The sequence below is a fragment of the uncultured Dokdonia sp. genome (assembly GCF_947492815.1).
GTDB lineage: Bacteria > Bacteroidota > Bacteroidia > Flavobacteriales > Flavobacteriaceae > Dokdonia.
The window spans coordinates 1-115,343 of sequence record NZ_CANLOB010000007.1; the positions used below are offsets into that span (position 1 = coordinate 1).

At 34.5% G+C, this 115,343-nt stretch carries 107 protein-coding genes, 2 tRNA genes and 1 riboswitch (1 of these 110 running past the window's edge); of the genes, 46 read left to right on the forward strand and 63 right to left on the reverse strand.

What is annotated here, in order from left to right:
* From Q1A01_RS08745 to mutS, 9 genes are all read right to left on the reverse strand, one after another.
* Positions 1-9,887 (reverse strand): VCBS domain-containing protein (locus Q1A01_RS08745; RefSeq protein ID WP_299679053.1); only part of this gene is annotated, 9,887 nt, incomplete at its 3' end.
* Between the two features lie 1,515 nt (positions 9,888-11,402).
* Complete coding sequence (locus Q1A01_RS08750; protein ID WP_299679056.1) at positions 11,403-12,077, reverse strand: response regulator; 675 nt, start codon at positions 12,075-12,077, stop codon at positions 11,403-11,405.
* A gap of 110 nt (positions 12,078-12,187) precedes the next feature.
* Positions 12,188-14,194, reverse strand: coding sequence for a tetratricopeptide repeat-containing sensor histidine kinase (locus Q1A01_RS08755; RefSeq protein WP_299679059.1), 2,007 nt, complete (start codon positions 14,192-14,194; stop codon positions 12,188-12,190).
* Between the two features lie 182 nt (positions 14,195-14,376).
* On the reverse strand, positions 14,377-14,823 hold the full coding sequence (locus tag Q1A01_RS08760; protein WP_299679062.1) for a hypothetical protein: 447 nt from the start codon (positions 14,821-14,823) through the stop codon (positions 14,377-14,379).
* 453 nt (positions 14,824-15,276) lie between these two features.
* Positions 15,277-16,023, reverse strand: a complete 747-nt coding sequence (locus Q1A01_RS08765; RefSeq protein ID WP_299679065.1) for a LytTR family transcriptional regulator DNA-binding domain-containing protein — start codon at positions 16,021-16,023, stop codon at positions 15,277-15,279.
* A 693-nt stretch (positions 16,024-16,716) separates the two neighbouring features.
* A complete protein-coding gene (locus Q1A01_RS08770; RefSeq protein WP_299679068.1) occupies positions 16,717-16,962 on the reverse strand; it encodes a GIY-YIG nuclease family protein in 246 nt (81 codons plus the stop codon).
* 51 nt (positions 16,963-17,013) lie between these two features.
* Positions 17,014-17,097 (reverse strand) — tRNA-Leu (locus Q1A01_RS08775).
* Between the two features lie 61 nt (positions 17,098-17,158).
* Positions 17,159-17,230 (reverse strand) — tRNA-Gly (locus Q1A01_RS08780).
* A gap of 149 nt (positions 17,231-17,379) precedes the next feature.
* Positions 17,380-20,004 (reverse strand): DNA mismatch repair protein MutS, encoded by a 2,625-nt coding sequence (mutS, locus tag Q1A01_RS08785; RefSeq protein ID WP_299679071.1) that lies wholly within the window; start codon positions 20,002-20,004, stop codon positions 17,380-17,382.
* A 525-nt stretch (positions 20,005-20,529) separates the two neighbouring features.
* On the opposite strand from mutS, the gene Q1A01_RS08790 reads away from it, so the two are divergent.
* From Q1A01_RS08790 to Q1A01_RS08805, 4 genes are read left to right on the forward strand one after another with little or no spacing between them, the layout of a single operon-like run.
* Positions 20,530-20,736 carry a class I lanthipeptide gene (locus Q1A01_RS08790; RefSeq protein WP_299679074.1) on the forward strand — a complete coding sequence of 69 codons (207 nt, stop codon included), beginning with the start codon at positions 20,530-20,532 and terminating at the stop codon, positions 20,734-20,736.
* A 13-nt stretch (positions 20,737-20,749) separates the two neighbouring features.
* Positions 20,750-20,929 carry a hypothetical protein gene (locus tag Q1A01_RS08795; protein ID WP_299679077.1) on the forward strand — a complete coding sequence of 60 codons (180 nt, stop codon included), beginning with the start codon at positions 20,750-20,752 and terminating at the stop codon, positions 20,927-20,929.
* Positions 20,930-20,974: 45 nt separating this feature from the next.
* On the forward strand, positions 20,975-21,205 hold the full coding sequence (locus tag Q1A01_RS08800; RefSeq protein WP_299679080.1) for a class I lanthipeptide: 231 nt from the start codon (positions 20,975-20,977) through the stop codon (positions 21,203-21,205).
* 27 nt (positions 21,206-21,232) lie between these two features.
* Complete coding sequence (locus Q1A01_RS08805; RefSeq protein WP_299679083.1) at positions 21,233-21,430, forward strand: hypothetical protein; 198 nt, start codon at positions 21,233-21,235, stop codon at positions 21,428-21,430.
* 272 nt (positions 21,431-21,702) lie between these two features.
* Here the strand turns inward: Q1A01_RS08805 and Q1A01_RS08810 are convergent, their stop codons facing one another.
* The 3 genes from Q1A01_RS08810 to era form a co-directional block, all read right to left on the reverse strand.
* Positions 21,703-22,353 (reverse strand): hypothetical protein, encoded by a 651-nt coding sequence (locus Q1A01_RS08810; protein WP_299679086.1) that lies wholly within the window; start codon positions 22,351-22,353, stop codon positions 21,703-21,705.
* Positions 22,354-22,836: 483 nt separating this feature from the next.
* Complete coding sequence (locus Q1A01_RS08815) at positions 22,837-23,370, reverse strand: RNA methyltransferase (protein WP_299679089.1); 534 nt, start codon at positions 23,368-23,370, stop codon at positions 22,837-22,839.
* Positions 23,371-23,825: 455 nt separating this feature from the next.
* Positions 23,826-24,710 (reverse strand): GTPase Era, encoded by an 885-nt coding sequence (gene era, locus Q1A01_RS08820; protein WP_299679092.1) that lies wholly within the window; start codon positions 24,708-24,710, stop codon positions 23,826-23,828.
* A gap of 231 nt (positions 24,711-24,941) precedes the next feature.
* Between era and Q1A01_RS08825 the strand changes: the two genes are divergently transcribed.
* Positions 24,942-25,325: a hypothetical protein gene (locus tag Q1A01_RS08825; protein WP_299679095.1), complete on the forward strand. Its 384-nt coding sequence runs from the start codon at positions 24,942-24,944 to the stop codon at positions 25,323-25,325.
* On the opposite strand, the gene Q1A01_RS08830 is transcribed toward Q1A01_RS08825, so the two are convergent.
* Together Q1A01_RS08830 and Q1A01_RS08835 are read right to left on the reverse strand one after the other, a co-directional pair.
* The gene (locus tag Q1A01_RS08830) at positions 25,322-25,783 is read right to left on the reverse strand and encodes an RNA methyltransferase (protein WP_299679098.1); all 462 of its coding nucleotides are present in this window, start codon (positions 25,781-25,783) and stop codon (positions 25,322-25,324) included. The two genes, Q1A01_RS08825 and Q1A01_RS08830, sit on opposite strands and share 4 nt — an antisense overlap.
* A 220-nt stretch (positions 25,784-26,003) precedes the next feature.
* Positions 26,004-27,254, reverse strand: a complete 1,251-nt coding sequence (locus Q1A01_RS08835) for a sodium:proton antiporter (RefSeq protein ID WP_299679101.1) — start codon at positions 27,252-27,254, stop codon at positions 26,004-26,006.
* A gap of 64 nt (positions 27,255-27,318) precedes the next feature.
* Here Q1A01_RS08835 and mqo point away from each other — a divergent pair, with 64 nt between their 5' ends.
* Positions 27,319-28,806, forward strand: coding sequence for a malate dehydrogenase (quinone) (gene mqo / locus Q1A01_RS08840; protein WP_299679104.1), 1,488 nt, complete (start codon positions 27,319-27,321; stop codon positions 28,804-28,806).
* A gap of 674 nt (positions 28,807-29,480) precedes the next feature.
* On the opposite strand, the gene Q1A01_RS08845 is transcribed toward mqo, so the two are convergent.
* Both Q1A01_RS08845 and Q1A01_RS08850 read right to left on the reverse strand, forming a co-directional pair.
* A complete protein-coding gene (locus tag Q1A01_RS08845) occupies positions 29,481-30,086 on the reverse strand; it encodes a peroxidase-related enzyme (RefSeq protein ID WP_299679107.1) in 606 nt (201 codons plus the stop codon).
* Positions 30,087-30,191: 105 nt separating this feature from the next.
* On the reverse strand, positions 30,192-30,539 hold the full coding sequence (locus Q1A01_RS08850) for a hypothetical protein (RefSeq protein WP_299679110.1): 348 nt from the start codon (positions 30,537-30,539) through the stop codon (positions 30,192-30,194).
* Positions 30,540-30,832: 293 nt separating this feature from the next.
* On the opposite strand from Q1A01_RS08850, the gene Q1A01_RS08855 reads away from it, so the two are divergent.
* Both Q1A01_RS08855 and Q1A01_RS08860 read left to right on the forward strand, forming a co-directional pair.
* On the forward strand, positions 30,833-31,318 hold the full coding sequence (locus Q1A01_RS08855; RefSeq protein WP_299679113.1) for a sigma-70 family RNA polymerase sigma factor: 486 nt from the start codon (positions 30,833-30,835) through the stop codon (positions 31,316-31,318).
* 5 nt (positions 31,319-31,323) lie between these two features.
* Positions 31,324-31,923, forward strand: coding sequence for a hypothetical protein (locus tag Q1A01_RS08860; protein ID WP_299679116.1), 600 nt, complete (start codon positions 31,324-31,326; stop codon positions 31,921-31,923).
* 486 nt (positions 31,924-32,409) lie between these two features.
* Here the strand turns inward: Q1A01_RS08860 and Q1A01_RS08865 are convergent, their stop codons facing one another.
* The 18 genes from Q1A01_RS08865 to Q1A01_RS08950 form a co-directional block, all read right to left on the reverse strand.
* Complete coding sequence (locus Q1A01_RS08865) at positions 32,410-33,000, reverse strand: N-acetylmuramoyl-L-alanine amidase (RefSeq protein WP_299679119.1); 591 nt, start codon at positions 32,998-33,000, stop codon at positions 32,410-32,412.
* Between the two features lie 234 nt (positions 33,001-33,234).
* Positions 33,235-33,582: a hypothetical protein gene (locus tag Q1A01_RS08870; RefSeq protein ID WP_299679122.1), complete on the reverse strand. Its 348-nt coding sequence runs from the start codon at positions 33,580-33,582 to the stop codon at positions 33,235-33,237.
* A gap of 281 nt (positions 33,583-33,863) precedes the next feature.
* Positions 33,864-34,265, reverse strand: a complete 402-nt coding sequence (locus Q1A01_RS08875; RefSeq protein WP_299679125.1) for a hypothetical protein — start codon at positions 34,263-34,265, stop codon at positions 33,864-33,866.
* 84 nt (positions 34,266-34,349) lie between these two features.
* Positions 34,350-34,865: a hypothetical protein gene (locus tag Q1A01_RS08880; RefSeq protein WP_299679128.1), complete on the reverse strand. Its 516-nt coding sequence runs from the start codon at positions 34,863-34,865 to the stop codon at positions 34,350-34,352.
* 47 nt (positions 34,866-34,912) lie between these two features.
* Positions 34,913-35,326: a hypothetical protein gene (locus tag Q1A01_RS08885; protein ID WP_299679131.1), complete on the reverse strand. Its 414-nt coding sequence runs from the start codon at positions 35,324-35,326 to the stop codon at positions 34,913-34,915.
* A 1-nt stretch (position 35,327) separates the two neighbouring features.
* Positions 35,328-35,699: a hypothetical protein gene (locus Q1A01_RS08890; RefSeq protein WP_299679134.1), complete on the reverse strand. Its 372-nt coding sequence runs from the start codon at positions 35,697-35,699 to the stop codon at positions 35,328-35,330.
* Positions 35,700-36,013: 314 nt separating this feature from the next.
* Positions 36,014-36,613, reverse strand: a complete 600-nt coding sequence (locus Q1A01_RS08895; RefSeq protein WP_299679137.1) for a hypothetical protein — start codon at positions 36,611-36,613, stop codon at positions 36,014-36,016.
* A 67-nt stretch (positions 36,614-36,680) separates the two neighbouring features.
* Positions 36,681-36,956 carry a hypothetical protein gene (locus Q1A01_RS08900; protein ID WP_299679140.1) on the reverse strand — a complete coding sequence of 92 codons (276 nt, stop codon included), beginning with the start codon at positions 36,954-36,956 and terminating at the stop codon, positions 36,681-36,683.
* A gap of 65 nt (positions 36,957-37,021) precedes the next feature.
* Positions 37,022-37,495: an SMI1/KNR4 family protein gene (locus tag Q1A01_RS08905; RefSeq protein WP_299679143.1), complete on the reverse strand. Its 474-nt coding sequence runs from the start codon at positions 37,493-37,495 to the stop codon at positions 37,022-37,024.
* 3 nt (positions 37,496-37,498) lie between these two features.
* The gene (locus tag Q1A01_RS08910; protein WP_299679146.1) at positions 37,499-39,919 is read right to left on the reverse strand and encodes a hypothetical protein; all 2,421 of its coding nucleotides are present in this window, start codon (positions 39,917-39,919) and stop codon (positions 37,499-37,501) included.
* A gap of 10 nt (positions 39,920-39,929) precedes the next feature.
* On the reverse strand, positions 39,930-40,295 hold the full coding sequence (locus tag Q1A01_RS08915; protein ID WP_299679149.1) for a hypothetical protein: 366 nt from the start codon (positions 40,293-40,295) through the stop codon (positions 39,930-39,932).
* A 5-nt stretch (positions 40,296-40,300) separates the two neighbouring features.
* On the reverse strand, positions 40,301-44,362 hold the full coding sequence (locus Q1A01_RS08920) for a hypothetical protein (protein ID WP_299679151.1): 4,062 nt from the start codon (positions 44,360-44,362) through the stop codon (positions 40,301-40,303).
* 1,716 nt (positions 44,363-46,078) lie between these two features.
* Entirely contained in the window at positions 46,079-46,876 is a 798-nt protein-coding gene (locus Q1A01_RS08925) for a M90 family metallopeptidase (protein ID WP_299679153.1), read from the reverse strand.
* Positions 46,877-47,175: 299 nt separating this feature from the next.
* Entirely contained in the window at positions 47,176-47,889 is a 714-nt protein-coding gene (locus Q1A01_RS08930) for a MauE/DoxX family redox-associated membrane protein (RefSeq protein WP_299679155.1), read from the reverse strand.
* Positions 47,890-47,893: 4 nt separating this feature from the next.
* On the reverse strand, positions 47,894-48,766 hold the full coding sequence (locus tag Q1A01_RS08935; RefSeq protein WP_299679157.1) for an NHL repeat-containing protein: 873 nt from the start codon (positions 48,764-48,766) through the stop codon (positions 47,894-47,896).
* A gap of 291 nt (positions 48,767-49,057) precedes the next feature.
* Positions 49,058-49,684 (reverse strand): cation transporter, encoded by a 627-nt coding sequence (locus Q1A01_RS08940; protein WP_299679159.1) that lies wholly within the window; start codon positions 49,682-49,684, stop codon positions 49,058-49,060.
* A gap of 11 nt (positions 49,685-49,695) precedes the next feature.
* Entirely contained in the window at positions 49,696-50,460 is a 765-nt protein-coding gene (locus Q1A01_RS08945) for a hypothetical protein (RefSeq protein ID WP_299679162.1), read from the reverse strand.
* A 52-nt stretch (positions 50,461-50,512) separates the two neighbouring features.
* Positions 50,513-50,926, reverse strand: a complete 414-nt coding sequence (locus Q1A01_RS08950; protein ID WP_299679165.1) for a hypothetical protein — start codon at positions 50,924-50,926, stop codon at positions 50,513-50,515.
* A gap of 118 nt (positions 50,927-51,044) precedes the next feature.
* Between Q1A01_RS08950 and msrA the strand changes: the two genes are divergently transcribed.
* The gene (msrA, locus tag Q1A01_RS08955; RefSeq protein ID WP_299679168.1) at positions 51,045-51,701 is read left to right on the forward strand and encodes a peptide-methionine (S)-S-oxide reductase MsrA; all 657 of its coding nucleotides are present in this window, start codon (positions 51,045-51,047) and stop codon (positions 51,699-51,701) included.
* Here the strand turns inward: msrA and Q1A01_RS08960 are convergent.
* Positions 51,698-52,501 carry a class I SAM-dependent methyltransferase gene (locus tag Q1A01_RS08960; RefSeq protein ID WP_299679171.1) on the reverse strand — a complete coding sequence of 268 codons (804 nt, stop codon included), beginning with the start codon at positions 52,499-52,501 and terminating at the stop codon, positions 51,698-51,700. The genes msrA and Q1A01_RS08960 overlap by 4 nt on opposite strands.
* Before the next feature lie 23 nt (positions 52,502-52,524).
* Here Q1A01_RS08960 and Q1A01_RS08965 point away from each other — a divergent pair, with 23 nt between their 5' ends.
* Together Q1A01_RS08965 and kdsA are read left to right on the forward strand one after the other, a co-directional pair.
* A complete protein-coding gene (locus Q1A01_RS08965) occupies positions 52,525-53,175 on the forward strand; it encodes a flavin reductase (RefSeq protein ID WP_299679174.1) in 651 nt (216 codons plus the stop codon).
* 112 nt (positions 53,176-53,287) lie between these two features.
* Positions 53,288-54,106 carry a 3-deoxy-8-phosphooctulonate synthase gene (kdsA, locus tag Q1A01_RS08970; RefSeq protein WP_299679177.1) on the forward strand — a complete coding sequence of 273 codons (819 nt, stop codon included), beginning with the start codon at positions 53,288-53,290 and terminating at the stop codon, positions 54,104-54,106.
* A gap of 396 nt (positions 54,107-54,502) precedes the next feature.
* Here kdsA and Q1A01_RS08975 read toward each other — a convergent pair whose 3' ends face one another.
* Both Q1A01_RS08975 and Q1A01_RS08980 read right to left on the reverse strand, forming a co-directional pair.
* Positions 54,503-54,856, reverse strand: a complete 354-nt coding sequence (locus tag Q1A01_RS08975) for a DUF1801 domain-containing protein (protein WP_299679180.1) — start codon at positions 54,854-54,856, stop codon at positions 54,503-54,505.
* Positions 54,853-55,164 (reverse strand): hypothetical protein, encoded by a 312-nt coding sequence (locus Q1A01_RS08980; protein WP_299679183.1) that lies wholly within the window; start codon positions 55,162-55,164, stop codon positions 54,853-54,855. Before Q1A01_RS08980 ends, Q1A01_RS08975 begins: the two co-directional genes overlap by 4 nt.
* A 194-nt stretch (positions 55,165-55,358) precedes the next feature.
* On the opposite strand from Q1A01_RS08980, the gene Q1A01_RS08985 reads away from it, so the two are divergent.
* Genes Q1A01_RS08985 through Q1A01_RS09005 form a run of 5 tightly spaced genes read left to right on the forward strand, consistent with a single transcriptional unit; the run spans position 55,359 to position 61,019 of the window.
* The gene (locus Q1A01_RS08985) at positions 55,359-56,714 is read left to right on the forward strand and encodes a Gfo/Idh/MocA family oxidoreductase (protein WP_299679186.1); all 1,356 of its coding nucleotides are present in this window, start codon (positions 55,359-55,361) and stop codon (positions 56,712-56,714) included.
* Positions 56,715-56,722: 8 nt separating this feature from the next.
* A complete protein-coding gene (locus Q1A01_RS08990; RefSeq protein WP_299679189.1) occupies positions 56,723-57,811 on the forward strand; it encodes a galactokinase family protein in 1,089 nt (362 codons plus the stop codon).
* Positions 57,808-58,674, forward strand: coding sequence for a sugar phosphate nucleotidyltransferase (locus tag Q1A01_RS08995; RefSeq protein ID WP_299679192.1), 867 nt, complete (start codon positions 57,808-57,810; stop codon positions 58,672-58,674). The genes Q1A01_RS08990 and Q1A01_RS08995 overlap by 4 nt, the downstream gene beginning before the upstream one ends.
* A 14-nt stretch (positions 58,675-58,688) precedes the next feature.
* Positions 58,689-60,494 carry a sodium:solute symporter family protein gene (locus Q1A01_RS09000; protein WP_299679195.1) on the forward strand — a complete coding sequence of 602 codons (1,806 nt, stop codon included), beginning with the start codon at positions 58,689-58,691 and terminating at the stop codon, positions 60,492-60,494.
* A gap of 30 nt (positions 60,495-60,524) precedes the next feature.
* Positions 60,525-61,019, forward strand: a complete 495-nt coding sequence (locus Q1A01_RS09005; protein ID WP_299679198.1) for a hypothetical protein — start codon at positions 60,525-60,527, stop codon at positions 61,017-61,019.
* A gap of 101 nt (positions 61,020-61,120) precedes the next feature.
* Here Q1A01_RS09005 and Q1A01_RS09010 read toward each other — a convergent pair whose 3' ends face one another.
* Positions 61,121-61,249, reverse strand: a complete 129-nt coding sequence (locus Q1A01_RS09010; RefSeq protein WP_299679201.1) for a hypothetical protein — start codon at positions 61,247-61,249, stop codon at positions 61,121-61,123.
* A 164-nt stretch (positions 61,250-61,413) separates the two neighbouring features.
* On the opposite strand from Q1A01_RS09010, the gene Q1A01_RS09015 reads away from it, so the two are divergent.
* The 10 genes from Q1A01_RS09015 to Q1A01_RS09060 all read left to right on the forward strand — a co-directional run bounded on the left by Q1A01_RS09015 (position 61,414) and on the right by Q1A01_RS09060 (position 69,479).
* A complete protein-coding gene (locus Q1A01_RS09015; protein ID WP_299679204.1) occupies positions 61,414-62,067 on the forward strand; it encodes a hypothetical protein in 654 nt (217 codons plus the stop codon).
* Between the two features lie 176 nt (positions 62,068-62,243).
* Positions 62,244-62,777 (forward strand): exosortase K, encoded by a 534-nt coding sequence (gene xrtK, locus Q1A01_RS09020; protein WP_299679207.1) that lies wholly within the window; start codon positions 62,244-62,246, stop codon positions 62,775-62,777.
* A complete protein-coding gene (locus tag Q1A01_RS09025; protein WP_299679530.1) occupies positions 62,761-65,589 on the forward strand; it encodes an MSEP-CTERM sorting domain-containing protein in 2,829 nt (942 codons plus the stop codon). Before xrtK ends, Q1A01_RS09025 begins: the two co-directional genes overlap by 17 nt.
* A gap of 24 nt (positions 65,590-65,613) precedes the next feature.
* Complete coding sequence (locus tag Q1A01_RS09030; protein ID WP_089371999.1) at positions 65,614-65,904, forward strand: transcriptional regulator; 291 nt, start codon at positions 65,614-65,616, stop codon at positions 65,902-65,904.
* 51 nt (positions 65,905-65,955) lie between these two features.
* Positions 65,956-66,426: a Coq4 family protein gene (locus tag Q1A01_RS09035; protein ID WP_299679215.1), complete on the forward strand. Its 471-nt coding sequence runs from the start codon at positions 65,956-65,958 to the stop codon at positions 66,424-66,426.
* Positions 66,423-67,835: a DUF4153 domain-containing protein gene (locus Q1A01_RS09040; protein ID WP_299679218.1), complete on the forward strand. Its 1,413-nt coding sequence runs from the start codon at positions 66,423-66,425 to the stop codon at positions 67,833-67,835. The genes Q1A01_RS09035 and Q1A01_RS09040 overlap by 4 nt, the downstream gene beginning before the upstream one ends.
* Before the next feature lie 4 nt (positions 67,836-67,839).
* Positions 67,840-68,121: a hypothetical protein gene (locus Q1A01_RS09045; RefSeq protein WP_299679221.1), complete on the forward strand. Its 282-nt coding sequence runs from the start codon at positions 67,840-67,842 to the stop codon at positions 68,119-68,121.
* An 11-nt stretch (positions 68,122-68,132) separates the two neighbouring features.
* The gene (locus Q1A01_RS09050) at positions 68,133-68,789 is read left to right on the forward strand and encodes a DUF1361 domain-containing protein (protein ID WP_299679224.1); all 657 of its coding nucleotides are present in this window, start codon (positions 68,133-68,135) and stop codon (positions 68,787-68,789) included.
* Between the two features lie 4 nt (positions 68,790-68,793).
* On the forward strand, positions 68,794-69,099 hold the full coding sequence (locus Q1A01_RS09055) for a S1 RNA-binding domain-containing protein (RefSeq protein ID WP_299679227.1): 306 nt from the start codon (positions 68,794-68,796) through the stop codon (positions 69,097-69,099).
* Positions 69,096-69,479, forward strand: coding sequence for a DUF2809 domain-containing protein (locus Q1A01_RS09060; RefSeq protein ID WP_299679230.1), 384 nt, complete (start codon positions 69,096-69,098; stop codon positions 69,477-69,479). Before Q1A01_RS09055 ends, Q1A01_RS09060 begins: the two co-directional genes overlap by 4 nt.
* Before the next feature lie 270 nt (positions 69,480-69,749).
* On the opposite strand, the gene Q1A01_RS09065 is transcribed toward Q1A01_RS09060, so the two are convergent.
* Complete coding sequence (locus Q1A01_RS09065; protein ID WP_299679233.1) at positions 69,750-70,016, reverse strand: hypothetical protein; 267 nt, start codon at positions 70,014-70,016, stop codon at positions 69,750-69,752.
* Positions 70,017-70,471: 455 nt separating this feature from the next.
* Here Q1A01_RS09065 and Q1A01_RS23900 point away from each other — a divergent pair, with 455 nt between their 5' ends.
* Together Q1A01_RS23900 and Q1A01_RS09070 are read left to right on the forward strand one after the other, a co-directional pair.
* Positions 70,472-70,657 carry a DUF2809 domain-containing protein gene (locus Q1A01_RS23900; RefSeq protein WP_366520092.1) on the forward strand — a complete coding sequence of 62 codons (186 nt, stop codon included), beginning with the start codon at positions 70,472-70,474 and terminating at the stop codon, positions 70,655-70,657.
* Positions 70,658-70,660: 3 nt separating this feature from the next.
* A complete protein-coding gene (locus Q1A01_RS09070) occupies positions 70,661-71,575 on the forward strand; it encodes a glutaminase (RefSeq protein ID WP_299679236.1) in 915 nt (304 codons plus the stop codon).
* A 90-nt stretch (positions 71,576-71,665) separates the two neighbouring features.
* Here the strand turns inward: Q1A01_RS09070 and Q1A01_RS09075 are convergent, their stop codons facing one another.
* The 4 genes from Q1A01_RS09075 to Q1A01_RS09090 all read right to left on the reverse strand — a co-directional run bounded on the left by Q1A01_RS09075 (position 71,666) and on the right by Q1A01_RS09090 (position 74,097).
* Entirely contained in the window at positions 71,666-72,115 is a 450-nt protein-coding gene (locus tag Q1A01_RS09075) for a hypothetical protein (RefSeq protein ID WP_299679239.1), read from the reverse strand.
* Positions 72,116-72,318: 203 nt separating this feature from the next.
* Positions 72,319-73,002, reverse strand: coding sequence for a tRNA (5-methylaminomethyl-2-thiouridine)(34)-methyltransferase MnmD (gene mnmD / locus Q1A01_RS09080; protein WP_299679242.1), 684 nt, complete (start codon positions 73,000-73,002; stop codon positions 72,319-72,321).
* A 30-nt stretch (positions 73,003-73,032) separates the two neighbouring features.
* Positions 73,033-73,575, reverse strand: a complete 543-nt coding sequence (locus tag Q1A01_RS09085; protein ID WP_299679245.1) for a hypothetical protein — start codon at positions 73,573-73,575, stop codon at positions 73,033-73,035.
* Positions 73,576-74,097 (reverse strand): DUF4920 domain-containing protein, encoded by a 522-nt coding sequence (locus tag Q1A01_RS09090; RefSeq protein ID WP_299679248.1) that lies wholly within the window; start codon positions 74,095-74,097, stop codon positions 73,576-73,578.
* 94 nt (positions 74,098-74,191) lie between these two features.
* Here Q1A01_RS09090 and Q1A01_RS09095 point away from each other — a divergent pair, with 94 nt between their 5' ends.
* The 10 genes from Q1A01_RS09095 (at position 74,192) to Q1A01_RS09140 (ending at position 85,543) form a co-directional block, all read left to right on the forward strand.
* Positions 74,192-75,256 (forward strand): branched-chain amino acid aminotransferase, encoded by a 1,065-nt coding sequence (locus tag Q1A01_RS09095; protein ID WP_299679251.1) that lies wholly within the window; start codon positions 74,192-74,194, stop codon positions 75,254-75,256.
* A gap of 373 nt (positions 75,257-75,629) precedes the next feature.
* Positions 75,630-76,403, forward strand: a complete 774-nt coding sequence (locus tag Q1A01_RS09100; protein WP_299679254.1) for a M48 family metalloprotease — start codon at positions 75,630-75,632, stop codon at positions 76,401-76,403.
* Between the two features lie 80 nt (positions 76,404-76,483).
* Positions 76,484-77,998, forward strand: a complete 1,515-nt coding sequence (gene gpmI / locus Q1A01_RS09105) for a 2,3-bisphosphoglycerate-independent phosphoglycerate mutase (protein WP_299679257.1) — start codon at positions 76,484-76,486, stop codon at positions 77,996-77,998.
* Between the two features lie 21 nt (positions 77,999-78,019).
* A complete protein-coding gene (locus Q1A01_RS09110) occupies positions 78,020-78,613 on the forward strand; it encodes a thioredoxin family protein (protein ID WP_299679260.1) in 594 nt (197 codons plus the stop codon).
* A 303-nt stretch (positions 78,614-78,916) separates the two neighbouring features.
* Entirely contained in the window at positions 78,917-79,303 is a 387-nt protein-coding gene (locus Q1A01_RS09115) for a DUF805 domain-containing protein (RefSeq protein WP_299679263.1), read from the forward strand.
* A gap of 117 nt (positions 79,304-79,420) precedes the next feature.
* Positions 79,421-79,870 (forward strand): BT0820 family HAD-type phosphatase, encoded by a 450-nt coding sequence (locus tag Q1A01_RS09120; RefSeq protein WP_299679266.1) that lies wholly within the window; start codon positions 79,421-79,423, stop codon positions 79,868-79,870.
* Positions 79,867-80,685, forward strand: a complete 819-nt coding sequence (gene map, locus Q1A01_RS09125) for a type I methionyl aminopeptidase (protein ID WP_299679269.1) — start codon at positions 79,867-79,869, stop codon at positions 80,683-80,685. Before Q1A01_RS09120 ends, map begins: the two co-directional genes overlap by 4 nt.
* Positions 80,686-80,688: 3 nt before the next feature.
* Positions 80,689-81,453 carry a class I SAM-dependent methyltransferase gene (locus Q1A01_RS09130; protein WP_299679272.1) on the forward strand — a complete coding sequence of 255 codons (765 nt, stop codon included), beginning with the start codon at positions 80,689-80,691 and terminating at the stop codon, positions 81,451-81,453.
* A 301-nt stretch (positions 81,454-81,754) separates the two neighbouring features.
* The gene (locus tag Q1A01_RS09135) at positions 81,755-85,009 is read left to right on the forward strand and encodes a S41 family peptidase (protein WP_299679275.1); all 3,255 of its coding nucleotides are present in this window, start codon (positions 81,755-81,757) and stop codon (positions 85,007-85,009) included.
* 27 nt (positions 85,010-85,036) lie between these two features.
* Complete coding sequence (locus Q1A01_RS09140; protein ID WP_299679278.1) at positions 85,037-85,543, forward strand: hypothetical protein; 507 nt, start codon at positions 85,037-85,039, stop codon at positions 85,541-85,543.
* A 2-nt stretch (positions 85,544-85,545) separates the two neighbouring features.
* Here the strand turns inward: Q1A01_RS09140 and Q1A01_RS09145 are convergent, their stop codons facing one another.
* Together Q1A01_RS09145 and Q1A01_RS09150 are read right to left on the reverse strand one after the other, a co-directional pair.
* Entirely contained in the window at positions 85,546-86,559 is a 1,014-nt protein-coding gene (locus Q1A01_RS09145) for an FAD:protein FMN transferase (protein ID WP_299679281.1), read from the reverse strand.
* Positions 86,559-86,921 (reverse strand): Na(+)-translocating NADH-quinone reductase subunit F, encoded by a 363-nt coding sequence (locus tag Q1A01_RS09150; RefSeq protein WP_299679284.1) that lies wholly within the window; start codon positions 86,919-86,921, stop codon positions 86,559-86,561. Before Q1A01_RS09150 ends, Q1A01_RS09145 begins: the two co-directional genes overlap by 1 nt.
* 94 nt (positions 86,922-87,015) lie before the next feature.
* On the opposite strand from Q1A01_RS09150, the gene Q1A01_RS09155 reads away from it, so the two are divergent.
* The gene (locus tag Q1A01_RS09155; protein ID WP_299679287.1) at positions 87,016-87,288 is read left to right on the forward strand and encodes a hypothetical protein; all 273 of its coding nucleotides are present in this window, start codon (positions 87,016-87,018) and stop codon (positions 87,286-87,288) included.
* On the opposite strand, the gene Q1A01_RS09160 is transcribed toward Q1A01_RS09155, so the two are convergent.
* The 7 genes from Q1A01_RS09160 to Q1A01_RS09190 form a co-directional block, all read right to left on the reverse strand.
* Entirely contained in the window at positions 87,259-88,131 is an 873-nt protein-coding gene (locus tag Q1A01_RS09160; protein ID WP_299679290.1) for a DUF4846 domain-containing protein, read from the reverse strand. The genes Q1A01_RS09155 and Q1A01_RS09160 overlap by 30 nt on opposite strands.
* Before the next feature lie 149 nt (positions 88,132-88,280).
* Positions 88,281-89,588, reverse strand: a complete 1,308-nt coding sequence (gene nqrF, locus Q1A01_RS09165; protein ID WP_299679293.1) for an NADH:ubiquinone reductase (Na(+)-transporting) subunit F — start codon at positions 89,586-89,588, stop codon at positions 88,281-88,283.
* A 4-nt stretch (positions 89,589-89,592) separates the two neighbouring features.
* Positions 89,593-90,315 carry an NADH:ubiquinone reductase (Na(+)-transporting) subunit E gene (nqrE, locus tag Q1A01_RS09170; protein ID WP_299679296.1) on the reverse strand — a complete coding sequence of 241 codons (723 nt, stop codon included), beginning with the start codon at positions 90,313-90,315 and terminating at the stop codon, positions 89,593-89,595.
* 49 nt (positions 90,316-90,364) lie between these two features.
* On the reverse strand, positions 90,365-91,012 hold the full coding sequence (locus tag Q1A01_RS09175; protein WP_299679299.1) for an NADH:ubiquinone reductase (Na(+)-transporting) subunit D: 648 nt from the start codon (positions 91,010-91,012) through the stop codon (positions 90,365-90,367).
* Between the two features lie 4 nt (positions 91,013-91,016).
* Entirely contained in the window at positions 91,017-91,754 is a 738-nt protein-coding gene (locus Q1A01_RS09180) for a Na(+)-translocating NADH-quinone reductase subunit C (RefSeq protein ID WP_299679302.1), read from the reverse strand.
* 2 nt (positions 91,755-91,756) lie between these two features.
* Positions 91,757-92,962, reverse strand: a complete 1,206-nt coding sequence (locus tag Q1A01_RS09185; protein ID WP_299679305.1) for an NADH:ubiquinone reductase (Na(+)-transporting) subunit B — start codon at positions 92,960-92,962, stop codon at positions 91,757-91,759.
* Positions 92,963-92,965: 3 nt separating this feature from the next.
* Complete coding sequence (locus Q1A01_RS09190) at positions 92,966-94,312, reverse strand: Na(+)-translocating NADH-quinone reductase subunit A (RefSeq protein WP_299679308.1); 1,347 nt, start codon at positions 94,310-94,312, stop codon at positions 92,966-92,968.
* A gap of 302 nt (positions 94,313-94,614) precedes the next feature.
* Between Q1A01_RS09190 and Q1A01_RS09195 the strand changes: the two genes are divergently transcribed.
* From Q1A01_RS09195 to apaG, 3 genes are read left to right on the forward strand one after another with little or no spacing between them, the layout of a single operon-like run.
* Entirely contained in the window at positions 94,615-95,874 is a 1,260-nt protein-coding gene (locus Q1A01_RS09195; RefSeq protein ID WP_299679311.1) for a DUF5103 domain-containing protein, read from the forward strand.
* Between the two features lie 23 nt (positions 95,875-95,897).
* Positions 95,898-97,067, forward strand: a complete 1,170-nt coding sequence (locus Q1A01_RS09200) for a DUF3667 domain-containing protein (RefSeq protein ID WP_299679314.1) — start codon at positions 95,898-95,900, stop codon at positions 97,065-97,067.
* A gap of 6 nt (positions 97,068-97,073) precedes the next feature.
* Positions 97,074-97,460 carry a Co2+/Mg2+ efflux protein ApaG gene (gene apaG / locus Q1A01_RS09205; protein ID WP_299679317.1) on the forward strand — a complete coding sequence of 129 codons (387 nt, stop codon included), beginning with the start codon at positions 97,074-97,076 and terminating at the stop codon, positions 97,458-97,460.
* Here the strand turns inward: apaG and Q1A01_RS09210 are convergent.
* Both Q1A01_RS09210 and Q1A01_RS09215 read right to left on the reverse strand, forming a co-directional pair.
* Positions 97,429-98,439: a DUF6695 family protein gene (locus tag Q1A01_RS09210; protein WP_299679321.1), complete on the reverse strand. Its 1,011-nt coding sequence runs from the start codon at positions 98,437-98,439 to the stop codon at positions 97,429-97,431. The genes apaG and Q1A01_RS09210 overlap by 32 nt on opposite strands.
* Positions 98,436-99,152: an NRDE family protein gene (locus Q1A01_RS09215; RefSeq protein WP_299679324.1), complete on the reverse strand. Its 717-nt coding sequence runs from the start codon at positions 99,150-99,152 to the stop codon at positions 98,436-98,438. Before Q1A01_RS09215 ends, Q1A01_RS09210 begins: the two co-directional genes overlap by 4 nt.
* Before the next feature lie 266 nt (positions 99,153-99,418).
* On the opposite strand from Q1A01_RS09215, the gene pruA reads away from it, so the two are divergent.
* On the forward strand, positions 99,419-101,044 hold the full coding sequence (gene pruA / locus Q1A01_RS09220; protein WP_299679327.1) for an L-glutamate gamma-semialdehyde dehydrogenase: 1,626 nt from the start codon (positions 99,419-99,421) through the stop codon (positions 101,042-101,044).
* Between the two features lie 145 nt (positions 101,045-101,189).
* Here the strand turns inward: pruA and Q1A01_RS09225 are convergent, their stop codons facing one another.
* Both Q1A01_RS09225 and Q1A01_RS09230 read right to left on the reverse strand, forming a co-directional pair.
* On the reverse strand, positions 101,190-101,831 hold the full coding sequence (locus Q1A01_RS09225) for a hypothetical protein (protein ID WP_299679330.1): 642 nt from the start codon (positions 101,829-101,831) through the stop codon (positions 101,190-101,192).
* Positions 101,832-101,902: 71 nt separating this feature from the next.
* Positions 101,903-103,519, reverse strand: coding sequence for a class I SAM-dependent methyltransferase (locus Q1A01_RS09230; protein WP_299679333.1), 1,617 nt, complete (start codon positions 103,517-103,519; stop codon positions 101,903-101,905).
* Between the two features lie 149 nt (positions 103,520-103,668).
* On the opposite strand from Q1A01_RS09230, the gene Q1A01_RS09235 reads away from it, so the two are divergent.
* The 3 genes from Q1A01_RS09235 to Q1A01_RS09245 all read left to right on the forward strand — a co-directional run bounded on the left by Q1A01_RS09235 (position 103,669) and on the right by Q1A01_RS09245 (position 107,558).
* Positions 103,669-104,337: a carboxypeptidase-like regulatory domain-containing protein gene (locus Q1A01_RS09235; protein ID WP_299679336.1), complete on the forward strand. Its 669-nt coding sequence runs from the start codon at positions 103,669-103,671 to the stop codon at positions 104,335-104,337.
* A 125-nt stretch (positions 104,338-104,462) separates the two neighbouring features.
* Entirely contained in the window at positions 104,463-106,505 is a 2,043-nt protein-coding gene (locus Q1A01_RS09240) for a carboxy terminal-processing peptidase (RefSeq protein ID WP_299679339.1), read from the forward strand.
* Between the two features lie 12 nt (positions 106,506-106,517).
* Positions 106,518-107,558: a hypothetical protein gene (locus tag Q1A01_RS09245; RefSeq protein ID WP_299679342.1), complete on the forward strand. Its 1,041-nt coding sequence runs from the start codon at positions 106,518-106,520 to the stop codon at positions 107,556-107,558.
* Between the two features lie 63 nt (positions 107,559-107,621).
* Here Q1A01_RS09245 and Q1A01_RS09250 read toward each other — a convergent pair whose 3' ends face one another.
* The 7 genes from Q1A01_RS09250 to epsC form a co-directional block, all read right to left on the reverse strand.
* Positions 107,622-107,756 carry a hypothetical protein gene (locus Q1A01_RS09250; RefSeq protein WP_299679345.1) on the reverse strand — a complete coding sequence of 45 codons (135 nt, stop codon included), beginning with the start codon at positions 107,754-107,756 and terminating at the stop codon, positions 107,622-107,624.
* Positions 107,757-107,790: 34 nt separating this feature from the next.
* Positions 107,791-108,756 carry a methylenetetrahydrofolate reductase [NAD(P)H] gene (gene metF, locus Q1A01_RS09255; protein ID WP_299679348.1) on the reverse strand — a complete coding sequence of 322 codons (966 nt, stop codon included), beginning with the start codon at positions 108,754-108,756 and terminating at the stop codon, positions 107,791-107,793.
* A gap of 191 nt (positions 108,757-108,947) precedes the next feature.
* On the reverse strand, positions 108,948-111,704 hold the full coding sequence (metH, locus tag Q1A01_RS09260) for a methionine synthase (protein ID WP_299679351.1): 2,757 nt from the start codon (positions 111,702-111,704) through the stop codon (positions 108,948-108,950).
* On the reverse strand, positions 111,701-112,696 hold the full coding sequence (locus tag Q1A01_RS09265; RefSeq protein WP_299679354.1) for a homocysteine S-methyltransferase family protein: 996 nt from the start codon (positions 112,694-112,696) through the stop codon (positions 111,701-111,703). The genes metH and Q1A01_RS09265 overlap by 4 nt, the downstream gene beginning before the upstream one ends.
* Before the next feature lie 121 nt (positions 112,697-112,817).
* Positions 112,818-112,921, reverse strand: a riboswitch (SAM riboswitch).
* Between the two features lie 486 nt (positions 112,922-113,407).
* Entirely contained in the window at positions 113,408-114,175 is a 768-nt protein-coding gene (locus Q1A01_RS09270; RefSeq protein ID WP_299679357.1) for a GDSL-type esterase/lipase family protein, read from the reverse strand.
* 256 nt (positions 114,176-114,431) lie between these two features.
* Positions 114,432-115,322 (reverse strand): cysteine synthase CysM, encoded by an 891-nt coding sequence (gene cysM, locus Q1A01_RS09275; RefSeq protein ID WP_299679359.1) that lies wholly within the window; start codon positions 115,320-115,322, stop codon positions 114,432-114,434.
* Positions 115,312-115,343, reverse strand: the 3' end of a protein-coding gene (gene epsC / locus Q1A01_RS09280) for a serine O-acetyltransferase EpsC (RefSeq protein ID WP_299679362.1). It continues 721 nt past the right edge of the window; 32 of the gene's 753 nt are visible here — the last part of the coding sequence; its start codon lies beyond the right edge, outside the window — the gene reads right to left on this strand; it ends in the stop codon at positions 115,312-115,314. The genes cysM and epsC overlap by 11 nt, the downstream gene beginning before the upstream one ends.

Sequence of the window (115,343 nt, forward strand, 5' to 3'; positions counted from 1 at the left end):
ACATTATCTGGAATACCATCATCATCTGCATCAATATCTAAGAAGTCTGGACCATCATTTGGATTACCATCTGTATTTTCTGGTACCGTTCCTTCTGTGTTATCACTCTGACCATCCATATTTGTGTCAGCAAATACATCATCATCAGCATCTACATCTCCATCATTATCTGTGTCTAAATCACCATTACCCGTCTCTACAACATCAGTAACACCATCATTATCACTATCTAAATCAAAATGATTTGGAACTCCATCATTATCAGCATCAAAACCGTCTTCAATCTCTCCATCATCATTCCCTACCATTGGATCCATAGGATCATCATCTAGGTAGTTGGGAACACCATCCATATCATCATCTGCGCTTGGATCTACTCCATTTGGATTCTCATCTACATCCGCTATCCCATCATTATCATCATCTACATCATCTACATCATTCACGCCATCTCCATCACTATCCATGTCACCTACAGTAATCACAAGTGTAGCTTGCATACATACTGGGTTGTCTGGTGCTGGAGTCACTCCATCATCACTACATACCTCATATACAATCGTCACCATCATACCTGACTCTCCTAAAGTAGGCGTATAGGTAATCTCACCTGTATCTGGATCTACTACAACAATTCCCATTGCTGTTCCTGTACCTGTATCTACTAAAGTCGTAGTACCTAATGGACCATCATTATTCCCTAAGTAATCATCATTAGCCAATACATCTGTCGTCACTCCTACTCCAGCAGCCGTCATATTAGCATCATCCATTACCGTAGGTCTCGTTGGATTTGGATCTGTCACATCTGGATTCCCATCACCATCATCGTCTTCATCACAAATATCAGATTGACCATCCCCATCTAAATCTGGACCTACGGTCGTTACATCTGCTACGACTCCTGTATCATATGGAGCAGCAGTTACACTACCATCGGCATTAACCATACCTCCACTTACAGTCAGTGGATCTCCCATTCCAAACTGTCCGCCATCACCACCATCAGCAGTGTTGTCTTGATACGCTTCATTCGCATCATTACACCCATCACCATCACTATCGGTATCCAAAAAGTCTGGACCATCTGCATTGGTTGGATCACTATCTATCGGTGCATTACCATTACCTCCATCTGCAGAGTTTGGAACACCATTATTATTTGTTGAATCACCATCAGTATCATCCGCTTGACCATCATTGTCTGTATCTACGCCGCCACTCTCTTCTACATCATAAATACCATCATTATCTGCATCTAAATCTAAGTGGTTTGGTACTCCATCGCCATCAAAATCATAGCCATCTACAATACCATCCATATTACCATCAACGCCAATATCTGTGTCTTGGTAATTTGGTATACCATCCATATCATCATCTGCACTTGGATCTGGTAAACCTGGTGATTCATCCGTATCTAATATACCATCATTATCATCATCTAAATCTAATACATCATTCACGCCATCTCCATCACTATCCATGTCACCTACAGTAATCACAAGTGTAGCTTGCATACATACTGGGTTGTCTGGTGCTGGAGTTATCCCATCATCACTACATACCTCATATACAATCGTCACCATCATACCTGACTCTCCTAAAGTAGGCGTATAGGTAATCTCACCTGTATCTGGATCTACTACAACAATTCCCATTGCTGTTCCTGTACCTGTATCTACTAAAGTCGTAGTACCTAATGGACCATCATTATTCCCTAAGTAATCATCATTAGCCAATACATCTGTCGTCACTCCTACTCCAGCAGCCGTCATATTAGCATCATCCATTACCGTAGGTGTCGCTGGATTTGGATCTGTGACATCTGGATTCCCATCACCATCATCGTCTTCATCACAAATATCAGATTGACCATCCCCATCTAAATCTGGACCTACGGTCGTTACATCTGCTACAACTCCTGTATCATATGGAGCAGCAGTTACACTACCATCGGCATTAACCATACCTCCACTTACAGTCAGTGGATCTCCCATTCCAAACTGTCCGCCATCACCACCATCAGCAGTGTTGTCTTGATACGCTTCATTCGCATCATTACACCCATCACCATCACTATCGGTATCCAAAAAGTCTGGACCATCTGCATTGGCTGGATCACTATCTATCGGTGCATTACCATTACCTCCATCTGCAGAGTTTGGAACACCATTGTTATTCGTTGAATCACCATCAGTATCATTCGCTTGACCATCATTATTTAGATCCGTTCCTCCAGATTCTATCACATCGTAAATACCATCATTATCTGCATCTAAATCTTTAGAGTTTGTAATACCATCGCCATCAAAATCTGTAAAGCATGTTCCAACTCTAATAGCCGAACCTAAATTATTAGGATCTGTATCTACATCTTCTTGAATTACTGAAGCAACAATTACTAAACTCGTAATTGGTTCATTAGGTGTTAGTATAAGTCTACTATCTGGATCATTACTTGTATTACCGCCAGTAATTGCTGTAAAGACATTCCCCTCTTGTAAAAGATTTGCCCCTATCTCTTGTACTGTATAACCAACTGCTGTAGCACCATTAAAGAAGGTGATTTCATATTGTTCACTAAATTCTGTTATAGATGTTGTACCATCTACCGATTGATCAAAATCTGTGAACTGTAAGAATCCTTCTTCTAAAGCATCATCAAAGGTGATCTCAAGTTCATTAGTTTGAGTTGCATCATCAAAATTATTTACAAAGTCTATACTGCCACTTGTTCTAATACCCCTTGTAGTAATAGTTCCAGCATTATTCTCTGTATAATTAAGCATAACATCTACTCCTTGAAAGGTAGGATAGGTGACCCCTGTTGGATCTTCATTACTTGTAGTAACTGTTGTATAATCTAAATCACTACACACATCTTCATCGGCATCTAAAATACCATCATTATCATCATCTAAATCTAGGACATCTGGAACACCATCCATATCATTATCTGGACGATCATCTATATCATCACAAGCATCTGCTATTCCGTCATTATCTATATCCGGACCAAAAGTTGTTACATCTGTTGTTGTTGCTTGTTGTTGTGATGTACCTCCAGAACCATCTGTAGGTATCCCATTTGCATCTACATCATCTCCAAGACTATCATCTGCATCTAAGTCCGCTTCCGCGAAAGCGCCTCCTGCTTCAACAGCATCTGGACATCCATCACTATCACTATCAGTTTCTAAATGATCTGGTATACTATCACCATCTGAATCCAGTGGTAAACAATAGATCATTTCGTACAGTTGTGTTGTAACGGTTCCTGTATTTCCATTTTGTTTTCCAGTAGTCACTATAAATTGATCTACTGGTCCCGCAATCTGCAATTGAATACTATTATTAGGTGCATTGGCTCCCCCAGCCGAACTTACGACACTTTGTGATCCTAAGAATGTTAAATCTGCACCTAAATTTATATCCGTTATGGTTACTGGAACGTTGCTTCCTTGATATGAAGCTATAATATCTAATCTATCTGCATTATCTAATCCTCCCCATTTAAATTCTAGATCGTATACAGGTCCGTTTACAAAATCTATGGTGTATACCGCAACATCTCCAATCGTAAAATTTGTATTATTTGGCTGAAAATTAGCATATTGTCCGTCTGGACCAATCGCACCATTATTTTGGTTAGTTACTCCTGAAGCCCATGCAGGATTGACTCCTGGATTAGATCCTACTAATTCAAAATTTATCGTTACATCTGCACCTCCAAAGGCAAATGTATTTGGAATATTTCCTGATACCGCAGTACTAGAAAATGTTTGTCCTAATGCGATGAAATCAGGTGCGCAATTTTGCTCATCTCTATCTAAAATACCATCATTATCATCATCTAAATCAACATCATTCGTCACTAAATCTCCATCAAAATCATCTGTAGATGCTACTGCCACAGCTGGCCCTGTAGGATCTATGATCTCTGCAGGAGTCGCACTTTCATCTCCAGGCATATCATCAGTAAGCCTATAGGTGGTGGTTGGTACCATTACACCGTTTATAAGTGTCAATGTCTGTGCTGCTGAAAATCCTCTATATGCAGCGTCCATTCCACCTGGTGTTGTTGAACCATATTTTCTAAAGAAATCTACAGCACTTATTCCATGCCAGTAATACTTTATATCTGCAATATCACCTGCCATTCCACAAGACAATGTAAAATCTATCAGGCCTACTGGATAATCAAAGTCAGGGTCTTCTATACCAAAATCTTCTTCAGAAAGTGCATTCATAGCACTTACCTGCGCACAGGTAGTCGATGTAATTTCTAAGGTTACATAGGTTCCTGTTCCTGAACCATCTGGAATAGATGTCACATTAGATTGTTCACTATCCATCATTCCATCATCATTACCATCACCTCCATTAGGTCCTGCATCTTCTATTGCCGAGTCTACATTATCTCCATCATCTGTTATACAGGCAGATATATCACTACCATTCTGACTTGCCCCGATCCCTTGGTTTACTGCAGACACTGTCATTCCATTTACTTGGGTTACTTGTCCATTTGCATCTACAATACCATCTCCCACAGGATCTGTAACACCAGATAAGTCTCCTGTTAAGTTATCTTGAACTGCATCCATTGAAGTACCCGTATATCCCATACCTGTATTTCCTCCATCTATAGTAGAAGTTGCTAGGTCTGCTTCCGCGAAAGCGCCATCTCCTTCTAACGCATCGGGACATCCGTCTCCATCGCTGTCTAGGTCTAAATAATCTGGGATATCATCTCCATCGGTGTCACAACCTGTAGGACCTACTGGATTAATCAATACAGCCCTAATATTATCTATCGCAAAATCATTCCCTACAGATTGGATTGATATATTGGTAAGTCGTAAGATAACAGTATCAAAAGCTCCTGTGTTTACAACTTGAGTTGCCGTCACCCAAGAAGTAGCCTGATTTATTGGACCTGCTTGTGCACTTCCTAAAAGAGTGGTTCCATCATCGCCGTATAATTCTACAGCAATTATAGGAGGACCCGATAGTGTAAAAGGAGCCCCTGCCCAGTTTCTTGCATCTATGCTTATCTCGACATCTGCATTGGAAACTGGTAACTGAATTGTTTGTTCATAAAATATGGTTTGAGATGTTGATCCATTTACTAGTAAATAGGCATCTTCGTTAGAACCATCAGTATTTCCTGTAAAATTAACACCAAAGCCATTCCAGTTTGTATTCCCAAAAGCATTACTTGTTACGATATAGTCTCCAGCTCCTATATTTGGTCCCGTTGCTGTGTAATTATAACCCACAGCAGGGGTTTCTAAATCTCTCCTCCCTGGCGGATTGGCAATCGTTCCAAAAGTCCCTTGATTTTCACCTATGATTATATTTCCTGCTGGAACAAAACATTCATTGACATCTAAAATACCGTCATTGTCATCATCTAAGTCTGCATCATCAAATACACCATCACCATCGGTATCTACTGGCACATCACAGGCCGTGGTATCCATTCCATCCTGACTAGCCCCTATTCCTTGATTTACTGCAGGCACTGTCATTCCATTTACCTGAGTAACTTCTCCATCACTGTTAACAATACCATCTGTTACAGGATCTGTAACACCCGACAAATCTCCTGTTAAATTATCTTGAACAGCATCCATTGAAGTTCCTGTATACGAACCTCCCGTGTTTCCTCCATCTATGGTAGAGGTAGCTAGGTCTGCTTCCGCGAAAGCGCCATCACCTTCCAACGCATCTGGACAACCATCACCGTCGCTGTCTAGGTCTAAGCTGTTTGCTATACCATCACCATCTGTATCTACATAGCATCCAAAATTTAAGCCAAAAGCATCAAAACGCCCAGCTCCGGTACTATCAAATAGAAATACTCTAATTACATAATTTGCAGATTGAACTAAAGTAAAATCATTAAAATCCGCCTCTTCCCAGCTCGCTGTTAATGAAGGCATTACTCCTGAGTATAGAATTGTTGAGGTAGTAAAATTATTATCAGATATCTCTACCTGAACACCTTCTATAACATCTGTAAAACTTATGTTAGCAAATGTTAACCAACTGTCTAACGTAAGCGTTGTACCAGCATTTGTAGCAAAACTGAATTCTAAATAATCGTCACTAGAAATAGTTGAAGCATCTGTACCATCAATACCAGAAATACCCCAAGTTGTATTATCATTTATTACTGATATCCCAGTACCAAAATCAACAGCACCAGCAGTAATTTCTGAGGTTACAAAATTAATTTCAGCAACGCCTGGAAGCGGATTAAAGTTAATATCCCAACCTAAAGTAGGAGCTGCAGCATTAGTTGTGTTTGTCGGAGGTGTACATATCTCCTCATCAGTATCTAAAATCCCATCATTGTCATCATCTAAATCTGCACTATCTGGTACTCCATCGCCATCGGTGTCTACAATCACTGGAGGATTGATAATTCCTGGAATCATTTCAAAACAGATATCTGTTACTCCAGATCTTTGAGGTCCTCCAGCAACTATATTTCCGCCTACGGCAAAAATAGTATACACATCTGTTACTAATGTTGTTCCAAAATCACCTGAAAACTGTCCTACTACATCATCCGTAGCCAAATCTCCTGACGTACGATTTCCTTCTATAACAGGAATTGTTGCAGGTAATGTAATCCCTGGAAGCCCCATTACATCAGAAACTGTTCGGGTAGAAGTAACAACATTTGTTCCTATATTGGTGTAGGTAGGTGCCACATACACTCCATTATTTCCTGCTACTATTGCCGCTACTTCCCAATTGTTAGTAAGTCCGTCAATATCTGTCATTCCAAAAGCATCTGCGACATTGATAGGCTGACTAAAATTGATACGTTGATAAATATAATCCGTTAAACCATTGGTACTATTATTGGTATCTATCGTCTCAGAATTGGTGGTACGAATGTCTGTAAAATCTGGAAATCCAGGAATTACATTTCCATTATCAGTATTTATTACTCCCGTACCAACACCTCCTTCTGAATAGGTGATATCTATACCATTAATAGTGATTTGATCTCCTGTTGCCGCTTCTACATCATAAATATGAGAGCAGGTAGCCATAGACGCCTCTACATAACATACTTCTTCTAGCACCACCCCAAAAGGATTATCAGGTTCTGCTCCTGCATTAGGAATATAATCATGTGTTAATGTAATTGTCGTAAAAGGCGTGGTACTTTCTATACTCAGTGTGCCTCCTGAATCTGCTCCAAAGGCACTATTGCCATCTTCGGCAAAAATTCTATTTCCTGTTACATCATAATCGGTTGGAAAAATCCCGCCATTATCTGTATACCCTATAGTGACTGCACCTAACGAATTGGTAGTGATGTTTGAAATCTCTTCCTGTCCATCGCCAAGACCATTGGTATCATTATAATCATTGTTAATAAATCCTAGTTCTAGATTTACTTGAGTCACGGGATCTTGAAATGTAAGTGTATAGGTTCTATCGGTTGTCGCCGTAGCAGTTCCCAAACGATATCCTGCGCCATTATTATCAGAACCTACATTATCAGTAATATTATCGACAGTAAGTTGATTTGTTCCAGATGTAATCACTAAAGGATCACCAGTTGCTGATAAATCTGAAGCTACAATAGTTGTTCCCACACATGCTGCCGCAGGTGGCGCAACCGCTGCTGGCCCATTAATAGTGATGACTACATTGGCCATGGCGGTATTTCCGGAATTATCTACAGTATCGATTAACGTATACGGAATGGTGTCTGTTAAAGTCATTCCTGTAGTCAATGCCATTACTGTTGGATTGGTTGTATCTAATGTGTACGTGTACGTACCATCTCCGTTAATGGTTATAAACCCATAAGTAGTAGCATATACCATCCCTACTTCACCTGCCATTCCATCTACTTCACTCACCCTAGGTGCGCCTGTTGCTTGCCATATTAAATCAGAGATAGCAGCAATTTGACCTCCATTATCCGCGGCAGTTGCGTCCGGTCCATAATTATAGGCAACAGATACTTGATCTACTGGTGTAGGGTAATTAATAACTACATTACCATGTGCATCTTGAGGAGGCACTGATCCTGTTCCATAAAAAGTATCTGCTCCTACCGTTACAACAGTTCCTGCTATTTGAGGAGAAAAAGGAACTGGAGTTCCTCCTATATTTGCTGTTACCGTCATTTGATCTTGCCAGGAATCATTTTGCGACCAATCTATATCTGAAAGTGTAAAACTTAAATTTACTACGGGATCATCAAAATTCATTGTTAGTACCGTAGACGCAGAAGGATTTACATTAGCATCTATAGCATATCCTAAATATCCTGTATGACCTCCATTGGTTGCGGTTTGATACACTACCTGATTTTGATTAGGGATGCCTATATTATCAGGATCAGTAGATACAAAAGAAACTTGTACTCCTGTAACGGGTTCTGTCCTACTTTGACCATTTACAGGTCCTGAAAGATTTGCAAACACTCCTCCTGGTGCACTAAATTGATTTTCCCAAATAAATAATGCCAAAGGCCTGTCTCCTGAATCTACTCCAAAACCATCATCGTCAAAAATCACATCACCACTAACCACGGTAGTTCCCCCAACAGTTACAGCATTTGTATTATCTGTTGCCACTGGAAGGTCATCTACCCCATTAATAGTCACTGTTACAAAACCAAAATCTTGATTTCCGTTAAGATCTTGCACTGTATATGAAATAATGTCCTGCAAACTAACGCCATTACGTAAACCACTTACTGCTATATTTGAAGTGTCTACGTTATAATCATAGGTGCCATCAGATTGTACAGTGATAAATCCATATGTACTAGAAAACGAATTACCAACTGCACCTGCCACCCCGTTTACTTCGGCAATACTTAACACTTCTCCGGTGGTTAAATCAGTATCATTATTATCGAGATCTCCCGATACTGGCATGGTTGCATTGGCTTGAATCGAGTTGACATCATCTGTAGCACTTGGAAAATATTGTACATTAATGACTGAGGTTGCTGAAAGCGTGTTATCGGCATCAGTTACCTCTACAATCATATATCGATTTCCTTCTGTGCCTCCACCTGCTACACCATTATGAGCATATTGTAAATTAAATAAGAATGCCTCTAGATTCCCTGCTAAAATAGGAGCTCCAAAAGCATCTGTTATACTGTATACGCCAGAAGTAACACTTTGTATTCTCATGGTATTAGAACCGTATACAATATCTACAGGGCCTAAAATTTGATTAATCCCTATAGAACCTAATTGTGTTCCTGCTGCATCAAAAATCACAATTAGATCATCTGCATCGGGTACTCCAGCAGGTGCTCCAGTAGGACTACTAGAAAAAGTAACTTGTGCACTTAACAAACTGCCAGTACTTGTTGTAATCTCATTATCTATAGTAACTGTTGGAAAAATAAAACCAACCTGAGCGGTCACCGCATGATCAACACCAAGTAATGGGCCATTTAAATCTACTGTAGTAACTGTACGTACTTCATTATTAGAAGGTCGATCATCTGTATTTGTAATTACCTGAGGTATAGTATAAGAAGTATCATTTTCTGACAAAACACACCCTTGATCATATAAATAGGTAGCATCTGTGGGTTGTAAGGATGTTACTTGTAAGTTATTTTGTGAAAAAATTGATCCTGTACACAATAGTAGAATAACACAGCTTACCCATTGTTTACCAAAAAATATAGGCTGCTTATAATCAATTACTTGTGAATGTTGTCTATAATTTGTATATGAACAGCGGTTTAAAACTTCAACAAAGTCTTTTAAAAATCTATATTTTTTTATACTTTGCCAAGTAGATTGTTTTTCAGCAAGTTCTATCCTATTATAAGGTATACGATTTGCAATTGTTTTTTCAAGAAGCTCATGCATTCTCGAAAAAATAATCTGAAGACATCTCAACATAATGGTCAGTTTATTAATTGATTATTATTCACGACCCTGCTTTTGTTTGCTCGCCAAAGTTTTACAATTGCGGGGTTATTTTATTTTAATAAACCTATACTTCCGTATTAATATTGACACCTACATCTAGTCACACTATTGAAAATAGCATGTAACATAAGTAATTAACAATATGATTTTGGGAAGATAGTTTTACTTCATTTATTATACTTTATTTTGGTTTTATATAACTTGAATGACCAACTAATTTATAGTTATACCATACGTATTAATTTCAATTATAATTCAGGTATACACTCAGCAAAAGCAAAATCGTTGTAGGGATAAATTTCACTTTTAAAATTACCTGTGTTGATATGTCAAATTTCATTATAATATCAACAAATGTAGTTTTTGATTTACTAAATTTAAATTTTATTTGTTTCTAAAAAAAAAATAATTTGTAATAATTAAATTTTAACACAAATAATCGATAAAATACAATAATCATCGATCAAATGTATGTAATCAATTAATTAAATGCAAATTAATTACAAAAAACATCAAAATTCCTTCTTTTTTCATACTGTAAAGCCGTAAATATTATACTTATAATTTTTACTTTTTACAAAAAAACAACTTTTTAACAGCGCGACTTATGTTATTCTAATTCACATTATTACACATTGAAAATTATCCTTAAAAAAAGGAATAATTGACAATATTATATATATATAAGAGGGTTTAAAAAAAGCTTTAAACAGCCCTCAAGTCGAGGGCTATTATAAAGCTGGGGGAAGATTGGTTTTTATTAATAATTGTATAGACGACAAGCCCCTAAACTCTCTTAATCTATATCAATATTAAATAAGCTACTTGAACACTCAAAACCAATAATTGTAACTTTCAATATATACGTTATGTATTATTTACTAGTAGACTGAAATGTATATTTTAAATACTTAATGAAGTAAAATATACCTCTCTTTATCTGTTATCTAATTTAAGAAGCACTTCTGAGTATTTCTTCGGGTATGCTTGCAAAAATTTTACGGTTTTCCCGTAATTTCGGCTAATTATAGCACTTTTAGATAATTACACCTTCTAGTTTTGCCATTTAGCTTGATTTTTTTGCTCATTTGTAAGAATTCTATTTCAACTTTATACGCTTTCGCGAAAGCGTATAATGAATGATTAGAATATCTCTGAACTATACAATTTTAAAAAGCGTACATAAAAAAGATATTAATCCCCTGGGCAAGCCATAGAACTGAGAAAAAAGAAGCGATCCAAGAATAGAGGTATTAAACCAAGATCCCTCTAGATACTAAAACAAGTTTGATAAACAGCGGGATTAGCCTGCCTACCAGCAAAGGCAGGTTCAACTATCTATCTTGTATGGATCTACAGACTTTACACAATAGTATTTCATTAACAAAAAACTGCAATACATATAGATTAACTATACATATTGCAGCAATGTTTATTTTTAGTGCCTCTATTTTAAATGAGACCTCTTATACGAGCCTCTTCTATTAAACGCTCATCACTTTCTGATTTTACGTGTAATTTTTCTTTTAATTGGTTTTTTCGTTTCTCGATAGCACTTAATGAAAGATTGATATGATTTGTCAAATTTTTGGTTCGCACACCTCTGGAGAGATGATATAGGATCTGTAAATTAATTTGATCTACAGATACATCATTGGTAACCATTTTACGTAAGTGATCATTTACGGTACTACTATAATATATTTTTTGACTTAACACTTGCTCAAATGCGTGATTAAGTTCTGAAAAAGAAATATCTGTTTTTATTAATAAACCTTGAGGATTTACTTTTTCTAAAATATTATGTATTCTCGTACTTTCATTGTGCATCGTAAGAATAATCACTTTGGCTCTTGTAAATTTCTTCTTGAGATATTGTGCTATTCCTTCTCCGGATGTTATGCCTACATCATTTGTTGCAATTGGTAATTGTACGTCTATCATGGCTAGATCGTATGACTTTGATTTGGGGGTTTTGTCAATAAGTGCAATGGCTTCATCACAATTTGAAGCTGTTTCTATTTCTAACTTATAGTTTTCTTCACAAAAATCTGACAACGTATTTTTGTACCCCTCTAAGATCATTGGATGATCATCTACCATTAAGACTTTAAGCTTTTTTTTCATTTTTTACGATTATTTTATGGAATACTAAATATCGTAAGTTGCTAATCTTAAACTTTATAGGGAAAGTAATTGTGCTAACATTTATTTAGTGACTACAAGATACTAAATTTTTAATTAAAAGATATTTGGATTTGGGTTCCAAGATTCATTTTACTAATAATTTTATATGATCCAGCGATTTGAGCGACACGTGATTTGATATTTTTCATACCAATACCAGATTTTGCTTTTGTTGTATCCATCCCAATACCATCATCTTCTATAGTAAGTTGTACAGTATCATCTTGACTTTTAAATGTAACTGTTATATGCTTTGCATTTGCATGTTTGTTTATATTCATAAGACACTCTTGAATGATACGATATATATGTACTTTTTTAGAGTTTGTTATTAAGTCCCAATTAATCGTATGATCGTATAAGAAGTCATAGGTTACCTTTTGTGCTTCAAACTGGTCTTTTAATAGCTTTTTAAGTACGTCTGGGTATAATGTATCCTGTGTAAAAGTTTCATTATTTAAGTCATGTGATATTTTTCTAATCTCTTGTCCTAGATCTTTTAGTTGGTCTATATAACTAGATCGTAATACTTCGACATCTTTGCCATGTTTATTATTTAAGCTATCCAAACTTAATCGTAATCCAAAAAGCCTACTTAAAATACCATCGTGTAATTCTTCTGAGATACGCTGCTTTGCCAGGTGTTTTCCTTCTTCTAGTTTACCTTGTTGTGCCAGCATGAGGTTAAATATTTCTTCATTTGCTTTTTGCTGTCCTTCTTGGTATTCTAATTCTTTTCTATTGTTTCTACGCTGTAGTAGGATATACCCAATTAGAAAAGCAATAACACTTATAGAAAATATAATGATTAACCGCCTTGACGTTTCTGTAGCTTTATTTTTGGCAACTTCTAATTGATCTGTTTCAAAACGAATACGAGCTGATTGGTCTTGAAATATTTTTTCTTGATAATATAATTTAGAATTTAACGATATATATTCTTGCCCATAACTTATACCTTTTTGTGGAGATTCTAAAACCATTAAAAGCTCTAATGATTCTAGTATACCATCATTATAGGTAATTTCTTTAGCTTTGTTATATGCAGCCTTTGCATAAGTCAAAGCTGTTACACTATCACCTTTCTCTGCATACACCTCAGCAATATGTTTATTACTAGTTACATACCCTAAACGATCATTAATACTATCTCTAATACTCAAAGCCTTCAAAAAAAGATCTGGAAAAACTTCACCTCTTCCTGACTTATAACTTGCATAAGCTAAATTATCTAGCAAACGCGCGTATGTTCTAGGGCTTCTTATTGGTAAACTATCATAACCTAACCCTTGCTTGTAATAATCAATAGCCTTATTATATTCTCCTTTATCTTTGTAAGTGATTCCAATATTATTAAGAGATCCAGCTAATAATATTTTATTATCATCTAATTTTTTTCTATAATCTTGGGCAGTAATATAATAGTCAATAGCTTCATCATACTTTCCTAAAAGCCTAGAAACTAATCCTAAATTATTATATGCAGACGCTATACTTTGTTCTTGATCATCTACCTTTTCGAATAGGCGTATTGCCTTTACTGAACTAGCTTCGGAACCAACATAATCTTTTTTATTTTTTTGAGTAATAGCCATTACTAAAGCAGACTTTCCTGCTTCCTTAATTTTGTTTAAGTTATCATATAGTTCTTCTGAAGTATATAAATATGAATAAGCACTATCAAGTTTATCACCTCTTAAATGATATAATCCAAGATTATAATTTGATTTAGCTAAGCCTATAGAATCATTAGTTTTTGCACTTAATTTTAAAGTTTTATGATTTATTGAAAATATAGAATCTCTTATCTTTAAATCCGAATATTCCTTTGCTATCGCATGTAAATAATACCTTTTAAAGGTATCATATCTAGAAACTTTTAAACTATTAACATAAAAAGATGCGCTATCCAACGCATAATATCTTCTTATTTTTTCTTGATTCTTATCGGCTGCCTCATTCAAGAAATAATCAATTTTAATCAATTCGACAGACCGCTTATCCATTGAAGACATTCCGTTTTCACAAGAAAAAATCACACATACACAAAGTAACATGATAGTTAAAATCCATAGTAGAAATTTGGAAGAAGTCGAGTAATAAACATTTCTTAAAAACGAAGTCATTATTAATCAAGATTTATAATAATTATATAAAAATAGCTCTAAAACATTACAATCAAATGCTTTAGAGCTATTTTTATTATTTAATAATAAAATTCATTGGTATCATTAGTGATTTAACCTATAATTTTATCATAATCAGGAATGTCGTCTTCTCCTTCTGTTCGCTTACCATATTCTGGAATATCGTCTTCTCCTTCTGTTCGCTTACCATACTCTGGAATATCATCTTCTCCCTCTGTTCGTTTACCATACTCTGGAATATCATCTTCTCCCTCTGTTCGCTTACCATATTCTGGAATATCATCTTCTCCTTCTGTAGCACTATCTCCATATTCTGGTATGTCGTCTTCTCCTTCTGTAGTACTAGTTACACCATCATAATCAGGTATATCATCCTCTCCTTCAGTTCTTTGGTTAAATTCTTCTTGATCTTCAATTTCAATACTCTCTATATTTAGGGAATTCGCTACTTCAAAATCTTCTAAAATTGGGTCTGTTTCACAAGAAAAAAATAAAGTGGCAGCAAATAATATAGTAAGTGTTTGTATGTAAGTTTTCATCAGTGTGGTGTGTTTAGTGGTGTTAAATCTCAAGTACATTTTTAATTTAAACTCTTGAATTTTAAATAGTTATTATTTTAGGGATTGGGGATTCTTAAAAATTATTTATTTAATATTATACGTTTCACATATTCCCATTTCACGTGATTTTAATAATACAATTAAGAAGCTTCGGTGTGCTATTTTGGTTTGTTATAACGGTTCAAAAGTAGTAAGAACCCATGTAGTGAAATGGCTATTTTTGACCTATATAGTATCTATATGATAAATAGGTGTAGATGTATGCCATATAGACGTAAAATGGCCATTTTAAAAAATGGCCATTTTACAGTAAAAAGTGGGGATGTAAGATTTTATTACTGTATCACAAAATTCTTAGGTATCTAAAATCAAAACAAATAGTATACATTAACAAGATATCGTTTACCTAAATTGTTTATATCTTATTGTTTGTTAAGCAATTACAAGACTTCTCTTATAAAAGTTATCACGTATTGCTTCTACATTTTCTCTGTATGATTTTGAAAAAGGAACCGCAAAATCACTATGCTCCATAGTACATTGCGATTTTCCAAAATGGATTCTGGAGATATAATGACTATTTACGATATAACTATTATGCACTCTTATGAAATGTTCTGGTAGTGATTCTTGAAAGAATTTTAAGGTTTTAAAAGCACTTACAGTAGTACCATTAACTCTTACAAAATCTGTAGTATTACTATCTGCCTTTAAAAAAAGTACTTCGTTTGTATTTACAAACTTATAATCACCATATGATTTTAAACAAAGGGTATCGTTTATATCTGCAGGCGCATTGAAAGATGATTTTCTAAAACGAAATAAGGTACGCCTTAATACATTTTTATCTATAGGTGTAATGATATAATCCAATACACTGTGGCGAATTCCTTCTATTGCATATTTTGGAGAAGAAGCTAAGGCCACAAATTGTGGCAATACATCCATATACTTTTGGAGTGCATCCATCAGATAATAACAAGTCACACCAGAATTATGGTGTTCTAATTCTATATTGAGAAATACTAGAGAAGGGTTTCTTTCCAGTATCATATCCAATCCTTCTTGTTCTTCTGAAGAGATTCCAATACAGATAAAGTTGTTAAAATTTTCCATTGCAAGTTGGATAGCATATACTGTTTCAGGGTTGCTATCAATAATAACGTATGAGTGTTCCATGACGATTTAATTTAGTGAGAATACATCGTATTTACTTAAGGGGTATACTTAGGGGTCTTAAGTCACATGAAAGCTAGTTATTCTGTCCGTAATTTACTTACGGTTTTACCGTAATTATTGTGTGGTATTCATATCAAAGTCCCTTGATTTTTCACATGTAGTCATTTTTGATCTTCTAGTAGTACGCTATAGAAGAGAAAAAAGTTGTCATAAATTTCACAGAAACAGCTTATAATTTTACGCATTTCAAGACTCATTATTTTATAGATGTAAGAGATCATACGCATAAAGATATTATATGTTAAAAAGGGTATTTTATACGCTTTCGCGAAAGCGTATGTATATATAATAAATTGTTAAAAAAGAGGTTAAATAGTCTATTAGCAAAAAGGAATAGCCCCTTAAATCATAACTGTAAAAAATTCATAAGATTTCTGACTTCGGAGAAACAAAAGGAGTATATGCTTTTGTTGATTTATTATATCCTTTATTATACTGAAGAATTTGCCTTATATAATGATTTTAGAAATCTCATGAGCTTTCCGCTTTCGCGGAAACAAAAAAGGCTCCTCATAAAATGAAGAGCCTTTTGTACTCGAGACGGGACATACCTCCGGTAGATGTAAACTTGAACCCGTACGTCCTAATGGACATTGGATTTTAAGCCTGCCTGCCGAAAAAGGCAGGTCCAACTTACTTCTTTTCTCTTAAAGATCTTAAAAATTCCTTACCTGAACCAGACTTTAAGTATTTCTCATAAGCCCTAGCTTCTAATCTTGTTTTAAATGATTTTTTATAAAGTAAAACAAAAGGAGTATATGCTTTTGTTGATTTATTATATCCTTTATTATGCTGAGGAATTCTACGTTCTATATTCTCTGTCAAACCAACATATATATAATTTCGACGTAAACTTGATAATGCATATACTACAAACATAGAAATCCTTTAAAATCAAAAAAGGCTCCTCATAAAATGAGGAGCCTTTTGTACTCGAGACGGGACTTGAACCCGTACGTCCTAATGGACATTGGATTTTAAGTCCAACGTGTCTACCAATTCCACCACTCGAGCATCTGTTTTGCAAAAGCAAAACAATTGGTATATTTTTAATTCAGTATGTCAAATTTTTCAGAGCGAAAGACGGGATTTGAACCCGCGACCCCCACCTTGGCAAGGTGATGCTCTACCCCTGAGCTACTTTCGCATTATATGTTCTTTTCAGAACGTTACTGCTTCAAACAGCGGATGCAAATTTACATCTTTTCTACATTTACCAAAACCTTTTTTGAAAAAATATACCATCTAATTAAAAATATCTTTAAAATAAATCATAATCACATACATTTCAACACATTACGAAGTCTTATTTTCTTTCTTTTTAACAAGCATTCGTTTGATTTCATTTAGCTTCATAAGTGCTTCCACCGGTGTAAGTGTATCTATATCTGTATGTAAGATTTCTTCTTTGATTTGTTCCAACAATGGATCATCCAAATTAAAAAAGCTTAATTGCATCTCATCGTCAGCAGCATCTTGCAATTTTTCGGTGAGTTCTTCACTACCATGCGACTTTTCTAACTTCACCATCATCTTTGTCGCTCTCCTAACTACTTGCTGCGGCATTCCAGCCATTTTTGCTACATGAATACCAAAACTATGGGCACTTCCTCCAGGTACCAGTTTACGCAAAAACAACACATTGTCTTTTAATTCTTTTACAGAAACATTGTAATTTTTGATACGCTCAAAGGTTTCACTCATTTCATTTAACTCATGATAATGCGTTGCAAATAATGTTTTTGGACGCCCTGGATGCTCATGTAAATATTCACTAATCGCCCAAGCAATAGAAATCCCATCATAAGTACTGGTACCTCGTCCTATCTCGTCTAGTAACACTAAACTACGATCTGATATATTATTTAAGATACTTGCAGTCTCATTCATCTCTACCATAAAGGTACTTTCCCCCATAGAGATATTATCACTTGCACCTACACGCGTAAATATCTTATCTACCATGCCAATATGCGCTTCGGTAGCAGGTACAAAACTTCCCATTTGTGCTAATAGCACAATTAATGCTGTTTGTCTTAAAATAGCACTCTTACCGGACATATTAGGCCCCGTAATCATAATCATTTGTTGTGATTCTCTATCCAAATAGACATCATTTGCCACGTAGCTTTCCCCTAGCGGCAATTGTTTTTCTATCACTGGATGACGTCCTTCTTTGATAGTTAGCGCTTGAGAATCATCTACCACAGGGCGTATATAGCTATTATCTTTTGCCAGTTGTGCAAAAGAACCTAATACATCTAACTGCGCTACTAAACTCGCATTATGTTGTACTTGTGGGATAAATTGCATCATCCACTGTACCAATTCTGCAAATAATTGTTGTTCTATTCCTAGAATGCGCTCTTCTGCCCCTAATATTTTAGCTTCATATTCTTTAAGCTCTTCTGTAATATAACGCTCTGCATTGACAAGTGTTTGTTTACGTATCCATTCTTCTGGCACTTTATCTTTATGCGTATTACGTACTTCTATATAATACCCAAACACATTATTGGAAGCAATCTTAAGCGAAGTAATTCCTGTACGCTCTGTCTCTCGTTGCAACATCTTATCGAGATAATCTTTTCCAGAAAAAGCAATATCACGTAATCCATCTAATTCTTCATGGAATCCTGTAGCGATTGCCCCTCCTTTTCCAATAGCAACAGGAGCTTCTTCATTTAGCGTTTCTTTAATTTTTGAGCGTAATAATTCACACTCATGTATTCCCTCTCCTATAATTTGTAATGCTTCATTTTCTGCCTGCAAACTCAATGCTTTGATGGGCACCATGGCTTCAAGCGAATTCTTAAGCTGAATCACTTCTCGTGGAGATACTTTTCCTGTAGCTACCTTACTAATCAGGCGCTCTACATCACCCATATTTTTAATATAGTGACGTAGTTTTTCAAACAATTCTTCTTCCTGAAGCAAATACGAAACTACTTCGTGACGTTGTTTTATTTTGTCTACATTTTTTAGAGGCAATGCAAGCCACCGCTTTAAAAGACGGGCTCCCATTGGAGAGGTAGTTTTATCTATAACGTCTAATAATGTAATCGCTTTCGCGAAAGCGGTATGATACAACTCCAAATTACGAATAGTAAATCGATCCATCCATACGTAGGCATCTTCTGCAATACGATTAATACGAGAAATATGTTCTAATTTATGGTGCTGCGTCTCTCCTAAATAATGTAAAATAGCACCAGAAGCTATTACGCCTTCTTCCAGATGATCTACACCAAATCCTTTAAGGGTATTGGTTTTAAAATGCTTATTAAGCGACTCAAACGCATAATCTGTTTTGAAAATCCAATCCTCCATAAAGAAGGTATGAAAGTCAGGACCAAAAGCAGTAGCAAAAGCTGTTTTTTGTTTTTTTGAAATCAATAATTCGCTTGGCGCGAAATTTTGTAATAGTTTATCTATATAAGCTTCATCTCCTTGTGCCGTAAGATATTCTCCTGTCGAAACATCTAAAAAAGCAACACCAAGGGTACGTTTTCCAATATATACCGCACCAAGGAAGTTATTTTGCTTTGCAGACAACACCTCATCATTCAAAGCAACACCTGGTGTCACAAGTTCTGTAACACCTCGCTTTACAATTTTTTTGGTCATTTTGGGGTCTTCCAATTGATCACAAATCGCCACACGACATCCTGCTTTTACCAATTTAGGTAAATATGTGTTTAAAGAGTGGTGCGGAAATCCAGCCAACTCTGTTTTATCACCTCCATTATTACGGTGGGTTAATGTAATATTTAAAATACCTGCAGATTTTACTGCATCATCTCCAAAAGTTTCATAAAAATCTCCTACTCTAAAAAGTAATAATGCATCAGGATATTTTGCCTTGATGGTATTGTATTGTTGCATTAAAGGAGTGACCTTTTTCTGAGTGCTTTTTGCCATACCGCAAGGTAAATTTTTGATTGACTTTTACAAATCTTATGCAAGAGGAGTTATCATCAGTTTTTCACAGTTATAAACTGACAGTTTAACACAAAACTTAAAATAAGACGTTTTAAGACGGTTTTAAATGCAACATAAAGCAACAACAACAAATAAACCTGAAAATCAATAAAATACATATCTATGAAATCAGAAAACAATAAGTGTAATTGATAATTTTTATTAATTCAATAATAAAAAACTATTATTTATTTACGCATGCTCTTCTTCTCATTTTAATCAAAAGTAAACTCCGACATATCATTCCTTTTTCTTTACATCAAGTTTTCCAAAATTCGTGAATCTTGCAATCCTTTTCTTTCAAAGAAACTCAATATCAAGTAGTTTTAATCAAACATTCATACGCAGCAAAAGGTTTTTATATTTTAAAAAGCACCATCCTTTTGCTGTTTCTGAAAAGATACAGACATACATCTTGAATGTCTATAAATGATCGAGAAATATCAATTTAAAAACAATAATGCTATGAAAAAAAAGCAGCAAAAGAGATTATCTTTTACTAAAGAAAGGATTGCTATTCTTAACAACAACGAATTAACTAAAATTCTAGGAGGAAATAATAATAATATAAGTGATGTAGATGATACTGCAACTTCTTTTCATTCAGAAGGACCACCACATACTAGCATTGCATTATCAGATGGACCCCCAACAACAGCAATATCAGATTAAACAACATAAAAGTATGCATACATTAAACATAAAAACAATTGTATTATACGTATGTCTTTTCTTATCATCAACACTGCTGTTTGCTACAGATGATGATGATGATAGACCTGCAAAACCAGGTACTGAAATAGTAGAAGATGATTGTGGTTTCTTCTGTTCTATAGTAGAATTTTTTGAAGACTTATTCTCTTAATGCAAAAGACCCTTTAATATTAAAATTTTAAAACACATATTAATTATGAAAAAGAAACATCAAAAAGAATTATCCTTTACAAAGGAAAGGATTGCTATTCTTAACAACAACGCATTAACTAAAATACTAGGAGGAAACAATAGTGAACTAGATACAACTATAACGTCATTTTATTCTGAAGGCCCATCACATACTAGTAAAGCCTTTTCAGATGGACCACGTCCAACAGATTTCTCAGATAATACTGAAACTACTACGCTAGGTTTATCAGATTAAATAATAAAACTCTATAAAATAAAAACTATGAAAAAACTAAAAGCAACAACACTATATGCATTTTTATGTTTATTTCTAGTCACTAATATTGCCTTTGCCACTGATGATGATGATGAAGAACCTGAATCTGGCGCAGGAATTGGAATTGAAGAAGAATGTGGATTCTTTTGTTCTATAGGTGAGTTTTTTGAAGATCTCCTTGGAGATGATGAAGATCCTTGTTAGAAACAAGAGACTTTATACATTTTACAGATCTAAAAAGTCAAAATACTTTTAATATTAATTTTAACCCTATTAGTATGTTAAAACAATTTAAAACATATAAAATACAAAACCCTCAATTGATTTATGGAGGGGAAATACAAACGAAAGTTGATCCTGATCCATTACTTGAGTAGTAAATATCTAGTTCATTTACCAATAAAACAAAACTCATTACTTTATATAGTAATGAGTTTTATTTTGAACTCTAATTATTCTTGTAATAGACACTAAAATTATTCTACTACCCAAATTTTCACCTCTACTGTAAAATCTACAATACTTGAATCTGAATGAGGTCCATCAAAAGTGAATCCTGTATTTAAATATGTGATATTAGGATAATAAAATTGATTTGCCGGAAGTGCTGGAAGTGTTTCGAAATACTCTTGAATTTCACAAGAAATAGATCTAAAAACAATATTAGCATGATTCGATTGAATATACGGATATAAACATGCATTTAATGGCACACCTCTTTCTGAAAAGAATTGCAATGGAGCATAGTAATCAAGACTGGTATTTAATTCTTCTACAAATGTATTTCCGTTAAGAATTTGATTTTCAAAATCATTAGATAGATACAATTCGAGTAAGGTTGGAAAACAAGGAGGTGTATCTGCATGCCTTATAGTATTTGGTTTAGGTGCTGGAGCGTCACATCCAAAAGTTTCAGTTTGTTCTGTAAAAGGATTGGCATTAAAATAAGTACATACAGATGTATCTATAGCGGCTCTACTATGAGCTGTTGTTTCTTCTACAGACATCTCTTCGGTTATGAGTAAATTTTCTTCTTCTTGAAGTGATACTCCTTCATCAGTGGAGCAAGAAATAGTCAAAAGTGCCATTGACATAACTGTCAATAAAATAATTTTTGGAATTTTCATATGTTTGATTTTTAAGATTATATCCCTAAAAATCAAATAATAACACTTACAACACAATAGTCATTGTATAAACGCAAGAAATAAATTCATATTAGCAACACTTCAATATTGTATCTTATTCTTAAGTGTTTCCATTTTAAAAATAGATTCCTTGGGAGGATAAAACGGAAAGTTTTTCAAACTTTCATCTTAGAAAACAAGTCCTTTGAAAATTAGTAACGGAAAGTTCTTTTTCTTTTGTTTTAAGAAATTACAAAACATGAAGTAATTGACGGAAAGTATTTTGTCAAAACCTACAAAAAGAAAGGTTCATTGACGGAAAGTATTTTTTATTTCTTTAAAAAAATATGAAATAAAAAATACAACCACCACCGATTGTTATACACTCATTTTAGAAAAAAAGTCCTTTGAAAATTAGTAACGGAAAGTTCTTTTTCTTTTGTTTTAAGAAATTACAAAACAAAAAGAACAACCACCACACTTCTATACACTCATCTTAGAAAACAAGTCCCATACAACTACTCCACATGAAACGGAGATATTTAAGGAATGTTTGGTGCCAAATTGTGGGATTTCGATTACGGTATCACTTTCAGAAACCACTTCTTGTTGCACACCCTTCACCTCGTTCCCAAAGATAATAGCATATGTTTTTCCTTTTTCAGGCGTAAAATCATGAAGCATTACCGCATCTTCTGCTTGTTCAATAGCACATAAATGGATATCATCCTGTTTTAGTTTTCGCGAAAGCGTAACCGTATCCTCTACATATTCCCAAGAAACAGCATCTGTTGCACCTAGTGCTGTTTTCTGTATTTCACGATGAGGCGGTTGTGCCGTGATGCCACATAAATAGATTTTCTTCACTAAAAAAGCATCAGCTGTACGAAAAACAGATCCTATATTATTTAGGCTACGTATATTATCCAAAACAATAATTAAAGGTGTTTTTTCGGAAGCTTTAAACTCAGGAACCGATTTACGGTTGAGTTCGCTATTTTTTAATTTTCTATTCATTTTATTTTGGTTTACACCCTACACATCTTTTAGAAACTTCTCTTCAAAAAAAAGAAATAATCTTCAAATTTAGTGTCATTTTCTTTTTTTCATTGCCAAAAAAAGAAACAAAAAAGTCTAGACTAGCGAAACCTTGTCTAAATTTATCGCTCTATCCCTAAATTTCATAAACTCGCTACGCTCAAACAGTCTGAAATTTTACGGGATTTTCACTTCAAATTTCACGACAACTTTTCGAAGGTCAAAAAAATTATAGTTATTTTATGTCTGTGTATTCTCTAAAAATTAATTATATATTCCCACACAGGCACTTATATCTATCCCATAGAAGGGCTTCTCAGAGAGAGACAATATATAGTTATCTTAACTAGATATTCGTGTTTTAAAATTTTTAAAATCGTCTATATTCTATGTTCTATAAGCAAAGCGATCTATATTCTTTTACTTTTTAAAACTTATTTCTGATTATACCCGAAACGTTTTAGTTGCTTCTCGTTACTACGCCAATTTTTATTAACTTTTACGTATAATTCTAAGTGTACTTGTTTTCCAAAGAATTTTTCTAAGTCTTTACGAGCCTCTACCCCTACTCTTTTTAAAGCAGCTCCTTTGTGTCCAATAATAATTCCTTTTTGGCTATCACGTTCTACCATGATTACAGATCGCATTCTAATGATCGTATCTTCTTCAAAAAATTCTTCAGTGTCAATCTCTACTGAATAAGGGATTTCTTTTTTATAATGCATTAAGATTTTCTCACGTACAATCTCATTTACAAAAAAGCGTTCTGGTTTATCAGTAAGTTGATCTTTTGGATAAAATGGTGGTGAGTCTGGAAGTAAATCTACGATACGTTTAAACACCTCTTCTACTCCAAAGTTTTCTAATGCTGAAATGGCAAACACCTCAGCATTTGGCACTTTTTCAGACCATAATTGAAGGGCTTCTCCTAATAGTTCTTCATTCCCTTTATCAATCTTATTGATCAATAATAGTACTGGAATTTTAGCATTACGTATTTTATTAAAAAAAGCTTCGTCTTTCAATTCTTTCTCTCCCAACTCTACGAGATATAAAAGAACATCGGCATCTTCAAAGGCACTTTTTACAAAATCCATCATCGATGCTTGTAACTCATAAGCAGGTTTTATGATACCTGGCGTATCACTTAAAACTACTTGAAAATCTTCTCCATTTACAATTCCTAGAATACGGTGACGTGTGGTTTGTGCTTTTGAAGTGATAATAGATAATCGCTCTCCTACAAACGCATTCATAAGCGTACTCTTTCCTACATTAGGATTTCCTATAATATTTACAAAACCAGCTTTATGGGACATAGTGTGTTATTTGCTGCAAAGGTAGGGTATATAAACCTCAAATTATCAATTTCTAAATCATGAATTAAAAGATGAGAATTATAAACGTATTGTGATTATACTATTAAGTAAAAAATAAAGTTTAAAACTTAGGTTAAGAAGCTATTTTATAATCTAACCATACATAATTTTGAGAAACAAAATTACGTCCACACTCCTTATTTGGCTAATCGCATTAATAGTATTCAAAATATGAAAACACTTCTTCTTATCTATTTTACCGTAGTAACTTTATCCTTAAATAATGCTCTAATACCAACGCTAAATAATTCTAAAAATTTAAAACTACAAGTTTCTTATAAAGGTTGTATTGATTTTAAATTTGAAGCAGATTCAGAGGATTGCGAGTTTATAAAAAAAATAAATTCAGATTTAAAAGCCCTCAAAAATGTAAACAAAGAGTATTATATAACTAGATACATTAATGAGGTAAGTAAACAAATTGACTCGTACGAAATTGTAGGTTTCAAAGAAGGAGAATCTATTTACATTGATCATAATCAGGAGGTAGGAGCATATATAATTTATTTACAAAAAAACAACTCTCATATTATTGTTTATGATTTTTATGACTAACAACGCTTCTTACCTCTAGTCCTATCATAGAGCACAATACTACCTGCAACGGCTACATTGAGGCTCATCTCTGAAGGAAACTGTATGAGAAAGTGTGATTTTTCGATGGCCTCTTTAGAAAGACCATGATCTTCAGCTCCTAAGAGATACACGCAACGACGTGGATGCTCAAAGGTTTCTAAGGACTCTGAAGTCTCATGCATTTCGACGCCTACGAGTCGTGCTCCTTTAGGCAAATGATGATAAAAATCTGCAAAGGTATCATAGTGAAAATAAGGCATTGCTTTTACAGCATTATGGGTATCACTTGCTTGTTTGGCGTAGCGATTCCCAATGGTAAAAATGAAGCTTGCTCCTAGATTTTGTGCACTACGCCATAAAACACCTAAATTTTCAGGAGTTTTTCCATTTTGAATGCCAATTCCAAAAAATTCGTTTGTAAAGTTATCCACTTTCATAGCGCAAAAATAGTACTTTAGAAGAAGACTATTTCAATCCTCTTTTTTGTAAACTCTTTATTAAATGTAACTTTTGCAGCATCAAATTTTCAGTTCCCCAACTCTAAAGGGAGTGAGAATTTTAAATATCCTAACTATTTGAGAATGTGTCTGCCCTTTAGGGGTGGAGAAATACATATTTGGTTTTAAAAAGTCAACATTCTTTCAAGAAAAATTACCCTTATTGAAATCCTTTCTTTTGTACCCATTTGACCAACTTCCCAATAGTGAGTCCTTGTACGAGTATAGAAAACACAACAATTATATAGGTAATTACTAGAAATAAATCTCTATTCATATCATCAGAAAGTCCTAATGCTAGTGCTATAGAAATTCCACCTCGTAATCCACCCCACGTCATAATCAAGTTGGTTTTAGGAACAAAATCTAATCGTTTTTTAAAGAAATTAATAGGTACTAACAAAGATGCATAACGACACAGTAAGACAATAGGAATTGCAAGTAGTCCTGCTATAATATATTTTCCTTCTATGACGAGCACCAACATTTCCATCCCAATCAAAACAAAGAGTAACGCATTTAATAAAATATCGATGAGTTCCCAAAACTTATCTACATAACTCTCGGTAATTTCAGACATGGCAGTGCCTCGTATGGTATCATTACCTACAATCAAACCTGCTGTTACCATGGCGAGTGGTGCCGAAAGATGAAATTTATGTGCAATAGCAGTTCCTACCATCACACCTGCAAGTGTAATAATGACTTCGATATAATAATCATCTATAGACTTCATTAAGCGGTATACAATCCATCCTATAATAGCACCAAGACCTATACCTCCTATGACTTCCTGTCCAAATAGTTTAAAGATTTCTGAGACTTCTATATTGTCTGTTCCAAAGGAGGCTATTTGAAAAATGGTAAGAAATACAACCACACCTACCCCATCATTAAAGAGTGATTCTCCTACAATTTTGGTTTCTAATTTTTTGGGTGCTCCCGCTTGTTTTAAAATTCCTAAAACTGCTATTGGATCTGTAGGTGAGATCAGGGCTCCAAAGAGTAAACAGTGTATAAAAGCTACTTGCAATCCAAATAAAGGAAGTATGTAATACATCACAACACCTACCAAAAATGTAGAAACCAACACGCCTAGTGTTGAAAACACAAGCACTGGCCATCGTTGTATTTTAAGTTGTTCAAAATTAGTATGCAACGCTCCTGCAAACAGAAGAAAACTTAGCATAATATCCAGCAATACGGTCCTAAAATCAATCTGTTTGATAATGTAACGCTCCGCATGTAATAAGGTATCATCTACATAACTTAATGCAAATATGGCTAGTGTAAATACAATGGTAATCAACATCAAGCCAATTGTATTAGGCAATTTTAGAAATCGCACATTGATGTATCCAAATGCAGCCGAAAGTCCTACAAGTATGGTGATAATTAGAAAGTAATCCATTAATTTTATTGCAGTTATTTAGAAAGTAAAGATAGGTATCTATTTTTATAAAAATTAGTTTTCCATGAGTGATATACGTTTACAAAAAGAGTATGATTTAATCTGTGTAGGAGGAGGAATTATGAGTGCTACACTTGCCCTCATGACTAAACTCATACAACCCGACATCAACATTTTACTCTTAGAACGACTAGATAAGATTGCCCAGGAAAGTTCGGCGGCATGGAATAATGCGGGAACAGGACACTCGGCTTTATGCGAACTCAATTACTGTCCTGAAAAAGAAGATCACTCTGTAGATATCTCAAAAGCAATTAAAATTTGTAATCAGTTTGAGATTTCTAAACAATTCTGGGCATATCTCACCGACCATAACCTTATCAAAAATCCGAGTTCTTTCATCAAAAAAGTTCCTCATCATAGTTGGGTGACTGGCGCCGAAAATTCAGACTATCTGGAAAATCGTTTTAAAACGATGAAAGATCATTTTATGTTTGATAGTATTGCCTTTACAAGAGACCTTGACAAAATGAAAGAATGGTTTCCCCTGATTACAGAAAACCGTGATCCAAATGAAATCATGGCTGCTTCGAGAATAGATCGAGGTACCGAAGTAAATTATGGATCACTTACTGAGCAACTATTTCATATTCTAGAAACAGAATTTAACACCCCTGTACATTGCAATATGAATGTACTGGACGTAGATCCTGATACTGATATTGATTGGTCTGTCAAAGTAGAAAATACAAAAACAGAAACTATAGAACATCTAGACGCAAAGCATGTATTTATAGGCGCTGGCGGTGGTAGTTTATTACTACTTCAAAAAGTAGAAATAGACGAAAAAGAAGGCTATGGAGGCTTTCCCGTGAGTGGCCAATGGCTGGTTTGTAAAAATGAAAAGATCATACAGCAACATAACGCCAAAGTATATAGCAAAGCGGGCGTAGGTGATCCACCTATGTCTACGCCACATCTAGACACCCGTTATATAGATGGCAAAAAATCATTATTATTTGGTCCTTTTGCAGGTTTTAGTCCTAAGTTTTTAAAAGAAGGCTCTAATTTTGACTTACTAAAATCTATAAAAACAGATAATATCAGTGCCATGCTCGGTGCATTTTGGCATAACCTACCACTTACCAAATACCTAGTGACACAGGTAAGCATGTCTTTTGAAGATCGTATGGATAGCTTACGCAAATTCATGAAAGATGCTAAGGATGAAGATTGGGAAATGAAAGTTGCTGGTCAACGGGTACAGATTATTAAAAAGGATGAGTATGAAGGTGGCAAATTGCGATTTGGCACCGAAGTGGTAAGTAGTAAGGATGGAAGTATCACCTGTTTATTAGGCGCTTCACCAGGTGCTTCTACAGCAACAGCCATTATGCTAGAAGTGATTCAAAAAGCCTTTCCTGAAATTATAAAAACGCCTGAAGGAAAAGACAAATTAAAAACGATGGTGCCTACGTGGAATACTGAAGTAACTGAAACGTTATTTAAAGAATCTCTCGGAAAAGCAAATGAAAGTTTAGGATTGGATTAACGATTGTTGGTTGTTGGTTGTTGGTTGTTGGTTGTTGGTTGTTGGTTGTTGGTTGTTGGTTGTTGGTTGTTGAAGGTATTAAAACAATATAACGTGATTTCGATACAATTTTACAAGTCCACGTTGTTTCGTTTTAAATCCCTCAATCATCCATTATAACTCCTTTGTTTACATCTAATTCCGCTTTCGCGAAAGCGAACTTGTAAGACTTGCCTACTGGCAGGTTCACAATCTTAGGGAGAACGAAGCGCTAAAGGCTATACAAGATCATTCACCAAAGATAGACGTATGAGTTTCCCCTCTAGAAAGAGGGGACTAAGGGGTGTGTTATTTATAAATATTCTCTCCCTTCCATCTGTGTCTCCTACCTCGACACAGCCAGCTTCCTCGTTGAGGGAAAGAATTTTTAAAAACATAAATAGAGTACTACTCTATCGTTAGAGTGCTACTCTATTTACAGTCGGTAATTTCGATACTATTTTCGCTTTTCGCGAAAATCACTCAATCACCTCGCATAGTTTATGTAATTCCCTTGAAGAAGGGAATCTTATCCTTTATATCTTACAGGTCCATTTTAAAACTTCTCAACTAGCCTACTCAAATGCACTCATTTTTATGTCATTTCTCGTCACTACGTTTCCTTCGAAATGACAAATTCATGAACTTCTAAACTCTTACTGATGACTCCAATTATCAGGTTCGTCACTATTGCCTGGAGATAATCCGATAATATCACCATCGGTGTTGACGCCTAGGCCTACGACCATTCGGTTGACATAGTTAAAGTAACTCGTGACTTGGTTGATTTCTAGGATTTCGCCTTCAGAGAAGCCTACGGTTTTTAAATGATCTATATCTTTTTTGGTGATGGTGTGATGGGCTTGGGTGAGTTTTTGCGCGTGTATAATACCGTCTTTATAATGATTATCAAAGAAGGTATGCGCAGTATTGTCTTGTACACGTTGATAAAAAGCAGCTGCACGGACATCATCTGCCAATAATCGTGTGAATCCTGCAAGGTGATGTTGCACACAGTAATCACAGGTATTGAGATAACTCACATACACGCCTATAGCTTCTAGATACCATTTGGGCAAGGTATTATTGGAATTGTGAAGCACACTTTTGTATAAGGTCATATGTCCTTTTAATGTATGCGGACGTAAACTATGTATGGACAATACATTATCTACATTATTATCAGGGCCTTTTACGCGGTCGTACATACGTTTTAAAGGGCCTTCTGCTTCATCGTATCCTAGGGTTTTTATCCAACTCATATCTTAAAATTTCTTTTTCTTTTTTCGCTTTAAGCGAAAATATGGAATACAGAAGTAAAAGTCGAGAGCATTATTTAAAACATATCTTATATCAATGACATTATATCAACTTTCTAAACATTCTTTCCAAGACAATAAAATTTCTTTCCAATCTTCTAATGGAATAACTATTTTTTCACTTTCATCTTGAGTATAAAACCAAACTTCAAAATGAGTAGGTGTAATAAAAGCATTCCAATATAAATCTAGTGTTCGTCCCGCACTCCATTCTGGGTCTTCTATTTGATCAAAGCCTCCATTAATAGCAAGTTCAATATCATTAATAAACTCATCAACATCAGTAACATATTGAAATATATCTATATACCCTTCTAATGGCCCTGAGATATCACAACCCCAATAAGGGTCTTTCTTAATTATCAAATTATATTTTTGTAGAACTGCTGTATTCACCTATACTTTTTCGCTTTAAGCAAACATACAAAACCCTTCTACAACAACGGTTTGAAAAAAAAGTAAACTTTTTTGCGACTTTTTTAATACATATCTTACTAATGGAGTATACATCCTGATAATGCAGTAGAAAATCTATTACATTTTGAAAACACTTCAAAATATACCATTGCATTTTTTTTATGTAATAATCCGTAGCGATGCTATGCATAATTTCATAAAAAACATCTTTTATTGTGTTGTCAAACTTCATAACGAAGTTCTACTACATCATCAGGAATAAATCATCTTTAATGCGCAAAGAAGAAGCATTTACACAACTCATAAAAGAAAACGAAGGGATCATTTTTAAGATTTCCAGAGTGTATTGTGATACGCTTGAAAATCAAAAGGATCTGTATCAAGATATCGTGTTTCAATTATGGAAAGGGTTTGATAGTTTTAGAGGAGAAGCCAAAGCCAGTACTTGGATGTATCGTGTGGCATTAAACACAGCCTTTACATTTATTAAAAAGGAAAAACGCAAAGGCACGTCTGTAGGTATAGACAACTTGCATCTGAAATATGAACCTGATGACCCAATTCTGGAAGAACGACTCGCAGAAATGTATGCTCAGATACGGCAACTTTCTGATGTCAACAAAGGGATTATTCTTCTTTTATTAGAAGGTAAAAAGTATGAAGAGATTGCCTCCATTACTGGATTTTCTAGAAGTAAAGTAGCCACACGCATCTCTCGTATTAAAGAAACACTAAGAACACAACTGGTTAAAAAATAAATACTATGGAACTTGAAGAAATGCAAGCTGCCTGGTCACAAATGAGCCAGGATCTAGAAAAACAAAAACAATTAACAGACGAAATTATACTCAAAATGACACAACAAAAATATACCTCACAATGGAATAAGATCTTTACTGCCGAAAAAATAGGTGGCGTTATATGCTACATAGGACTTGTCGTATTATTAGCCAATTTTAAAATATTTGACACCATCGCATTACAAGTATCGGCTATTTTATGCATGCTTATACTCGCTATTCTTCCTATTGTTTCTTTAAAAACGATACGAGGAATGAAACAAGTGAATGTCACTAAAATGAATTATAAAGAAACCATGGAAACCTATGCAAAAGGAAAGAAAAACTTTGTCAATTTTCAAAAATTGAACGTTGGGATTAGTTTTCTATTTATGATCCTTACGGTACCTGTTTCGGCTAAGTTATTTAATGACGAAAACTTGTTTGAAACCCTTGATCCTAAATTAGGAATTGCCGTACCATTTATGCTTGTCTTTTTCGGACTTCTTATTTGGTTTGTGACACGTTGTTATAAAAAGGTGTTACGTAATTCTGAAACGATCTTGAAAGAGATTGAAGAGTAAACATATACGTTTCCCCTCTAAAAAGAGGGGATTAAGGGGCGTGTTGACTATATATGACATATATACTTATCCTCTTAAGCTATTAGAATCCTCCCTTCCGTGTGTATTTCATTCATCAATACAACCACCTTCCCTTTTTAGTGAGAAGGTGGTTTACTAAATTATTTAGTTTTATACGCTTTCGCGAAATCGAGCTAGCGAGATTCATGACCAAAGGGAGAGCGAAGCGTTAAAGCGGACTCGTGAGACTTGCCTACCGTCAAACAGGTTCACAACCAAATGCCGAGTGAAACGTTAAAGTGTATATCGTTTATTTATCCTGCATTATGCAATAGAAAATCTATTCCGTCCTGAAACTGCTGTAAAATATATCGTTGCACTACGTTTTTAAGTTGAACCATAGCGATGCTATGCTAAAACTCAGAAAACGTCATATTTTATTGCTGTTTCAACCCTCATCACGAAGTTCTATTGCATAATGCAGGTTTATTTCATAGCCACTACTCTTCGGATAGCATCTACGTGATACTTTATGATACGAGAACGACCTTCTGAGGTCATTAATAGTGTATTGAATTCTTCTCTATTATCCATAAAGAAGTTCTCTGTAAGAATGGCTGGCATCTTGGTTTTCGTAAGGACATAAAAGTGTTCTTCTTTATCAAGATCTCCATCTGAAAAATCGGTACGTAATTTCCGATCTGGAAATGTTCTTTGATATTCTTGACCAAAAATAGTAGCAATACGATCGCTATGGGTTTGTCCTGGAGATGTGAAAATTTCACTTCCTATACCACCGCCTGCATTGGCGTGCACGCTTAAGTAGAAGCACTTTTGACGTGCATAGGCATTAGCACGACGTACACGTGTTTTTAGGCTTACATCCCAATATTCTGGAGCGATATTTACATATGGAATCTTTAGAAGGGTTAAATCTTGAATAATTCCATTCACAATGGCTCGGTTAAATTCCCCTTCATAGATCACATTACCATCCCCCCAATCTTTTCGTTTGCCAGGGGTTTGATATTTTCCATTGATGAGACCTCCATGGCCATTGTCTAAGAGTACAAGCATTTTTTAACGTATTTATATATACATACAATGTATTTGAAACTATCTTCTAAGGCAATCGTATTTCATACTTTAATCTGTCTTTTCAGTAGTTTAAAATTTGCTTACCTAAATGAACAAAAAACCATCGCAAAGCGATGGTTTTTTGTTTGTACGTTTTTAAAACTATACTATTTCAAATTAGCATAAGCCTGAATCTTATTTTCTATATACTCTTTAGTTGTTTCTATTTTTATCTCATTCAAACGTAATGGGTATAAAATATGTGCCATTTTCGTCTATTTCTAAGGGTAATGTTATAGGGCGTCCACCCAATGCACTATTCATATAGTTTAGTGCTTTACCAGTATCATCATCTATACAAACGATAATGAACCCTCCTTTCCAACCATCTTTAGGTACCGTAGCTCGTGTTACCCAACAATTTTTTATAAATTCTTTTGTATGAAGGTTTTTTTGATTCTTTATAAAATCAGCTCTAAAAGGGATTTCTTTATCGTAATAAGACTCATATCCTCTCCATTCATCTAAATCATTGATTATTTTTTGTAATAGATCAGTACAATATTTTTCTGTATAATTCATTTGATTATTTCCAACACATTATAGTAAAATCTTGATTCATGTTATTAACCTTGTTGTGCTAATGCTATATCAATAGTATCTTCATTCACGTTAAGCGTCATTCTTTCATTTGACACAACCAGTTCTTTAAGTAGGAGAATTTGCTACTGTAAAAATAGTTTGATCGCCCTGCGTATCTATTGCAACTCCTTTATCAGAAAGAGCATTCTGTATGACAGCTAGAATTTCTGGTTGTTCTGTTTTGAATACTACATTATATGAAAGAAATGAAAAGAAGTCAATTAAAATGACATAGAAATTATATTAGAAGTAGCACCTCTGAATCGTATTATAAAATTATAATCAGTTTCTTTTTCTAAAAAATATTTTATAACTCCTAAATCAAGTAACATCTTATCTCCACTGTCCTCAATAGTACCTTTAATGAGGTATTCAAAAAAAACATCTTTTGAAATTTGATGACTCTTTTTTTTTGATTCAATTGGAACAATCATAGTTATTCCACTAGGAAATATTTCATTATTGTCTTGATCAGTAATCAATAGACCCACTCTTTCTAGGCTTTTGGTTGAGTTACCGAAAACAAACTCTTCTGTTTCTTTATTTTCTGAAAAGAATTTGACAGAAAGTAAGAACTTGTTATTCGTATTTTTATTAGCAATAATTATTTTTAATTTTTCCATTTTTTTAATGAGCTATTATAGCTTCATACTACTTTAACAAAGAAGACTAAAGTATTTATTTTATTAGATATAAATTTAATCTATTTACGAATCTTGTTGCGCTAATGCTATATCAATAGTATCTTCATTTACGTTAAGCGTCATTATTTTATTGGAAACAATAAGCTCTTTAATAGGAGAATTTACTACTGTAAAAATAGTTTGATCATCCTGCGTATCTATTGTAACTTCTTTATCTGAAAGAACATTCGGTATCATCGTTAGAATTTCTGATTGTTCTTCTTTAAATGTAATTGTATATGAAACAATGTTGTATAAATCATCAATTTTATAAGAAACAGGTTCTATATCATCTAAGTCTCTATATTTCCCTTTTCTTAATTTTGCAAATATCCCTCGTGCCTCTAGTGGATAAACATCTATATAAATAGTTATCATAATTTCAGTTAATTCTTGTGTAGAGCACTTTTTCAAATGATCTAAAAAAACAATTCTTTCTTCCATATATGACCAATATTGATCATCATCATATTCGCTTTTATTAAATGCATATTTGTATTTAGATTGATAATACAACCATTCTGTTTTTATATTTTTCATGATCAGCATCAATCTGGGTTACGAGGAACATTTGTACCTTAAATATTTTAACTCAAAAGGTTTTCTCCATTATCTACTCGAGAATTTGTCAATTCATAAAACTCTTTTTCAAATTTTATTAGGTCATCCTGACTAATATCTATATCATTACTTGAACTCTGAATAATATGATCAGTAAAATCTTTGTTTAATTCAAGATTCGGATATTTATTCAGGTAATAGGTTAAATAACTAGGCCATATCCATATACCATCTGTATACAATTCATGAGGTCCAATACTTGAGTCACCATCATCAAATAACCAACTCATCCAAGAAAGAAAAACTTTTCCTCTTTCTAAATAGAGAATTACAACCTCTAGATCTAAGGAATTTTCATTTATATTAGTATTATTAATGTCTTCAAGTTTTTTTGAAAAACTATAATCATCATGCCTTTTTAAAAATCCAACTGTTTTCATTTTATTTTATATCAAATATTACAAATTTACCTTTTAAATTATGTTCAAACTCATACAAATCATTAAGACTTACTTTATCTGTAGGAGCCTGAACTTTAGCGTTTAGAATTTTTGAAAGCTTGGCAGCAGGCCCATTAGGTTTTAAGCCTGAAAAACAGACTACTAATCGTATTGGCTCTCCCTTTTGATACCCTCTATCCAATAGTAACTTAACAAACGCCTCTGGAGAAATCTTCCGTCCATCAATGATAAATCTTCTTCCATCTCCATGGGCTAAAACATTAAACCAACCATCATCAGGTCTTTTTTCCAAGCGAATTGAATTTCTTTGAGTTGCTCCATCATTTCCAAAGCGAAAAAATCTATTCCCCATCCAATCAGCACGACGCTTCCTCCCAATATCACCTATCTTTTCTCGATTTCCTTCTAAAAGATCATCTACCAGCTTCCGTAATCCTTTTATAGCCGTAGCAGTACTTTTTGCAATCTGAACACCACTATAGATGGCTATAAGTGCTTCAAAAATCTTAAAAAGATCTTCTACAAGGTTTTTAGAAATTACATATTTTACTTGTGCGCTATCTTAACGCTTGCTTACTTTCTCAAAGAACTTCGCTAACTGATCATAGATATAACTAAAAAACCACCGTTTTTACGATGGTTTTTTTAGATTCATTAAAATTATTTTCAACCTGGATTACGAGGAGAAGTCCTGTAATAATCTACCAATTTATCATCACTAATTGTAATAATTATCTTATCCGGTGTAACTACTAAGGTGTCAATCACACCATCTTGAACTTTGTACGTAATTGTATCCCCTTCCATTTCTTTCTCATACATTATTTCTTGTAACGCTTCATCAATCGCATTTATAGTATAAGATTGCCTTAAAAAAATAGTCAACTCTTTATCAAAACGATCGCGACCTTCAGGAAAGAATTCATCTCTATTATCTCCAAGAACAGTTTTAACTTCAAAAGACGTAATATCTGACCTTGATGTCATATACTTAGTTTTTGTTTCACTAATTTTCTCATAAGTTTCTTCTATTGTGAAAGCCAAACTAGTAAGATCTGGTGTTTTCTCTCTAAAAGAGTATATGTATGTATACAACAGATCGTTTATAGTAGCCCGTTTCTCAAATTTTTGAAAATCTGCTCTTTCTTTATCATACTTGGACATCCAATCGTCCAATTCTTTATCAAAGCCTCCACCAATACTATAATCTCTTACTAAGGGTAGTTGATACAAGAACTCTAAATTTAAATCGAATTTATTTTTCATAGTAATTCATATAATGCGTGTATTCTATTTTCTTTAATTTACTTCATTATAAATATTAAATTTTTAATCAAGCATCAATTTTTTTAAGAATACTTCCAGAAACTAAGTACTCCAGTTTTCCAGTTTTTACGTCTATAGTAACAAAACCTACATCAATTGTGGTAGGACTATCTTTAATTAGTTCAACACTATAGGTAACGATGTGCATTGGTTTAGTTCCGCTTCGATCAAATAATGGCGATTTTTCTCTTATCCCACTATATGATAGTGTTCCTTCATCAGGAATAATCCCCTCTTTTTTTAAATATTGTCTTACTTTCTCTATAATTTCTTGTTCGTTCATAAATAGATATAACTAAAAAACCACCATAAAATACGATGGTTTTTTTAGTCCTAGTTAAAACTATACTATTTCAAATTAGCATAAGCCTGAATCTTATTTTCTATATACTCTTGAAACGTATTTGCTAACTTCTTTTTTATTGGATATTCTGGTTCATTATCTTCAACATATGCTGGATAACTTGCATATACTGGGGGATTTTCTGAATCTTCAGCATCTGGATCATTGAAATAAAAGAAATCAAATTGTTCTCCTCCATCTAAGTCTGCAATCACCCAAAAGTTCTCTCCTATACTCACCCCATAATCCTTTAGTGTCTCTCTTGTATATTTTTGCCTTTCTATAGCAAATTGAAAAAAATGACTCATAGACATTAAAAGATTACACCTATTCCCTGCTAATTGAAGAAATTCTCTATAAGCGTTAGGAAAAATAACATTATACTCATTTTGATACTTCAAAATGTCTTCCATAACAACGCCTTCATTTGTATATCCATTCAAAACAGGATATTTTTTCAATAAATACATATACTCCATAATCTACTGTTTTAAAAATAAAATTAGTTCATCATTATTTTGAACTCCTTTTCCATTAGGAAATATAGGAAACTCTACATCTATTGTTGTATTTGAACCTAGTAGTTGTTCCCTTAGTAACATCTCTCGTTTACAAATAATACAAGGTTCGTACGTTGTTTCTATTATCATCTCAACAATAAGATCATTAATATCTAACTTTGCTCTATCGGCTGCTAGTATTGCATCTTCTTCCATATTTCGCAATAGAGGATTTTCAGAATCATTATATCTATCTCTTGTATTTATTGTATCATGATACTTAGCTTTTTCTCCAGAAAATCTTGTGGTAGCTTTTTCTATACTACCAAAAGGAAACTCTTTATCGGAAGGAATACGATCTCCTTTACCAGAATGTGAAAGATAATCATTACGTTCAAAAATAACTTTTCCTTTTTTAGTTAGCAAGCGAATTTTCCCTGTTGCAATATTAGCATTATTCAATATTCTTTTCGATTGTCTATAATTATCGTCAAAATGTTGTGCTCTATTTTTAGATAATGATTTTTTACGTATTCTATTATTAGAAAACCAATCATTTAAGATACGGTCTGAATCAATGACATCAGGTGCTTTCTCATATCGACTAAAACTTTTTTTCCATTCTTTTATATAAATTTTAAAATTTGGACTTGTTTTGAGTAAGTTTGTTCTCTCTTTTCTATAAAATCGACTAAGACTATCAGGGTCATCTAAAAACTTTTTCATAAGCTTTTCAACTTTCTCAAGATCTGTAGATCGCTCTAGGACTATATTACGATAATATACTGTATGGAATTTTCCTTCAAACTTTTTAACAGGAATTCCTACTAATAGTCCTGTGTTACTTCTTACATCCAAACGTATACCAAGTTGTTTAAGTTTCTTAATATCTCCAGGTGTTAAGCTTTTAAAACGTATACTACCTATAAGTTCATCTACAAGATTACCAAAAGCTTTAAGTGCTTCGGGAATCTCTTTTCCAACCTTTATCACTGCAGACCCGAGACGTAAGACTCCTTTTACACCAAAATATACATTGATAATAATCTCTACAAATTTTGCTATGGAAACTCCCATCTGATAGACATTGGTATAAATATCATCGCCATCTAAAAATGAGAATAATTGTCTAAGTTCTTTTACAAATAAAGCTTCTAGCGTTTTAAAATCTGCCTGATCAATAAATTGTTGTATTCCTTCTATAAAAGCATTTAGTTTTTCTGGATTAATTAACTCCAAAAAACTTGCTATATCTCCTACTAATCTCGCTAACAAGTCTAAAACTCCATTAATAACACCAATTAAAAAGGCATTTATAAGTTCTATAGGAGCTTCAGGATTTTCTGCTACAGCATCTATATACCCCTCTAGGTTTGTAAAATATCCTTTTAACATATCTCCTAAAAAATCTACCCAAACGAGTAGAGACGATTTAGTACTTTTCTTTTGATCTGCGACAGAATATTTTGGGATCGCTACAAAATCTGTTGCTCCATCAATTTTAGTATTTATCTGCGTTCTTGTGTTTGTATCTACATCATTAAAAAATTGTAGTAACTCTTGTCGAATCCTTGAAGGCGATTTTATTAGAGGATCATACTTATCACCTAGTCTAGCATTCCATCGTTCTTCCTTTAATTTCCAACTTCGTATTTCGTTTGCTAATGGTTTTAATACCTCCGAAGCTATAAATTCTGCTGTATTTATAAGATCTAAGACACTCAACTCTATTAATAATGCAAAAAAAGAAAGTCCGTCCTCCAAAGGATTTACATCTCTTGTGTTTGGAAACTTATTTACAAAATCTCTTATCGAACTTGTTATTTGAGCTACAAAATTATATCCTTCATTTGAAGTAGGATTTAATCCCATCCAATTTGCTAATCTAATAGCAATCCTAGATGCCTGACCTTCTCCTTCTTCAATATAACTTACAATGTCTTTCCCCAGTGTAACTCCATATACTTGATCTACATCTCTATAAGATATTCCGGAATCACTAAACCTTGAAACTGCTTTTCTTAATCGTATTTCTTCATTTCGAAGTTTTTCTCTTATTGAATCATCAAGTTTAACATATAACCTAATACCATGTTCTTCCGGTGGACGTAAGCTATCATTAAAAAAACTTTCATTAGGCACAAATCGTACTCTAAACTTTGTTCGAGGTTGATTTTCAACCCTAGATACTAAATCTTCTTCATCAAGATTTATAATAAATTCTTCTATTGAAGTATCTCCAAAAGGACTTGGAAATTCTGGAAACCGACTTTCAGTTCCTGAAAACGCAATAGCATCTAGCGCATTTCCTGAAGTATCAGGAAAGATAGGGGATGAAAACGTTCTATTACTGGGCTGTAATGCGTCTATCCCTTCTTGATTGAATTCGTCAAAAATACTCATGTTCTTGTCGTTATTTTTGTTTTATACATTTTTGGCGTACGCCTAACACATCTTCTGGGTAGAGTTGTTTTAATTGTTGATTCCCTTTTAGTAAGGTATTCATACGCTCTTGCGTAACTATAGGTAGATCCAGATAGTATCCTACATTTCTCCCCCATATTTTTGTATTTACAATCGGAAAATCACATACAATGTAGATATCCCAATCTTTTCCTTCTAGGGTATGCCATTCTGAGATGGGAACTCTTGCACGACTTCCAAAAAGGTACATAGCTCGTACAGGCGTGATGGTTTCTATTTTCGCGATAAGCGAATCGAAAAGATATGGCAGCACCTTTTCAGGCTGCCATATCATATCTTTTCTTACAATACTCATAATTACTACTCAGTTAAGGTAGTTTCTGAAATAAATCTATCTATAGGAAGTGGACTCTGAATGTCTTCATAACTCAATACTGTACCTGAGCTATCTGTCAAAAGATCTTTTTCTTCTAAATATGTACTAAACTCATCATCTCCAAATGTTATTTGTACCGTATCGCCATCTGTATTTACGGTTATTTTATCTAGTCCATTAGGAAGTCCATAAGCAGTTTTTTCAAATTCAAATGTGTCTATCACATTAAAATCTACCGTGAATAATACAGCACTACCATTCGCTACTCCAGAAGGAGGAATATAATCAAATTGACGTGCAGTGATCCCAGGAATTGCAGATAGCTGTGTTGCTAATGACTGATACAATACTGCAATACTATCTGTTGCAAGCCAAGAAGCATCTCTATTTATTTCAATGGTTTGCCCTTGACATCTGAATGTTCTTGGGAAGGATCCTTCTGTGTCTACTTCACCTATTGTCTTGTTTCCATAAAAATGACGTAATGAAAATTGTACTAAAGGAATGCCTCCTGGAATGCCTAGGTCACAATCTTTTCCAGAAAAAACATCTTCTTCATTTGTAATACCACTTAAGCACCCTGTTTGATCTGACTCTTGAAAATCTTTTTCATTCTCACAATTACACGGTAATGGTTTTTCAACTTTAAGACCGATACTGTCTGCTTGTAAAATGGTAAGTGAGGTAGGCACTTGTGTTTTCCACGCTTCTCCTTCTTTAATACCTAAAGGTTGTTGTAATTCTTCAACAATAGATAAGTATAGCGGATCATCCAACACAGGAAGTTCGCCTCCATCCCATACATTACCCGTAGCCATATAATGCATCATCGCATCTTCAAAACCTGGACGTACTGTTACTACGACACGCGCCATTCCTGCTTGCATAAATTTTCTAAAAACAGGATCATTATTTTCGTATTGATATAATTCTCCCCATTTGCCTCGATTTGCCCAATAAAAAGGATAGAAGTTATAAGACATGATATCCCACTCTATCGCTTGCTCAAGGAATGTAGCAAAAGATGTATAATTATCAAGACGTTGATTTAGTTTCACTTCTGCATCTTCTAGGATACTTCCTTCGTATAAACCACTTTTTCCATACGTACGCTCTCCATCTTGATTTCTATCTATAAGGTATGAAATACAGTTTTTACGTAATACGGTTTGTTCTATCTGACGGTAAAATAATGGATTCGAATCTCTTAATACGGTAGCTGTTTCTGTTTGTTCAACAAATTGCTCATTATACCTTGCCAACTTCTCTTCATAGGCCGTAATAATAGCATTAAACGTTGCTACACGCCAAGCTTCATAGGCTTCTGTCGTTAACTCACATTTAATACGTAAACTCAAAGACATACCCCCTACATCACCACCATGAAAACTAATCCCTAGTTCATTACGTATAGGTCTATTTACAATCTCTGAATTACTTTGAACATTCATATTTCCATGTCTAGCTTCTTCTAGATTAAAGCTATTACGTTCAATGTTAATAGTCCCATTTGTATTTTCAAAATCATTATGAATATACGTAAAGCCAAACTTCCCAGTATACTGTGTTACCTCATAATTTTCAGGGATTTCTACTGTCCAATTTTTACCTCCTGGATAATGATAATCTGGCAAATAACTACCACTAGCGCCACTATCACTAATCGCCGCAGAGATATACATTACGTTATCTAGTGGAGCATTTACTTCAGCATTATATTGTGCTGCCCAAGATCTATAACTAGAACGAAATATATAACCAGCACTTGCGAGTCCTTGTGTTCTTGGATCGATAGGTTTTTCTAATACCGTTCCTTCATTTCCTTCTATGGTTTCTGTCAAGGCTAGTTTATGTAATCTAGAAGGTTCTGGAATGAAGAATTCATACATAAGACGTTTCCCATAATTATAGATTTGATTTTTATATACTTTATCAATCCAACGATATACCCCAACAACATGCTTATCTCCTTCTCGGTTATCAAATCCATGTTTATTATTCTCTTCGTACTCTTCAATAATCTTTGTAATACGTTCTTCTTTCACTTTTTGTACTACACGATCCATAGCCCTAGACGTAATTTCTTGCGCTTCTGTTACCGCCTGACTGATACTATCTTCTTGTGAAGTATTATTTGCAAAACCAGCACCCGTACTAAATTGAATTAACTCACCTCCACCACTCACATTTGCAAAAGCATCAATACTTGTAGACTCAGCAATTACCTGAGCTACCTCATTTTGCATTTCAAAACGATCTGTAGTACTTGTATCTGTTAATTGTTCTTTTTCTGTTTCTGAAGTAGTTGATGTTGTATTTTCTGAACGACGCAATCTTCGAGTACTTTTCTCTTTATACTCACGTGCCATGATATTTTCTATATGGGAAACTTCGCCTTCTACATAACAATGTACATTTTGTTCTACTCGTCTATAATCGGCAATTCCTAATTGACGCATTCCAAATCCAGAAGGAATGAAATTTTCATCTGTATTTGTATCTGGATTTCCTCCAGTATCTCCATTTAGTTCATCACAGGTTATAATTCTAGTAATAAAAGAATTAGGATTGAGAACAGAATCAAATGTAAGTGTATCTCCATTTTGAAGTGTCACCGTTCCTGAAATAGCTGGAACTCCCAGACTAGCATCTAATTCTATCCCTCCTACTTGCGGAAAAATTCTTAACGTTCGCTCATATGTATTACCTGTTGTATCCGTATACGTCGTAATATAAACTGTATCTGCTATTTCACTTCCATTTGTAAAGGTGAGCTTATATGCTATATCTTGAATATTTACTTCTCTATCAAAACCTTCTAAATTTAGATGATATTCCCAATACCAATCACCATCACTATTTACAGGTGTAGTTTCAGATAGCAGTGTAGTTGTATAACAAACATCTACACTTGGTGAAACACTTTTATCATTACCACTAATGATCGTACCATTAAAGCTAATTTTTTTAGAAGATAACTTTTTGTTAGCAATTTGTATTTCTGACAATCTAGTTTCTTCCTTAGAAAATAAAGTGTATGCTTCTTCAAAAGAATCTATACGTTCTATTATTGTAAGACTTTTTAATGTATCAAATAAGAGTCCTGACATATCCCGAGAAGCTGTTGCTGCTTCTATCTCTGGACGAAATTCAAATTCAAACTTTGGTAAATCTGGAAGTTTTGTTTTAGCGACTTTATTAAATAAAAATTCTTCTTCTGTAACAGATTTAAGACTTTCTGTACGTCCTTTAAACCATATCTCTTGCTCTGCTTGCAAATCGTTTTTATATTGATCTGTCAATATTTTAACGGATGCATTATGAGTTTCTAGAGCTACTTTATACGCTGCATCATACTCTTTCCTATACTGCTTTTCTACATACTCAAGCTCTTCTTTTGCTAGTTTGAGTTGTTCTAATTTATAAGTAGCAATTGCAGAAGAAATTCGCGCTTCTGCTTCTGCTGAAGTGCGTTTAAAAACAGATTGACCTGAAGTAGGAACCGCAGCTTCTGCAACATCAATCACATCATTAGGAATAACAATACGAGCAGATGCAATTTCTTTAAATATCTTGAGAAGTTCTTCTTCTGAAGTCTCTCTAGAGATTTTTTTAGTTTCATCTACAAAGTTTTTTGCTATAATCAAATTGATGAGTGACTCTCTAGCACCATGATCTTCCTGTGTTTTATACTGATGGTATAAATTTAACCAAATACTCTCCTCATCACTTATGACAGAATTACCTGATAGTAATTGGAGTTTATCCTCTACTTCTTGCAATTCAAAATTTCTTCTGTTTTTTTGAATCCATGCACCAAAATCGTGTAATTCTTGATTTGTATTACGTGCTTCATTTTGAGTTAATATAGATAACCCCGTACTTCTCTCTTCAAAAGTTCCATCAGAGACTTCTCTAACTCTCATCTGACCACCATCGTCAATGAGTTCGTATACAAATTTACGACTTGGTTTTTGAGGAGCTATAAGTTCAGGTGACCTAAAACTTACAAACCTAAATAAGGTATGCGACGCTTGTTCTTTCATATAATTTTATTTTTTATTAACGACTATTATTCCTGCTGTTATTTTTTAGCTTTCGCGAAAGCGAATATTAATATTCAGTTTAATATTATCACGCAGGACGCATCTAGGGTTAGCACCACACAACATACCTAGATGGGGTGTCCTTTGTGATTATATAAATGTGTTGTTACATCACCTAAGGAATACCCTATGTACAAACACCCCACATAAAAGTCCATAGGGCATCCTGTAGTGACATAACATAGGTAATAGCCTAAGGCCATACCTTTGTTTCTTTTTCATAAAGACTTACTATTGTTTGTTTTATCATATAGGAAATAGCCATACGATTACAACAAGACATACAAAGCCTTTTTCCCAGCAATTGGGAAGGTGTGTGGTGTTTAAAAATGAATAGACTAACTGAGACAACATATTCCCCTTATGAGTCAGTCCTAAGTGTGTGGTGTTTTTTAAACCATGATTAATTTATAAACCATTGGTTTGGTTTGAAAATAGCGTGTAGTGGTGATTCCTATTTTCAGAATAAAGATCGTAACTCAATTGTTAAAGTAACACTAACTATGTGCTAAGTTTATATGAAAACTACGAAATATTTTTTTAATTCTTTTTTATGAAAAGAGTGAGACTCGTTTACATAAAAATCATCCTTTTATAGTTAAATCACTAAGGATAGCATTGAGAATCAACGCACCACAGAAAATGCCCAATGCATCCATAAAGTGACTTAACTATAGTACTACATAACGTATAGTTTGTAGTTATTATTTTTTATCCCGACATATATTTATGTCTTAGAGATATTTGTACCAAGATACTTTATGTAATACACCTTGGCTGTTTGCTAAATTTGAATGTACTTGCTTCTATAACTTCCCCTATGAAGCAGTACTTAATGTGTGGTAATCTCTTACAGATATTGTAAGCCTAAACTTACTATTTTTAGGACTCTAAAGAACGTCATTTTTTCTTTACAAGTCTATATTGGTTTAAGAAAAAAACTGTTAAAATTGGCTTATTCTTTTATAATTAATTCTTAAAATTATTTAAACTTCATTATAAATTAGTAATTACCGATCAATATTAACTTTCAAGTAGTTATTTCTAAATTTTTCATATAAACAAATCTAACGCTATCTTTCAGACCCTATGATTAGTAGCTCAAATCTTAATTTTGTTACTTATTTTTTTTGTTTTTTATCTCATTAAACAATCTTTTTATCGATAACACGCCTTAAAAACTCATCTATGCTCTTGCTATCTTTATACAAAAGAACAATAAAACTAAGATTCTCAACATCAAAAACCGAATCTCATTGAGTGAACTAGTCATTTCGTTGAGGGAAGTGAATTCAAATTCCCTATAACAAGCAACAATATTAATAAAGTTTGTATTTCTCACCAAGGAAAAACAATTGCTTATACAGTCATTTCAGTAGATGTAAACCACAATTAATTGTAACTTACCTATAATTAGTACTTTTCTTTTTTTAAGAAAAACACTCATCTTTTACAGAATAAAAATAAATCTATTTGATTGCCCTTTATTACTAATACTGAATTTTAGTCAAGCTGAACTTGTTTCAGCTTCTCATTCATAATAGTTTGATTATGCGTTTGATGAGATTCCGAAATAAATTCGGAATGACGCTAAATAATGCAATTATTAAACAAAGTTGATATTCGATAAATCTATTATATAGTATATATTATATACTATACAAAACTTCTTTTTATAATTTTTCTTGTTCCAGAAGGTGTAAAGCATCTAGAAAGCATCTCATAGAGTTCTGGGTGCTTTCGTTTAAATAAATCTGGACGTTCAAAAAAGTATTCAGAGGCTACAGCAAAAAATTCGGTTTGACTAGTCCCTCCATAATTCCTTATATCTGACGCATCGTTATTAATAGCTTCCATTTCTTTATGCATTAATGCTAGCCAAGGAGCGATGTATTGATGTTCTAATAATCGTTCAGGTATTCCATCTGTCACCCCATCGGTATTGTCTAGTAAATGAACAAACTCATGTATGGCTGTATTGCCTTTATCTGTAGCATTTGTAAATCCATGATGCAATGCTTTACGCGAAAGAATCATTTGGTTTTTATAACGTCCTGTTCCTACTAAACCTGCAATTTTACGTCCTTGTACATCGGCATCAAATGATAAATTCTCATCAAAGTAATCAGGGTAAATCAATACCGTACTTAAATTGTTATAATGCCATTCTTTAAATCCAAACACTGGAATTACAGCACTTGCCGCAACTAATATGCTATCTAATTCTTCTAACTCAAACTGTACTGCTTCAATATATACTTCTTCTAAGAAAAGCATCATTCGTTTTTGAAATACTTTTTGGTTTTCATCAGATAGATTTTTGTAAAACCTAACCCGTGTAAGAAGTATTGTATGCCAATGCGCTGGAAATGGTTTGGGGTGTTTCTTGGTACGCTTTCGCGAAAGCAAAAAAATCACAAAAACAAATAGTACTACGGGTATGATATATGCCATTCTGTAAATATAAAAAAGTGTATTGTAATCTCTATTCGAGCGCAGTCGAGAATTCTTGGATTCTATAACATTCAGTTTAGTTCTCGGTTCGCCTGTACGGACAGCTTGTTTATGTCATTTCTTAAAACCATAGAGTTCGCTCCCTTCTGACTGTAACTCGTCCCTCGTTACAGCCACCTTCCCTCTCCAAGGGAAGGAGCTTACATTTAAATTAAGCCTACTTACTCCTATTACCAAGATTCCCGACTACGTAAAGATTTCCGCCAGAGTTTATGCTGAGCATAGTCGAAGTTCAGGAATTATATGAAGAGCATAAAAACAGCCATTGCAATCATAATGGCATTTTCTATAAAGGTAGCTTCTGTCATAGGAAGTTTTAAAGCAGTTCCTAAACAAGCACATTGAATCTCTTGTTTATAGAGTAAACTTCTAGTGACACCTATGGTTGTTATTCCAAGAATAACAAGGGTTGTGACTAAAGCTACAGGGATTTCTAAACGAAGTAAAAACAAGATTCCTAGTCCGAGTTCTATAAAGGGATAGATCCATCCGTATACCTTTAGCTTATGAGCAAGCGGATCATACATCCTAAAGCTAGTTACAAATCCTCTGAGGTCTAAAAACTTAAAAAAACTAAACACTATATAAAACAATCCCATAAAATCTAGCATGGCTTCTTGTGTATTCCAAGTCTTATAATGCATTGCTATACTTGCAATTGTGATGTATCCAAAAATGAGAAATAATGGGCGCAATTGCGCCCATTTTGAAAGCGGTACTTCTGTGGTGCTATCAACTACCTGCTTTTCAGTTTTCTCTTTAATGGTATACTTCGGTTTTAATCCTGCTTGCAGGCTCGTGATCGCTATTGGAGCATCCATACGAATAACAGCTTCTTCTCTTTCTAAAGAAACTACTACATCTTGTACTTCTGGCAGTGCTTTCAAATCTCGTTCTACGCCAGCACGACATCCATTACACGTCATTCCTTTTATGGTATAACTATGCTCCATAACATTAGTGATTATGGTTGTGATTATGTGTGTCTTCTCCTACGTTTTCTCCCTCTGGAATAGCTTTCCAATCAAAAACTAAGAGTTCGCTTTTTCTATAATTACTCACAAAAACTTGCCCTTGATGTTGTATTACTTCAATGGGTTTTTCTACCCCTTTTGTAAGTTCTTGCTGCAATACTCCTTCATGATTAAATACTAAGACACGATCATTTTCAAAGTCAGCAACAAATACTTCAGTAGGGTTTACAAAAATTCCTGTAGCTGCATTCATTTTTTGATCGACACCTATTACCTTTAAAAATGTTCCTTGTTTATCAAATACCTGTATGCGATTATTATACGCATCGGCTACCCAAATGTTGTTTTCTGTTATCTGCACATCTGTTGGGTAATAAAAATCGCCATGTGCCTTTCCTTCTTTTCCAAAAGAAATAAAGTCCTTTCCATCTTTACTATAGAGAATACGATGATTATAGAAATCGGCAATGGCTTTTTCTTGATTATAGGAAGAAACACCAGCAGGAGCATCTAAGGAGTCTGAAAGCATAAATACTTCCTTCTCTTCTTTGATAAAAACACTTACTTCATCATTACCGTATTGCGGTACATATAGAATATCTTCTGCTGCATCTATATGCATAGGACGGTCAAGTGAATCTATAGTTTTTACTGTTTTTCCTTCATCATTTATCAACACCAATCGATTATGGTCTCCGTCACTTAACCAAATCCCTTCTGAGCCCACTGCCATTCCAATAGCATTTACACCCGTTATAGGGATTGTTTTTGAGAGCTGCCAGTTTTTGGCTATGTCTTCTTTTTCAGCACAACTTATCATGATAAGAAGTGTGAATAGGCTATATATGTATTTCATTTTGGTTTTATTTTAGTTCATACATAAAGTTATAATATCTGTTTGAGTGCATTTGAGAACCACGATTAAATACTAAAATATCTTAGGATTCTCGACTGCACTCGAACGGATATCTACTATTTAAATTTTTGTTTCCCCTTCCCTAAAGGGTGCAAAAATCATATACGTATTATTTTCATTAAAATAAGCCACCCTTTAGGGTTGAGGAAGGCTTATTAAGGATTCATTTATACAAATTGTTATTAGAAATCTATGAGGTTCTCGACTACGATCGAACGGACATCTACTTCATTAATACTCCACACGTTCATAAGCACAGCAACCAGGCAACGATTTATAGGTGCCATTTTTTGCTTGGTGGTTTTTGGTATCATGTCCTGCTTTTGCTACTGCTTTTTCAATAGCATCTAGTGTAGTTGCATTTTTATCATAGGACACTTCTAGAAGCTTAGTGTCTTTATTCCATGCAGCTGTTGAGACTCCAAAAACATCTGTAGATGCTTTTACAATACGTGCTTGACACATCTCACAGTTACCTGCTACAAAAGCGCTTTCTGTTACTATTTCTGCATCGGCGGCAATGGTTTCTTTGACACCTCCCATTTCTTCTATAGTTCCATCATGACGTATCACACGACCAGACATAGGTGTATATCCTGCTTTTTTAACTTGTTCTTCTACGGCTACAATTGTCAACGCTTTTTCAGAAGGGTATGTGAAGCTAAAATCTCCTGTTTCTATATCTATTTTTACTTTTTTGATGCCTTTAAATTCTTTAAATTTTTTCTCTAATCCGTAGGCACAAAAAGGACATCCAAGTCCATCAACTTGGACTTCAAATTGGTCATAGTTTTTTTGTGCTTGTACTGTTGGTATTGCCATCAAAACAGCAAATACAATGAATACGATTTTTTTCATTTTTTTATGTTTTAAAAAGTGTATCTCGTACCAAGAAACACACTATAGTTTAACTCTCTTGTTGGATCTAAATTTTGAATAAGTGGCAACTGCACGGCAAGATCAAATGTGATATTTTTCCCTGCATATTGTATACCTTGTGCATACAATAACTGATACCAATCTCTTTCTGTAAATAGCGAACTTGTATATTCAAAAAACAGATTTATTTGTTTATTTGGGTATTGTGGTTTTAACAAAGGCAAGCCTACACCAAACTTTGCTCGAAATTCATCTACAGTTGCTTCTGGTGACCAATTATAACCTACCTCTGTAGAGATTCCATATTTCAGGGTTTCATATCCAGAAACTATGCCATAATAGCCTTCATAGAAACCTGTGCTAAGACCAATCAAATCAACCTTATCTCCCGTAGGGATACTTTGAAAGGTTTTTGCCACGACTCTAAAGGTCTTGCCAGTAGCATCTTTACGATAAAATTGATACTTTCCTAATACTTTAATATCGGCGAGTGTACTACCTGATCTTCCATCATCAAAATCATAATTGATGTAAGGAAGGTGTACCGCAAACAGAGAATTAGACGTAGGTAAATAGTGAAACATTACGGGTACGTATGTAGCGGTACCTCTTTCGGTGTCTCTAATTTCGGTTAATGTTTTGGTGGTAAAACTTCCACCGCCTAACATAATAGGCTTATCTGCTGTGATCGGGGGTCCTTGTGCATACGCTTTCGCGAAAGCGAACAAAGCAACCACCCATAAAATGTGTTTCATGTAATTATTAATATATGATTAAACTTAACTGCGGCGAGTAAAGCATCATATATCAAATCAAAAATTGCTCGTAAAGAATCACAATGTCTGTGACAATATCTGGTGGCGGATAGCCATCGAAAAGAATTTCTTGCGTTTCTGAATATTCAAACAACTGAATATAAGAGCCACAAAAGGCCATTACAAAATTTTGCTGTTCTACATCTAATTTTTGAAAAGTTGGTTTTAAATCGTCTTGACCAATACTCACAATTTGCTCATCATGACAGCAACTCATCGCCTTCATTTCATTAGAAGTAGAAGCTGGCATTGCCATTTGCATTCCGCAATCTTTTGCTTCTTTAAAAACGGCAATATCTACTAATGTATCTCCACAATAATGCATATCTACCGTAAAGGACATGGTCGTAAAAATTACAACACATGCCATCGTAATAGCCATTATTTTGTGAATGAATATTTTCATAATAGATTACAAAATTACAAAATTTATAACAACCCTACTTTGGATTAACAAAGCCTTAGTATACCAACTAGTAAGATTCTCGTAATTTTGCAGACAAAAAGAAAAAAGAAAATCAACAATGAAACTATCAATAATCATTACAGGTTTAATTCTTGCCATTTCATGCCAGAGCAAACCTTATAAAGTAAACGAACCTACAGCTTCACTAGACCCTGTACAAACACAAACACAAGATGGTTTGGCTAAAGCGTACTTTGCAAGTGGGTGTTTTTGGTGTGTAGAAGCTGTTTACGAAAGTGTAAAAGGGGTTAAAGAATCTATATCTGGATATAGTGGAGGTCATACTGAAAACCCAACATATGAAGCTAGTAATACTGGACGTACAGGTCATGCAGAAGCTGTAGAAATCTATTATGATCCTACTGTGGTATCCTTTGCAACCTTAGTAGATGTTTATTTTGGATCTCAAAACGTAACACAAGTATATGGCCAAGGACCTGATGTAGGATCTCAATATCGTTCTATCATATTTTATCAAAATGAAAAAGAAAAAGAAATCATTCTTCAAAAAGTAAAAGAGCAAGAAAAGATTTATGGAGAAGGCAAAGTAGCCGCTTCTATCCTACCTTTTCAAAAATTCTGGAAAGGAGAAGCATATCATCAAAATTATGAGCGTCTACACCCACAAAGCTCTTACATTCAGAATGTTTCTATTCCTAGATTACGACGTTTTCAAAAGAAATTCCCTCATTTATTAAAAGATACAGCACATTAAGGTTTCCGAACCTTCAGCTCAAATAAAAGCGGATATAAACGGTCTTTAGTTACATAAAGGCCGTTTTCATTTTTTACCAAATCGGGTAATACGTCATACGGACTCTCATCATGTTCTCGTAGATATTCTACAACGAGTCCTTGACTAGTGAGTGCAGAAATCACATCGCCTAGTCCATGGTTCCAACCATATTCTTTACTAATCATAGTTGATTTTTGATCGGCATAGGTTCCTTCGTACTCCTCATAAATTGCTTCTTTCTGATTATAACCATATCGCAATTCGGCTTTTCCCGATGTATAATCAAACATCCATACCAGAGGGTGAAATTCTACCATATAGAATATTCCTCCCGATGTTAGGCGTTCTGCAATCATTTCACCCCAAGGTTTTAGATCTGGCAACCATCCTATCGTTCCATAACTCGTAAATACAATATCGAAAAGATCGTTCGTATACTCAGATGTATCTAATACATTGCATCTTATAAAAGTAGCATCCAGAGCTAATTGTTTATTGAGTTTTTTTGCCAGTACAATTCCTTCATCACTTAAATCGACTCCTGTGCAAATAGCGCCCATTCTAGCAAAGCTTAATGTATCCTGTCCAAAATGACATTGTAAATGCAATAGTTTTTTTCCTTTGATAGCTCCTAATGCTTCTAATTCATACTGATTCAGTGATGTTTCGCCTGCAAGAAAACCATCCATATTATAAAACTCACTCTCAGCATGAATCGTTACTTTTTGATTCCAAGTGTCTCGATTAACTTTAAAATAATCAGGGTTAGGATCAGACATAATTTGTACTTTTGAAATAAACTTTGAGAAAGATACTACATTTTGATAAAGAAGCTATTGAAAACATGGATCAGCGATTTAGAGCTAATTTCATCAATAGTGTTACTGGTTATAAATCTGCTAATCTTCTAGGAACTATTGATAAAGAAGGAATTCCTAATCTTGCTGTTTTTAGTTCTGTCACGCATTTAGGGAGTCACCCACCTCTAGTTGGCTTTATTACACGACCTACCGTTGTACCTAGACATACGTACCTAAATATAAAAGAAACAGGTGTTTTTACGATTAACCATGTGAACACATCTATCATAAAAGAAGCACATCAAACTTCAGCTCGTTATGATGCTGCTATTTCAGAATTTGATGCTACAGGACTTACTACTAAATTTATAGATGGATTTAAAGTTCCTTTTGTAAAAGAGGCACATATTAAAATAGCATGTCATTATGTAAATGAATATGCTATCAAAGAAAATGGTACGGTACTTATGGTAGGAGCCATCCAAGATATTTATCTTCCAGAAGGAGTTCATACTGAAGATGGGTGGATAGATTTAAGCAAAACACAGGGAGTTACTATTAATGGTTTAGACAGCTATTCACAACCTGAGCTTCTAGATCGGTTACAGTATGCAAAACCTGACAAGCCTACTGCCTCTATTCTGAAAAAGTAAAAAGACACTTTCCTGTTTTTTAGCTTTATCTTTGCATAGATTTTATGAGACGTACACTGGAGTTTATACTGAGCCAGTCGAAGTACGAAAGCGTATACAAACACAAAACACTATGCAATTATCTAAGATTCCTAAGCTTAAACATACAGACGGAGATAACTTTTTTTTATTAGCAGGTCCATGCGCGATTGAAGGTGAAGATATGGCAATGCGTATTGCCGAAAAGGTTCTTGAAATCACTACTAAATTAGAAATCCCTTATGTATTTAAAGGGAGTTTTAGAAAAGCAAATCGTAGTCGTGTAGATAGTTTTACAGGAATTGGAGATGAAAAAGCGTTAGAAATTCTTGCGAAAGTTTCAGAACGATTTGATGTGCCAACGGTAACCGACATCCATGAAGTTTCAGATGCAGCACTTGCAGCACAATATGTAGATGTGCTTCAAATACCAGCTTTTCTTGTACGACAGACAGCCCTTGTCGTTGCTGCTGCTAAAACTGGAAAAGTAGTCAATTTAAAGAAAGGACAATTTATGTCTCCAGAAAGCATGCAACATGCTGCAAAAAAAGTAACTGGAACAGGGAATGAACAAGTGATGATTACTGATCGCGGTACTATGTTTGGGTATCAAGATATGATTGTAGATTTTAGAGGTATTCCAACGATGAGACAATATGCGCCTACCGTTCTTGATGTGACACACTCTTTACAACAACCTAATCAATCTAGCGGTGTGACAGGAGGACGTCCAGATATGATAGAAACGATAGCTCGTGCAGGTATAGTAAATAACGTAGATGGATTGTTTATAGAAACCCATTTTGACCCTGCAAATGCAAAAAGTGATGGTGCAAATATGCTAGACTTAGCGCATTTAGAAAAATTACTCACGAACTTAGTTACGATACGTAAAACGGTAAATACATTATAGGTAATATATCACTTACCTAATACAAAACATAGATCGCCTTATACACAAAAAATAGCATACTCATAATTACGAAACATAAAAAAAAGGAATCTTCCCCCAAAGATTCCTTTTACTTACTAAATGCTTTTCATAATTGACTAGTAAGTATTGTTTCTACGAAACTACTACAAACATAAATGCAAGACTCTTAATAAAATCTTAAAGCGTTAATAATTAACATTACCATAATATTCAGCCATTTGTTGTGTATTTTGATTCAATTTCTTTCATTTTCTCACACCCTACCATAAATGACGAATAAAAGAAATCTTCGTTCCATCCTTTAGGGTTTGAGGAAAAGAATGAAGATAAATGTGCAGTTACTTATTCTTTCCCAAAATTCACAACGGATTATAGCTATTTTTCTCTGATAAGACGTACTGCATCTCGTAAGACATCTTGCAATACAGCTACATCAATTTCTTCTATAGAAGTGTATCGTATAGATCGTAATGTTTTACGTTTTTCACCATCTATTAAATGATCTTTATGAATAGTTATATGGATACCATTAATAAAGCCTACATCTACAAATGTTTTTCTAAAATTCAGAAAACAACACATTTTTTTATCCACTTTGTAAAAGGGTAAGTGCCATTTAAATTGTTCTTCTACTTCTGGCAGAGTGTGTTTAATAATAGCCTGTAACTCGATAAGAATACTACGCCACGGTTCTGGTTTTGATATGATATAATTTTCAGCTGGATTCACAAGTTTAGTATTTTTTTATAGGATCCATTTTCAAACTTTATTTCTAATTTCCCCTCTTTCCATCCTTCCCGAAGCGCAAATAAAATAGATTCACTAACAAATTTCGGAGTTACAATCTTTGGTTCAAAATCAGGAGGTTCATTTTCTTTATCATTTACAAACCACCATACATCATACCAACCAAAATCTATTATTAAGAGATTATTTTCTATAGTGTCAGTAGTCACAAAGACTTTCCCTTTGAATTTCCAGTAAAATTCACTTCCCGTTACAATTATTTTTCGAAATCCTTTTTTTGAAATCGCCATATATTATTATTCACTCATTTTCAAATAAATACGTCAATCTATCTAATATTATTAAACTAGATTTTATTCACTATATTAAGTATACCTATAGTTATTAAATAAATGTAGTAATAAATAAATTTATTCGCTTTCGCGAAAGCGGAAATACGTTTTTAAAATTCCTATTTTTAGACAACCTTATAACTCATAAGTATATGAATTCTCGCCGTGATTTTGTAAAGAAAACTGCTTTAGTTGGTACTGGTATTGCATTAGCTCCTACTGTAGCCTATACCGCTTCAGAAACGTCAAAAGAAACCTTAAAGGTTGCCCTCATTGGTGTAGGATTAAGAGGCACAAATCACCTTACCAATTTATTACAACGCAAAGATGTTTCTATAGAAGCAATTTGTGATATTGATCCTACTAGAATCACCATTGCCAAAGATCATATAGCCAAAGCGGGGTTTAAAGCACCTAAAGTTTTTGGAAAAGATGATTATGATTATAGAAATCTCCTCGAAGAAAAAAGCATTGACGCTGTTATTATTTCGACACCATGGTTATGGCATACGCGTATGGCAGTAGACGCCATGAAAGCTGGAAAATATACAGGCGTAGAAGTATCGGCAGCAAATACAATGGAAGAATGCTGGGATCTTGTAAACACACATGAAGAGACTGGAAGTCACTTAATGATTCTAGAGAATGTAAATTACCGTCGTGATATTTTAGCGGTTCTCAACATGGTACGTCAAGAGGTTTTTGGAGAATTAATTCATTTTAGATGTGGCTATCAACATGATTTACGATTTGTAAAACTAAATGATGGAGTAACACCTTATGGGAAAGGAGTTGAGTTTGGAGACAAAGGAATTTCAGAATCTAAATGGCGTACACAACATTCATTACTCCGTAATGGGGATGTATATCCTACTCATGGCGTAGGGCCTATTGCTACCATGTGTAACGTCAATAGAGGCAATCGTTTTGTATCTATGACTTCACATGCAACTAAAGCCATTGGACTCAACAAATACATTGTTGAAAATGGAGGAAAAGACCATCCTAATGCAAAACTAAACTGGAAGCAAGGAGATGTGATTACGTCTACCATTGCCACAGCTAATGGAGAAACCATTATTGTAACACATGATTGTAACTCGCCACGTCCCTACTCGCTTGGGTTTAGAGTCCAAGGAAGTCAAGGGTTATGGGAAGTAGATGGAAGTCGTATTTATATAGAAGGAAAAAGTGAGCCTCATCGTTGGGATGATGCCAAAGCATGGCTAGACAAATACGACCATCCTTTATGGAAAAAATATGGAGAATATGCCACAGGTTCTGGTCATGGAGGTATGGACTTTTTTGTATTAAATGCCTTTGTAGAATCTGCAAAACAAAATATAGCACCGCCTCTTGATGCTTATGATGCCGCAGCTTGGAGTGCCATTACGCCACTTTCTGAAGCTTCTATTGCAAATAATGGTGAGCCTCAAGACTTTCCTGACTTTACGAGAGGGTTATGGGTAAGTCGTAAGCCATACAATTGGATAAAAGAAACGTATTAACACTTACTATGATTTCAAAAGCACCTGGACGTATCTGCCTTTTTGGTGACCATCAGGATTATCTGGAATTGCCTATTATTGCTTGCGCTATCAATAAATATATCACTATTCAAGGCACCCCTAATAACACAGATACATTTGTGATTAACATGCCTGATTTGGGAAAAGAAGAACGTATACCCTTTCGTAAACCTGCCTCGCCGGCAGGCAGCAGCGATCTTATCCCAACCAAAGGAGCGCATCTCAAAACAGCTTTATATGTAGTACAACAGTACGGATGTATTCCCTCGCAAGGATATAATATTACCATACAAGGAAATATTCCTATTAATGCAGGATTATCGAGTTCTTCTGCTATGGTTGTTGCGTGGGTTCAATGGTTATTTACTACTTATGGTTGTGATCATCCTATAACTCCAGAATTTATAGGTAAAATAGCGTATGAAGCTGAGGTGGTTGCTCAAAAAGCACCTGGCGGAAAGATGGATCAATATACAAGTGCCATCGGAGATACTATTTATTTAGAAACGAATGCATCCTCAAATTATCGTAAGATAGCATGCGCATTAGAAGGACTTATTGTGGGCGAATCTGGTGTTGCAAAAAATACCGTAGGTGTTTTGGGAGATATCAAAGGAAAATCGTTGGAAGCCATTGCATTTATAGAAAAAACAACACCTTCTTTTGATCTTACTACGGCAACCCTTGAAGATTATAATGCATATAAAGCAATACTTCCTGATGCGTTACATCCTTTTTTTTACGCTGCTATTCAAAACCATTTGATTACACAAGAAGCATTTTTCGCTTTAAGCGAAACAAAAATAGATTATAAACATATAGGTAATTTATTAAATGCGCATCATGCTGTTTTAAAAAACACACTACAAATTACAGTGCCTGTAATAGACACTATGATAGATGCTGCATTATACGAAGGTGCCTATGGTGCTAAAATTGTAGGTTCAGGTGGTGGAGGTTGTATATGTGCTATCGCACCTATTGAAAAACAACAGGACGTGATCAATGCCATACAAAACGCAGGTGCTAAAGATGCCTATACTATACAATTAAGCAAAGGAGCATATATCTTATGACAAATACATTAATTATTCTTGCAGGAGGTGCTTCATCACGTATGAAAAAATCAATAACATCAGACCTTTCTGATGAGATGGTGGTACAAGCGAATACGCGTAGCAAGGCATTAATTTTACTGAACGATAGACCTATGCTTGATTATGTATTATACAATGCAAAACAAGCAGGGATTATTCATGTGGTTATTGTGATTGGTCCGCAAGGTGGTTTATTTAAAGAATACTATGGCAACCAAGATCAAGGCAATGATTTTCATAGACTTCAGATCTCTTATGCGGTACAACATATTCCTGAGGGTCGAGAAAAACCCTTAGGTACTGCCGACGCTTTATTGCAAGCCATAGAGCAATACCCCCATTTAAAGTCAAATAGTTTTTTAGTTTGTAATGCAGACAATTTATATAGCACTGCTGCTTTTTTCGCTTTGCGCGAAAACAAAAACAGTCACGCATTCTTAAATTATGATCGGTCAGCGCTAAAGTATCCTATGGAACGCATTGCTCGGTTTGCTTTAACAAAGATTACAACCGAACATTATTTACAAGATATCATAGAAAAACCTGAAGCTTCTGAAGTTGAAGATTACAAAAATACTGATGGGACCTTTAGAGTCAGCATGAACATTTTTAAATTTCAAGGTGCTTCATTTTATCCTTATTTAGTGGCCTGCCCTATTCATCCAGAACGTAATGAAAAAGAACTTCCAACTGCTATTCTCGCTATGGTACGTGAATACCCAACCGCGATGCAAGCCATTCCTTTTTCAGAACATGTTCCTGATTTAACGGGAAAAGATGATATTTTTATTTTGAATGATTATCTTTCTACACATATTCCAACCTTAGATTGGACTACATAATATAACGACTCCTTATGATTGATTTATCGACACTAGACCTTGTCATTATTATTTTGCTATTTGTCATTATCCTATCTGTAGGGTTTTATGTGAGTAAGACCTCAGGAAAAGATACCTCTCAATACTTTTTATCTGGTCGTAATATGCCTTGGTGGTTATTAGGGCTTTCTATGGTAGCCACTACCTTTTCGACAGATACGCCAAATCTGGTAACCGATATTGTACGTACCAACGGCGTTGCTGGTAATTGGGTATGGTGGGCGTTCCTGATCACAGGATTACTCACGGTTTTTGTATATGCACGCTTATGGCGAAAATCGAATGTAAAAACAGATATTGAGTTTTATGAGCTACGTTATGGCGGTGCTCCAGCGCGTTTTTTACGCTGGTTTAGAGCTGTCTTTTTAGGAGTGTTTTTTAATATGTTTGCAATGGCGGGCGTGATGCTAGCTGCCATCAAAATTGGTGAAGTGATGCTTGGATTAGAAGGAGAAATCACGCTTCTTATAGCTGGATCTATCACCTTACTTTTTAGCTCTATTGGAGGGTTTAAAGGTGTTGTTTATACTGATTTTATTCTCTTTTTTGTTGCCATGGTTGGGGCCTTAGGTGCTGCAGTTTATATTGTAGGTCTTCCAGAAGTGGGAGGTTTAGAGGCACTCGTTTCTCACCCTAATGTAGCCGACAAGCTTGCTTTTGTTCCCGATGTAGATAAAAAAGAATTATATATTACGCTCTTCATTATTCCTATTGCTGTGCAATGGTGGAGTAGTTGGTATCCTGGTGGAGAGCCTGGTGGTGGAGGCTATGTTGCACAACGTATGCTGGCTGCTAAAAATGAAAATCACGCCATAGGTGCCACTTTCTTTTTTAATTTTATGCATATTGCGATTCGTCCTTGGCCATGGATTTTGGTAGCATTAGCTTCTCTTATTGTTTTTCCAGATATAGCGAGTATACAAGAAGCGTTTCCTAATATCTCAGATGACAAACTAGGACAAGATCTCGCCTATTCTGCAATGCTAACTAAATTACCAAGCGGTTTATTAGGTATTGTACTAGCATCGCTTGCTGCTGCCTTTATGAGTACCATTTCTACGCATTTAAATTGGGGAGCTTCCTATCTAGTGAATGATTTATATAAAACACAGATTAAAAAAGAAGCTACCGAAAAAGAACAAGTGCAGGCTGGACGTATTGCAACCATTATTCTTATGGTGATCAGCGCACTTATGGCATTAGCCATGAATAATGCAAAACAAATATTTGATATCATTATTATGTTTGGTGCAGGAACTGGACTCATTTTCATACTTCGTTGGTTCTGGTGGCGTATCAATGCATGGACAGAAATAAGTGCTATGATTGCATCTGGGACCATCTCTATGCTGTTAACATTTACGCCTCTTGGAGAAACCATGTTTGGAAAAGCGGGGTGGATGCCTGCTTATTATCAATTTCCATTTATTGTGGTAGTGACTTCTATTATTTGGCTCATTGTTACGTATGCAACACAACCGGAATCTCAAGAAACACTAGCCCGTTTTTACCAGAGAACAACACCCGGTGGTAACGGCTGGAAAAAGATTGTCGCCCAAATGACTCCTGAAGAACAAAACGCTTCTCAGACGCCATGGATTGTACCACAAGGAATTCTTGCGATGTTACTAGGCTGTGCATTTGTGTATGGTGCTTTATTTTGTACAGGATATTTCATTTATGGAGAAACCACCAATGCACTTATTACATTAGGAGTTGTAATTATCTCTGGTGTATTCCTATTAAAAGTTTGGAAACGTCTTAAAGAAATTGCAGATTAATCGACATAGAAAGGAGTTATATTTATACACATGAAAAAGATTTTAGTCACTTTACTTTTAGTCACGTCATTTTTACACATAACATACGCACAAGAAACCGCTAAAGTATATCAAGAAGCATTGCGTATTATTGAAAACAGTCCTACGTATAAAGAGCTAGGCATTGACAACTATACAACTGTTATCAGGACAACCAGTTTTGCAAATCAGGCGTATGCTTTTTGGTTAGATGATCAGACACTAACCTTTAAAGATAGAGACTTTGAAAATTATTTTGGCGAGTTATACACACCTATAGAAATTCCTGTCTTTAAAGAGTTGCGTACAAAGAGAAGAGCAAAACACCTATTTGTCGTTACAGAAACAGAACACGATATATTTGCTATAGAAATCTTAGTCTTTAAAAGAAAACGTAGAGGAAAATACCCAAAATTCTATCAAGGAAAAAGCTACTCCTTCCTCTTTAGAAAAGGAGTAGATAATCGTGTAAAGTTAATTCACAATCTGGAGATTGTGAATAATTAAGAAAGCATTACCTTAAATAAATATCATTATATAGTGTAATCATTCTTTTTTTGCTTTCGCGAAAGCGAACACTTAAAAGGCACCAAAAATCACCTCGGAAATTAGGAAGGTATATTAAATGATTCCTCTTCTTCCCAAGTAATCTCATCATTTCCTACTTGAGTTATAGTCATTGTTGATGAACTACCTCCATTTATACTAGATTCCTCTTGTTTCGTTAATATTCTCATAAGCAACTATTTTATTTAACTTCTTTACTATTAAAACTATATCAATACTATCAAATTCCTTATCAGTTTAAGATTTAAATAACAGATAATTAACACAAGTGATTCACATATATTCTTGCAAATTCCAAAATATTAATTAACTTTGAATTTCAAAGTACTTTATTATGGAGTCAAATAAATATTTAGAAGACATTGTGAGTATCAAGTCTATGATGAGTAAATCTTCACGATTTATGTCATTAAGTGGACTTTCTGGAATACTCGCTGGGATATATGCCCTAATTGGTGCATTTGTAGCACATAACATTCTTACAACCGAACAGCTTACTTTAGGTGGTGCAAGGTATGCATCGGTTGTAGGATTGATAAATGCGTATCTAGCACATCCTTCTGGCGCAAAATTATTCTTTGTTGCCTTGATCGTGCTTATAGCTGCAGTGGTTACGGGTATTATACTCACGATACGTAAAGCAAAAAAGCACGAAGAAAAAATATGGGATCCTTCTTCACGAAGGTTACTTGTTAATTTTTCGATTCCTTTAGGTACAGGGGGTGTTTTCTGCCTGGTTCTATTACAATATGGTTTGATAGGATTAGTAGCTCCATGTACCTTGATTTTTTATGGACTTGCATTGATTAATGCTAGTAAATTCACCTTAGGAGATATTAAATATTTAGGACTTGCTAATGTAATTATAGGATTGATAAGCACGCAATTCATAGGTTATGGCATCTATTTCTGGTCTCTAGGTTTTGGGGTCTTACATATTATTTACGGTAGTATGATGTACATGAAGTATGATATGAAAAAAGAATAACTGGTGGTTGTTTTATAGAAAACGTATTTTTTATCAACGTTTTCTGTAAAACTTTCCGTAACAGAAACTAGATGGGGTCTTACATATTATTTACGGTAGTATGATGCACATGAAATATGATATGTGAAAGGAGTAATTTTTCAACTAAAAAAGATAACACGTAATTAAAATCACGAATGATTTCCAATAAAAACATACCTTATTATATAATCGCCTTTATACTTTTTATAGTATTAAAAGTAGGATACAGGTATGCGACTGTTGAAGATTTAGATTTTTTATTAAACCCAACTCATAAGATCATTTCGTTAGTAACAGGATTACAATCCACCTACGCACATGACAGTGGGTATTATTATGAGCAGCTCAATATTGTGATTGACAAATCTTGTGCTGGTTATAATTTCTGGTTGTTATCTTTTTTAATGTTTATTTTCTTACTCCTAAAACACACAACAACAAATTTCCAAAAAATAAATGTATTGTGGATTTCAATCATCGGTGCTTACCTATTAACCATAGGTGTGAATAGTGCTCGCATCTTTACTTCCATTAGCATACAACGTCAAGATATTTCCATTTTACAAATAGACCCAAGCATTACACACCAAGCAATAGGTATTTCTACCAATTTAACCTTTTTAGTCTTGACATATTTGCTTATAGAACGTGTATTAACCCATAAAAAAAGTGATGCAAAACTTACGTAATCCCATATGGATCTTAGTAGTAAACACCCTTCCAGTAATGGTATTACTTTTTATTTTCTTTGGAGAATTTTCAATTATTGAAAGTCTTCTCAAAGAAGAGAATATCGCATTATGGAAATCTTTTGTTTGGGTACTAGTCGTACTTTCTTCCCTTAATTTCATCTATGCATTATATCTGATTTTAAAGAAAAAACAAGTATCCATTTATTATAGTATACTAGCCTTACTAAGCTACATTCCGTTTATTTATTTATTTGGGTATCATTCTGATGACATTATTCCTTTTTCAATTCCTAGATGGATGTTATCGGGTGATTTAATAATGTATGTTGGGACATTCCTAATGCCTACACTAGCATATGCATTATTTGTACTAGTCACTGCGCTTACTTCAAATGACAAAAAGCATAAAGCTTGGCAGAACTTCCTTATCGCCATTGCAATTCCTATCCTATTATATGTATTCTTACAAGTAATTGCACCCTTATGGCAAAGTGTAAATGGAGCGTATGAAATGCATGTAATGCTTATCATCATTATTGTATGTACGCTTGTTTTCTTGTTTTTCTTAATTCGTGGAATTTATATTATTTCTACAAAAAAAAGCAGTGTTCTAAAAAAGTATCAATACGTCTGGAAAATTCCGATTTTAATTATATTACCCTTAATAGGTTTACTTGTAAATAACGGTTACCTATTTCATACATTTGGCAGCAACAATGCTAGTGGTTTCTTTGGTAATTTCAATCACCCTTGGTTTTACATTCTTGCAATTTTAAATGGTATTCTTATTTGTTTACCTAACCTTGAAAAAAAGAAGTATCGACTGTTTCTTATGATAGGAAGAGGTTTCTCCTTCGCATTTTCATTTTACTTCTTTATTGTTTTTCTACCTTTCTTACCGATATCTGTCATTGCTATAATAGCTGTTGGCACAGGTTTTTTATTGCTCGCACCATTAGCTGTATTCATGATTCATATCAATGTATTAGCAAAGGACTTCGCATTCTTAAAAGAGTATTTTTCAAAGAAAGTAATTTGGACGCTAGCTATTGTAAGTTTTTTAATACTCCCTATGAGTATTACAACTACCTATATACAAGATAGAAATACATTACACAAGACGCTTGATTATGTATACAGTCCTAACTATTCAAAAACTTATGACATTGATCAAACATCATTAAAAAAAACATTAGGAATTGTAAAAGGACATAAAGAAGGAAATCGAGATTTTATTCTTAACGGTCAACAACCCTATTTATCTAGCTATTATAATTGGCTTGTATTGGATAATCTGACGCTTTCAAATGCTAAAATAAATACAATTGAACGTATCTTTTTCAATGAAAACAAAGAAGATTTTTGGTCTAGAAATAGTAGAAATAAAGAAGTTACAATTACAGACATTACAAGCAGTAGTACTTTTGACAGTTCTCAAAATGTATGGAAAAGTTGGATTGATCTAGAGATTACAAATACACGTAATCTACAATTCCGTGAATATGCAACAACTATCGCATTACCTGAAGGTGCTTGGATAAGTGATTACTATTTATATATAGACGACACAAAAGAAATGGGAATTCTAGCGGAGAAAAAAGCGGCAATGTGGGTGTACTCTAATATTAGAAATGAAAATAGAGATCCAGGTATATTGTATTATCTCAATGGCAATAAGGTAGCTTTTAAAGTATTTCCTTTCGGAGAAAAAGAAGTTAGAAAAACAGGAATAGAGATATTACATAAAGACCCTATACAATTAACAATTGATGACCACCAAGTACATCTTGGAGAAAAACAACAAGAAGGAAATACCACTTTTGAAAATGATCATGCTGTTTATATTTCTCCCAAAGAAAAACAGCACTTAAAAGTAACAGAACGTACCCCTTACTTGCATTTTATTACGGATGTATCTAATAAAAAAGATAACGCTAATGCTATAGCACAAATAAACCATCTTATTCATAAGTATCCGTCTGTAGCTAAAAATGCTAAAATAAGTTATGTAAATAGCTATGTACATACAGAAGTATTACGAGAAGACTGGAAGCAACGTTTAGCAACACAATCATTTGAAGGAGGGTTTTATGCAGATAGAGCTATCAAAACTGCATTATATGATGCATATGTTGCAAAAGAAGACTCCTATCCTATTATAGTAGTCATTACAGATAGTATACAAAATGCCATTTTTGACACCAATTTTTCAGATTGGAAATTTACATTTCCAGAAAGTGACTTCTTCTACACCCTAGGAAAAGATAATAAGCTACAACATCATTCATTAACCTCAAATCCAGCTATAGCAATACAAGATAGCCTGCCTATTACTTTTAATCACAAAACAATAGTATATCAAGACGCCAATAATGGTATACATTATCTCAGAAATGACAGCCTACCATCAATTGTATTAAAAGAGCACTTGTTTACGATTCCTGTAGCAACTATTAAAGAAAAAAACTGGGCGTCTGCACTAACGCTACAAGCCTCTTGGAAATCACAAATATTACATCCAGAAATAGCAGATAAAGAATGGCTATCATTAGTCAAATCTAGTTTTGTTTCTAAAATCATGACCCCAGTCACCTCATACCTTGTGGTTGAAAATGAAGCTCAAAAAGCCATTTTAAAAAAGAAACAACAACAAGTCTTATCAGGCAAAAAGTCATTAGACCTAGGAGAAGATACACAACGTATGAGCGAACCAAGCATATATATTGTAGCCATACTTCTAGGAAGTATTTTATGGTATAGAAAAAAAAGGAAACATAAATTAGCAACATATAAAAAGAAGGAATTGTAATTTCGCGAAAGCATACTTATCAAAATGTCAATAATAAACAACATAAACAAAGCATTTGATCACAGGATACGTCTTGGGATCATGAGCGTGTTGATGGTAAATGAAAGTGCCGACTTTAAAGAACTCAAAGAACTCCTTGGCGCCACCGATGGTAATTTGGCGAGTCATACAAAAGCGTTAGAAAAAGAAGAATACATCTCTGTAAACAAAACATTTATAGGTAGAAAACCGAATACAAGCTATCGCGCTACTAGAAAAGGAAAAGCAGCATTTAAAAAACATATTGAAGCCCTAGAAAAATTGATCGGAAAATAATAACTATATTTTTTTATTATTTCACTTTGAAATACAAAGTACTTTTTAATTATGAACACACTACGATACATACTTTTAGAACGCCTCTACGAATGGAGCAAAATACCCTACAGATTCTTATTTAAAAAAGAGGCTCCATGGGATATTTCTGTAAAAGATTTATTAAAATACCCTTTAGAAAGTTTAGGATATCATCTAGGTTGTTTTTTATTACAACATCATTTTACACCAGAACCTCAACTAGAAGATCACGACATCTATCATGTGCTTACAGGAAGCGGTATCACTGTACCTGACGAGATTGCTATGCAATTCTATCTCTTTGGTAATGGGAAACGATCTATGTACCTCTTTATGGTCCTTACACTAGGCACATTCTTATTTCCTGATCATATCAAACAGTTCTGGAATGCGTATAAAAAAGGTAGAAAAGCACATGCTTTTTATCATCTCAATTTTTTAAAACTATTACAACAGCCACTCACCAAATTACAATACACTTTTAAAATCACAACACTATGAAACGTCAACTCACCTTATGGATAAGTGCTTTAGGATTTAGTACTTTATTCTATGAACAAGATTTAGGCATTAATCTATTCATTTTTGCAATCATTGCTGTTGTAGTGGTAGCAATTATGCGTACAGAAGTGTTTAAACGAAAAGATATGTGCATTGCTACTTTTATATATCTTCTCACCTCACTATTTGTATTTACCAATCATAGCGCTTTAGCTGTTTTTATGTCTTTCATCACGTATATTGTATTTGCAGGCACAATATCTGGGTCTAAAAATGCCATTTATGTACAAGGCATTAATGGGATCTACCAATCTGTCGTAGGAGCATTGCATTACCATATGACCCCTAAAAAAGAACGAAAAGAAATCACTCCAAAGAAAAAACGAGACTATGGTTTTATTATGCTGACTGTAGTATTAGTAGTAGGCTTACCTATCATATTTGCTACATTGTATAGTAATATCAATCCTATATTTGAAAAATGGATTGCCGCCATAGATCTTTCGTTTATTAACCTTTCTTGGGTAATTATAACGGTCATGGGATATCTGTTACTTAACAATATCACATCACCTGCTTCTTTAGATCTTTTGATCGATGCAGATAAAAATGCGCCTCAAAACCTGATCTCAACACCTATTTCTGAAACACAAGAACCGCTCTTACATAAAGAGCAATTATTAGGCTCACTAGTGATTGGCGTTCTCAATACACTCATTATCTTTTTCCTTATCGTAGATATCTGGTATGTGACCAATAATTCTTTTCAACATGCTTCCGAATTATCTAAAACAGTACACGAAGGCGTAAATGCTTTGATCGCTTCTATCATGATTGCGATTACACTCATTCTTATCTTTTTTAGAGGAAACTTGAACTTCTATAAAAAAAGTCGTCGTCTGCGAATACTTACGTATGTATGGATTATTTTGAATTGCGTACTCGTCATCATTACAGCTTATAAAAACTATATCTATATCACAGATTTTGGCCTTACCTATAAGCGTATTGGCGTAGGTATTTACTTATCATTATGTATTGCTGGTTTAGTGACCACCTATCTCAAAGTGGCGTATCGTAAAAACGTTCTGTATTTGGTTCGTTTAAATGCGAGAATTGTATTTATAGTCATTGTCATGATGAGTAGTTTCAGCTGGAATCGAGAGATCGCACGTTATAATTTATCACATGTAAAACGTCCTGATCTTATGTATTTAGAGTCTATGAGAAGTAATCATATGGATCTTTTATACGCTTTCGCGAAAGCGCACCCAGAAAAATTCCCTCCAACTAGAATGGAAGCAATCATTTATAATTATAACAACTACATAAAAAAACTGCAAAACCAAACCTGGCAGTCTAAAACATTACAAGGAATGAAATACGAAAAAAAGTCATCTAAAAATTAGACGCGTGCTACTCGGATATTTTGATTACTTAGTAATTGCGATTTTAATATTCTTGAATTATACATTCTGGAATGAAAAGTTAGAAGGAAAAACAGGCTGTATTTTAGGGAGCCTTCTTTTTGGATGTATACTCCCAATGATTTCACAAATCATCGAAATAAAATATGTAGAAATGACAATTGGAATACAAGATGATTTTGAAGCCTTATATACTTTTTTAAGATTTCCGACCTATTGGATACTCGGAATTATTCAAGTAATACTAATCAGTATTAAAAATAAATAAACTTCAAATACATGAAACATCTTATCATCTCAAAAATAAACGAACTAAGGACCTTATTTATAGGTTTCCTATTTTGTGCCCTATTGCTCATGATGCGCATTAAAGTCACGGGTAGCTTTCATTATCTTTTTTTAGTATGGAATCTTTTTCTCGCTTTTATTCCTTATGGAATCACATATCTACTCAGAAGTCAAAAAAGTGGAAATAACACGTGGATACTCATTCCTAGTATAGGCATATGGTTACTATTCTTACCAAATACACCGTATCTCATTACTGACTTGCAACATTTAAAATATGCTTCTCAAGAAATGGTATGGTATGACACGTTATTATTATTTTCATTTGCCGCTTATGGTCTATTTATAATGACACTTACCATACAAGATATGCAGAAGGTTCTTTCTAAAAAAATAGCTTCAAAATGGTTTCCTTTTCTATTGATAAGTATTTTCATAGGGTGTGGTTTTGGTATTTACTTAGGTCGATTTTTACGATGGAATAGTTGGGATATTTTACAAAATCCTATGGCGCTTCTAGAAGATATTATCATGCGTATACGACATCCATTTACGTATGCACAAACATGGATTGTCACTTTTGGATATGCAGGAATTACAGGGTTGTTTTATCATGCTATTAGTTTTTCTAACTTGGTAAAAAAATAAAACTATGAATAAAAACGAATTCACTTGGAAAGAGCTGACTGAACGATTACAAATAGGACAGGAAATTACAGGTGTTGTATTTCAACAGGAGGCTTATGGTGTATATGTAGATATTGGTGAAGCATTTTATGGAATCGTTTTAACTCCTCAAATTTCTTTAAACAATAGGATTACTCTTGAAGAGTTTCCGAAAATAGGCGATACAATTACCAGTGTTATTTTAGGTTTTTCTGAGCATACAAAAGAAGAGAGCCTAGAATGGAATTATGTTTCTTTAAGCATAAAAAAATATTTACTTAAAAGCGAATGACATTCAACTATACGTATTTCTTAACTTTCTGTCTACTTCTTATCATAGAAGTAGGCATCGCTTTGTATATACATGATACGATTATCCGTCCCTTTATCGGAGACCTACTTGTTGTGATATTGATCTATTGTTTTGTACGAACATTTATAAAAACTACATATCTAAAAGCAATTATAGGTGTACTCCTTTTTGCATATGTAGTGGAAGCCATACAAGCCACTTCTTTTATAGATTGGATAGGGCTCTCTAATAATAAAATTGCTAAAATCATACTTGGAACAACGTTTGACTGGAAAGATATACTGGCGTATACCTTAGGTGGTGGTGTAATTCTTATATTTGAGAATCATTACATTAAAAAAATAAAGAGACCACTTTAATATTAAAAAAGTACACAATAATACATTTTTCAATGTCTAATAATATTATAGAAGGTTGTAAAATTAAATGAAGGTTTGATGGCTAAATATAAAGTTGATCAAATTATAATATAAAAACTATTCAAATTTCAAAGTTTTCTAAGATAGGTAGGGAAAATCAAAACAAATTATCACCGCTTTGATTTCCCCTTTTTCAATTATCTCAAATATCTATCCAAATAAAAAAGATGCTATCTTTACTTTTTTAGACAGTCTCTTTTACTAAGATAATTATCCTAAAGTAAAAATGCCATTTACACAAACTACATTATTAGGAACTATACAATTTAATGCAGTAGGAATATTACCTGGTGATTCAGGAAATGGAAAACCGTTTGAACCAGGAGGCTGAGAAGAGGTTCCAGTCGAACAATTTTGACCTAAGATATCTTGGGGATTGCAAAATAATCCTCCTCCAATACTATCAAGCAGGCCTCCATTGATTTCTTTTTTTTCATAACTTGTTAAAGTCCTACCTAATTTTTTTAATTTTTTCATATAATAATTTTTAAATAAATATTAATGTGAACATTTTAAGACACTCACAGTTTATGTCTTCTCTTATAAAAATGTTTACAAAATTTTGTGATCACTATTATCGTCTTGTAAAACATTTATATGTTCTGAATAGCAAGTATTCTTACCCTAAAATTTTAAAAAATAATTTTTAATTATAAAGACACTTACATTATTCAAGTATTACGTATTTATTATGCATTAGAAAATCTATTACAGCATAAAACCATTCCAAATACTACCATTAATTTTTCATTTCATTTACTTTCAAGGGATTAATATTTTTCTATATCGTAACCTGTGCCTATATCATTACATTGGACTTGGTTTTACTTCTATAATTCACTTTTCACATCCTACCTACTTGTTTTTAAAATACTTATAATCCATTTATGATTTCAAAACATTTTCATATCTTAAAGTGATTATAGGGGGTATTGTTATTTGTATATGTAGTAGAAGTCATACAAGCCACTTCTTTTATAGATTGGATAGGGCTCTCTGACAATAAAATTGCCAAAATCATACTTGGGGCGACGTTTGACAGGAAAGATATTTTTGCATACACAATAGGCGGGGTTCTAATTCTTATATTTGAGAAGTACTACTTAAGACATGAATAGCTTATGAACTGCCAACACATCATAGAAGACACGTATGCCTACATCAAAAGCATAGAAAACAAAGGAAATGTCGCTACCTATATTCCTGAACTAGGCAAAGTAGATCCTGCTCATTTTGGAGTATGTTTAACTACCAATGATGGTACTCAATATACTGCTGGGGATGCAAACACCTTATTTTCTATACAAAGTATTGCCAAAGTACTATCGCTTAGTTTTGCCTTGTCATTAGGAGACAAGACCATTTGGCAACGTATTGATGTAGAGCCTTCTGGATCTGCCTTTAATTCTTTGGTACAATTAGAATCAGAAAATGGGATTCCACGTAACCCTTTAATTAATGCAGGTGCCATTGTGGTTTGTGACATTTTATGTAGTCATTTAAAAAACCCTAAAGAAGAACTGATTGCCTACATCAGAAGTGTAGCAAACAATCCAGACATTCAATATTCAGGAACCATTGCGCAGTCTGAAAAGTCAAACGGCTATCGCAATTTTGCCTTAGTCAACTTTATGAAGTCTTTTGGCAACATTAAAAATGATGTAGATCAAGTCATAGACCTGTATTTCCATCTTTCTTCTATAGAAATGACCTGTTGTCAACTTTCAAGAACGTTTGGTTTTCTTGCCAATGGTGGAAAGCAATTAACTACTCAAAAAGAAATTTTAACGCGCTCTCAATCCAAACGCGTCAATGCCATTATGCAAACCTGTGGTTTTTATGATGAGGCTGGCGAATTTGCTTATAAAGTAGGACTACCAGGTAAAAGTGGTGTTGGCGGCGGTATTGTTGCTGTACTTCCGAATTCCTATACAATTAGTGTATGGAGTCCTAAACTCAATGAAAGAGGAAATTCCTATCGCGGCATGAAGTTTTTAGAACGCTTTACAGATACTACACACGAGACTATTTTTTGATTTGTAATGGTTATGAGACATAAAACTAATCCGTTATCTAAGATCTCATTATAGCTTTTATGTAGGTTTACTGCACCCTATATATTTCTCCTATGCATTTTTAGCGAAGCAACTATGTATAGATTCATTAATAGCCATTAGTTCATTTTTAGTATTTGATTTGATTCTAATTGTAATGTGACTGTTTCCAAAAACACGATGCTTAATTCCTTGTAAAACCAATGTGTCATCTTTAATAGTAATCTGCTCAAGATATATAGTCATTGGTTGTTTTTTTACTTTTAGTTTTTTAGTATTAAGTACAATGTGATGAAAATATGTATCGTTTTCAACAATCAAAATATTCTCATAAATTTTTATATGTCCCTTCCAAGAATTTGTTTTAAAAGTCTCAGAATCTCCTATTTTTAGATTTCTATAATGTGCAATTAATTTCTCTTTAGATACTATTTCGCTAAGTTTCCCATTGTTTTTTACCGTATAAATTATCCCAATTACGCCAGCTATAAAAAGTAGAAAAAACATAAATATTGGTACCATAGTATTCATCTTATACAATCTTAATTATTATTGAGTCATCATGTTGATTAACTTAAAATACAGTCTCTCAAAAGCGCTTCCCTGGTATCTTTTTATCGTAGAAGTTCATAAAAAAATTAGAATTATAGTCAACCATATACAGGCTATATATTTCTAACTGATGTGTATGCTCTTTAATATGCTACTCGCACTTACTATTTTTCCTATAATTTTGTAGCACGCAACATCTCTCGCTTACCAGGAGGCCCAGGCAGGCGTTCTACATCAAACCCTACAGCTTGCATTGCTCTTCGCACACTTCCTTTGGCAGCGTAAGTGACTAAGACTCCTTTTTCGCGTAAAGCGGTATACATTTTTTTAAAAATAACTTCTCCCCAAAGTTCAGGTTGTACTCTCGCACCAAATGCGTCAAAATACACAAGGTCAAACATATTTTCATCTACGATGGCTTCAAAGCGTTGTTGCCTTTTCGTAAGTTGAAATGTAGTACTAATGACTTCTTTAGATTCCCAAACAGTGCTATGAAGAGTATCATATACCTGCTGTACCTCCTTTTCTTTGACAAGTGACACATACTCCATTGCATGGACTTCTTCTGTTGTAATAGGGTATGCTTCTATTCCTGTATAATCAACAGGAGTTCCTAGCTTTTGGGCCTCAAAAAAAGTAAGCAAAGCATTCAATCCTGTTCCAAAACCCATCTCTAGAATAGCAATAGGAGTTTCCTTTTGATAAGAAGGTTGAGACACATAATGATGTAATCCCATTTTTAAAAACACATGTTGTGCTTCTTGGATCGCGCCGTGTTTACTATGGTATTGCTCATCCCATTCAGGAATATGAATGGTTTTAGAGCCGTCTCCAGTAATGATAATTTCTCGTTTCATAAACATATATTATTAATCATGTTTATCAAATCAATCATTTAAATACAAACGTTTTTGATTTCCTAAACTATCTATTTCTATAATTTCTATTTCTTCCTCACTGTCATCAGTTTTTAACATAGGGAGTTTTTTTTCACAATATATTAACGCAGCTCTTTTTTTAAAATCGGCAAGAACTTCACTTTTCCAAGCTTCTAAATGTAACGTGTCAATTAGTTCAAAATCAAAATCTGCCTTACTTAATTCAAGAGTTTCCCTAGTATCGATATCTTCAAGAATCATTTTGTCTTTCGATTGTTCTACGATAACAATTGTATCGTTAGAGGCAAACAATTCTAGCTCATTTTTAAATTTCGATACTACCAAATTTGTATCCTCAATTTGAGTTCTATAAAACCAAACCTTATCAGAACCCTTAATCAATTTAACAGTGTGTCGGTTTGTTATTTTATACTCTAAATAATCACCATTGTTATTGCAACTATTCCAAGTTCCAATAGCAGGGTGTTCACTAACAAATACTTGGCATCCTGAAAGTAAAAAGAGAACACATATTCCTTTCAGATAGTTCATCTACTTCTCCATCAAAACACCCGTTGCCATAAGTTTTAATTCACGTTTAGGTGCTATTATAGCTGCAATATCATCGGCAGACATTCCTGCGTCTAATGCTAAATGTTGTTGCTCTTGTACTGAAGTTTCTTCTACAAAAGCTTTTCCTTCAACAATAGCTTCTCCAGTAGCATCTGTTGGCACAAAAAAGGCATAATCTTTAAATTTTACAAACACTTCTTCTTCACCCAAATCAAGGCGCATCCAGCATCCTTTACTTTTACATACAGCATCAATTGGTGCTTTAAACTTAACGGTTGTTGTATCTCCCGCTTTTAAGTTTTTATAGTTCTCTTTTACAGCGGAAACAGCCATTAAATTTTGAGCTGTTATTTTTTCACCATAAGTTGCGTATGATGTCTGATCCGTTTGTTGTTTAATATCTACTACAGCAACTTCTCCTTCATTTTTCACCTCTTCAACTTGCTCTTTGCAACTCAATGAAATGAGTGCAATTACTAATATGATAAATTTTGTTTTCATTTGTTTAAAATCTTTTGATAGGTACTAGCTAATTATATGACAAAATTATGAATTTATAAGTATCTCTAGCCTGTTAAATCCTTAAATTTGCACCATGAACACAACTGTTGCAATGAACATTACAAAATCTGAGAAGAGTAGAATAAATGAAGTAGATTTTAATAATCTAATTTTTGGAAGTGTATTTACAGATCATATGTTTTTTTGTGATTATGTAGATGGTGCGTGGCAACAGCCTCAAATAGCGCCTTACGGACCTATAACTATAGACCCTAGTGCAAAAGTTTTTCATTATGGACAAGCTGTTTTTGAAGGAATGAAAGCCTTTAAAGATGATGCAAATAACACATGGCTATTCCGTCCCGAAGAAAACTGGGAACGTATCAATAAGTCTTCATCAAGACTTGCCATGCCTGAATTTCCAAAAGAATTCTTTTTTGAAGGCCTAGAAACCCTTCTTAAATTAGATAATGACTGGATACAACCTGGAGATGGAAATGCATTATATATTCGACCTTTTGTAATTGCTACACAATCAGGCGTTTCTGCTTCTCCGTCGGATCGCTACCGATTTATGATTATTTGTGCACCAGCACAAGCCTATTATTCTGGCGAAGTAAGTGTATTATTTGCAGAAAAGTTCAGTCGTGCTGCCGATGGTGGTGTTGGATTTGCAAAAGCAGCAGGAAACTATGCTTCGCAATTTTATCCTACCAATCTAGCCAAAGAAAAAGGATATCAACAAATTGTTTGGACCGATGCTAGTACACACGAGTATCTAGAAGAAGCAGGTACCATGAATGTATTCTTTAGAATAGGTGACACCCTACTTACCGCTCCAAATAATGATCGTATTCTAGACGGAATCACACGTAAGAGCATCATTCAACTTGCTAAAGACAAAGGTATTGATGTACAAGTACGACGCATTTCTGTATCAGAAATTGTAGCTGCTGCAACATCAGGTGAACTTAAAGAAATTTTCGGAGCAGGAACGGCTGCCGTAGTAGTTCCCTTTAAAAGTTTTGGATATCAAGAAAAAGATTATGATTTACCTACTGTAGCAAACAGTTATGCCACTAGTTTTAAGAAAGCATTAAAAGATATACAATACAATCGTAGTGCAGATCCTCATGGATGGAGATATGAAGTGAAATGAATTTAAGTGTTTAACTGTTATAGTTAAGAACACAATTCTATACTTTCAATAAAACTACACATAAATTATTCATATACAGCCGCTTAGAATAGCACTCTATTTTAATACTGGATATTTTATAGTAAAAAGCTCTTTCCTCAGCGAGGGAAGATGGATGTATTGAGGTGACGAAATACATACAAAAGGAAGAGGTCATCCTGTATATGCTTTCGCTTTCGCGAAAATCACTCCATTACTTTACACCGTTTATTTCATTTCCTTGAATAAGGAAATTTTATGCTCCGTAATTTATATCTTTTTTGACTAACGACTAATAATTAACAGCTACAGACTTTTTTTGTACCTTAGGTGCACTAACCAAAATTAACATATCATGAGACGTGGTGGCGGAATGAAAATAAGACTCCTAATTGGGGTCGCTGTAGTAGCTTTTGCACTCATCAAAAACTGTAGTAACAAAGAAGAAAACCCATATACAGGAACCGTACAATCCATAAACATGTCTCCCGAGCAAGAGATCGCTATTGGACTTCAACATGCACCTGCAATGGCACAACAACATGGTGGATTATATCCAGATCAACGATTACAAGCTTATATTGACAGAATAGGAAACGATCTTGTTCAAAACACGGTCGCTAGAGAATCCCCTTATAAATTTGAATTTCATTTACTTAGAGATGACCAAACTATAAATGCCTTTGCACTCCCTGGTGGACAAATATTTATCACATATGCCTTATACAGTCAACTTCAAAATGACGATCAAGTCGCTGGAGTATTAGGACATGAAATTGGACATGTATTAGGAAAACATAGTGCTGAGCGTGTCGCAAAATCTGAAATGTGGCAAACCATTTCTATGGGAGCTGAAGTTGGTGGAGGTATGGGACAAGCAGCTAGTGGTATAGGACAAAATATCCTTTTAGGTAATGGTCGTGAAGATGAACTAGAAAGTGATGACCTTGGGATACGTTTTATGATTCGATCTGGTTATGATCCTAGAGAAATGATAGGTGTTATGCAAATATTAAAAGCTGCCGCAGGACCAAACCGTCAGCCAGAATTTTCAAGTACACATCCCGATCCTGATAATCGTATTGAAAAAATTAAAGAGTCTATCCAGAAATATGGATATCAAGGCTAAAACGTTTTCGTTAAAAGCATTCCAAAACCTCGCAGTAGCGGGGTTTTGTTTTTTATCTTTACAGTAATAAACCAAGACAGATGAATAAGAAAACAATCTTGATGATATTAGACGGATGGGGTATGGCTCCAGACCAAAAAGTATCGGCGGTAGATCAAGCACAAACCCCATTTATTGACAGCTTATACAAGCAGTATCCCCATGCACAATTACTCACACACGGAGAGAATGTAGGACTTCCAGAAGGACAAATGGGAAATAGCGAAGTAGGACATATGAACCTAGGTGCCGGCCGAATTATCTATCAGGATTTTGCAAAAATTAATCGTGCGTTAAAAAACGATACTCTTAAAGACGAGCAAACACTTATAGATGCTTTTAACTATGCAAAAAAACATCAAAAGCCTATTCATTTCTTAGGATTGCTTTCAGATGGAGGTGTGCATTCTCACATCAATCATTTGAAAGGATTGATTAAAGCTGCAAATACTGCTGGTGTATCACAATCATACATTCACGCATTCACAGACGGTCGTGATGTAGACCCAAAGTCGGGGAAGGCATTTGTGGAGGATATATCCGCTTTCGCGAAAGCGTATAATACCAAACTCGCATCAGTCATTGGACGTTATTATGCGATGGACAGAGATAAGCGCTGGGAACGTGTACAAATGGCGTATGACCTCATTGTAAATGGTAAAGGAACGCACACAGAAAATCCTGCAACTGACATACAAAAAAGTTATGATGCAGCTATTACCGATGAATTCTTAAAGCCTTTAGTCTGTACTCAAAATGGAGCACCTATAGCTACCGTGCAAGAAGATGATGTTATTATCTTTTTTAATTTTAGAACAGATCGTGGTCGTGAGCTTACCGAGATGCTATCGCAAAAGGATTTTCCTGAGCAACACACTCAGAAACTACAACTTCACTATGTAACAATGACCAATTATGACGATACCTTTTCTGGTATGAATGTTATATATGATAAAGATAATCTTGTAGATACCTTAGGAGAAACATTAGCAAAAGCAGGCAAAAAACAAATCCGTATTGCAGAAACTGAAAAGTACCCTCACGTCACCTTCTTCTTTAATGGAGGAAGAGAAACACCTTTTGAAGGAGAATCCCGGTTATTATGTCCTTCTCCAAAAGTAGCAACTTATGACTTGCAACCCGAAATGAGTGCTTTTGAAATACGTGATAAAATCATTCCTGAAATTCAAAAAGGTGACGTTGATTTTGTATGTTTAAACTTTGCAAATCCAGACATGGTTGGACATACAGGAGTTATGGAAGCAGCCATCAAAGCCTGCGAAACTGTAGATAGCTGCACCAAAGCTATTGTCACTGAAGCACAAGATAAAGACTACACGGTGATTATCATTGCCGATCATGGAAATGCAGAAACGATGATTAATCCTGATGGTACTCCAAATACAGCACATACTACAAATCCAGTTCCAGTTATTCTTGTTGACAAAGACATTAAAACCATAAAAAATGGTATTTTGGCAGATGTGGCACCTACTGTATTAAAATTAATTGGAGTGACACAACCTGAGGTGATGGATCGCACATCACTTGTTTAATAAAAGAAAATTTTAAAACAGATGAAATTCAATAAAATTTTAACAGCATTACTTATTGTTAGTCTTGCATTTACAGCTTGTAAAGAAAACACAAAAACCACAGAAACACCTGCTCAAAATACAGAATCTGAAACGATAGAAGACACAGAAAACGACCTTATAGATGATAATGGAGATCCTATCATTATTGGAAAGCAAGTACGTGCTACTTTAGAAAAAGAACCCTACAAAAAGTGGTTTGATGTAAGTTATAAAGAGCATCCATTAGACACAGTTACAATGACTTCTATCAAAGAAACTTTAGCCGATACAGACATTACAGTATTTATGGGAACTTGGTGCGAAGATAGTCAGCGAGAAGTACCTGCTTTTTTTAAAGCGCTTGATCTTGCAGGAATTGATACTTCCAACATACATCTTATTACAGTTTCAGAAGACAAATTAGCTCCCGAAGAATTTCTAGAAGGTAGAGATGTTGAATATGTACCTACCATCATCTTCGAAAAAGAAGGGAAAGAACTAGGACGTATTGTAGAGTACTCTATCTTTAGTATTGAACAAGATATGGCCAAGATTCTGAATGGAGAAGAGTACAAGCATCCATACGCTGAATAATCAGCGTACTTCATTAGTATACCATTACAAAATTGTTATTTGTACCCGTTGTGCATTTTGTCAAAATGACTGTTATCTGGACATCTAATCTCCATTCTTTTCCTCAAATCCTAAAGGATGGAATGAAGATTTCTGATATTCACCCTTCAGGGAGGGGAAAAAATGAAGAAATCTAATCAAAATGCACAACTGGGGTTATTTGTATTTATTTCTATATATTGGTATCGAATTCAATCACTAACCAAAAAATAATGAAATGATCTAACCATCAGATTTCATTATTTAAAAAACACATTAAATTTTATGGAATGGTATTTAAAAGTTGTAAGAGATAATTATGCAAATTTTGACGGTAGAGCTAGACGTCAAGAATATTGGATGTTTGTCTTATTTAATCTATTAATTACACTTGCACTCTATATTCCTGTAATTATAGGTGCTGCTATGGAAAGCCCAACAATTATGTATATAGGCATTGGATTAGTTGTTATATACGCCCTAGCTGTATTTGTTCCTTCGTTAGCTGTTGTTGTGCGAAGATTACATGACCAAGGTAAAAGCGGTTGGCATTATTTTATAGCTTTTATACCTCTTATTGGAGGAATTTGGATGCTTATATTAATGGCTACTGAAGGAACGCACGGTCCTAATCAGTATGGAGAAGATCCTAAAGCTGGAGAAACAGCATAAACATAACACTATATAATCAAAGCGTCTATTACAATTGTAGTAGACGCTTTTTTATTTGTAAACTACATTAGACACACTACCTTTTCATTTTTGTAACTTTGTACCAAATTTTTTTCATTGGATAAGAAGACAATAGCAGTAGATTTTGATGGTACCATTGTTGCAAATGCGTATCCAGATATAGGCAAACCTTTATTATTTGCTTTTGACACCTTAAAAAAACTTCAAAGCGAAGGACATTTACTTATTTTATGGACCTATCGTTCTGGAAAAAAACTAGAAGAAGCTGTTGCCTTTTGCAAAAAAAATGGCATTACGTTTTATACTGTCAATAAAAGCTATCCTGAAGAGGAAATGAGTCCTAACATAAGTCGAAAAATAAATGCTGATTTGTTTATAGATGATAGAAATATAGGAGGCATGATGGGATGGGGAGAAATTCATCATTTACTTATAGAGGATACTAACACCTCAAAAAAACCTAATTTAAAAGCCAAAAGACCTAAAAAAGGATTTCTATCTCGTATGGAAGACTTATTTAAAGATCAAAACGATACAGACGTATGATTATTCAAAAGACTAGAGAAGAAATAGAAATAATGCGAGAAAGCGCACTGGTTGTATCTCGTACGTTGGGGATGCTTGCCAGTGAAGTAAAACCTGGAGTATCCACCTTACACTTAGATAAACTTGCCGAAGAATACATACGCAGTCAGGATGCTATTCCTGGTTTTTTAGGTTTGTATGATTTTCCCAATACATTATGCATGAGTCCAAATCAACAAGTAGTTCATGGGATTCCTAATGATACCCCTCTTGTAGAAGGAGACATTATATCTATAGATTGTGGTGCTATCAAAAATGGGTTTTATGGAGATCACGCCTATACGTTTGAAGTAGGCGAAGTAGCTCCTGAAGTAAAAAAATTATTGGATGTTACAAAAGCATCACTCTATAAAGGGATCGAGCAACTTAAAGTAGGAAACCGAGTAGGTGATGTAGGCTATGCTATCCAAAAATATACAGAAGACCATGGATATGGTGTGGTACGTGAACTCGTAGGTCATGGATTAGGTAAAGTCATGCATGAAGCACCAGAAATGCCTAACTATGGAAAACGAGGGCGTGGCAAAAAGTTTGTAGAAGGCATGGTCGTCGCTATAGAACCTATGATTAATTTAGGTACAAAAAACATCAAACAACATAGTGATGGATGGACCATTACCACACGTGATAATAAACCGAGTGCTCATTTTGAACATGATGTAGCTATTGTAGATGGAAAACCAGAACTACTATCTACCTTTGCATACATATATCAAGCATTGGGTATTGAAAGTGATGAGGAAACTCCTTTTCGTCAACAAGCATTGGTACTCTAACAGGTGAAAAAGCTTTTTAAATTTTTTCTAAATGCAATTCCAAGACCATTACTCATTCGGTTGAGTTATGTTATACGGCCTATTTTTGCCCTATTTTTAAGAGGATCACGTTATAAAGACCCTATCGATGGAAAAGGATTTCGAAAGTTTCTTCCATACGGATACGTTACACAACGTGAAAATATCTTATCTCCTTCTACCCTATCACTAGAAAGACATCGATTATTATGGCTTTGGCTACAACGTGAAACCGATTTTTTCTCAACACCTTCAAAAGTACTTCACTTTGCGCCAGAACAAGCATTTTATAAACGTTTTAGAAAACTAAAACACTTAGAGTATACGACTACAGATCTTAACTCTCCTCTGGCCGATGTAAAAGCCGATATTTGTAAGTTGCCTTTCGGCGAAAATCAATACGACATTATTTTCTGTAATCACGTATTAGAGCATATCCCTGACGATACGAAAGCCATGCAAGAGCTGTATCGCGTACTTAAACCTGGAGGATTGGCTATTTTACAAATACCACAGGAATTAGATCGTGACGTTACTTTTGAAGATAATACAATTACAGACCCTATTGAACGTGCTAAAATTTTTGGTCAATATGATCATGTACGTGTCTACGGCAGGGATTATTTTGACAAGCTACGAAGCATAGGCTTTAAAGTAGATGAAGTAGATTACACAACCATATTATCACCAGAAGAAGTAGATGTATACAGACTCGCTCAAGGCGAAATACTTCCTGTGTGTAGGAAGTAATTTCAAAAAGTTACCATATTCTCAAGTATGATGTATTTGTTACAATTAGACGCTTTGTAAAACTTCTCTTTTGCGTGAAGGATTGTAGTGTAAATCCCGCATCACTTTGTAAAAGTGAGCGGAATTGAAACGGAAAGCCTGACCTTTATCCTGAACTTAATTCAGGATAAAGGTCACGCCCAAATCACATATTAGAAAAGAATATAATAATATGTTAAATACACAGCTTACTTTATAGACAATCAAGGTCTTTTCCTTTTTTTTCAATACCTTGATTCCTCTAAAACTTAAGTCTATTTTAATGAGAAATTTATGTTTATTAATAGCTCTGTTTATAAGTGTTGCTATTACAGCTCAAGGAACACAATTACTAAGGCAACCTACTATTTCTAATACAGAAATTGTCTTTGTGTATGCTAATGATTTATGGAAAGTTCCAATTCAAGGCGGTAGTGCGATACGGCTTACTAGTAATGAAGGAGCTGAATCTTCACCACATTTTTCTCAAGACGGCAAAACAATTGCTTTTACTGCTCAATATGATGGCAATACAGATGTATATACAATCCCATCATTTGGAGGAGAACCCAAACGATTAACATGGCACCCAGGCGCTGACATTGTGCAAGGATGGACACCCGAAGGGGAAATACTTTTTCGTTCAGGGAGAGAAAGTCGCCCTACACAAACTAGTAAATTCTATACGGTCTCTCCAACGGGAGGGTTACCTACATCTTTTGATTTACCAAGGGCTGGGTCTGGAGAAATTTCTCCAGATGGAAAACATGTAGCGTATGTTCCTATTACTTCTTGGGATCTGGAATGGCGTAATTATAGAGGTGGGCAGGCATTGCCCATATGGATTGTAAATCTAGAAACAAAAAAATTGACAAGAACACCTCAAGGGAACAAAGAAAGACATCTGGACCCTGTATGGATTGACAATACTGTTTATTATCTATCTGAACGAGATTATGTAAGTAACATTTGGTCATATAATGTGACAACTGGTATCGAAAATCAAGTCACTTTCCATAAAAAATATGATATTAAAAGCCTTGATGCCAATGGTGATAAAATCATTTATGAGCAAGGTGGATATTTACATCTTTTAGATCCTAACGGCGGCACAAAACAACTTACTATTACTGTGCAGGGAGATATGAATTTTGCGAGACCAAGATGGGAAGACATATCAGCACGCCAATTATCAAATCCTAATATATCTCCTACTGGAAAACGTGCTATTTTTGAACATAGGGGAGACATATTTAGTGTTCCTAAAGAAAATGGAACGTGGCGTAATCTATCTAATACATCTACATCTGCCGAACGTGCTCCAGTATGGTCTCCAAAAGGTGATAAAATTGCTTGGTTTTCTGATGCTAGTGGAGAATACAAGCTTATTACCGCAGATCAAAATGGCGGAAATCAAAAATCATATACACTTCCTAATCATACATTTTATTTTCAACCTGATTGGTCTCCAGATGGCACACACATTGCATATTCTGATACTGATTATAATATCTGGGTGATTAATCTCACTACAGGAAAAGCTCAAAAAGTAGATTCAGATAGTTATGCGCATCCTAATAGAACGATGAATCCTGTTTGGTCTCCAGATAGTCAATGGATAGCATACCCCAAACAATTGAAAAGTCATTTTAAAGCGATTTTTGCTTATAATATATCCACAAAAAAGACGCTTCAATTAACTGACGGTATTGCAGATGCTATCAGCCCTATTTGGGATGAAAGTGGAAACTATTTATACTTTCTGGCAAGCACAAACTATGGATTACAATCGGGTTGGCTAGATATGAGTTCATATGACATTGAAGTCAACAGAAGTTTATACGCCATCGTTCTTTCAAAATCTGGTGTTGCTCCAAATCTTCCTAAAACAGATGAGGAAGAAACAACACCTAAAAAAGAGGACACAAAGGATAAAAAAGCAAATAAGGAAAAGAAAAAAGACAGTGTCACTAGTGTTAAAGTAACTATTGACTCAGAAGGTATTTTTGATCGTAGTATTTCTTTAAAACTTGATGAACGCCAATATGTAGCGCTAGCTAAAGGACCTAAAAACACTGTTTTTATAGCAGAAAATATTCCTAATAAACCTGGATTAACTGTACACAAATATGATGTTGAAAAAATGGAAGCTACTGTTTTTAGTACTGACGTTTCACAAATGGTCACATCATTTGATCGCAAAAATATGTTACTATACAAAAATGGATCATGGAGTATTGTTGACACTAAAGCGCCTCCTAAAGCAGGAGACGGAAAACTTAAAATGAATCTAAGAATAAAAATACATCCTACTGATGAATACCATCAAATTTTCAAAGAAGGCTGGCGCTATATGCGAGATTTCTTATACGTAAATAATACGCATGGAGCTCCTTGGGATGCCATTTATGAATGGTATTCACCTTGGATAAAGCATGTAAGACATAGAAGTGATCTTAATTATGTTGTAGATATTATGAGTGGGGAAATTTCTATAGGGCATTCGTATGTCTCTGGTGGAGATATGCCAGATGTTGATAGAGTACCTGTAGGATTATTAGGTTGCGATATCTCTGTAGAAAATAACGCCTATCGCATTAAAAAAATCTATACCGGAGAACGCTGGAATCCAAATTTAGAAGCGCCTTTATCATTACCTGGTATTCATGTAAAAGAAGGAGATTACATTATTGCTATTCAGGGACAAAAATTGGATCTTTCTATAAATCCTTATAGTTTATTAGAACAAACTGCAGGAAGGGAAATCACACTTACCGTTAATTCAAGTCCTTCAGAAAATGGAGCTAGAGATATTCTTATAAAACCTATACGCAGTGAGCGAGGGTTGCGCATCAATGCATGGGTTGAAAACAATCGTAAAAAAGTTGACGAATTATCTGGAGGTAAATTAGCATATGTATATGTACCTAATACTTCAGGCGCTGGGTTTTCTTCCTTTAACCGATATTATTTTTCTCAGCAAGATAAAAAGGGGGTTATTGTAGATGAGCGTAATAATGGTGGAGGTTCTGCTGCCGATTATATGATTGATATTATGTCTAGAGAATTATTAGGTTATTTTAATAGCAAATCTCATGATAATAGACCTTGGACAACTCCTATAGCGGGCATCTGGGGTCCAAAGGTTATGCTCATTAATGAACGTGCGGGTTCTGGAGGAGATTTATTACCTTATATGTTTCACGCAAAAGAAATTGGCCCTCTTGTAGGAACTAGAACGTGGGGAGGTCTTGTAGGAACTTGGGATACTCCTCCATTTATAGATGGTGGTCGTATGGTAGCACCAAGAGGTGGTTTTTATGATGTAGATGGTAATTGGGCTGTAGAAGGAGAAGGTGTTTCCCCGGATATAGAAGTGATCCAAGACCCGAAGTCAGTAATGGAAGGTAAAGACCCGCAATTAGAAAAAGGCGTTGAAGAAGCAATGCGTTTATTACAAACACAAGAATTTCAGTTACAGAAAGAGCCAGCTGCTCCTATACGATGGAAACGCCCTAACGGCTATAAAAAAGAATAAATTATCTATAGTAAATAACTTCATATTATGCGAATACTAATTTTACTGTTCATTCTAGGAATCACATCAATGAGTGCACAAACAGATACAGAAACTATCCAAAAAGAAATAGATAAAATGGTTTGGAAACCTTTCCAAATGGCCTTTGAAACACTAGACGGCGATGCCTTAAATGCCACCTATGCAGATCACGTATTACGCGTAACCCCACAGGGTATCGATACAGAAAATGCCTTTAAAAAAGGAAATGCTGAGCGTTTTGCGAGCAATCGTAAAAATGGAGATAAAATTAGTCTAGACTTTTGGTTTGACAGTAGAAAAACAAATAAAACTACTTCTTATGAGGTAGGTTTTTATCGTATAGGATTCACTTCAAAAGGTGGAGAAACACAATATAGTTATGGGCAATTTCACATTGTACTTGAAAAAATAAATGGACAGTGGAAAATCACACAAGACTGGGATACAGCTACTATTGCAGGAACACCAATTACGGCAAAAGAATTTTACAAAAAAGAAGCGTTACGTTTTTAGATTTACTCTGTCAATAATTGCTTAAAGCCATCTGTTACATATGTACTTGTTGAATTCTCTCCGTCAGAAAACACTAAATAAGCATCTATATCTTTTTGTATAGCTAGTATTGCTTTAGAACGCTCTACCCCCATGGCCATAAAGGCTGTTGCCCATGCATCTGCTTCGGCGCAAGTAGGTGCTATTACATTAGCGCTTAACATATTAATTTTTTCAGCACTTCCTGTTAGTGGGTTTATGGTATGTACGTATTGCTTTCCAGTAATAGAATCAATTCTATTTTTACGGTAGTTTCCTGAGCCTGCCATTGATTTATCTTCTAGTCGCAACGTTACTGTAGCTTGCCTATCTTGTACAGAAGAATAAATACTTTCTACACCTACTACCCAAGATTTATCTTTTAATTGATGTCTCCCTTGTGCGCGAATTTCACCTCCTAATTCAATGAGAAAATCAGGAATATTTTCATTTTGAAGAAAAGTAGCTATTCGATCTATCCCATACCCTTTTGCAACTGCATTAAAATCTATATATACTTCTGGATACTTCTTTTGCACAGTACCTTTTGGTGAAAGTGCTAACTTATCAAAACCAACATAACGCATCATAGAGTCTAAAACAATACTATCAATTATTGCTAGTGGTTTTGTGTCTCCAAATCCATAGGCATTACGCAAACTTCCAACTGTTGGGTCAAAATAACCGTTTGTCAATTTGTGTAGCTTTCGCGAAAGCGCAAATACCTCTTTAAACATCGTGTCTACAACAATTGTACTATCCCCTTTATTGATTTTAGAAATATCACTTTCTGGGATATAGGTACTCATAGATCTATTTACGACTTGCACTACAGAGTCAATCCCTTTTCTAATACGAGGTGATTTTTCATATTCACCAAAATACGTAACAGCATAGGTAGTTCCAAATGCCTCACTTTTAATCGAGATTTGACTAGAGGTATCTGTCTTACAAGAAGCAAGACAACATATTAGTAAAAGTAGCGTAATATATTTCATTATAAGATTTCTTGAAGTCCGTTATAAATCATGGCATAAGGCACATCCTTTTCCGCTGGGTGTTGATAGTTATCTCCATGACCTAATCCTACACCTGCATAAAAAGTACGTGCTTCAAATTTAAGCGCATGCTTTTTCATTTTTTGCATAAAAGCTTCATCATACACATTTGCATTATCTGGATATGTGATCGCCCTAACAATAACAAAGTGTAATTTTTTATCTTTTAAAGCCACAAATTGAGGGTCTTTTTTGAGTTTTGAATTTACACCCATAAACTCATATCCTTGTGCTTCTAAATCTTCCCCTACAATATTCATTGCAAGGTTATGTAACTCTTGTTCTGTAAGAAAAACTGCCATATTGCAAAGGTAACACCTATAGCGTAATTATACTTTGATTTTATACAAAAGAGCGCTTGTAACATTATAGAAATATAATATACTTATATGCTATATGTTTAAGTTTTTCAAAAATATCCTACTTAGAATTGTTGTCTACCCGTTTTGTGCTTTCTTATTTATTTTCAGTTATCAGTTAGTATTTGGAGATAACGATTATGCAAATCCAACTCAAGAAGCAAAAGCTATTTTACATGGAGTTGTAGGGTTACTATTTGCCCCAGTATATCCTGTTGTAGATAGTATTATTTTAATAAAAACATTTCTTAAAAAGAAAAAAATCAAGACTCATAGCATCTTATTTGAATCGTACCATTTCAAAGCTTGAAAATGTATAAATCGGAGTATCTAATGATGTTTTACCTTTTAGATCATACCAAGGGTTTATGTCTGCATCAGAAACGTTTTTAATGATATGTACACTTTGTGCAGGTGTGTTTCCTTGAAAAAACACGTAGCGACGTTCTCCTTGATTATTTTCAACGATATCACCTACCATCATTACATGCCCAGGAAATCCAGGATAAATCAACAAATCTCCAATCATCACATCAGATAAGTTATGTATTTTTTTTAATTCTTGTGACAAAGAATACGTACCTGCATAGGTGTAAATAAGATTGAGGTATTTATAAAAGTTTTCTTTAGAAATATTGGTTGCTGCTGTTTTTGAAAAAGTAACTTTATTTCCGTTGATTTTAGGACGATATCCTTGCGCATATTTTTGCCAAGAGCAATAATGTCCACTGGTAAATTTAAAACCTATTTCATCTTTTCTATTGGTCTCCCACAAATACTCAGATCGTAATCTTATAAGTGCATCAGCACATTGCTGTAATCCATTAGATGGGACTGGCACTTCCAATACACCTACATGACCCTGTTGAAAAATATAAGGATCCCCATCGTAATTGATTACTTCGGCATCTGCCTTTTTAAGTTGATAATTTTGAATATAATGAGAAAATGTACCCTCTTCAGGAATCACACGGGTATACCCTTCAGGAATCTTTACACGTGTTTTTATAGTCATTCCATCTTTATCTATCAAAGAAGTTGGCGTTACATAGGCCGTTACTGCTCCTTTAACTACCTTTCCTTCTCTTGAGAAATTCAAGAAAGCTAAGATGCCAAGTCCTGAGATTATGATGAAGAGTATTCCTTTTTTCATTATTTATATAACTATAAAAACCTCTATTTCTTATATTAATTAAATATACGCTTTCGCGAAAGCGCATAAAATCTACACAATAAAAAGCCTGACACAAAAATGTATCAGGCTTTTCCTATTACGAAATCTCTGCTTACGCGGAGAATATATTATCCTCCAAAGTCATCAAATCGGATATTCTCATCTGGGATACCAAAATCTTCTCCCATTTTCTGAACAGCATTGTTCATTAATGGAGGTCCACAGAAATATAATTCAATATCTTCAGGAGCTTCATGCTTGTTTAAGTATTGGTCTATTACTACTTGGTGAATAAACCCTACAAAACCATCTCCTTCACCTTCTGTGCTATCTTTTACTTTCCAGTTATCTTCTTCTAAAGGTTCTGAAAGTGCTAAGTAAAATTTGAAATTTGGAAATTCTCTCTCCAATTCACGGAAATGCTCTAAATAAAACAATTCACGTTTAGAACGACCACCGTACCAATAGGTAACAGTACGTCCAGTTTTAAGTGTTTTGAATAGATGATATAAATGCGAACGCATCGGTGCCATTCCAGCTCCTCCACCTACATATAGCATTTCTGCCTCAGACTCATTAATAAAGAACTCTCCATAAGGTCCAGAAATCACAACTTTATCTCCTGGTTTCTGAGCAAATATATAAGATGATGCAACACCTGGGTTTACATCCATCCATTGATTTTTAGCACGATCCCATGGTGGCGTAGCGATACGAACATTTAACATAATCTCACGCCCTTCTGCTGGGAAAGAAGCCATAGAATATGCTCTCTCTACCGTCTCACTATTTTTCATCACAAGCGGCCATAATCCAAATTTATCCCATTCTGCTTGGAATTTATCTGGTGTATCATGCTCTTCTGGATGCGCCGTAATATCAATATCTGAGTACTTAATTTCGCAATCTGGAATTTCAATCTGAATATACCCTCCAGCTTTATACCCCATATCTTCAGGAATCTCAACAACAAATTCCTTAATGAAAGAAGCAACATTGTAATTACGAACAACAGTAGCATCCCATTTTTTAATTCCGAATACCTCTTCAGGTATCGTAATATTCATATTCTGCTTTACCTTCACTTGACAAGCCAAACGTGCTCCATGAGCTAACTCTTTACGGCTAAAGTGAGGTGTCTCTGTAGGTAGCGCTTCTCCTCCACCTTCTAATACGTGGCATTCACACTGAATACAAGTACCACCACCCCCACAAGCAGAGGGCAAAAATATTTTGTTATTACCTAATGTAGAAAGAAGTGTGCTTCCTGAAGCTACTTCTACTTCTTTATCTCCATTTATAGTAATAGTAACTGGTCCTGAAGGAGACAGTTTTTGTTTTGTAAATAATAGTAACCCCACTAATAAAAGTGTGAGTACTAAAAAGGCAACAATCGTGGCGATTACAACGCCAGACATACTAGCAACTAATAACATATGATTATTCTTTTTCGTTTGTAGTTAAAACTAGCTCATCACTAGCCTCTTGTGTCATTTCTTTTACTGGGGTAACTTCTGCAACAGGTGTTGTCTCTTCTTCTTCATCACCTCCAGTTAACATTCCTCCAAAACTCATAAACCCAATAGCCATAAGTCCTGTAATAATAAACGTAATTCCTAACCCCCTAAGTGGTGCAGGTACATTTGAATATCTAATTTTTTCTCTAATTGCAGCAATCGCAAGAATGGCTAAAAACCATCCTATTCCAGATCCAATTCCATATGTAGTCGCAAGACCTAATGTTTGAATATCCCTTGACTGCATAAATAAAGATCCTCCAAGAATCGCACAGTTTACAGCAATAAGTGGTAAGAAAATACCTAATGAGTTATAAAGCGATGGAGAAAATTTCTCTACAACAATCTCTACCAATTGTACCATGGTTGCAATAGTAGCAATAAATAGGATGAAGGATAAGAAACTTAAATCGTAATCTGCATATTCAGGTCCTAACCAAGCTAATGCCCCATCACGTAAGATATACTGATCTAGTAGCCAGTTTAAGGGAACCGTTACTGCAAGTACAAATATTACTGCGGCTCCAAGTCCCACAGCTGTACTTACTTTTTTAGATACTGCAAGGTATGAACACATTCCAAGGAACGTGGCAAATACCATGTTATCTATAAATATCGATTTAAAAAATAATTCTAAATGTTCCATATTATATTTTTAAGGTGTACGCTTTCGCGAAAGCGTATTAAAACTCCTTTTAATTTTCTTCGATTAATGCTTTATTGCGTGAACGTTGTACCCATATAATAAGTCCAACAACAATCAGTGCCATAGGTGATAATAACATAAATCCATTATTCTCATATCCTGTAGCATATAATCCTGTTTTTTCTATTGGATCTCCTAATACTTTAAATCCAAGTAATGTACCTGAACCAAAAAGTTCTCTAAAGAATCCTACAATAATTAAGATCACTCCATACCCAAGTGCATTTCCTATTCCATCTAAGAAAGAACGCCATGGACCATTTCCTAAAGCAAAGGCTTCAAAACGTCCCATAATAATACAGTTGGTAATAATAAGCCCTACGAATACTGAAAGTTCTTTACTCAGTGAGTATGCATAGGCTTTCAAGACTTGATCTACAATAATTACAAGTGTTGCCACAACAACTAATTGTACAATAATTCTAATTTTAGAAGGAATGATGTTTCTCATAAGCGAGATGACTACATTTCCTACTCCCAATACAAATATTACAGAAATAGACATTACGATAGATGCCTTTAGTTGTGCTGTAATTGCCAATGCAGAGCAGATACCTAATACTTGTATTGTAATCGGGTTATCGTCTGCTAACGGATCAAGAATTAATTTTTGATCTTTTTTTGATAGTAATCCCATAATATTATTTCAAGTTTTGAATATGAGGAATATAAGATTTTAATGTACTCTTAAGCATGGCGCTTACGCCATCCCCAGTAATCGTTGCGCCTGCAAGTGCATCAACTTCATTATCATCTTTTGTTTCGTTTTTAGGATCGTTATTTCCTTTGGCAACTGTAATACCTGCATATTTATTGCCATTCATGATTTGTTCTCCAATAAAATCATCCATAAAGTAACGCTCCTTGATATTAGCTCCTAATCCTGGTGTTTCTCCTTTATGATCAAAAGTAGCACCTTGTACAATGAGTTTATCATCTAGGGCAACATATCCCCAAATAGCATCCCAAAGTCCTTTCCCATACATCGGGATTACGTAAAACTTTTTACCGTCACGTTCTCCTACAAAAAGAGGCATTTTACGCTCACTCTTAGAAAATTTGCTTTGCTTTTTCATGTCTATAGTAAAAGCTTCTTCACTCTTTTCTATATTACCACCTTGTATAACATACGTTTCTTTAATGTAAGTTTCATATGCTTCCTCTACTTTATCAGTTGGTATAAAATTTACTGAACCTGTATCATCTCCATTTTCATGAACACCCATAGCATATAAAATACTCTGTTGCTTTTCAAAGCGCTCGTTTTGCCTAATAGGTTCCTTAAGATATGTAGCTAAAAAAGCTAAAACACCTCCTACAACAAATACCATAACTGTTGCAAACCCTATTGTATATCCGTTTCCGTCTGTATTTGCCATGATTATGCTGTTTTAACTTTTAGACGTTTCATTCTTTTCTTCACATTCCCTTGTACCACATAATGATCAATAGTAGGAGCAAATACATTCATAAGAAGTATTGCTAGCATTACACCTTCTGGATAGGCTGGGTTAAATACACGAATCATTACAGAAATAAATCCTGCTAGAAATCCATATATCCATTTTCCTTTATTGGTTTGTGATGCAGTTACTGGATCTGTTGCCATATATACAGTTCCAAAAGCAAAACCTCCTATAATAAGGTGATGCCAGAATTCTGTACTCATTAGACTATAAAATTTACTGCTTTCTGCAATCCATCCTTGACTTACAACTCCGTTAAATATGAGTCCCATTGCAAGACCTCCTAATGCCATAGAAAGCATAATTCTCCAACTTCCAATTTTTGAGAATATTAAAAATAATCCTCCTAATAAAATCAAGATAGTAGACGTTTCTCCTACAGAGCCAGGAATAAAACCTAAGAACATATCTGCTACATCGTAATCGAAAGATTTGTTTTGAGCAAGACTTCCTAGGATAGTTTCTCCTGAAATAGCATCTGCTCCTCCAGCAAGTTCTTTGGCTTCTGTTACCCATACTTTATCTCCAGACATCCAAGTAGGATATGCAAAGAATAAGAAAGCACGAATGGTAAGAGCTGGATTTAAGATATTCATTCCCGTTCCTCCAAACACTTCTTTCCCTATCACCACTCCAAATACAACAGCTACAGAAAGCATCCATAATGGAGTGTCAACTGGTACAATTAATGGCACTAACATTCCTGTTACAAGATATCCTTCTTCTACTTCGTGACCCTTGATTACTGCGAAAATAAATTCTACAAGAAGTCCTACTCCGTATGAAACAACCACAAGAGGCAATACTTTCCAAGCTCCTTTACTAAAGTTTTGCATGCTCCAGAAATCTCCACTAAAAAAGCTTGTTACACTTTCAATTTCTCCTGCAGCAAGGTAATGTTGATATCCTGCGTTAAAAATACCGAAGATTAAACATGGCACTAATGCCATAATCACCGTATTCATCGTACGCTTTAAGTCATCCACAGCTCTAATATGAGAACCATTATGGGTTGTCTCATTAGGACTGTATAGAAAAGTATGAATCGCATTAAATGCAGGGGCCATTTTCTTGCCCTCATACTTCATTTTAATTTTATGTAAGTTTTGTTTTAATCCCATCACTTATCCTATTTCATTATACATCAAGTCAAGACCTTCTCTGATAATGTCTTGGTGCGGTTGTTTTGATACACAGATAAATTCTGTAAGTGCAAAATCTTCTGGTGCTACTTCATACATTCCTAAAGCTTCCATCTCATCAAGATCTTTTACCATACAAGCCTTTAAGATCTGTAATGGATAGATATCTAATGGGAATACTTCTTCGTAATTACCTGTAACCACAAAAGCACGATGTTCACCATTTGTATTGGTATCAAGATCATACTTCTTTTTAGGCTGCATCCAAGAGAATGTTAATGCTCTAGATGGTGATATTTTATTGAATACTGGCTTATTCCATCCAAACAACTCATAATCATCACCTTCTGGGATAGCTACAAATTCATTTGCATAATATCCTAAAGCACCATCTGGTTTTATTTGTTTTCCAGTAAGTACATTTCCTGAAATAAAACGGTTGGTATCTCCGTCTACTCCAGCATCATATGCAAATGTAGATACTTCTGCTCCTATGATTGTTTTGTAATAAGAAGGTTTTTTTACACCAGAACCAGCTACAGAAATAATACGAGTTGCATTAAATGTACCTGTAAGTAGTAATTCACCAATAATCACAAGATCCTGAGCAGCTACTGTCCATACAGTCTCTCCTTTATTGACAGGACTTAGTTTATTTATCAACGTTCCTACATTCCCAGCAGGGTGTGGTCCTTTTACAGTATGTGTTACTACATTATTCATTCCTGAGAAAATAGAACTACTAGCACCAACAGAAATATGCACACCTCCTGAGGTGAGTGCATTTAATGCATTTAATGCTGCTTGTAATGCTGCTTCTTTACCAGAAAGAACAAAATCTAAATCCGGAGCGAGTGGTGCCGTATTGTGTCCAGAAATGAAGATTGCCTTTGGCTCATTTACTGGATTTGCAACCACATCATATGGACGTTGTTTAATAAACGGCCATAATCCGCTGGATAAAAGTTTTTCTTTAATCGCTTCTGGAGATGCAGAAGCACTTAATTTTCCAAAATCTCTAGATCCTCCCGAATAATCTGCTTCAATCACAAGATCGGTGATAACACGACGTGCCCCACGCTTAATCTCTACAAGTGTTCCTGCTACAGGAGACACAAAACGTATTTGCTCTTGTGATTTTGAAAAAAATAACTCGTCGCCAACTTGAAGTTTTGCTCCTTCTTTGACAACCATTTTGGGAGTAACCAGATGAAAATCTGAAGGTCTGATAGTTACAGTTCTTGATCGTGGCCCCTCAGAAATACTTTTTTCTGCTTCGCCCACTAATCGTATATCTAGACCTTTTTTAATTCTAATGTCTTTTGACATATGTCAGTAGATTTTTGTTATCTAAAACCTTACTATTTTAAGGTGCGCAAATTTACAAATTTCTATACGTTTTTTCCACTTGGAAAATAGGGATCATATTATTTATAACCGTTCTAAATAATTAATTTTGATTATCTCTAAACAAATCACAAACATAAAGTATGTTTAAAGACGTTTATTAGTAATAAATTAACGAATAATAACGTGTTTGTTTAAGGGTACGCTTTCGCGAAAGCGTGTAAAAATTCACTCAATTTCTCGGTATAGATTTTGATTATATTTGACCCACAACTATCATTCTTATGAAATTACCTAAAATATCACCTTTATTACTTATTGTTTTTACTAGCTATTTGTCTTTTTCTCAAATCGCCGTAGAGACGCCTGAGCCTTCATATATTAAAACAATTCAGTTTAGAGGCGATACGTTTTTAGGGGAACTACCTACTATTAAGTTAGGAGATCCATTACAATTAAGTTTTGATGATATTATAGGAGATGAACATGATTATTATTACAAGATAACACACCATGATGCAGATTGGTCCCCTAGCAAATTAGCACGTTCTGAATTTATGAGAGGGATGGATAACGTACGTATATTAGATATTGAAAATTCTGTAGCTACCTTACAGATGTATTCTAATTACCACTTAAATATTCCAAATAAGTTCACACAAGCACTCACAAAAACGGGCAATTATTTAATAAGTATTCATAATGAAGAGGGAGAACTTGTATTTTCTAGAAAGTTTATGATCTATAATCCACAGTTTGCTGTCGGGGTTCAGATTAAAAGATCTAGAGATCTTAATTATGTAAATACCAAACAAGTGGTTCGTTTTTTTGTAGATGGAGGGGAGCAACTCATTATCAATCCAAGACAAAACCTTAAGGTTGTAATTATACAAAACAACAATCTTAAGACTGCTATTACTGGGATTGCACCTCAATTTACAGTAGGCAATAAATTAGAATATCGTTATGACCAAGAAACTGCTTTTTGGGCAGGCAATGAGTTTTTTAATTTTGAAAATAAAGATATACGCGGCGCTACAGCTGCCATACGCTATATAGAACTCAAAAGTTTATACCACAATTATTTGTATACAAATCCTACTCGTAAAGATATTCCGTATACATTTAATCCAGATATTAATGGAAATTTTGTGATTACAACATTACAAGGAAGAACTCCAAGATCTGAAGCAGAGTACGCATGGATTCATTTTAGTTTAAATCACACAGAATTAGATAAAGGAAAAGAATTGCATGTATATGGTAACTTTAATAATTATGTCACAAATGCATCTACCAAACTCACATACAACCCTAGAACTTATAGATATGAGTTACCAATGCTATTAAAACAGGGATTCTACAACTATAAGTATGTATTAGTAGAGGAAGATGGGACTATTAATAGGAAAGAAGCAATTAGCGGTAATTACTGGCAAACAGAAAATGATTATCAAATTCTTGCATATTATCGTCGTCCTGGAGGTCGTTTTGATGAACTTGTAGGCGTGGGAAGTAGTAACTCTTCGGTGATTACTAATTAACACAAAACTCCTATATTTATGGCATGAAGGAAACTTCGATAAAGCCCAATAGCCGAAAAGCCATCAAATACCGTGGAGTTGAATGCCTCAACTGTGCACATCCTCTGGATCTTACAGATAGGTTTTGCTCTTATTGCGGACAACTAAATACTACCAAAAGACTTACGCTTAAAGATTTTTTTAGTGAATTTGTTTTAAGTGTATTTACATATGATTCCCGTTTTAGGCATACTTTAAAAGATTTACTCTTTAAACCTGGTACTATTACACGCTATTATGTAGATGGAAAGCGTTTTCACTATGCAAATCCATTTCGTTTTTTCCTTAGCGCTAGTATCTTTTACTTTATTATTCTAGGTGTTTTATCATTCTTTAATACAGATTTTGACGAAGAGGAATTTAACTCTCCCTTTGTAAACATGAATATAAATAATAAAGAGGCTATAGAAGCAATAGATACCGCACTACAAGACTCTATACCTGAAATAAATGGAATTCCTGCTCAATTTAATGATGAAATAAGAACTGCTATAGAAGAAGCTAAAAAAGAAACGGAACGAAAAAAAGCTAAAAATGCCGAAAAAGATTCATTAGGCTACAAATATATTGCTCAAAAAGATATGGACACCCTAAATGGCGTTACTCGATTTTTTGAAAAATTTGAATTGTTTAGAGATTTCTATCAAGCAACAGACATAAGTAGTACTAGCAAAGCATTAGATAGCTTAAAATATGAAAAAACACGATTAAATGTTTGGCTATATGATAAGAACTATGCTATAGAACGTGTAGAAAAAGATCCTTTACGATTTGCAAATTACATGGCATCAAAGACGCCTTTCTTTCTATTTTTCTTTGCTCCCTTTTATGCTATATTTTTCTGGCTTATTTATTCCAAAAAGAGAGCAAACTATATGGAACATCTAGTTTTTATCTTCCATATTTTCAGTTGGATTTTTGTTGTTTTATTAATTTCTTTAATCCCTGATTCCTTTATTTCTAATGATAGTATTGTTGCTTCTATCCTACTTACGCTGATAGGTCCATTTTATTTTTATAAGGCCTTAAGAAACTTTTATAAGCAAAATCGCGTTATCACATTAATAAAATTTGTATTTTTAAATATTGTTTTTCTGATATCAACTTCAATATTTGCGTTGATATTCTTTGCATTAACAGCAGCTTTCTATTAAAAAGAGATGGTACAACAGGTCACAAGAGGCATAAAAATTTCAGTAGAAACTACTTTTGAAGGCACATTTTATAAAAATTATAAAATGCATTTTGCCTTTGGATATCGCGTGACTATTGAGAATCAAAGTAAAGATTCTGTTCAGTTAATGGCACGCCACTGGAAGATTTATGATTCTTTGAATTCACCTGAGATTGTAGATGGTGAAGGTGTTATAGGAAAAAAACCTGTTTTAAAGCCAGGAGAAAAACATACGTACAGTTCTGGATGTTTACTTACATCTCCTTTTGGTGCTATGGAGGGCTACTATCACATGGTCAATTTTACGACCACACGTAAGTTTAGAGTAAAAATACCTACGTTTAAACTAAGTGCCCCTTTTGCTTTGAATTAAAAGAAATATCTTTTCTCTCTAAATCAAAACGATATCTTTCACCTTCTTGCTCTATAGTACAATATGCGCAGTTACTATCATATACAAATGCGTAAGATTCAGTAATATCAAACCCTGAAGGGATTTGAGCAACCCCTTTACAATCAGGAATACCTGTTTCTGTAAATCGAGTAATAACAACACTCGTTTCTGTTTCTTTTTGCAAATGAAACCAAGCACTACTTCCTATACCTGTTAATAGTTGAGCACCTTCTGGTAATTTAATATCATCTTCCCCATCCTTAAAATAGGAATCTGGCACTTTTTTATCAAAATAGTTTGTTAGGTTTTCTTTTAAGGCCGTCGAGTTATAATCAGAAACAACGCCGTTATACACTTGATACACTTTACTTGAAGCACTTTTTTCTACATTCCCTACGGTACTAGGTGTAAATTTTTTATTATGGTTAAGCGCTTTAATAATATGTTTTTCTTCTGTAGATGCGAGTATTGTTTCTGTGACAAATCGTGCACAGTTACTGCCTAAGTTACCAAAAGCTTTATAAGGAACACTCCCTTGATCTTGAAGACTTTTAATATATGTATGTGCTTTTTCAAAGTTTACATGTTCGTTTAATGAAGCTACTAATCTTCCTGAACCATGTGTTTTTTCAGGATGTGCATCTAGCCACATTAGAAATTCTTCTAGATTTTCTAATGTTTCATTGATAACTTTTGCTTTAAACGGAATTTCTAACTCTGCATCTGTATTAGCTCCTCTTACTCTACCTAAGCCTTCTGGGGTTATATAGCGGCCAAAATCATAATAATACGTATTACCCGTCGCATTTTCTATAAGTACAAGCGCTGCATGGCCAGCCTTGATATGCGTGCGAGTTCCTAAACCTACTAGTGGCAGCAACTTACACATTAACTCATCAGACATTTTTACAAAAGTGTCTGGAAAAGCTAAAACAATTATTTTACCATTATACTTCACGCTGTTACTGTATCAAACTCGGCACGATGCACCTCATCTTTTTGCAAATCATAATAAGTCATTGCACAGTTGTCATCTACTTTTTCTACTTGTGTAACACTTACTGTTTTAAGCAAACCACGATCCAAAAGCACATCTGTATTTTTATCTCCTTCTCCTGCTGTAGTATGAAAATGATGCAAGTCGTCAACTCCAAAATTAGTCTCATTTGAAAATATATCAAACCAATCACGACGTTTTTGCTTCATATGAACATCATATAATGTAGAAGATGACCATATTTTAGGTTCACTTGGAAGCACTGTAATGTGTGCTTTTTTTCCATCCCACACTAATTCTGTAGCTTTTAAATCAGTACTCCAATCTATCGCTACAATTGTAAACGGCTCGATACCTTCGTAATCAAACGCATCTATGGCTGCACTTAAATCATTTGCTTTTAAAAGCTCTTTTACCACCACACCACGACTCATTTTGTATTTTTCCAACTTCACGTGATTTTCAAAACCTCCATTAAGCAGGCATATCATGCTACTTTTTTCAGAAATTCCTATCCAAGATCCACCAGCAACGGCATCTTTTGGAAACAACATTTTCACTCCATCAACGTCGTAAAAATCAGGTGGTAGCGTAGTACGCCCAACCGCTTCGTCACGATTAGAAGTTAGAATAAAATTAGAATTTCCCTTAGGAATATAAGTTACTGTACACATAAAGATTTGGTCAGAAAATTAGCACGCAACTTACAAAAAATTCTACGAATGTATACCACAATACCTTAATAGATTATAGATGTATGAGCTTTCGTACTTCGGTAGGCGATGCACAAACTTCGCTTTAATGTTTTACTTTCCTTTTAGTCATGAATCTCACAAGCTCGCTTTCGTACTTCGATGAACTCAGCATAAACTTCACTTTCGCGAAAGCGTAAACAATTTCGTACCTTCGCAACTCTTAAAATTAAAAAAACTAAACACCTATGGGAAAAGGATTTTTTCAAGTACCAATTGCTGTCAATGAACCTGTAAAAGGATATGCACCTGGTTCTCCAGAAAGAGAAGCCGTTGCCGCAGCTTATAAGACACTTTTTAATGCGCACACCGAAGTTCCAATGTATATCAATGGACAAGAAGTGCGTACAGGGAATACGAGAACAATGTCTCCTCCTCATGATCACAAACATATTGTGGGAGAATATCATATTGCTGAAAAGTCTCATATAGAAGAGGCTATTGCAGGTGCTCTTGAAGCAAGAACAGCTTGGGCTGAACTTCCTTGGGAACAACGTGCTGGTATATTCTTGAAAGCTGCCGAACTTATTGCGGGTCCTTATAGAGCGCGCATTAATGCAGCTACTATGATTGCACAATCAAAAACAGTACACCAAGCTGAAATAGATGCTGCTTGTGAGTTGATTGATTTCTTGCGTTTTAATGTTCAGTTTATGACTGATATTTATAACGAGCAACCAGAATCTACTTCTGATGCATGGAATCGTTTAGAATATCGCCCTTTAGAAGGCTTTATCTATGCCATTACACCTTTTAACTTTACAGCGATTGCAGCAAATTTACCTGCAAGTTGTGCCTTAATGGGGAATGTAGTTGTATGGAAACCATCAGATAGTCAAATGCTTTCTGCTAAAATTATCTTAGATATTTTCCGTGAAGCTGGAGTTCCTGATGGCGTTATTCAAGTAGTGCACGGAGATCCCGTTATGATTACTGATACCGTACTTGATAGTGCTGATTTCTCTGGATTACACTTTACAGGATCTACACATGTATTTAAAGACCTTTGGGCAAAAATCGGAACAAATATCCATAACTATAAAACATATCCTCGTATTGTCGGAGAAACGGGAGGAAAAGACTTTATCGTTGCACACCCATCTGCAAAAGCAGATCAAGTAGCTACTGCTATAGTACGTGGTGCTTTTGAATTCCAAGGGCAAAAATGTAGCGCTGCAAGTCGCGCATACATTCCTGCAAGTTTATGGCCAGCCGTAAAAGAGCAAGTGATTAAAGATGTGAAATCCTTTAAAATGGGATCACCAGAAGATATGGGTAACTATATTACGGCAGTAATTCATGAAGGTTCTTTTGATAAATTAGCTTCGTTTATTGATCAAGCAAAAGCAGATGCTGGCGCAGAGATTATTGTTGGTGGTGGTCATGACAAATCAAAAGGGTACTTTATTGAACCTACCGTAATTGTTGCAGAAGATCCAAAATACACAACGATGTGTACAGAGCTTTTTGGTCCTGTGATTACGATATATATTTATGAAGATGCAGATTGGAGTGCTACACTAAAATTGGTAGATGAAACAAGTGAGTATGCGTTAACGGGTGCTATCCTTTCTACCGATCGTTATGCCATACAAGAAGCTACAAAAGCACTTCAAAACGCGGCAGGTAACTTCTACATCAATGATAAACCAACAGGTGCGGTGGTAGGACAACAGCCATTTGGAGGTGCTAGAGCATCTGGAACAAATGACAAAGCAGGTTCTGCTTTAAACTTATTACGTTGGGTAAGCCCTCGTATGATTAAAGAAACCTTTGTCACTCCTACAGATTATAGATATCCATTTTTAGGGTAATTGTTTTTACGCCTTCCTTCCTATCGACAGGCAGGCGCGAAAATATACAGCATATAAACACCGCCTTTTTTAGGGTGGTGTTTTTTTTTTAGACCAAAATCTAGCTCTGAAATAGCAATACATTAAAGCCTTAGCGTAATTAATATCAACTTCTATATTTTTCACACAGTACTATTCTCCTAAATAGACTTGGCCTTGATTTTCTAAGAAATTTTTTACACATATCAGGATCTGTAAAGATATTTGTAAGAAAAATTTGTTCATGCTCTTTTAAAATCCCAATCTTATACCCTCTTAAAACGCCGGGCTTATGTAGCAATAAAGAAAATACTCTTGAATAAACATTTCCAAAACCCCTACATATCAGGAATATTTCAACAGCAACATCATCTTTCCATGTTTCTTCTGAAGAACTATTCTCCAATAAAACAGACTCTGAATAGATTTTTACACGACTTAAAATACGAGCTAAAATAAATATAAACACATCTATATTTACATCCACAAACAAAGCTGCATTCAATTTTATAGCGTATTTATATTTTGCATTTTCTAAAAACTCTAATCTACTTGCTTCTTTCCCATTATCAAAAGCTACTTTTTTAATTGTAAAATCATTAGGTAATAAATCAAAATGTGTAATTAACTGATGTATACAAGTAGTATACATTGCTGCACGAAAAGTATGTTTAAACTTTTCATATTCACGTAAAGAAAATAGCTTTTTATGAGCTTGAATAACATCTACATAAGGAGCTAAGTAAAAATAATAACGATAATTTATCATCTTTATAAGATTTTAATTATTCTAGATCAAAGTATAAATACATATAATCAAAACTTTACACCACCTACTTTCTACTCTTTCCTAAACAAATTCACCGTCACAGCAGCCAATTCAGAATTTGGAAACTTTTGCCCTAATCGTTTATCAGGATGGAGACCAGCTTCAGCAAGAATTTTATAAAAGACTGGCACTTCTACAATATATTGATCTGAAAATCCATGGGTAGCATCATAGGCAGTTACCGCAGTTTTTCCAATATGTTTGGCAACGATTTCTGGCGGCACTGTATGTAATTCAATAACTAATAAACCAAATGTAGACACATAAGGCGCCCACTTTTCAATATGCTCTAATAAGGAATCTTCCACTAGATCATTAGACATACGTTCTCCTTCAAAAACATAGGCTCCCGTAGAGTCACTTATGCGTTTTTCAGATCTAGGTTCAGGCATTTCCCATATACGATTATGATCTAAGAACGAACGAACATTTAATAACTCTCCTAAGGCAATTCCATAATTATCTTGAAGGTCTTTTGCTAATTGGTCAGGATTTCCAATATCACCCCAGACTACTTTCGCCCAAATCTCGGCTTGTACCAGATTTGCTTTTGTTATACTTAATGCGGATTCATTATAATCAGCTCCTACTAGAATAAGTGGGTGTTCATCTAGTATGCGTCCACGAAGGGTTTGTTTTTCAATAACATTATATAAGTGAATTAAAAAAGCTCCATTTCCACACCCCATATCAAGGATTCCTTTCGGTTGCTCTTCTATAGGTTTATTAAATAAATGAATGATAATCTCATCTACTACTTTAAAATAACTGGAATGCGCACCTCCACTCCCCCATACATTCATAGCTCTATCTACATGCCCTTCTTTGTTTCCATCTCCTGCTTCCTTAGCGGCTTTAGGATTTTCAAAAAGTAGTTCATCAAGTCTTCGCAATGTTGGAATATACGATACCGTTACTCCATACGCACTAGCGCGTTTTGCATAAAAAAGTCCTTTTTCTGTAAACTCATAGGTGCCATTATGAGATGAAAATAATTCAAAATAACATAAAATATCAAGCAACTCCTTAAAATGAGTTGCATCTTTATGAAACTCTTCAGGCTTAAAACTAGCCTGCATAAAATACTTGTGAAACATCCCACCCATAGCGAGATGCACCAAGGTAGGTCCTAAAATAATTCCTTCTATATGTTTTAACACCTGATGCTGAATCTTAGCTACAGTTTCATCAGCAGCTATTGCAAGTCCATAATTCTCTTTAAAAGAATTAAAAATTTGTTTTAGCATTTGAAAAGGTGCCGCTTCAAATTTTCGATCATGAAACTTAGCTGAAAATTTCTGTAAGTTGACTACATCTTCATAAAGATGAAATAAGCCAAAAGCCGTTTTACTAGCAAGTGTTTTACGATATAATACATCCTTCCCATTTTCCAGAATAGACTGCTGCAACCACCCTTGAGAACAAAGCACTCGTAAGGCAACATTGAGATACCCTTCGTTTGCATGATATGTTTTTACAAGATCTGATAACAAACAAGATTCTTCATTTAATAATTGTTTTGTGATTCCTTTTTTATACAGCTCATACCCAACAGGAGCTGTTACAATACCATCTAAATGTCTAAATAAATCTGAACGGTATAGCGTATTATTCTTTTTTACAGTCATATAGCTTAAATATAGTGAAAATTGCCACACTCCTAGTTAATACAATCTTAAGAACGTTTACGCACTCAAAAGAACCATTCACTCATTTATCATTTTAAAAAGCAATCTCATAAAGTATGTTTGATATCAATAATTAAACAATCATCGCTATGAAACAAATTACACTACTCGCTATCTTATTATATTCTTTAAATACTATAATTGCCCAAACAACCATTCAAGGAACTATAACCGATGAGATAAGCGCATTAGAATGGGCAAATATTCATATTAAAAATAGTACTACAGGAACTACCTCAGATGCAAATGGAAACTTCAAATTACAGGTGCAGAAAGGAGATACACTCGTTATTTCTTATGCGGGATATCAAACTAAAGAAATTATCATTGACACTCAGAAATTTATTCCTATTACTTTAGATAATGAATTGCTTGATGAGATTATTGTAACTGCACAATCTATATCAAGAACAAAAACAATAGTAGTATGCGGAAAAAGAAGTCGCACCTTTAGTTGCTCCTCAAAAGGAGTTCCTATTAGAACAATACTAACTAATGAAACTACAGAGACTCTAGTTCCATCCCTATATCCAAATCCATCTTCTGATGGGATATTCCACCTTAAAATGACAACTCCCTATAAAGATGTAAAAGTTTTGGTTACCAATTTATTAGGACAACAAGTACAATCTAAAAGGCATCAAAATACAACTACAAGCATCACACTAGACTTAGCCTCGGCTAGAACGGGAATTTATTTGATTCATATGATTGCAGACGGAGAACGTCTTCCTACACAAAAGGCCATTAGAAGATAATACCGTTACTACTTTTGGTATTGTATTTGTGTACGCTTTCGCGAAAGCGTATAAAGAAACCATTATATCATTTTTCTAAATGTCTTAGTTTTCTTATCATTACGCTACTTTTAACAATCATGCTATTGAATAAAATTACACTACTCACTTTTATCTCTTGTATCCTTTTTAGCAAATCGCTATTAAGTCAGGATTTCTGTGAACAATGGAAGTTGCTACAAGATGTAGTGTCTACAAATCATTATAGTCCAAAACCTATAGATGATAAAATGTCTGAAGGGGTTTTTGACCTTATGATGGAGGCTATTAATGATAAAGGGTTTCATTTTTTAAAAAGTGATTTTGACGCTTTCGAAAAAGACAGAATACAGTTAGATGATTATCTATCTAATAAAGACTGTTCTTTTCTAACAGCCTATGTCACTACTTTTGAAAAAAGAATTCAAGAGTCTAAAAAAATTATTTCCGAGCTCTCTTCAGCTACACTTTCTTATGACGGAAGAGATACGCTCCATTTCACACGAAATAATGACGACTTATTTTACCAAAGCGTAGAAAACAAAAAACAATACTGGCGTAAATCTATAAAGTACAGAACCGTTAGAAGATATATTAATGAAGTAGCCAAAGAAAAACAAACAGAAGAAGCATTTCTTGCTATTGAAAAAACATACCGAACACAGATCATCGAAAATGCGTTATGTCAACTTGACGAGACTCTTAGTGTTAAAAATGGTATTCAACGTCAATTTGAAAATATTGTATTAGATGCTTATGTAAAATACCATGACCCTCACTCTTCTTTTTTAGACACACAAGACAAAACAGCTTATGAAGCACAACTTGCCACTTCTCTAATAGCCACAGGCGTACAAACCTATAAAAATAAAGAAGGAGCCATTGAAGTCTCTTATATAACACCTGGAAGTAGTGCTTTTAAAAATAGAACGATTGCCGAGGGTGATATCATTACTTCTGTAATCATAAAAGAGGAAACGATTGATTTATCTTGTTTTTCAAATGATGAATTACAAAGACAAATGCAGGACACCTCTGTAGAAGAAGTTACATTTAATATTCAAAAAAGTGATGGTGTATTAAAACAAATTACACTTGTAAAATCTAAAATAGAAGTAGAAGAGAACAATCTTACGGGATTTGTTATCACTGGAGAAAAACGAATAGGTTTTATAAGTATCCCATCTTTTTACACAGATTATGAATCTCCCAATGGATTAGGCATGGCAAATGATGTCGCGAGAGAACTCTATAAGTTGCAAAAAATGAATATTGATGCATTAATTATTGATGTGCGTGATAACGGAGGAGGCTCTATGAAAGAAGCTATTGATCTCTCTGGGCTTTTTATAGATAGAGGTCCTGTTGCTATTTTAAAAGATCAAGCAGGAGAAACAGCCACTTTACGAGATGCTAATCGAGGAGTTGCTTTCACAAAACCACTCGCCATTCTTGTAAATGAATATAGCGCATCTGCTTCTGAGTTCTTTTCGGCAGCGATGCAGGATTATAATAGAGCATTAATTATTGGAGTAACCACTTATGGAAAATCATCGGCGCAAGTAATGATTCCCTTACAAGAAGAAGATGAAAACAGTGATTTCACAAAATTAACATCAGAAGTATTTTACAGAGCTACTGGAAAGAGTCATCAGGCCCAAGGTGTAATTCCTGATATTACACTGCCTTCTATTTACACAGATATTGCAAGTAGCGAAGCTTCCGAAAAATATCCGCTTCCTAATGATGATGTAACGGTAAAACTCAAGGCTAGACCTTTACCTAGGATTGACAAAGAAAGACTCTCTCAAAATAGCCTTGCGAGAATTCAAGCCAATACGACGTTTACTAGTATCACTGAGAGTAACAAAAAGCTAGTTACCATGTTAAACGAAGACGATCACATTCCCGTAACGTTTTCGAAAGTAAAAGAATATCTTGCTTATAGAGATACGTTATGGAATAGTTTCAGAGAAGCCACTAGCCAAGAAAACGCAATGCTTACTATAGAAAATACGGTGACCACTACCGAAATCAACGGCTATGATGCTACTGCAAAAAAAGCCAACGAACAATTGCTTACAGATATGAGTACAGATCCTTATATTATTGAAGCATCCAATATCTTAAAAGACTATTTAAAAAATTAAAAATTGTTATGTATGTTTAGAAAAATACTCTTCCTTATTCCGTTTTTAATATTCGCTTCAGAATGTAATGCTCAAAAATTTAGAACGGCATTAGATTATATGAATTTCATTTCCAGACAACAAGTACTTATCGTAAAAAGCTCTTGGAGATACACGCAAGCAATTGCACATAGTAAAGATGATAGAACCATCGATAAAAAACGTGCTATCCTTATTCGATCTATAGATCGTGCGATTATGAAGATCACAAAAGCACAAGGGTTTGAAGGAGATACTGAATATAAAGAAAAAGTACTCAGAAACCTTGAAATCAACAAGAGTTTACTCTTAGAAGACTACGCAGAAATTATTGATATGCAAGCCGTTGCCGAGCAATCTTATGACGCTATGGAAGCCTATATTCTAGCTCAAGAACTAGCAGATCAGAAAATGGCCGAAGCACAACAAGAGTATGAAGAGAATTTTTATGCCTATGCCAAAAAGCATGATATAGAAGTTTTTGAAGGGCAATCTGAATTAGGAGAAAAGATGGAAATTAGCAATAAGGTATTTGATTATCACAACGACTTATATCTTATTTTCTTTAAAGTACATTTTAATGAAGGTAATCTACTTGATGCGATCAAAGAAAAAGACATCAGTGCAATACGCCAAAATATAAACGCTCTCAAAATGGCTGTTCAAGAAGGCCTTAAAGAAGTAGACAAAAAGCCTTTATATAAAAAAGACGATCGTATTGCGGAAGCTACAAAAGAGGTATTTCAGATTCATCTAGATGAGGCTAATAATAAAATCCCTCAGATTTTAGATTACTTAGTACTACAAGAAGACTTTGAAAAAATTCAAGCGGCTATCGAAAAAACTCCAGAATCAGATCGTACTAAAGAACAAATAGATAGTTATAACGAAAAGGTTGATGTCCTAAACGAGAAAAGGGAACTTATCAATAAATTAATTGACAAACTATTTAAAGAGCGTAATAAAAAATTAGAAAGACTCGATAAGGCGAATGCAAAATTCTTAGATAAGCATGTACCAAAGTATTCTATATAGACACATTAAAATCACCCATAGATTTGATTTGACAAAACCTATTTATTTTTATAAGTAGATTCTTTAGCCTCCTGTTAGACCCCAATCAGATCTATCATTTTCATCAGGAGGAATTCCACTATTATCATGATGATCACGAGAAGGATAATTACTAGTCCCCCCATAAATATATTGAGGGTTTAAAATCTTAAATTGCATAAACTTTTCCATACCTCAATATACACTAACTTTTTTAGAAAACAGCTTCAGCGATCTGTCTTATATTATCACTTTTTCCCATAGAATAATAGTGAAGAACAGGAACACCTGCTTCTTTTAGTTCTTTGCTTTGTTGAATACACCACTCTATTCCAACCTGACGAACAGCAGCTGTATCTTTAGATTTAACCACTTCCATAACAAGTTCATCTGGCACATCAACACTAAAGCGTTGCGGAATCATATTCAATTGTTTTCTTGTAGACAGTGGTTTTAAGCCTGGAATAATAGGCTTTGTAATTCCTGCAGCACGGCATTTAGCTACAAAATCAAAATACTTTTGATTATCAAAAAACATCTGCGTGACTACATAACAAGCACCCGCTTCTAGTTTTTTCTTTAAAAAATGGATATCACTTTCTAAACTAGGGGCTTCCATATGTTTTTCAGGATATCCCGCTACACCCACACAAAAATCTGTTTTAGAACTATTCAAGAGATCTTCATCCAGGTATTTACCTTCATTAAGATCCATTATTTGTTCTACTAAATCTTGGGCATAGGTATTTCCATTTTTATTAGGTTTAAAATAAGTTTCACTTTTAACTGCATCGCCGCGTAATGCCATGACATTTTCTATCCCTAAAAAGTCCATATCAATTAAGAAATTTTCTGTGTCTTCTTTTGTAAAACCACCACACAGCACGTGAGGTACAGCATCAACACTGTACCTATTTTGTATCGCTGCGCAAATTCCCACGGTACCCGGACGTTTTCTAACTACTTTTTTCTCCAATAATCCATCAGGGCGTTCTTTATAGAGATATTCTTCTCTATGATACGTCACATCAATAAATGGAGGTTTAAATTCCATTAACGGATCTATATTTGAAAAGATCGTATCAATATTCTGTCCCTTTAATGGAGGGAGAATTTCAAAAGAAAAAGCTGTTTTTTTCTTTTCTAACGCTTGGGCAATGTGGTTAATTACTTTGGTCATACTTCTTTAGTTAAACGCATTTTTAGTAGGATAAAAATTTCTTTGTCTCTTCGAGCGCAGTCGAAAACTCTATACTTTAAATCTCTCGACTGCGCTCGAGAAGACTGTATTATTTATGAATCTGCCATATTGGGTGCTAACCATTTTTCTGCTTTCCTGCCTAACGCAGGCAGGCGCGAAAGTTTTATCAATTAATTTGCAATATTAGGAGACAGCCACTTCTCAGCCATCTCATAATCAATACTTTTCCTATTTGCAAAGTCTCGCACCTGATCTTCTTTTATTTTACCTAATCCAAAATAACGCGCTTCTGGGTGTGCAAAATAATATCCACTTACACTGGCTGCTGGCCACATAGCCAAACTATCTGTAAGAGTCACACCAATACGTTCTTTTACTTGCAATAACTCCCAAATCGTTTCTTTTTCTAAATGATCTGGACAAGCAGGATATCCTGGTGCTGGACGTATTCCTCTATATTTTTCTTTAATCAATTCTTCGTTTTCCAATACCTCATTTGTAGCATATCCCCAATATTTTGTTCTTATCTCTTTATGAAGGTATTCTGCAAACGCTTCTGCTAGACGATCTGCCAATGCTTTAATCATAATCGCATTATAGTCATCTAATGCCTCTTCAAACTGAGCTGCTTTTTGAGCAGTCCCAAATCCTGTAGTCACACAAAAAGCACCTATATAATCTTGTAATCCGCTTTCTTTTGGTGCTATAAAATCAGCCAGTGCTATATTAGGTTTTCCTGATGCTTTTTTAGATTGCTGACGCAGCGTTCTGAAAATCCTATCTGTACTCTTAACTCGCCCTTCGACAAGCTCAGGATGACAATTAGTAGCGTCTTCTCCTTTTACGTTCTCGACTGTGTTCGAACAAACAAGGATATCATCATCATTTATAGTATTTGCTTCAAAGAGTCCAAAAATAGCTTTGGCAGTAAGCCATTTTTCTTTAAAAATCTGCTGAAGCATTTCTTGTGCATCAGCAAACAATTCTGTAGCTTGTTTTCCTACAATTTCATCGGTAAGAATATTTGGATATCTACCATACAAATCCCAACTTCTAAAAAACGGACTCCAATCGATATAATCTTCTAGTTTTTGAAGATCAATATCTTCCAGTACTTGAATACCTAATTCTTTTGGCTTTACAATATCCTCAGATTTCCAATTGATCGTATATTTATTAGCTCTCGCCTCTTCAATAGACAAATACTCTTTAATGCGTTGGCGTGAATTAAAGCTTTCGCGAAAGCGTATATATTCTTCTTTTAAATCACTTTTAAAAGTGGTTTTGGTTTCCTTTTGTAATAGATCACCTACCACTGTTACGGCACGTGATGCGTCATTTACATGCACTACTGCATTTTTATATTCAGGATCAATCTTTACAGCAGTATGTGCTTTACTAGTAGTAGCTCCGCCTATTAAAATTGGAATTTCAATGTCTTGACGTTGTAGCTCTTTAGCTAGGTACACCATCTCATCTAGAGAGGGAGTAATCAAACCGCTTAATCCTATAATATCTACATCATTTTCTAATGCTGAGGCAATTATTTTTTCTGGCGGCACCATGACCCCTAAATCAATAATTTCATAATTATTACAGGCTAAGACCACAGAAACAATATTTTTTCCAATGTCATGAACATCTCCCTTAACTGTTGCCATTAATACTTTTCCTGCACTTTGACTTTCTCCCGACGTTCCGTTTTTAAGTTTTTCTTCTTCAATATATGGTAAAAGGTACGCTACTGCTTTTTTCATCACTCTAGCGCTTTTTACAACTTGAGGCAAGAACATTTTTCCACTTCCAAAAAGGTCTCCCACTACATTCATCCCTGTCATTAGATGACCTTCTATTACTTGAATTGGCGCTGTAACTGATAGGCGTGCTTGTTCTACATCTTCTACGATGTATTTATCAATTCCTTTGACTAAAGCTCTTGTAATTCTACTTTGAATATCTCCTTCTCTCCAAGCTTCAGTTTCTTTTTCAACAATAGCTTTTTGCCCAACTGTTTCGGCAAAATCTAATAAACGTTCGGTGGCATCATCACGTCTATTGAGAATAACATCTTCTACATGCTCTAATAAGTCTTTTGGAATATCATCATACACTTCTAGCATGGATGGATTTACGATTCCCATATTCATACCTGCTTCAATAGCATGATACAGAAATACAGAATGCATGGCTTCCCGTACAGTGTTATTTCCGCGAAAGCTAAAAGAAACATTACTTACTCCTCCACTCACACTACAGTGTGGCAAATTTTTACGCACCCATCGAGTTCCTTCTATAAAATCTATCGCATTGAGTTTATGTTCATCCATTCCTGTAGCCACAGGAAATATATTCAGATCAAAAATGATATCTTCTGGAGCGAAGTTTACTTCGTTTACTAGTATATCATAAGATCGCTTAGCAATTTCTACACGTCGTTCATAGGTATCTGCTTGTCCTACTTCATCAAATGCCATCACAATCACAGCAGCACCATATCTTTTGATACGTTTTGCTTGTTGCTTGAATTCTTCCTCACCTTCTTTAAGACTAATAGAATTTACGACACATTTACCTTGCACCACTTGAAGACCTGCTTCTATAATCTCCCATTTAGAGCTATCAATCATGATAGGTACGCGTGCAATATCGGGTTCGGCGATAACCAAGTTTAAAAAACGAACCATGGCTTCTTTTCCATCAATAAGGCCATCGTCCATATTGATATCTATAATCTGCGCACCATTTTCTACTTGTTCTCTCGCCACCGCTAAAGCTTCGTCAAATTTTTCTTCTTTTACGAGACGTAAAAACTTTCTTGAACCTGCTACATTGGTACGTTCGCCAACGTTTATAAAGTTACTTTCTGGTGTAATTATTAAAGGTTCTAGACCTGATAATTTTAGATATCTTGGGGCTTCTTTTGTCATATCGTTACAGATCTTGGGGTTACTCCTTCTACGATATTGGCAATTGCTTTGATATGTGCTGGGGTTGTGCCGCAGCATCCGCCTACAATATTTACAAGGTTTTTATCTACATAACTTTTGATTTGAACAGCCATTTCTTCAGGCGTTTCATCATACTCTCCAAAAGCATTAGGCAATCCTGCATTAGGATGCGCAGATATTCCTGCTTGTGTTCTAGAAGCAATAGCTTCTAAATGAGGTTGTAATTGTTTGGCTCCTAACGCACAGTTAAACCCTACAGAAAGCAATGGGATATGTTGAATAGAGATTAGAAATGCTTCGGCAGTTTGTCCTGATAATGTTCTTCCTGATGCATCTGTAATAGTTCCACTAATCATCACAGGAATATCACTTTCTCGTTCTTCTTTGACTTCTTCTATAGCAAAGAGTGCTGCTTTAGCATTCAAGGTATCAAATACTGTTTCTACTAATAGTATATCTACACCGCCATCTATAAGAGCTTCTACTTGTTGTTTGTAGGCAACACGTAATTCATCAAAAGAAATAGCACGATATCCTGGGTCATTGACATCTGGAGACATACTTGCTGTCTTGTTCGTTGGTCCGATACTTCCGGCTACAAATCGCGGTTTATGAGGTTCTTTATCTGTGAAGGATTGTGCGACTTCTTTGGCAATTTTCGCGGAAGCGTAATTCAAATCATAGACTATATCTTCCAACTCATAATCTGCCATGGCAATGGTAGTACCAGAAAAGGTATTGGTTTCTACAATATCTGCCCCGGCTTCAAAATATTTACGATGTACTTCTGCAATTGCATGGGGTTGTGTAATACTTAATAAATCATTATTTCCTTTAAGAGGAATATGAAAATCTTTAAAACGATCTCCTCTAAAATCTTCTTCAGAAAATTGATAGGCTTGCAACATAGTTCCCATCGCACCATCTAGCACAAGGATACGCTCTTTTAAAGCTTTATATATTATATTCATTTTTCTTTTCTAATCAATCTCTGCGCAAAAATTATCAAAAAGAATGTAGGCCTGTAGTTTTATTATACTACAGTTACGTTTATTATATCAAGAATGGATATGGATTTAGAAACCATTGTTTGGGTTATCTATTCCTACTATAGGATAGAATGTAGCACCTTCTTTCAAGAGAAAGGGTTGCTAAGGTTTCACAGGGTCTAATCCCTCCACCTTTCTTGATAACTTTTCAAAATGCACTGAACTTTTATTCCTGCAAATATTGCGATTCAAAATTGGAATACACAAACTTTATGTGATATATTTTCTGTAAAATTAAACATAATCCTGTTTTATAGATAATTTTTCTATGAAACAACTTTATTTAAGAAAATTATTCAAAGAGATATTCTTTGTCATGTTAGTTAATTAATTTAAGGTTTTACAACCTTCACTTTAAAGGTTATTGAGCCCTGACATATCCTATGATTTCATAGTTTATTTGCATTGTTATTAATGTAAACAATTAGAAATCATGAAAAAAAAGAAGATCAGAAAACTACTTTTCAGAAAAGAGATGATATCACGTTTAGAACTTAGAATTGCTCGAGCAGAACGTTTATTAAAGATCAAACCTACAGAGCTAGAACATACTTGCTTCCCTGCAGAATGCAATATAGACTCTCAGGTATCATGTCATGTTTGTTATAAGAAAAAATAATATCGGATGATAAATTAAAACGAGCTTTGTATTGCTTCATAATACTGACTAGCAACTTTTTGCGCCCCTGATTGATTATAATGTACCTCATCTGCATAATCTTCATCAGTTAAAATGGTAGACATATCTACCGCAATAACCCTAGATTGTGATGTGGTTCTAATAATTGCTAGATTAGAAATAGCTTCATTAAAAGCGTCATATTCAGATTGATTCATAGCATTACTTTCTTGGAAACTAGAAGTACCAGGGGCTATTTTTTCTATGAAAATTGTTGTAGTGCTATTAGTTGCTTGTAATTTATCAATCATATGATTTAGATTCTGTATAGCAGTACCTGCAGAAATTCCTTGTATTAAATCATTTCCTCCAATACCAAGTAGCACTATATTTCCTACTACGCTTGGGTTATTAGTAAGCAACGTATCCAATCTTACTAGAGCTTCATCTATTCGATCACCACTCTTACCCTCATGTTGTGTATCAAACTGAGTTTCTTGAAAATCTGGATAAACTCTTTGGTCAATTCTACTTCCAAAAAAATCTACAACACTGTTATCATTTTTTAAAAGTTTCCACAATTCATATCTGTAACTTACAAAGTCTGTTTCGTGTCCTTCTACTCTAGAATCACCAATTGACAATATTTGAAAAGATTGTATTCTTTCAGGAAGTTCATCATCACTATTCGTACATCCTACAACAGTAAAAATGGCAATTAATAAAAGGAAATAATTTAGAGATTGTAAAGGTGTTACCTTTCTTTGAAACCATGTATTCATTAGCAATAAATTCTACACTAACTTTTTATGTTTATAGTTAGCTGTATCAACAAAATAATATTCTACACTAACTCCAGAAGAAATTAGTATCTTAATATATATCAAGTGTTTACAAAGGAATACTATATAAATTATGCACGTATAATTTTTGCATCTATTTTTTGTAGCATAATCATTATCGCACCACTGATAATATTATGTGCAAATATTATACTTGGAATCGAAATATCCAAGTAATTTCTGACAAATTTGACTCTTATAAATTATAGATTCCAGAAGAGAGATATCGATCTCCTCGATCACAAATAATAGCCACAATTACTCCTTTATCTATTTGTGCTGCAACCTTTAAAGCAACTGCTACTGAGCCTCCACTACTCATTCCTGCAAAAATACCTTCTTCCCTAGCGAGTCGTTGAGTCATTGCTGTCGCTTCTTTTTGGCTTACTTCTATCACTTGATCTACTTTACTACGGTCAAAAATACTAGGCACATATTCTGGGGACCATTTACGAATTCCAGGAATTCTAGAACCATCGGTAGGCTGACCTCCTACAATCGTAATGTCAGAGTTTTTTTCTTTAAGATATGTAGAAGTTCCCATGATCGTTCCCGTGGTTCCCATGGCTGAAACGAAATGTGTTATTTTACCCTGTGTAGCTTTCCATATTTCAGGCCCTGTCGTTGCATAATGTGCTTTCCAATTATCATCATTTCCAAATTGATTCAGCATATAATACCCTTTTTCATCTCGGTATTGATTTGCCACATCTCTAGATCCTTCAATACCTCTATCTCCTCCTGTAAGTACTATCTCTGCACCATAAGCCGCCATGGTTTGCACACGTTCTCCTGTGGCTGTTTCTGGCATGACTAAAGTAATTTTCAAATCTAATACAGACGCTACCATGGCCAATGCGATTCCTGTATTTCCACTCGTTGCTTCAACCAAATGATCGCCCTTTTTAATATCACCACGCTCTAACGCTTTTGAAATCATATTAAAAGCAGCTCTATCTTTTACACTTCCTCCAGGATTGTTTCCTTCTAATTTTAAAAAAAGTTCTACTCCTTCTTTTTGTAATAATCGTTGCGGTGCTACTAATGGCGTATTTCCTATTTGCCCTGTAATGGGATTAACTTGCATAACTGTTTCTAATTTTTGTTT

Excerpts from the sequence above, each read along its gene's own strand:
- cysM (WP_299679359.1), bottom strand. The coding sequence starts at position 115,322 with ATGCAAGTTAATCCCATTACAGGGCAAATAGGAAATACGCCATTAGTA.
- Q1A01_RS08940 (WP_299679159.1), bottom strand. The coding sequence starts at position 49,684 with ATGAAAAAAATCGTATTCATTGTATTTGCTGTTTTGATGGCAATACCA.
- Q1A01_RS09175 (WP_299679299.1), bottom strand. The coding sequence starts at position 91,012 with ATGGGATTACTATCAAAAAAAGATCAAAAATTAATTCTTGATCCGTTA.
- Q1A01_RS08930 (WP_299679155.1), bottom strand. The coding sequence starts at position 47,889 with ATGGAGCATAGTTATACCATAAAAGGAATGACGTGTAATGGATGTCGT.
- Q1A01_RS08795 (WP_299679077.1), top strand. The coding sequence starts at position 20,750 with ATGCATACATTAAACATAAAAACAATTGTATTATACGTATGTCTTTTC.
- nqrF (WP_299679293.1), bottom strand. The coding sequence starts at position 89,588 with ATGTTATTAGTTGCTAGTATGTCTGGCGTTGTAATCGCCACGATTGTT.
- Q1A01_RS08750 (WP_299679056.1), bottom strand. The coding sequence starts at position 12,077 with ATGAAAAAAAAGCTTAAAGTCTTAATGGTAGATGATCATCCAATGATC.
- Q1A01_RS08810 (WP_299679086.1), bottom strand. The coding sequence starts at position 22,353 with ATGAAAATTCCAAAAATTATTTTATTGACAGTTATGTCAATGGCACTT.
- Q1A01_RS08805 (WP_299679083.1), top strand. The coding sequence starts at position 21,233 with ATGAAAAAACTAAAAGCAACAACACTATATGCATTTTTATGTTTATTT.
- Q1A01_RS09115 (WP_299679263.1), top strand. The coding sequence starts at position 78,917 with ATGGAATGGTATTTAAAAGTTGTAAGAGATAATTATGCAAATTTTGAC.
- Q1A01_RS08825 (WP_299679095.1), top strand. The coding sequence starts at position 24,942 with ATGAAAACACTTCTTCTTATCTATTTTACCGTAGTAACTTTATCCTTA.
- Q1A01_RS08950 (WP_299679165.1), bottom strand. The coding sequence starts at position 50,926 with ATGAAAATATTCATTCACAAAATAATGGCTATTACGATGGCATGTGTT.
- Q1A01_RS09180 (WP_299679302.1), bottom strand. The coding sequence starts at position 91,754 with ATGGCAAATACAGACGGAAACGGATATACAATAGGGTTTGCAACAGTT.
- Q1A01_RS08865 (WP_299679119.1), bottom strand. The coding sequence starts at position 33,000 with ATGCTTGTACTCTTAGACAATGGCCATGGAGGTCTCATCAATGGAAAA.
- Q1A01_RS09245 (WP_299679342.1), top strand. The coding sequence starts at position 106,518 with ATGTTTAGAAAAATACTCTTCCTTATTCCGTTTTTAATATTCGCTTCA.
- map (WP_299679269.1), top strand. The coding sequence starts at position 79,867 with ATGATTATTCAAAAGACTAGAGAAGAAATAGAAATAATGCGAGAAAGC.
- Q1A01_RS08870 (WP_299679122.1), bottom strand. The coding sequence starts at position 33,582 with ATGAATTATACAGAAAAATATTGTACTGATCTATTACAAAAAATAATC.
- Q1A01_RS09185 (WP_299679305.1), bottom strand. The coding sequence starts at position 92,962 with ATGGGATTAAAACAAAACTTACATAAAATTAAAATGAAGTATGAGGGC.
- Q1A01_RS09230 (WP_299679333.1), bottom strand. The coding sequence starts at position 103,519 with ATGACTGTAAAAAAGAATAATACGCTATACCGTTCAGATTTATTTAGA.
- Q1A01_RS09075 (WP_299679239.1), bottom strand. The coding sequence starts at position 72,115 with ATGGTACCAATATTTATGTTTTTTCTACTTTTTATAGCTGGCGTAATT.
- Q1A01_RS09085 (WP_299679245.1), bottom strand. The coding sequence starts at position 73,575 with ATGAACTATCTGAAAGGAATATGTGTTCTCTTTTTACTTTCAGGATGC.
- Q1A01_RS09005 (WP_299679198.1), top strand. The coding sequence starts at position 60,525 with ATGAAAAAGATTTTAGTCACTTTACTTTTAGTCACGTCATTTTTACAC.
- Q1A01_RS08935 (WP_299679157.1), bottom strand. The coding sequence starts at position 48,766 with ATGAAATACATATATAGCCTATTCACACTTCTTATCATGATAAGTTGT.
- Q1A01_RS09215 (WP_299679324.1), bottom strand. The coding sequence starts at position 99,152 with ATGTGTACAGTAACTTATATTCCTAAGGGAAATTCTAATTTTATTCTA.
- Q1A01_RS09060 (WP_299679230.1), top strand. The coding sequence starts at position 69,096 with ATGACATTCAACTATACGTATTTCTTAACTTTCTGTCTACTTCTTATC.
- Q1A01_RS09150 (WP_299679284.1), bottom strand. The coding sequence starts at position 86,921 with ATGGCAGTTTTTCTTACAGAACAAGAGTTACATAACCTTGCAATGAAT.
- metH (WP_299679351.1), bottom strand. The coding sequence starts at position 111,704 with ATGACAAAAGAAGCCCCAAGATATCTAAAATTATCAGGTCTAGAACCT.
- Q1A01_RS09050 (WP_299679224.1), top strand. The coding sequence starts at position 68,133 with ATGAAACATCTTATCATCTCAAAAATAAACGAACTAAGGACCTTATTT.
- Q1A01_RS09190 (WP_299679308.1), bottom strand. The coding sequence starts at position 94,312 with ATGTCAAAAGACATTAGAATTAAAAAAGGTCTAGATATACGATTAGTG.
- Q1A01_RS09195 (WP_299679311.1), top strand. The coding sequence starts at position 94,615 with ATGAAATTACCTAAAATATCACCTTTATTACTTATTGTTTTTACTAGC.
- Q1A01_RS08760 (WP_299679062.1), bottom strand. The coding sequence starts at position 14,823 with ATGAAAACTTACATACAAACACTTACTATATTATTTGCTGCCACTTTA.
- Q1A01_RS08855 (WP_299679113.1), top strand. The coding sequence starts at position 30,833 with ATGCGCAAAGAAGAAGCATTTACACAACTCATAAAAGAAAACGAAGGG.
- Q1A01_RS09160 (WP_299679290.1), bottom strand. The coding sequence starts at position 88,131 with ATGAAAAAAGGAATACTCTTCATCATAATCTCAGGACTTGGCATCTTA.
- Q1A01_RS09145 (WP_299679281.1), bottom strand. The coding sequence starts at position 86,559 with ATGAAATATATTACGCTACTTTTACTAATATGTTGTCTTGCTTCTTGT.
- Q1A01_RS08910 (WP_299679146.1), bottom strand. The coding sequence starts at position 39,919 with ATGAGTATTTTTGACGAATTCAATCAAGAAGGGATAGACGCATTACAG.
- Q1A01_RS08915 (WP_299679149.1), bottom strand. The coding sequence starts at position 40,295 with ATGAGTATTGTAAGAAAAGATATGATATGGCAGCCTGAAAAGGTGCTG.
- mnmD (WP_299679242.1), bottom strand. The coding sequence starts at position 73,002 with ATGAAACGAGAAATTATCATTACTGGAGACGGCTCTAAAACCATTCAT.
- Q1A01_RS09095 (WP_299679251.1), top strand. The coding sequence starts at position 74,192 with ATGAACACAACTGTTGCAATGAACATTACAAAATCTGAGAAGAGTAGA.
- Q1A01_RS08830 (WP_299679098.1), bottom strand. The coding sequence starts at position 25,783 with ATGAAAGTGGATAACTTTACAAACGAATTTTTTGGAATTGGCATTCAA.
- Q1A01_RS08790 (WP_299679074.1), top strand. The coding sequence starts at position 20,530 with ATGAAAAAAAAGCAGCAAAAGAGATTATCTTTTACTAAAGAAAGGATT.
- Q1A01_RS09155 (WP_299679287.1), top strand. The coding sequence starts at position 87,016 with ATGTTTAAGTTTTTCAAAAATATCCTACTTAGAATTGTTGTCTACCCG.
- Q1A01_RS09015 (WP_299679204.1), top strand. The coding sequence starts at position 61,414 with ATGGAGTCAAATAAATATTTAGAAGACATTGTGAGTATCAAGTCTATG.
- Q1A01_RS09110 (WP_299679260.1), top strand. The coding sequence starts at position 78,020 with ATGAAATTCAATAAAATTTTAACAGCATTACTTATTGTTAGTCTTGCA.
- Q1A01_RS08960 (WP_299679171.1), bottom strand. The coding sequence starts at position 52,501 with ATGTCTGATCCTAACCCTGATTATTTTAAAGTTAATCGAGACACTTGG.
- Q1A01_RS08995 (WP_299679192.1), top strand. The coding sequence starts at position 57,808 with ATGACAAATACATTAATTATTCTTGCAGGAGGTGCTTCATCACGTATG.
- Q1A01_RS08945 (WP_299679162.1), bottom strand. The coding sequence starts at position 50,460 with ATGAAACACATTTTATGGGTGGTTGCTTTGTTCGCTTTCGCGAAAGCG.
- era (WP_299679092.1), bottom strand. The coding sequence starts at position 24,710 with ATGTCCCATAAAGCTGGTTTTGTAAATATTATAGGAAATCCTAATGTA.
- Q1A01_RS09070 (WP_299679236.1), top strand. The coding sequence starts at position 70,661 with ATGAACTGCCAACACATCATAGAAGACACGTATGCCTACATCAAAAGC.
- Q1A01_RS08920 (WP_299679151.1), bottom strand. The coding sequence starts at position 44,362 with ATGAAAGAACAAGCGTCGCATACCTTATTTAGGTTTGTAAGTTTTAGG.
- Q1A01_RS08890 (WP_299679134.1), bottom strand. The coding sequence starts at position 35,699 with ATGGGGAATAGATTTTTTCGCTTTGGAAATGATGGAGCAACTCAAAGA.
- Q1A01_RS08815 (WP_299679089.1), bottom strand. The coding sequence starts at position 23,370 with ATGAATAGAAAATTAAAAAATAGCGAACTCAACCGTAAATCGGTTCCT.
- msrA (WP_299679168.1), top strand. The coding sequence starts at position 51,045 with ATGAAACTATCAATAATCATTACAGGTTTAATTCTTGCCATTTCATGC.
- Q1A01_RS08925 (WP_299679153.1), bottom strand. The coding sequence starts at position 46,876 with ATGGCATATATCATACCCGTAGTACTATTTGTTTTTGTGATTTTTTTG.
- gpmI (WP_299679257.1), top strand. The coding sequence starts at position 76,484 with ATGAATAAGAAAACAATCTTGATGATATTAGACGGATGGGGTATGGCT.
- Q1A01_RS08875 (WP_299679125.1), bottom strand. The coding sequence starts at position 34,265 with ATGGAAAAATTAAAAATAATTATTGCTAATAAAAATACGAATAACAAG.
- Q1A01_RS09270 (WP_299679357.1), bottom strand. The coding sequence starts at position 114,175 with ATGAATACATGGTTTCAAAGAAAGGTAACACCTTTACAATCTCTAAAT.
- xrtK (WP_299679207.1), top strand. The coding sequence starts at position 62,244 with ATGATTTCCAATAAAAACATACCTTATTATATAATCGCCTTTATACTT.
- pruA (WP_299679327.1), top strand. The coding sequence starts at position 99,419 with ATGGGAAAAGGATTTTTTCAAGTACCAATTGCTGTCAATGAACCTGTA.
- Q1A01_RS08900 (WP_299679140.1), bottom strand. The coding sequence starts at position 36,956 with ATGAACGAACAAGAAATTATAGAGAAAGTAAGACAATATTTAAAAAAA.
- Q1A01_RS09030 (WP_089371999.1), top strand. The coding sequence starts at position 65,614 with ATGTCAATAATAAACAACATAAACAAAGCATTTGATCACAGGATACGT.
- Q1A01_RS09140 (WP_299679278.1), top strand. The coding sequence starts at position 85,037 with ATGCGAATACTAATTTTACTGTTCATTCTAGGAATCACATCAATGAGT.
- Q1A01_RS08880 (WP_299679128.1), bottom strand. The coding sequence starts at position 34,865 with ATGAAAAATATAAAAACAGAATGGTTGTATTATCAATCTAAATACAAA.
- Q1A01_RS09000 (WP_299679195.1), top strand. The coding sequence starts at position 58,689 with ATGATTGATTTATCGACACTAGACCTTGTCATTATTATTTTGCTATTT.
- Q1A01_RS08990 (WP_299679189.1), top strand. The coding sequence starts at position 56,723 with ATGATTTCAAAAGCACCTGGACGTATCTGCCTTTTTGGTGACCATCAG.
- metF (WP_299679348.1), bottom strand. The coding sequence starts at position 108,756 with ATGACCAAAGTAATTAACCACATTGCCCAAGCGTTAGAAAAGAAAAAA.
- Q1A01_RS08845 (WP_299679107.1), bottom strand. The coding sequence starts at position 30,086 with ATGAGTTGGATAAAAACCCTAGGATACGATGAAGCAGAAGGCCCTTTA.
- Q1A01_RS08905 (WP_299679143.1), bottom strand. The coding sequence starts at position 37,495 with ATGGAGTATATGTATTTATTGAAAAAATATCCTGTTTTGAATGGATAT.
- Q1A01_RS08980 (WP_299679183.1), bottom strand. The coding sequence starts at position 55,164 with ATGGCGATTTCAAAAAAAGGATTTCGAAAAATAATTGTAACGGGAAGT.
- Q1A01_RS08835 (WP_299679101.1), bottom strand. The coding sequence starts at position 27,254 with ATGGATTACTTTCTAATTATCACCATACTTGTAGGACTTTCGGCTGCA.
- Q1A01_RS09265 (WP_299679354.1), bottom strand. The coding sequence starts at position 112,696 with ATGAATATAATATATAAAGCTTTAAAAGAGCGTATCCTTGTGCTAGAT.
- Q1A01_RS08860 (WP_299679116.1), top strand. The coding sequence starts at position 31,324 with ATGGAACTTGAAGAAATGCAAGCTGCCTGGTCACAAATGAGCCAGGAT.
- Q1A01_RS09035 (WP_299679215.1), top strand. The coding sequence starts at position 65,956 with ATGAACACACTACGATACATACTTTTAGAACGCCTCTACGAATGGAGC.
- Q1A01_RS09025 (WP_299679530.1), top strand. The coding sequence starts at position 62,761 with ATGCAAAACTTACGTAATCCCATATGGATCTTAGTAGTAAACACCCTT.
- Q1A01_RS09100 (WP_299679254.1), top strand. The coding sequence starts at position 75,630 with ATGAGACGTGGTGGCGGAATGAAAATAAGACTCCTAATTGGGGTCGCT.
- Q1A01_RS09065 (WP_299679233.1), bottom strand. The coding sequence starts at position 70,016 with ATGAAAAAATTAAAAAAATTAGGTAGGACTTTAACAAGTTATGAAAAA.
- mutS (WP_299679071.1), bottom strand. The coding sequence starts at position 20,004 with ATGGCAAAAAGCACTCAGAAAAAGGTCACTCCTTTAATGCAACAATAC.
- Q1A01_RS08755 (WP_299679059.1), bottom strand. The coding sequence starts at position 14,194 with ATGTTACTTTGTGTATGTGTGATTTTTTCTTGTGAAAACGGAATGTCT.
- Q1A01_RS08895 (WP_299679137.1), bottom strand. The coding sequence starts at position 36,613 with ATGAAAAATAAATTCGATTTAAATTTAGAGTTCTTGTATCAACTACCC.
- Q1A01_RS08770 (WP_299679068.1), bottom strand. The coding sequence starts at position 16,962 with ATGTTTGTAGTATATGCATTATCAAGTTTACGTCGAAATTATATATAT.
- Q1A01_RS08765 (WP_299679065.1), bottom strand. The coding sequence starts at position 16,023 with ATGGAACACTCATACGTTATTATTGATAGCAACCCTGAAACAGTATAT.
- Q1A01_RS09055 (WP_299679227.1), top strand. The coding sequence starts at position 68,794 with ATGAATAAAAACGAATTCACTTGGAAAGAGCTGACTGAACGATTACAA.
- mqo (WP_299679104.1), top strand. The coding sequence starts at position 27,319 with ATGAGTGATATACGTTTACAAAAAGAGTATGATTTAATCTGTGTAGGA.
- Q1A01_RS08985 (WP_299679186.1), top strand. The coding sequence starts at position 55,359 with ATGAATTCTCGCCGTGATTTTGTAAAGAAAACTGCTTTAGTTGGTACT.
- Q1A01_RS09010 (WP_299679201.1), bottom strand. The coding sequence starts at position 61,249 with ATGAGAATATTAACGAAACAAGAGGAATCTAGTATAAATGGAGGTAGT.
- Q1A01_RS09225 (WP_299679330.1), bottom strand. The coding sequence starts at position 101,831 with ATGATAAATTATCGTTATTATTTTTACTTAGCTCCTTATGTAGATGTT.
- Q1A01_RS08885 (WP_299679131.1), bottom strand. The coding sequence starts at position 35,326 with ATGAAAACAGTTGGATTTTTAAAAAGGCATGATGATTATAGTTTTTCA.
- Q1A01_RS09090 (WP_299679248.1), bottom strand. The coding sequence starts at position 74,097 with ATGAAAACAAAATTTATCATATTAGTAATTGCACTCATTTCATTGAGT.
- Q1A01_RS09235 (WP_299679336.1), top strand. The coding sequence starts at position 103,669 with ATGAAACAAATTACACTACTCGCTATCTTATTATATTCTTTAAATACT.
- apaG (WP_299679317.1), top strand. The coding sequence starts at position 97,074 with ATGGTACAACAGGTCACAAGAGGCATAAAAATTTCAGTAGAAACTACT.
- nqrE (WP_299679296.1), bottom strand. The coding sequence starts at position 90,315 with ATGGAACATTTAGAATTATTTTTTAAATCGATATTTATAGATAACATG.
- Q1A01_RS09040 (WP_299679218.1), top strand. The coding sequence starts at position 66,423 with ATGAAACGTCAACTCACCTTATGGATAAGTGCTTTAGGATTTAGTACT.
- kdsA (WP_299679177.1), top strand. The coding sequence starts at position 53,288 with ATGCAATTATCTAAGATTCCTAAGCTTAAACATACAGACGGAGATAAC.
- Q1A01_RS09135 (WP_299679275.1), top strand. The coding sequence starts at position 81,755 with ATGAGAAATTTATGTTTATTAATAGCTCTGTTTATAAGTGTTGCTATT.
- Q1A01_RS08800 (WP_299679080.1), top strand. The coding sequence starts at position 20,975 with ATGAAAAAGAAACATCAAAAAGAATTATCCTTTACAAAGGAAAGGATT.
- Q1A01_RS09200 (WP_299679314.1), top strand. The coding sequence starts at position 95,898 with ATGAAGGAAACTTCGATAAAGCCCAATAGCCGAAAAGCCATCAAATAC.
- Q1A01_RS09250 (WP_299679345.1), bottom strand. The coding sequence starts at position 107,756 with ATGCAATTTAAGATTTTAAACCCTCAATATATTTATGGGGGGACTAGT.